This window comes from Streptomyces sp. NPDC002156 (assembly GCF_053593675.1).
In genome coordinates, this window is the sequence record NZ_JBSFDA010000003.1 from 1 (window position 1) to 115343 (window position 115343).

The window sequence follows — 115343 nt, forward strand, 5'->3', positions numbered from 1 at the left end:
ACGACGGTCTGGAAGACGGCGGGGGCGCCGGCGGCGTCGATGTAGATGTCGGTGCCGGGGCGGGGCTGGCCGAGGGCGTTGGTGGCCTGGCCGTGCAGTTCGGTGAGCCGTTCCGTCACGTTCTCGGTCTTGGAGTTGATGACGGCGTCGGCGCCGATGGCGAGGGCGGTCTCCAGGCGTTCGGGGAGGACGTCGGCGACGACGACGTGCTTGACGCCGCGCAGCTTGAGCCAGATGGTGGCGCCGAGTCCGATGGGTCCGGCGCCGAAGACGACGACCGTGTCGTCCGGAGTGGCCTCGGACCGGTTCACGCAGTGCCGGGCCACCGCCATCGGCTCGTTCAACGACGCCACCTCGAAGGGCACGGTGTCGGGGAAGACGGCCACCGTCCTGCCGACCTCGCAGTCGTCGAGGAGCAGGTACTCGCTCATCGCGCCGTGCGCGCCACCACAGCCGATGATCCCGGTCGGGGCGTCCTGTGGGTTGACGACCACCCGGTCGCCGACCTTCAAGTCCTTGACCTCCGCGCCGAGTTCGACGATCTCACCGGCCGGCTCGTGGCCCAGGGGGATCGAGCGCATGGAACCGTCGGCGCCCGGCATGCCGCCGAGGTGGAGGAAGAAGGTGTCGGTGCCGCAGATTCCGCAGGCGCGGATGCGCATGAGGGCGTCCTTGGGCCCGGGGACCGGACGCTCGACGTCGACGACCTCGACCTTGTCCTTCGCGGTGTGCACGGACTTCATGGTGGTGGACATGGGTGACTCGCCTTCTGTTTCTGTGTAAGGGGGTTGGTGTCTGTCGGGGAGGGGTGTGTGGGGGGTCAGGCCATCAGCCGGCCGTCGGAGACCGGCAGGACCGTGCCGTTGATGTCGCGGGCGGCGTCCGAGGCCAGGAAGACGATCGCGGCCGCCTGTTCCTCGGGCTCGGTGCCGTTCGCGGCGGGTCCGGTGGTGATCGCGTTGGCGCGTATGCCCTGGTCGCGGTACATGGCGGCAAGCTTCTCGACCAGGTCGGCGATCCTGTGCCGCGACACGGCGCGGGCATCGGGGGTGGCGAAGACGACCGAGCCGCCGCCGTCCGCGAGCAGGTGCGGCAGGGCGGCCATGGTGAGGGGGTCCATGCCCCCGGCGTTGTTCACCAGGACGTCGATGCCGCCGAAGGCCTCCAGCGCGGTGGCGACGACCTGCTCCGCGACCCGCTGGTCACCGAGGTCGCCGACGATCGCGAGGGCCGTTCCGCCGCCGTACTCGATCGTCTTCACGACCTGGCGTACGGCGTCCCGGTCGTGGTCGGTGACCAGGACGTGGGCGCCTTCCTCGGCGAACTCCAGTGCCGTGGCCCGGCCGAGGCCGGAACCGGCGGCGGTGACGACGACCCTGCGGCCGTGGAGTTCGCCGGTGCTGCTGCTGTTGTCGCTCATGGGGGGGGCTCCGTCGGCTCCGTGGTCTGCTTGGGCTACTTGGGCTACTTGGGCGCGTCGATGGCGTGGAGTACGGCGTCCGCCATGCCGCGTTCGCCTCGGGCGTTGGGGTGGACCGGGGCCGCCGGGGCGAGCGGGATCATCGGTTCGATCCAGCGAGTCGTACGGTCCGAGCAGGCGTCGCGGCCCACGGAGGGCTTGTAGGTGTCGACGTACACCGCACCGGCCGCCGCCGCCCGTTCGCGCAGGGTGGTGTTGAGGGACTGCGCCTCCTTGTGGAGGAAGGGCACGTCGGCGGGGGCGAGGCCCAGTTCGCGGCCACAGTTCGCCGCCGTCGGCGGCAGGATCGCCGGGTAGCCGACGACGTACACCTCGGCCTGCGGGGCCCTGCGCTTCACCTCCGCCAGGGCGGTGGCGAGGCGGGTGCCCGCGGTGTCGATCCGCTGCTGTATCTCGTCGGTGCCACCGGAGACGTACTCCTCGCGGCAGGGTGCGGCGACGCCCGTGTACTTGCCGCTGCCCATCGCGTAGTAGAGGACGCCCGACTTCATGCACTGCTTGATCAGTGAGCTGAAGCCGATGTCGTTGCCGCCGATGCCGATCGTGACCAGGCGGGTCTCGTCCGACAGGGCGGAGAACTGGGCGCGGTTGACGCCGTTGTCGGTGGACTGGGGGGAGGTGAGGTCCGCGATGGTGGCGCCGGTGCAGCTCATGTCGCGGAAGTCGGCCGGGTCCAGGGCCAGTTGCTCGGCCACCAGGGAGGGGTAGTTGCGGTCGGAACGGTCGCAGCCGGCGGGGGTGGAGGAGGCCTGGGAGGGGATGTTCGGGCCGGAGGTGTAGGAGTCGCCGAGGGCCACGTACGGGCCGTTCTCCGAAGAAGTCGGTGAAGTCGTGGAAATCGTGGGGGAGTTGGTCGCCGGGGTCTTCTGGTGGGTGACCGCCACCGGGGTCTTGTCGTTGCTGTCGTCGTCGTTGCCGAGGGTCACCGCGGCGAGGAAAACGCCGCCTGCCGCCAGAGTGGCGAGGCCTGCCATCGTGGGGGTCTTCATGGGGGGTGCCGTCCTGCTTCCGTCTCGGTGGTCCGGGCCGTTGCTGTGCTGTCTGGTGCCGGCGGGCCGTGGACTGCGGCTGCGGGCCGATGAGCGGTGACACAGGCGGTGTTGTGCCTCGGGAGGTCGTCTAGGGGTGGGGGTGTCCTCGGGGCGGCGGCGGACGGGGGGAGTTGTCCGCCGCCGGCCCCGGGACGTGCGCGCCGTTCCCCGTCCCCACGGGTCCGGCGCTGGGGCCGCCTCTGGCTACGGAGGCGGCCCCGGTACGGGGGTCAGTCCCGGTCGGGTACGAGCACCGGGGTCGGACCGGGCGGCGGAACCGGCGTGGATGCCGTGGCCGTCGCCGGGGTGGCGTGGTGGGTGAGCGCCTCGCCCTCCACGTCGACCTTGGGCAGGATCCGGTCGAGCCAACGGGGCATCCACCAGGCGGCCTTGCCGAGCAGGGCCAGTACGGCGGGGACCAGGGCCATCCGGACGATGAAGGCGTCGAAGAGGACCGCGATGGCGAGGCCGAAGCCGATCATCTTGATCATCGACTCGCCGGCTCCGATGAAGCCGGAGAAGACGGCCATCATGATCAGCGCGGCGGCGACGACGACCCGGGCGCTGTACCGGAACCCGGTCTCGATCGCCTGCTTGGGCTCGTCCCCGTGGACGTACGCCTCCCGCATCCGGGCGACCAGGAACACCTCGTAGTCCATGGCCAGTCCGAAGACGATGCCCACCAGGAAGATCGGCATCATGCTCATGATCGGGCCGGTCGTCTCGACGCCGAGGAGCGAGGCGCCCCAGCCCCACTGGAAGACCGCGATGACGGAACCGAGGGCGGCCATCACCGAGAGGAGGAAGCCGAGGGCTGCCTTGATCGGGACCAGGATCGAGCGGAACACCAGGAGCAGGAGCAGGATCGCCAGGCCCACGACCACGATCAGATACGGGATCAGGGCGGACTGGGTCTTCTCGGCGACGTCGATGTTGAGGGCGGTGGTGCCGGTGACCTCGAACTCGGCGCCGGTGGCCCCTTCCGTGGCCGGGCGTTCGGACCTGATCGTCTTGACGAGGTCCTGGGTCTTCTTGTCGGTGGGTGAGGTGGCCGGGACCGCGGTGAAGATCGCCGTGTCACCGGTGCTGTTGAAGCGGGCGGGGGAGACGGAGACCACGCCGTCCGTGGCGGCGATCTTCTTCTCGATCGTGGCGACGGCGGCCTTGGGGTCGCTCGCGCCCTTGGCGTCCACGACCATCATCAGCGGACCGTTGAAGCCGGGGCCGAAGCCGTCGGCGAGGGCGTCGTAGGCACGGCGTTCGGTGGTGGAGGTGGGCTTGGCCTCGTCGCCGGGCATGCCCAGCTGGAGGTCCATCACGGGTATCGCCAGGGTGCCGAGACCGGCGACGGCGGCGATGAGTACGGGGACCGGGCGGCGCAGGACGAAGCGGGCCCAGCGGCTGCCGCCGTTGTTCCGGGTGTCCTCCTTGGCGTGGCCGCGCTTGCGGGTCTTGCGGGAGAGGACGGCGTTCGGCCAGAAGCCGAGGACGGCCGGGACGAGGGTGAGGGCGATCAGCACCCCGACGACGACCGCGCCGGCTGCCGCGAGGCCCATCTTCGTCAGCATCGGGATGCCTACGACGGACAGTCCGGCGAGGGCGATGACGACGGTCAGGCCGGCGAAGACGACCGCCGAACCGGCGGTGCCGGTGGCGAGGGCGGCGGCTTCCTGAGGCGTGTGCCCCTTGCCGCGCTCCTCCCGGTAGCGGGAGACGATAAACAGGGCGTAGTCGATACCGCAGGCCAGGCCCAGCATGGTGGCGAGGGTGCCGGTGGTCTCCGACAGGCCGAAGGTGCTGGCCACAGCCATGATCCCGGCCATGCTGATGCCGACGCCGAGGATGGCGGTGAGGAGGGGGAGTCCGGCGGCTGCCATCGAGCCGAAGGTGATGAGGAGGACGACGGCCGCGATGGCGATGCCGATCGCCTCGGCCGCGCCGCCCGCCGACGGCTGGGTCGCGAGGGCGTCCCCGCCTACCTCGACGGTCATCCCGGAGGCCCGGGCCGTGTCGATGGAGTGTTCGAGAGAGGTCTTGCTGGCGTCGGTGAGGTCGTCGGCCTTCGCCTTGAAGGTGACGGTGGCGTACGCGGTGGTCGCGTCCTTGCTCACCGCGTCGGCCTGGAAGGGGCTCACGGCGGAGGCGACCTGGGCACCCTTGCCCGCGTCGGTCACGAGCTTCTGGATCACCGCGCGGTTCTCGCTGGCGGTGACCTTCTCACCGTCCGGCGCGATGAACACGATCCGGGCGCTCGCGCCGTCGGCGGCGGCCCCCGGGAAGCGCTGTTCCATGAGGTCGAACGCCTTCTGGGACTCGATCCCAGGCATGCTGTTCTGATCATCGGGGGCGGCGGGCGCCGATGCGGCGCCGAAGCCGACGGCGGCCAGTACGGCCACCCAGAGGAGGAGGAAGGACCACCGTCGGCGAAAGGACAGACGGCCGAGTTTGTACAGGAAGGTAGCCACGGGCAGGGGTCTCCAGGATCTGCGGAACGGGCAGAGGGGATGCCTCTTCGGGGAAGCGGCTGGGCTCGGAAGGGGTCAGATCTGCTGGCGGTGCGACCCACGCCCCTGCTGCTGCCCGCGGCTCTTGAAGAGGCTGACGCCCGCTCCGAGCGAGACGACCCCCATGCCGACCCCGGTCATGACGCCCTGCGTACCGTCGACGACGAACGGCGCGACGGCCGCGACGACGAGGTTGAACAGGAACAGGAACCAGAGGACCGGCTTGGAGGCGAGCAGGGACTTCATGGGATTTCCTTCCACGTGGGGCCCGGAAAGGGCCTGATGGGGAGCCGTTTGCTTCCGAGATCAACGATCCCGGGAACGGCTCTCCACCACGAGGGAGTGCTCTCCCGAACCGGAGGTGTAGCCCGCTACACCTTTCGCCCTGCCCTTGTCCCCTGTCCCCTGTCCTGTTGCTCCTCTCCCTGTCCCTTGTCCCTGCCTCAGGCGGAGAGCTTGACCCGTCCCGCGCGTACGGCCGCCACCGAGCCGCCGTCGACGAGGAGGTCGGTGCCGGTGACGAAGGACGCCGTCGGGCCGAGCAGGAAGGCGACGCCGTCGGCGATGTCGTCGGGGGTGCCGAGCCGCCCGCTGCCGGAGGCCTCGACCATCGCGCGCATGAAGGCGCCGGACTCCCCGTCCAGCTCCTGCTGTCCCATCGGCGTCGAGATCACGCCCGGGCTGAGGGAGTTGACCCGTGCACCACGCCTGCCCCACTCCACACTCGCGACCCGGACGCGCAGGATGTTGGCCTGCTTGGAGAAGCCGTAGGCGCGGCCCGGGTCGGGGTTGGCCTCCGGGGTGGCGAAGGGCAGGTCGAGCAGCTCGTCGGCGGGCGTGTTGGTGAGCGCCTCCTCCTGTACGGGGGTCAGCGGCGGCATCATGTGCGCCGAGCTGCTGGAGATCACGACGCCGGCTCCGCCCGGGGCGATGACCTGCCCGAACTCCTCCAGCACCAGGGCGACGCCCAGCAGGTCGACGGCGAGGATCGCGGCGGAGGGTGCCTGGGCCGGGGAGAGGCCGGCGGTGTGGACGACCTGGGTGACATTGCCGAGGCCGGCCGCCGTCTCGGCCAGGGCGGCGACGGACTCGCGCGAGGAGACGTCGACCATGCGGGTGTGGACGGCGTGACCGTCGCCGCGCAGGGTGTCGGCGAGCGACTTCAGGAGGGCCTCGTTGAAGTCGGCGAGCAGCACGACCTTGCCCGGACCCTGCCGGCGCGCGACCGCCTGCCCCATACCTCCGACGCCGATCACAACCAGTACGTCCATGCTCATGGCGGCCCGTCCTTGCTTCTATGGGTTTCCGGGTTCCGGCGGCTGGGCCGGAATTTATTACGAGACTAATAGTCTCGTAATAATCGGAGCATACGACCCGAGCCCTACGCTGGGAACATGCGCGAGGGGAAAATGTCGAAGACGCGGGATGCGTGGGATGCGGGGGGCGGGGGAGACGCGGGAGAGGAGCGCCGGGGCAGGCCGCGCAGCAACGCCACCCACCAGGCGATCCTCAAGGCGACCCGTGACCTGCTGATCGAGGGCGGCTACGCCCGCCTCACCATGGACCGCGTGGCCTCCAGAGCGGGCGTGGGCAAACAGACGGTGTACCGCCGCTGGCCCTCGAAGGCCCCCCTGGTCGGCGAGGCGGTCATCCAGGGCTACCTGTCCACGACCACCGACGGCACGGCCTCCCCGCTCGACACCGGCGACGTCGACCACGACCTGCGCACCTGGCTGCACATCACGGCCACGGCGATGGCCGACCCCGAGTACGGAGCGCTGGTACGCGCCCTGACGGTCGCCTCGGCCGAGAACCCGGCCGACGCGGAGTCCCTCTACCAACAGCTCGCGGGCCCCGGCCAGAAGGCCCTGGTCCACCGCCTCCAGACGGCGGTGCAGTCCGGCCAGATCCGCCCGGACGCCGACCTGGAGGCGGTCGCCGACGCCTTCATGGGAACCCTGCTCCACCAGATCCTGCTGGGCGGGTCGGGGGTGTCGGGGCGGCGGGTGGAGGGGTTGTTGGACGTGGTGATGGCGGGGTTGCGGAGGGAAGGTGCTTAGAGTCCCGTAGGCCCTCTCCTCCCCTCACAACTGCCGGCGCCACCAGGGCTCGTCGGGATGGTCGATATGAATGATCCGGGCCCGGTCGAGGATGACGCGGTCCAACGCCCGTACGAGCGTGCGCAGTTCGCGGGCGCTCTTCCTGGGCAGGGCGTGGAGCACCGCTTCGAGGTGGTCGCGGAAGTACCCCGGGCAGCAGCCGCATCCGGGGATGCCGCACGCCTCCGCCGGAAACGGCTCCGCGAACCGGCGCGACGGCCCGTACGCCAGAAGCTTCCACTGGGAGAAGGCGCCGGCTGTGGACTCGTACCAGCGGCGGCTCAGTTCGAGTCGGCTGATGTCGGCGTTGCAGGAAGCGGAGAGTCGGTCGATGGAGGCGTACCGCCCCCGGTGCTGTCTCCGTGCGGGAATCTCGCCCCGTAGGGCGGACGGGCGCCTACGCGGCACTGGCCTTTCGGCTGTCGGTCATGGGAGGGAACGTACAGGGCCTGGCAGTTGGGCCACCACGGAATAACCGGCCATCACGGGACAGCGGGCGTCCACAAAATCCGTTGGCAGGTTCCGGCGGCCCCTGTTAGCTTTCCGGAGGCCGTGCGAGAGGACGAGGAGGTGGTACCCGTGAACGTTGTATCGACATGGGTGCTCTCCTTCGGGGTCACGGTCGGGCGGTAGGCAGGTCGTCCGGGAGCGCCGTACATGAGCCCTCCCGAAAGGCATGACCATGCACTTCACTTCTGAGCGCCGCCTCGACGACGGCGTTCTCGAACGCGAGTTCGCCCTCGGCGAGATCCCCGGCACCCTGTGGACCCCTGAGTCCGCCACGTCCGCCGCGCCCGTCCCGCTGATCCTGATGGCCCACAACAACGGGCTGTCCAAGAGGGAACCCCGGCTGGTGGCCCGGGCCCGGCACTCCGTGGCGTACGGCTACGCGGTGGCCTCCATCGATGCCGCCGGGTGCGGCGACCGGCCCCGTTCCGCCGCCGACGAGCAGGCCCGCGCCGACATCCGCCGGGCGATGCGGGCCGGCGAGCCGGTCGACGAGATCTTCGAGTCCTACATCGGCCCGCTGGTCGAAAAGGCGGTTCCCGACTGGCGGACCACCCTCGATGCTCTGCTCGCGCTGCCCGAGATCGGCGGCCCGGTCGGGTACTCGGGGTGGACCGCCGTCGGTATCCGGCTCGCGGTGACCGAGCCGCGTATCGCGGCCGCCGGGTTCTTCGCCGGGGGCTATGTGCCCCGCGCCCAGCGCGAGGAGGCCCGGCAGGTCGGCGTTCCGTTGCTGTTCCTGTTGCAGTGGGACGACGAAGGGAACCCCCGGCAGCGGGCCCTGGACCTGTTCGACGCCTTCGGTACCAAGGAGAAGACGCTGCACGCCAATCTGGGCGGGCACACCGGCACCCCGTGGTTCGAGGCGGACGACGGGAACCGGTTCTTCGGCCGGCACCTGAAGTAAGACCTTACGTACGCGGGCCGCACCCATGAAGACCCATGGGTGCGGCCCGCGCCATGACAGAGAAACCTCAGTGGTGGTGAGGTGATGTCAGGTAGTGCTGCCTGAGCAACTCCTTTCCGTAGTCGTTGCCGTTCGGGGTGCGGATGATCGAGTGGACGTGTTTCTGCGTCGCCCCGCTCCCCTGCGTGGCTCCGTACGCGCCCGCCAGCGGCCCCGGGCCCTGGCAGTCGACCTCGACCCAGACGACGGGGCTGTGGACGCGGACGTAGAAGGCGGCGTCGTCGGCGGTGCCGCCCGCCCAGGTGACGTAGGTGTCGGAGAGGTGCTTGCTCACCTCGGACATCCGCACCTTCGCCGCGTCCGCCTTCGCGCGGCCGACGAACGCCTCGACTATGCCGAGGAGTTTCTTCTTCTGGACGGAGGTGAGCGCGTTGCCGCGCAGGCCTGCGTACTCCTGGACCGTGTTGTCGGCGAACGCGCCCGCCTTCATCGACTCGTTCGACTTCGTCGTCGACTCGATCGCGATCGACTGCTGCGCCGTCGTCAGGGAGTTGATGAAGGCCAGGCTCGCCACGACCTCCTCGTGGCAGACCGTCACCGTCTCGCCGTCGATCTCCATGGACGTCGGTTCCGAGCCCCAGAAGCAGGGGCTCATCACGACCTGGTCGCCGAGCACGAAGTAGTTGACGACCAGGTGGTGGCCGTCGAACTGGAAGCCCCAGGGCTCGGTCGCCGACGGGGTGCCCATCACCGTCCAGTAGTAGGCGTCCTCGTTGAAGGCGGTCGTGTTGCCGATCGCCTCGCCCGCCGCCTGGTTGATCCTGCGGATCTTTTCTGTGGTCTCCAGGCCGTCCGCGCTCAGGGCTTCCTTCAACAAGGCTGTTCCCAGGGCTTTTTGAGCGTCCGTCAAGTCTGCCAGCGAGACACCCTGGCGTTCGTACGAGTCGATGTTGCTCCACAGTCGCCACTCCGTCGAGTGGACCGTGAACTGCGTCGACGTCTTCTGGGTGTCCGTGAGCCCGGCCAGGAACGCGTTCGCGGCGGTGATGACCGGGGCCGTGGCGACCTTGGTCGAGTGGATCGTGAACAGGTCGTCCACTCGCTTGCCGTCGGTCGTCAGGCCGAAGAAGTCCTCGGTGATCGTCATGTTGCCGGGGCCGCCGCCGGTACCGCCGCCCGGGCCCCCGCTCGGCGCCCCGCTGGGAGACGCCGACGCGTCCGCCGTCGCCGTGCCCGTCGTCTCGTCCGCGAGGGCGGTCCAGGCGCCGGCGCCGCCCATCGTCACCACGGCCGTGGCGCCGCTGGCGAAGAACACCTTGCGCATGAAGTTGCGCCGGTTCGCGAGTGCGTGACGTGCGGTCTCCGGCGCTGCCGACTCCCCTGGCTGCCCGGTCTCGTGCTCGCTCATCGCACTGGTTCCCTTCGTCGTGGCCGCGTCCCCGATGACCGGCCGGCCGCACGTCGACAACCCTGGTCCAGTCAACTGAGGCAGGGCTGAAACGGACCCCGCGGGCGGGCCGGAAAGGGTGTGCTGGGCGTCGTACGTACCGGCTCCGAACTGGCTTTCTGTGGACACCCTTAGCGTTTGCGCAACCTGAGGGGGAGGAGGCTCAGGCGTTGCCCTCGGCCGGCAGTGTCACCGTGAACTCCGTACGGCCCGGTTCGCTCTGTACGTCGATCCGGCCGCCGTGCGCCCGCGTGATCGCCGTCGCGATGGCCAGCCCGAGGCCCGAGCCGCCGCCCTCACCATCACCGCCTGTGCGGGAGCGGGACGCGTCGGCGCGGGTGAAGCGTTCGAAGACCGTCGGAAGGAGGGCGGGCGGGATGCCGGGGCCGTCGTCGCGCACCCGGATCACCCGGTCGGTGGCGGTGGCCTCCACGACGACCGTGACCTTCGTGCCGGCGGGCGTGTGCACGCGCGCGTTGGCCAGCAGGTTGGCCACCACCTGGTGGAGCCGTGCCGCGTCGCCCACGACCGTCGCCGGTGTCGCCGGGCCGTCGAGCCGCAGCGCCAGCTGCCAGTCGTGGTCGGCGCCCGCCGCCCGCGCGTCCCACACCGCCTCGGCGACCAGCGTCGCGAGGTTCACGGGCGCCGACCGCAACGGCCGCCCCTCGTCCAGCCGGGCGAGCAGCAGCAGGTCCTCCACCAGCCCGGTCATCCGCGCCGACTGCGCCGACACCCGCCGCCAGGCAAGGTCCGGCTCCAGACCCCGCACCTCCTCGTCGCCGCTCATCAGCTCGGCGTACCCGGCGATCGACGCGAGCGGGGTACGGAGTTCATGGCTGGCGTCGGCCAGGAAGCGCCGCATGCGCACCTCGCCGCGCTGCCGTTCCGCGAGCGACGACTCGACGTGGTCGATCATGCGGTTTAGGGCCGCGCCGACCTGCCCGGGCTCGGTCCCGGGGTCGGTGTCGAACACGGGCACCCGGGTCAGCGCGGCCACCTCGCCCCGGTCAAGGGGCACCCGCGAGACCTCGACCGCCGTGGCGGCGACCCGGTCCAGGGGCCGCAGCCGGCGCCGTATGACCACCGCCGAGACACACCCCGCCACCCCGAGACTGACGACGGCGATGGCCGCCTCGACCACCACCAGCCGGTTGATCGTGTTCTGTACGTCGCCCATGGGCAGCCCCGCGAGCACGGGCACGCCGTCGCCGCCGATGGCCGTGACGCGGTAGGTGCCGAGGCCCGGGATCGTACGGGTGTGCAGGGTTCCGTCCGCCGTGATGCCGTCGAGGGCGGCCCGCTGGGCGGTGGTGAGAGTGCGCTGGAGTCCGTCGGCGGTGACGACCTCGGCCGCGATCACCCCGCCGTCCGTGTCCCCGCCGGCGAAACGGGCGGCGAGCGTACCGGCGGGCTGGCCGCGCTCGTTGAGGAAGCCCAGGTCGGTCGCGCCGCCCGTCCGGCGCTGCAGTCCGCCCTGGCTGCGATTGGCCGCGTCGGTGACCCGCTGGTCCAGGTCTCCCAGCAGATAGGCGCGTTGGACGAGGACCGTGGCGAGCGCCATCACCGTGCAGACGACCACGAGGGTGCCCGAGATGAACAGCACAAGGCCGGTCCGCAGCGACCGTCGTGCTCGGAGACGTGTCAACTGCCGTTCTCCGGAGCCCTGATGGTGTACCCGGCCCCGCGCACCGTGTGGATCATCGGCGCCCGGCCCTTGTCGAGCTTCGCGCGCAGACCGTAGATGTAGACCTCGACGAGATTGCCCTCGCCGTCGAAGGAACTGTTCCAGACGTGGTCGAGGAGCTGGGCCTTGCTGAGCACCTGACGCGGATGTTCCATCAGGAAGCGGAGCAGGTCGAACTCCTTGGCGGTGAGCGGGATTTGAACCCCGCCGCGCTGCACCTCACGCGTCTTCTCGCCCAGTACGAGATCGCCGAGCACCCGTACGGACTCGTCCTCGGCCGCCTCCTCCGCGCCGCTCCGGCGCAGCAGTCCGCGCAGCCGCAGCATGACCTCTTCGAGGGAGAAGGGCTTGGTGACGTAGTCGTCCGCGCCCGCCGTCAGACCGTCGATGCGGTGTTCGAGGGCGTCCCGGGCGGTGAGCATGAGCACGGGCAGTCCGGCGTGTTCCTGTCGCAGCACGCGCAGCACCTGGAGCCCGTCCACGTCGGGCAGCATCCCGTCCAGCACGACGGCATGCGGGGCGCAGCCGCGCGCGATCCGCAGCGCACTGTGTCCGTCCGCCGCGAGAAACGGCTGCCAGCCGGCTCCGGCCACGGCCACGGACAGCAACTCGGTCAGCTCCGGCTCGTCGTCGACGATCAGCACACGTACGGCGCCTTCGGGGGCCACTGCCTTGGGGGTGTCAGTCGTGCCAGACATGTGCCGAGCATTCCTGAGCGGGCTGTGGGCAGGCTGTGTGCGGGCTGAGCCGCGGCGAGGTGGATGTGGGTGTGGGGTTTCTCAGACCCCGCCGAGCAGCAGGGCGAGTCCGCGTTCGACCTCCGCCGCCAGATCCTCCGTGCCGGGTGCGACAACGGCGTACGAGCGATGCAGGAAGCGCTGGAGCTGTGCCGTACGGAAGCGGACCACGGCCAGTCCGTACGGCGAGTGGAGTTCCACGACCGTGCGGGTCGGGCCGCAGGGCCACAGGTGGACCTCGCCTATCCCGGCCGGGTGCTCGAGTCCCTCGCCCAGGAGGCACCGGGAGAAGGTCCAGGTCACGGCTTCCCCGTCGACCGAGACATCGACGGGGAAGTCGATGTGGACGGCGAGCGGGTCGGCGGAGTCGTAGCGCAGGGTGACGGTGAGGGGGAGCTCCTGGTAGCCGGGAGTGATCAGGCGGGCGCGGGCGGAGTGTTCCAAGGTTCTGTACATGCCCCCTCGACTCCGGGGAGGGCTCCGGTATTACGCCGTTACGGGAGTCACCGCATGTGACGTGTGTCACTTCCTGTAATTACTTGAGATTTTTGTCATCTAGCCTTACAAACTCATCCCCAATATCCGTCCGCAGGTAACTGGAGCGTTCCTGCCCATGATTGACAACACCGCCACCGCCACCGCGACCGACGCGTACGCCCGCATCTACGAGGAGCAGCAGCCGCGTCTCGTTGCATACGCGCGTTCGCTCACGAAGAGCAGCTGGGCCGCGGAAGACCTGGTCGCCGAGGCGCACTTCCGTGTGTGGCGACGCCTGTCGGCAGGGCACGAGATCGACAACGTGCCCGCGTACCTGATGACGACGGTCCGGCACCTGGCGTCCACCGTGGGCAGCAACTCGGCGCGCGAGACCCCGCAGGATCCGCAGGACGGGCCGGAGCGGCTGGAGCGTTCGGAACGGGTCGTGTCCCAGGGGCGTCACGTCGACGACCCCGCCGAACAGGTCTCCTCGGTCGACCTGTTGGTACGGGTGCTGGGCCAGCTCCCCGACCGCTGGGTCAAGGCGTTGTGGCTCGCGGAGGCGGAGGGCCAGCCCCTGGCGGCGATCGGCCCCCAGATAGGCACCGGCATCAAGGAGGGCGCCACCGCGGTACTCCTCCACCGGGCCCGCGAGGGCATGCGCCAGGCCTTCCTGCGCGAGCAGCCCGGCGTCCCCAACAGCACGGCCTGCGAGCCGTACTGGGTCCGCATGCCCGCGTACGTACGCGGCACCGCGACCCGCCGCCAGTCCGACCAGCTCCTCGCCCACGCGGACACCTGCGACGACTGTCGCCATCGCCTCGCTTTGCTGATGCGCACGAACGACCGGCTGCCCGCGCTCGTCGGCCCGGCCCTGCTGGTGCTCGTGGTGGGCGGTACGGGGAAGTACCTGCTGTCGTTCGCGGCGGGCTCCGTCGGCGCGTCGACCGCGCTGGGCGCCGTGGCCGGCCAGGGCGGTGGGGTGCTGCACGCGGTACGTCATGTCGTGGCCGGCGGTTCGAAGATGCCGAAGGCGATCGCGGTGAGCGCGGGGGCGGCGGCAGCGGCCGTCGCGGTCACCCTCGCGCTGACCTCCCCACAGGTCCAGCTGCAGGAACGGTCCAGGGTCCCGCTGGCGGACAAGCCCTTGTCCCCGGCACCGGTGGCGGAGGTACCGGCGACGGTGCCTCTGCCGTTGAAGGCGACTCCGGCGACCGTGCCGGCTCCGGAGAGGGGGGCTGCGGCGGTTCCGGAGGGGGTGCGGGAGGCGGTACGGGTGCGGGTACCGGTCGCTTCGGTGGTCACGGTGACTGGGGGGAGCGGTGGCGACAGCGGTGTTGATGCGCCCAGTGCTCCCACGACTCCGAGTGAGCCCAGCGAGCCCAGTGCTCCAAGTGAGCCCAGCGCGCCGGTCGAGCCTGTGCCGGATCCTCCTGTCGCGGAACCCGAGCCCGAGCCCAAGCCCGTGGTGCCGGAACCTCCGGTCGAGGAGCCGGCGCCGCCGGTGAGCGAGGAGCCTGGGACGCCTGAGACTCCGGACGTTCCGGTGTATGTGCCGCCGGAGACGCCGGAGACCCCGGAAACTCCGGTGGTGGAGACGCCAGTTGAGGAACCCCCTGTGGAGGAGCCTCCGGTGGAGGAACCCCCGGTGGTGGAGACGCCGGAGCCGCCGGTCACCGAGACTCCCGTGATCCCCGAGACTCCGGAGGTTCCGGTCCCGGATCCGGTCACTCCAACTCCCGTGGATCCCGCCCCTGTTGAGGAGACCCCGGTTCCTGACCCCGGGCCCTGCTGACCGGACGGTCGCGGAGCCGCTTTCGGCTGAAGTTTTCCTCGCCAGGCAACCTGGGCAGCGCTTCTTCTGTCTCACAGGTTGCTCACAGACATGGCCTGGGCGCGTGGGGTGCGTCCGTACGTAGGTCGGCCGGTCGTGGGCTGTGTCCAGCCCGGTGCCACTTGACCATGGCACCGGCAGACAGACGAGGAACCGATGACCACTCAGCAGGACAGCAGTACCAAGACCAACAAACGGATGAAGCACTCGGCGCTGGCGGCGGGGGCCGCGCTGGCCGTCGTCGTGTCGGTGGCCGGAGCGGCGCCCGGTGCCGGGGCCGCTCCGAGCGCCGCACCCACAAAGCCGAAGCTCAGACTCGTGGCCGCGACGGACTCCGTGACGGCCCAGCGCTGGCAGGGGGAACCCGGCGTCTACCTCGACCTCGGCACGTACGTCACGGTGGACGACGTACCGCTGGAGTTCAAGGTGACCCGGAAGTCGTACAAGGCCCCGGTGGTCGCCGAGCAGATCATCCGCAAGGGCGGCAAGGTGCAGGCGAAGCGGCTGCCCGCCGGCATGGTGAAGGACTTCGAGGGCCTGCCGGGCTTCCTGGAGGTCTCGTTCCGGGACGCGGCCGGGAAGGAGGTCGCGAAGAACAAGGGCACGTTCTGCCCGAACAACGCCTCCGGACGTATCCGCCCGGACGCCCCGTCGACCTCGCACTTCCCGGAGAGCTGCGCCAGCAACCCGTTCACGCTGGGCGGGGTGTGGGGCATCGAGAAGGGCTGGGCCGCCAACGCCAGTTCGATCGACTACGACAAGCCGGTGGATCTGCCGGTGGGCGAGTACACGGCCAAGGTGTCGATCGGGAAGGCGTACCGCGACCTGTTCGGCATGCCCGATGACCAGCCGACCATCAAGGTGTCGGTACTGCCCGAGAGTGAGGACGGCGAAGGCGGCGGAGTCGGCCTGACCGCGCGTTCCTCCGCCCACCACGGAGGGGGCCATGACAGTCATGGGACCCACGGGGCACCGCTCGCGTCGTCGCACCACTACGGCCCGCGCGGCGCGGACGCGCCCACCATCCCGGCCTTCCCCAACGCCCTCGTCGACCGGGGTACGGCACACCACCTGGGCGACGGTCCGGGCCACACCGACGGTTCGCGCGTCGCGCCCGCACTGAAGGCCGCCGCCAAGCGGCCCACGGGCAGGGCGGGCGTACCGGCCAACGTGCCCAAGCCCGACCTGCGTTCACTGCCGGCGTGGGACATCGCCATCACGGACGGCGAGGACGGGGACGTAGCCGGAAAGGACTACCTGGCGTTCAGCGCGAACGTGTGGAACGCGGGTCCCGCACCCCTGGTGGTGGACGGCTTCCGCCAGCGGGGCAAGGACCTGATGGACGCCTACCAGTACTTCTACGACGCGAACGGCAAGCAGGTCGGCTACACGCCCACCGGCACCATGGAGTGGGACCCCCGGGTCGGCCACGAGCACTGGCACTTCACGGACTTCGCGAGCTACCGCCTGCTGAGCGCCGACCAGACCAAGGAGGTGCGCAGCGGCAAGGAGGCCTTCTGCCTGGCCAACACCGACGCGATCGACTACACGGTGAAGAACGCCAACTGGCACCCGTACAACACGGATCTGTCGACGGCGTGCGGCGAGAAGAACTCCCTCTCGGTACGTGAGGTCCTGGACGTCGGCTCCGGCGACACGTACACCCAGTACCGCCCCGGCCAGTCCTTCGACGTCACGGGCCTGCCGAACGGCACGTACTACATCCAGGTCATCGCCAACCCGGAGAAGCGCCTCCAGGAGACCAACCTCAACAACAACGTCGCCCTGCGCAAGGTGATCCTCGGCGGCACGGAGGGCGCGCGGACGGTGACGGTACCGCCGCACGACCTCATCGACGTCAAGTAACCCGTACCTGGCGTGTGTTGCACCTCCGAGGGGGAGAACAGCCCCTCGGAGGTGCAGCCAGCTACACCCCCGATCGGGTGGGTCGCTCCATGGTTGGGCCGCCCGGGCAACGGCATTGTTGACCTCAACGAACCGAAGCCCCGCGAAAGGAACCAGGGATGCCTACCGAGACCGACCTCACCCCGCTGCTCACGGCCTGGGACCAGGCACACCCGGCCGCGACCGCCGTCACCGTCGTGGACATGAACGTGAGCGTGAGCGTGAGCGTGGACGCTGACTGGCGACACCTCCTTGACGAGATCGCCCACCCTCACACCATTCAGGCCTTCCACCGCCTGGCGGCGGCAGCGGTTTGATCTCGTTTAGTCCCGTTTGATCCCAGACGCAGTGATCGGCCGGCCCGAACCGAACACCAGAGAGGCCCCGGAGACGAACTCCGGGGCCTCTGGCTGCTGTCCGCCGGCAGCTGCCGTCAACCGTCAGTCCTGACGTACGACGTTCTGGCCGGTGCCGCCCGAGAGGATGTCCTTGCCGGGGCCGCCGTACAGCTTGTCGTTGCCGTTGTTCCCCCACATGTAGTCGATCCCGCTGTTGCCCCACATGACGTCATTGCCCGCGCCGCCGTACATGTGGTCGCCGGCGGTCCCGCCGTAGAGCGTGTCGTTGCCGTTGTTGCCGCTCAGGTCCTGGTCCCCGGCGCCACCGCGGATCACGTCGTTGCCCGCGCCGCCCTGGGCGATGTCACCGGAGGTGGTGATGGTGTCGTTGCCGTCACCGCCGGCCGCGAGCAACGAGTTACCCGCGACGATGGTGTCGTCGCCTGCCCCACCGTCCACGAGGTTGGTGACGAGGTTGCCCCGGCCGGTCAGCTTGTCCTTGCCCGCGCCGAGGATGAACGCGGTGGTGTGGTAGTCCTGGGTGCTCTTGTTGGTGAAGTCGACCACGTCATTGCCGTCGCCGAGGGTCATCCGCATCATCTGGTACGGGCTCTGGCTTTCCTCGGTGATGACCGTGCACAGGACCTTCGTGTGGTCGGCGGCACTGGGGTGGACGCATCCGCGCCCGACGCTGATCGGTACGACGTCGTCGATCGCGAAGGTGATGTTCGTGTGGTCCGTGGCGTCGGCGTAGGCCTGGACGACGGTCAGCTTGTTGGTCTGGCCGGCGGCGGCCGTGTAGCTCAACTCGCGGCCGCTGACGTCGGTTTCGGCCTTCGCGGACGGCGCCGCGGCACCGGCCGTACCGGCCAGCGCGAGCGGGACGGCCACGAGTCCGGCGCCGAGGGCCAGGGCCATCGCGATTCGGGTCGCCCGACGGCCGGTGGGGGATGAGGACATGGTGCGTAACCTCCAGGTTCGGTGACGCCATGTGAGACGGCCGGGGGGATCCCTGGGTTGTGGTGACCTGCCCAAGCGAACGGCCAAGCGTTCGGGCAGAAGGGACGTCTGACGTCCACGCACATGAACAACGATCAAGTACGTGACTATTGACGTGTCCAGGACCACCCCCCTACCTTCCGGGAGAAAGCGCTTTCCAATCCGGCCCGGAAGCTGATCCATCCCGATCCACCGTCCTGGAGATGGAGAACCATGAGCCACGCGAGTCACCCGAGTCACCTGAGGCATCTGAGACCCGTCACGGCGTGCGTCGGCCTGCTGGCCGGCACCCTCGTCGCCCTGTCCGGCACGACCGCACAGGCCGCGACCACACGCTACGAGGCCGAGACCTCCCCGTCGGTCTGCACCGGCACCATCGACTCCGACTGGACCGGTTACTCCGGCAGCGGATTCTGCAACGGCACCAACGCCGCAGGCGCGTACGCCCAGTTCACCGTTTCCGCACCCGCATCGGGCACGGCGACACTGAGCGTCCGCTTCGCCAACGGCACGACCACCGCCCGTGCGGTGGACATCATCGTGAACGGCGCGACGACCACGACGGCCTCCTTCGAGAGCACGAGCACCTGGACGGCCTGGACGACGAAAACGCTCACCGTCCCGGTGGTGGCGGGCAGCAACACGATCCGCCTGAACCCGACGCTCGCGGCGGGCCTCCCGAACATCGACTACCTCGACGCGAACGTCCCGGACGGCGGCGGCACGACACCCCCCACGGCGTCGGCGTTGTACGTATCCCCGTCGGGCACGGACAGCGCGGCGGGCACGTCGACGGCGCCGACGACGCTGACCTCCGCGATCAGCCGTATCACCGCGGGCGGCACGATCTACGTCCGCGGAGGCACGTACACCTACGCCTCGACGGTCACGATCCCGGCAGGCAACAACGGCACGTCGACGACCCGCACGACGCTCTCCGCGTACCCGGGCGAAACCCCCATCCTCAACTTCGCTTCCCAGACGGAGAGTTCATCGAACCGGGGCCTCCAACTCAACGCCAACTACTGGCACATCAAGGGCCTGGTCGTCGAACGGGCCGGTGACAACGGCATCTACGTCGGCGGCAGCAACAACGTCATCGAGCGCACGGTGACCCGCTTCAACCGCGACACGGGCCTCCAGCTCGGCCGTATCTCCTCCAGCACCCCGGCCGCCGACTGGCCGGCCAACAACCTGATCCTGAGCGCCGAGTCGCACGACAACGCCGACTCGGACGGCGAGGACGCGGACGGCTTCGCGGCGAAACTGACGACAGGCGCGGGCAACGTCTTCCGCTACGCGGTCTCCCACAACAACATCGACGACGGCTGGGACCTCTACACCAAGACCGACACGGGCCCCATCGGCCCGGTGACCATCGAGGACTCCCTCGCCTACGAGAACGGCACCCTCACCGACGGCTCCCAGGCCGGCAACGGCGACCGCAACGGCTACAAGCTCGGCGGCGACGACATCGCCGTCAACCACATCGTCCGCCGGAGCATCGCCTACAACAACGGCAAACACGGCTTCACCTGGAACAGCAACCCGGGGACCATGGCGGTGTCGGGGAACGTGAGCATCGACAACACGGAACGCAACTTCAACTTCGACGGCGGCACGTCGGTGTTCCGCGACAACACGTCGTGCCGGAGCGGCAGTGGCACGAACGACCGGGTCATCGGCGATGCCGATACGTCGAACCAGTTCTGGTCGGGGAGCAATGGGGGGCGGTGCTCGGCGTATGGGGGTGGGCTGAGCTGGTCGTTTGGTTCGGATGGGCGGCTGGGGGTGGTGTTCGGGGGGTAGGGGGGCCGTACCGGACCGAGTTGGGCTGTGCGTGTGCGCTGTCTTGGGGCACCTTCAGGTCGCTGACCTGGGGGTGTCCGGATTTTCGCATCGACCGCCCGGCGTCTTGAGGTTACTAACATCGAGGTTACTAACATTGATGTTAGTAACCCTGGAGTTGGCCGGGCGCCTGCCCGTTGGCTGGTTGCCGCCTTGATCAGGGCCGGTCGGTGACGCGGAACTCCATCCACTCGATGCCCGGGACGCTGAATCGGGCGCCGATGTTGGCGGCGGCGATGCCCTCGAACTCGTGGTGGGTGCTTGAGCCTTGGCTGCCGAGGCTCCATGGCGTCGCGATCTTCCACGCACAGTCAAGGACGGTCATCAGCGCCTGCTCGGGAGCGGGACACCGGAGCGGGGAGACCAGCCGCAACACGGCCAGCTCGGGGAACTTGCAGTACCGCTCATAGTTCTCGATCTCGAGGGGGCGTTCCAAGCGATCCACCAGACGCCCGACCACCCGCTCGGCGCTGCGGCGATCGTTCGCGTGTACGTGACACCGCCACTGGATCGTCTCGAACATGCCGGAACCATACGGGTCAGGCGTGGTGACTCGTAAGTGCCGCGCGGTGGCCGAAATTAGCTTCGGGTGTTGATGGTTGGTCGAGGAGGCGGCGAGCGAGGGCGCTACGACTGAGGGAGCCAGGACCGAGGGGGCAACTCGTGGCTCAATCCCCGGAGTGCCCCCAGAAGCGGATTTCCTGCGGCTTGCCCTCGTCGTCGTGCAGCACGGCGCACCGTCCGACCCAGCGAGACCGAGGGAAGACGTCGAAGTCCGGGACGTGCGCGCGGGTGAGCTTCTCCGTCCCGAGGAGTTCGAGTGCCTCCTTGTCGGTGACCGGTTCCACGGTGTTGTAGTCCGGGGTGTCGTCGGGCCCCAGTACGACGAAGACGTCGAGGATCGAGTGGGTACCGGCCTCATGGACCAACTCGGCCTCCCACAGCGCCTCCAGCGTCGGAGGCCGAGGCTCCCGCTCCGCCTCCGGCCGCCAGTCGGCACCGTTGATCCAGTAGTAGTCCCCTGCCTCGAACACCGCACGCCGCAACTGCTGAAGCGCGGCGTTCAGGTCCTCCTGGTACGGCACGTAGTAGTCCCAGTGCGAAGCCCCCACCGGCCTTCATCCCCTTCCGGTCTCCCGTGTCTACCTGCGACGGCGGAAGCTAGCAGCCGGCTCTGACATTCAGGCCCACAGATCCGCACCAGGCTGATTCCTACACGTTCATGAACCGTGCCCCGGCTGGAACGGGAAGGTGGTCACCAGACACCGTCAGAGAGGAAGGGAACGGCCATGGGTAGGCGCGACTACGAGGACGACCCCAATGCTCCGGCCGCGCAACGCCTGGTCCCGGCCGCATCCGTGGTCGTTGTCGACGTCTCCGGCCGCATCCTGCTCCAGCGCCGTCGCGACAACGACATGTGGGCGCTTCCAGGTGGAGTCATGCACATCGGTGAGTCGTTGCCGGACTGCGCCGTCCGGGAGACCCGCGAGGAGACCGGCTTCGATGTCGAGATCGTCAGCATCGTCGGCACCTATACGAACCCCCGTCACGTCATCGCCTACGACGACGGCGAGGTCCGGCAGGAGTTCTCCGTCTGCTTCCTGGCACGCCCTGTGGCCGGGCACCTGGCGGTCTCCGAGGAATCAACGGATGTCCGCTGGTTTCTGCCCGAAGAGATCGACGCGCTCCCTATGGTCCCAAGTATCAGAAAGCGAGTGAACGACTGGCGCGACGGCAACATGCCCGCAGCCCGGTAGCCGAGAGACAAGGCGTACGCCGAGTACCCCGGCACATCCGCGAGTTGCCTCGAAGCCAACAGAAAGAGCTGTCACTCAAGCATCGGTTGGGAGGCGCCACAGCGGTGCTTCATACTGCCCCGGGCGCTTGCTGATGAGGAGTTCGCGCAGGATCTCGCGTTGAGAGCCGTTGAAGTTCAGGGCCTCGGTAAGCCGGCGGAACGTCGTATGGGTGACCCCGCGGCTTCGTGCCTGGTTCTCGAAATCATCGAGCTCCGACAGCGCGGCGACTGGATCGAGCTCGGTCGGCGGATACCCCTTGAACCGTGCGGCCTTGTCGCGTTCGTAGTCGATCTCCGAGTAGCCGCAGATTTCGCGGCTGTAGGCCTCCACGTCGTTCAGGCTCAGTGTCTCCAGGATCGCGCGGGCCAGTCGGTTACGGCCCAACGCCTCGTCCAGATCGACCTCATGGACTGTCGGGCCGACGTCAGTGAGAGGCACGGGGAGACCGGCGTCCCGTACCTCGCAGACACCGCGTACCCCTCGCGCAGTGGCCGCGAGCATCCCGGTCGCCTCGGACGGATGCCACTCCAGGACCGAGCCGACCGGCTCCACGTCATCCGCCGTGAAGGTGTGGACGAGCGGCCCGAGCATGCCCCGTAGATCATCGAGCGGTAGTTCGCCGTCCAGACCGGGTCCTGCGACCAACAGCCTGATGGACGCGTTGACTTGGCAGCACGCGGCGAGTGTCAGGGCGTCGGCGAGCGGGCTCTTCAGCGTCGGTTCGTCGCCCCGGGCGAGAATGTCACCGCCCACGTCCAGGAGGTCGATCGACACCGGGAAGAAGTGCCGGACCAGCTCTTCGAGTTGACGCGTGAGGCCTTCGACACCGTGGCGCGGGTCGATCAGCGCGAAGGTGTACGGGAGTTCTGCCGCGAGCCGGGGGAGCGTGGACCCTGCCGGGGCGATGGGACGGGCTTCCGCCGGCACTGCCCACACCATCGGGGTGATCTGTTCGAGGCCCGTGAAGTCGTCAGGCTCTCGCGGACCCGGCACCGGGTCGACCAGGAGGCGGTCCCAGGCGTAGGTAAGGATCACGGTCGGGTGCTGGTCGGCGCCGTAGAGGGCGGCGTCGAGCATGGCGGCGGCGACCGCATCGCCTCCTCCACCCGCTGCGACGATCAACCTCGTCATGCCTTCAGCGTACGGGTGGGACTCTGGTGGTTCACTCTATAGTGGCTAGAGGCTTTAGCCACTTGGACTGGGAGGGCGGATGCCTCGGATTGAGGAGGCGCAGCCGAAGTATCTCCAGATCGCGCACTTCATCCGCGATCAGATTCTTCGGGGGGACCTGCGGGCGGGGGACGAGGTGTCCTCGGAACGGCAGTTGGCGGCGGACTGGAACGTGTCCCGGCCGACGGCGGCGCGGTCGCTGGAGGCGCTGAGTCATCAGGGGCTCGTCGAGAAGCGCCAGGGGTCGGGGACGTACGTCCGGAATCTCGAAGTCAACCGACGGGCGCGGGAGTTGTATGGCCGGGCCCGGCAGACCGGCAAGATCTACACGCCCGGTGAGTACGCGGTGATCACGTCGACCGGCTGGCTCGATGCGCCGGATCATGTCGCCGAGGCGTTGGGCCTGGTCAAGGACCGCCGGGCCGTGCACCGACGACGAGTGACCAACAACCAGGACGGGCCGATCACGCTGTCCACTTCGTGGTTCGCACCGGACGTCGGTCAACGTGCGCCCAAACTCCTTGATCCGGAACGGATCCAGGAGGGCACGTTGATGTACGTCGAAAAGATGACGGGACGGCAGGGGAGTTACGCCGAGGATCGGATGTGCGCGCGGAGCGCCACTGCTGAAGAGGCTGCTGACCTACAACTGGAGCCGCGATCAGCCGTGTTGATCGTGCATCACGTCGTCTTCGATCTTCAGGACCGCCCGTTGGAGTTCGCCGAAGCCACCTACCCACCGCACCGCTGGGCGTTCGAACAGGGCTATCCGCTCACCTGACATCTACTGCCGGGTCGATCGACAGTTGAGCCGAACCGCTTGCATGCCTCAAGTGGCCAATGCCACTATCCAGTAAGTGGCTAAGGCCACTTGGTGAAAGGGGTGCGGCGTGACAGGTCCGCGGCGGGCGCATGGCGCGCCTGTTTTACCTGGGGATGGCCGGAGCGGAGCTGAAGGCGAGTCGGATCGTGCACGGCCTGGAACTCCTCGCCGTCAACGACCGTGCCCGCACCACATCGAACCGGCACCGCCTCGTCGGCAACGCAATGGCAAGGAGTGAGCGTGGATGGCATACACGATCGACCGTTATCCCTCCGGGGAGTCACCACGACTCGGGGCGATGACCTTGCACCCCGTCGCGGAGTCCGTGCCTCGGGCCCGCCGTTGGTTCCGGAAGTTCATCGCCCCGTACAACCCGGTCTGTTCGATCGACGACTGCGCGCTGATGATCTCGGAGCTGGTGACCAACGCGATCGTCTACGGGCAGTCGGACGAGACCTGGCTCGTACGAGTGGAGTGGTTCCGTGACGGGACGTCTCTCCGTATCGAGGTGCACAATCCGGGGTTCCCCGCGAGCGTGCAGCTGCGCTGCCCGGACGCCGCCGACGCACACGGGCGCGGGCTGCTCCTGGTCGACGCCATCGCCGACTCGTGGCATTCCGGGCCGAGTTGCTTTGGTGGGACGGTGGTGTCCTTTGTGGTTGCGGATGCGTGGCCGGTCTAGACAGGTGTTTTGGGCGTCACGCCTGCTAGAACCCAGCTATGACGTACAGGTTCACCGCTCGTGCAGTAGCGGTAGATATCGACCCCAACAACGACGTGATGACGGCGGGTGTCGCCGAGGACGAGGACGGAGGGGGCTTCATCCAAGGTCTTGTCGTCATCGACCCATCTCGGCTGGCCCTGGGACGGCCCCCGGCACACCGGAATCTGCAGGGCGTCTACCCAGGTGAAGGCAGCTTTCGCTGGCGTCGCCAGCCACGATGAGACGTTCGCTGGCGCCCTGTTCACCCAACGTTGAGCGTAGCGTCGAAGGCTTGAGTAATCGGCCGAAGCAATGCGGCGTACGACGATCCCCCAACTCGTCAATCGCCGTACCTCCTTCTCTACGTGGCACATACGCCTATCGCGTCGAATCGGCTGCCCTGCACCCCATGGACACGGACGGTTTGGTTCAAGTAGCACACGAAGGATACGCGAGGGATGATTGTGTTGAGTGGAAATGAGTCCCGAGTGTTCCGGAATGAACACGGCCAACTGTCTGGGAGTATCAGACATGGTTGATTCGAACCCCGCATTTTCCCCTGACTGGCTCATGGAAATCGAAGGAATTCCCACTCGGGGAGAGATGGGATTGGTGCTTGACCTTTCCATTGACCTTAACCGAGCGGAGACTGTCTATCATTACACATCCGCTGCGGGCCTGCTGGGAATCATTTCATCTGAACACCTCTGGGCCACGGACGTCGAATTTTTGAACGATGCCCAGGAGCTGACCTACGCCGGCGAAAGGCTGCTGCACGCCCTCCAGGCAGAACGAGAGACAGTTAGGTTTCGCGAACTCGTGGCAGCTGGAAATGTGCACACCGCGGAGATCGCCAACGAGTTCCAATCCCGAGAGGAGCGACGCGAATATTGGGGTTGTCACAAAGATGCAGGGTCGGGCAATTGGGGTCTCCTGGAGGCGATCGACACCATTATCGAAGGACTTAAGCAGATGCGAGGGCCCTCCCGGACCTCGCCACTCCATGCCTATGTCTCGTGCTTCTGTCAAGATGGTGATCTGCTGAGTCAGTGGCGAGGCTATGGCGGCGTCGGCGGATATTCGATCGGATTCAACACCCATACATTGAGAAACATGGCCTACCGCTTCGAAAAAGGAGAGTTCCGCCGGATCACCTACGGATTTGATTTGGCTGTCAAATTCGAGCGCGACGAATTCTTTCCGGAGTATCTGCACTCGGGGATCACCCTGCTGGGCGACTACCTGACTGCACTTACCATGATCAAGAATCCGGCGTTCCGCGAAGAACGCGAGTGGCGCCTAATGATCCCACGGGATGAGTTGCGAGATGACGTGGGATTCAGAGTGGGCCCCGTAGGAGTCACTCCGTACCTTCAGGTCGACTTTCCGCTCGATGCCATGACTAAAGTGATCGTCGGCCCTGGACAGCATCACGCGGAGCGAATGAATGGCACTCGGCAGCTTCTTAGGCGTTACGGCATGAGCCACGTGGACGTGGTTCCGTCCACAACCTCCCTTCGACTTTAAGCATCCCGCCTTCACGGCACACAGCCACGAAGAGTCACAGGTGCCATCGGAATCGACCAGTACCGACCAGGCCCGCCCGACCGATGTCACCGTGGTGGCGGTAATCTTGAAGACCGTCGTGGCAGCGATGTCACCGTGGGTTCAGCCCCTGACCAGGTAAATCGGTCGGGGCCGTCCTCATGCCTGACTCCCGTGCCTGCCCGCCGTTCACCGTGGTTTCCCGCTCGATCGGGCACGGCTGGGGCACGGCTCCGCGAACCATTTCAGTGGTTCTCGGTACTCTCGCTGAACTTTGGGACGGGAACGATCAGCGGAGTTGAGATGGCGAGTTGGTTGGCGACGTTGCTGGCGTCTGTCGTAGGTGGGATGAGCGGTGGTTTTCTCGCGCCTTGGGCCAAGGCTCGGTTCGATCGGCGTCACGAACGGCATCAGGCGTTTGACCGGGCCATCGCCGCAGTCAGGGCTGGCCTGTACGCCTACACGGCTCCAACGAACGTTGATCGCAGTCAGATCGGTGACAGCACATATGCCCAGGAGTTCATAGATCAGCTTCTGACTCGGCGGATGGAACGGTTCTTCGAAGCAACCTATGGGATGCGGCAGGCGATCGCTGAGCTTGAGCCTCACTACAAGGTCGTCTGGAACCCTGACCAGTTCCAGCTGACCCCCCAAGAGCTAACCAGCCTGGTGGATCAGCTCAAGAAGGCAAGGTAACTGCACTCGAACTCACACCTTCACCCACCACTCACCCCAGCTCCGCGCACGCCACCACTCCGCTGGCACCCGCGAACGGCGCCCCCGCCATCTCGGAGCCTGAGCGCCCCCGCCGGAGGCATGTCTATGGCCCGAGGATGGCTTCCTCGCTTCTGCCCGCAGCGCGTAGCGCGCCGCCGGGCGCGGCCAGCCGGGGGCGCAGACAGGAGGCAGGCCGCGCCGCAGAGGTGGCGCGCGCCCGCGCTGTGCGCGGGCTCTTGAACCACTAGAGAAAGTTGTAGCTCAGTCGGTCTGCTGGGACTCGGTTCTGTGGCTGGTGTGGGGTTTGAATTCGTTTGCTCAGGCTGGGAGTTCGGTCATCTGTCGGTGTGCGAGGGGCAGGAAAAGTGCCGGTCGGACGGTCCAGGTGATGGGGGTGTCGGCGTGGGTGACGGAGACCGTGCAGGGTTTTGCGTGCAGGAGGGCTCTCCTGGTTTCGATGCGTCCCTCGTAGAGCCATGCCCAGGCCTCGTCGGAGGCGTCCGAGTCGAGTGCCGGTGAGATGGTGCGTAGCGCGATGGCGATCCATCTTGTCTGCCTGGGGTGGCGAGTAGGCGTCGAAGGATCCCCGGAGTACAGGTGGCTCCGCCTCGGTGAGGTCCTGGGTCCAGCACTCGCACCAGAAGCCCCGGCGGGGCCCGTTGGTCAGCACGGGTGGCCTCCCGGGCGGGTGTCGGTGAAGAGTTCCGCGGTCACCGTGTAGCCGCCGTGGCTGTCGTGGACCACGACTCGGTGGGCGAGTGCGCTGACCATGCCCAGGCCCCGGCCGTGCTCCGCCTCCTGGTCCCGGTGCTCAACTTTCGGGGCCGTGCCCGTGCCCCCGTCGTCCGTGACCGACAGGGCGATCACCTGCGCCGAGACCGCGAGCGCCAGATGGAAGCTTCCGGCCTCCAGGCCGCTGGCCGTATAGAGGACCGCGTTCGTGCTCAGCTCGGCATTCTCGGCCATCGGACAGTCGCGCAGGATGTCGCGTGCCCAGCGCCGGGCCCGGCTGGCCTCTTCAATGAGGCCCAGGCAGCGGATCCTGCTCTCGCCTGCCTGCTCCCGGATGACACTCGCGGAGATCGATGGCGCCGTGCCATCTCAATCCGGGACGCCTCCACCTCATGTACATCTGCTACATTCGTTACATGTCTGATCCAGTGATCGAATCCATGGCCGATGTCCGCAGTCACCTCGCTGACGTCATCGATCGTGCCCGCCGGGAGGACACCCCGACGATCATCACTCGGCGGGGCAAGCAGGAAGCTGTCGTGATCGACATTCAGGAGTACCAGCGTCTGCGGGAGATCGCGGAGAGCGCTGAGGAGGCTTGGCTCAATCGGCTGGCCGATGAAGCCGAGTCCGAGGGGACGGAAGGGTCGGTCTCGCTCGAAGAGATGGCTGCCCTGCTGCGGGCTCGGCAGGGCTGAACTCGTGGGGTACGTCACGCGGTTCACGCCGCACGCTCAGCGGGACATGCTCAAGGTCCCGCGCCCGGATGCCCTCCGCGTCCTGCACCGCCTCGTCGAACTTCAGAAGGCGCTGGACGCCGGCGACACCGCATCGTTCGACATCAAAGCCCTCCAGGGGCACAGTGCCCGGTGGCGGCTCAGAGTCGGCGACTACTGTGTCGTCTACACCGTTGAGGACGGTCAGCTGATCGTGTGGGTTCTTGCCGTCGGCAACCGTCGCGAGATCTACCGCCAAGTCCCCTAGTTCTGGGCGGCGACCGACCCGCCACGCATGCCCCGATGTCGCGGGTTTCGCAGCGGGTCGCCGTCGGTCTCTGTGGCCGGCCTACTTGAGGTTCAGGGTCTGGGTTTCCGTCGTGCCCGCCGGCCTCTGGATCTTGAAGCTCTTGCTGAAGGTGTGCGTGTCGTCCTCGCTGTCCACGCAGTTGACCGTGGCGTTGGCCTGCCAGCTCTTCGGGAGCTTCGGGACGCCCGTGAAGGTCAGCTTGTACTTCTCCTTCGTGTCCTCACCGGAGAGTTCGGCTGTCTTGGCGTCCTTGCCGGTGGGGGTGATGGACACATCGGTCACTGACGAGTCCTCGAATCGCTCGCAACTCGCGGTTCCCGAGACGATGACTCTCGACTTATCAGGATTGGCCTGTGTCGCACTGGTCGCTGTCGCGGACGCCGCGACCACCAGCGTAGCCACGGCCGTGGCGGAGGCGACTTTCTTTCCTCTGCTACTGAAATCCCGCATTGCGGTCTCCACTCGTCTGCTTCGGGCCGCGTTGACGAGGACGTCGAGCCGGGTGATTCCGGGGCACGGCGTTGAATTCGCCTTCTGCGGTGTGCCGTCGCGTGGGGGTTTATGCGCCTGCCGCTGTGGGTCGTGCCGTGCCTACTTCGCACTGCGGTCGGTCGTTGTGTCGCGCAGGGGCGCTGATACCGGTGCGTTCCGGTGTTCCGGCGCCCGGCCATCTGTTTGCCGACTGCGACCTCTGCGGCTGTGGCGCCTGCATTTCGACCGTAGCGAGACCGAGGTGCTATGTCCACTTATGGGCTAATCGGCGGCGACCGGGCTTCGGTCGCCGCCGATTCACATGTGCTCACTCACCCACTCAAGGCAGGATCGGCAGCACCCCACAGTTCGACCTCGCCGGCTCCCCCGACAACCGGTCCGTCAGCCAGCTCACCGCGCTGCCCTGATCTGCCAACAGCGGAGCGAAGTGGTTCAGGAGGGGGCTGATCACGTTCGGGAGGATCACCGGGCGGTACGTGACGTTCGCGCCCTTCGCGCACCAGTCCGCCGCCAGGCGGCGGGCCTGGCCGTGCGGTACCAGGTTGTCGCTGGTGCCTGTTGCCACGCGTACCGGGCTTGATGGCTTCAGGTTCCCGATGCGCTGGCCGTTCAGGAAGGTCTGGAGGGCCGGGGTCGACGCGACGATGTCGGAGATGGACTTGCCGTCCGTCGTCCACTTCGTGCTCTTTGTGTAGCCGTAGCTCAGGAGTGCGTCTCCTACGCACATCGTTGAGAGGTTGGCCAAGGCCGATCTCCCCGCCGTGTTCAGGTGGGCCTCCGCTATCGGGCGGAGTGTCGGGTCCGACTGCAGGAAGCCGTTCAGGGACCAGCCCAGGGCGCCCGTCAGTTCGCTGCCGTCGATCGCCTCTGTCACCGCCGTCAGGTCTGCGGGTGGGGCGCCCGCGTACGTGCCGGCCAAGGTGATGTCGGGGGCGTACGACGTCTGGAGTTCCGCCGCCGCCGCTGTTGCTCCGCCGCCCTGGCTGTAGCCGAACAGGCCCACCCGGGACGTGGAAGTGACCGATGTGCCGGGGAGGTTGCGGGCGGCGCGTACCGCGTCCAGTACCGCGTGGGCCTCGTCCAAGCGGTTGACGTACGTGTGGAGGCGGTCCGTCGTGCCCAGGCCGGCGTAGTCGGTGACGACCACCGCGGCGCCGGTCGCCAGGAGGCGGTAGATCGCGATGTCCTCGTAACCGACCGACACCGTACGGCCGTTGAGGAGCAGGGGGTGCTCCAGGCCCAGAGATGCCGCGCACTGGTCGCCCTGGCCCATTGTGCCGGGGGCGACTGCGACCAGCGGGCGTGCGCCGCCGCCCTTCCACGTTGCCGTCGGTTCGATGTACGCGCCGGTGACCGCGACCGGGGCTCCGTTCGAGTCCGTGGACTTGTACATCAGGCGGGTCGCCCGGCCGGGCAGGGGGCCGTCGAGGGTGGGGAGGGAGATGGCCAGGGGGAGGGGTTCGGTGCGGATCAGTGCGCCGTTGGGGGTGGGGAGGGGGGTTGTCGGTGGCGTGTAGAACGCTGGGATCTCCACGCCCCGGGACACGATCGTCTCTGTGGGGGACGTGGTCGTCGCTGCCGTGGCTGTTGTTGCTGTTGCGTACGAGAGTGCCTGAGCGCCTAGACAGGTCGCAGCGGTTACTGCTGCGGCCAGGAGCCGTCTGCGTGCGGGCATGGCGAACCTCCTGTGAAGCGGCTGGCAGGAGTAGGGGTGAGGTGGGGGGAGTGGCGGCTTGCTCCGCCCGCGTCCCACGGGTGGAGCAAGTCACCGTCTCTCGGTACCTGTTGCTCGGCGGTTCGCCTGGACCGTACCTACTGGTCGGTTACCTCGGGTAGCAGTCGGTAGGTTACGGTTGAGTAACTTGACTCGCTGTCTAATTGGGTGGAGCTGCGGGTTACGGATTGCAGCCGGGGGTGGTGGTCCGAGGGGTGAAACTGAGGGGGGTGTGAGGCTCCGCCGCGACGGCCTCGTCATAGGTCGCGCTCGTGACCTCGTACCAGACGGCGTCCTTGGACGTGTCGCCGTTCACGTCGTCCAGGCTCACGCACCAGAGTTCCTGGCGGACCACCCGGGTGTACGTCTCCGTGCCGCTTCGGACGGTCTTGCATGTCCGGGTGCTCCTGCCGGACTTGCCGGACTTGCTGGACGTGGTGCACTTCCTGACCGTGTGCGGGCGGGTCGCCTTCGTCGTCCTGCGGGGGAGGTGGCGTACGGCGTTGCGCAGGCCGGAGACCGTGGGCGGGGCGTCGTCCACACCCTCGTCCGTGCCCTCGTCGTACTGGTCGCCCGCGCTGTCCCCGCTGACCTTGGAGTCCTGCCACGGGTCGGCGTCCTGCCCGCCTCCGCCTCCGCCCCCGCACGCGCCGAGGCCGGTCATGAGGACCACCGTCAGAGCAGCCACCATCAGACGTCTCTTGCTGGACATGTCTTTCTTCCACCCGTCTTTGTCTCAAAAAGACGGTCAGCCTAACTCCGCACTCCCTACATGACGATCAGTGCGATCCCGATGAGCACGGCGATCACGGCTGCGAAGAGGCCCACCACGCAGCCGACGTTGTTCGTCAGGTCGGAGAAGCGTGACGCCGAATCCGGGGGTTCCGGTGTGGTGGTGGGTGGTCGCGGGGGAACGGCCGGCTGTGGTCCGTTCGGGCGGGTCAGCAGGACGTGCAGGATCTGCTGCCACACCGTCGGCGGGAGGTCGGGGACCTCGCTGTTCGGCGGGGCGATGACGGTGTGCCGGAGCCAGTTGCCCGCAGTGGGGTGGGGGTCGCGGCACATTCTGGCCAGGAGTTCCTGGAGGTCGAGCAGATAGCGGTCGTCGCGGGCCAGGGGGGCCACGGCCCAGGTGAAGAGGTCGGCCGCCCGGTCCGCCAGGGCCGCTCGCGAGGTGAGTTCGCCCGGCTGCCCGTGGTGGGTCAAGTACAGGTTGTTGTGCAGCACTTGGGCGCACAGGGTGTGTCTCATCTCCAGGGGGCGGGTTCGGCGGCGCTCCTCGTCGCCCAGTTCGGACAGCACCAAGTCCAGGGCGTCCGGCGGCAGTTCGCCCGAGCGCAGCTCGCGCAGGAGCACCTCGTCGGGCAGTGGGCGCAACATCGCTTCCAGGATGGTGCGTTGCTGGAGATCCCCGCGCCGGTGGTCGCACAACTCCTCGTGGAGTCCGTACGGTTCGGGGTCGGGCGTACGGCGGGGCTGCGGGGGAGTGACCGTGGGCGCGGGCAGCGGGGGCTTTGGAGACGGCCGGTCCCAGTCCCGGTCCACGTCCGTCAGTTCCTGGAACGGGCGCTCCGCGGGCGGGGTGGGACGTGGTGGTGCCGGCGCCTCCTGACGCTCGCCGTTCCGCCGCTCGACGCCCCGGCCCTCGGCGTTCAGGATCCTCCCCAGCAGGTCCCGTCGCCGTGCCCAGTCCAGCGTCGCTCCGTCGCTCAGCTTCTCCAGCAGCTGGGGTACGCCCGCGGCCGCATCCGGGTGGGCCAGGAGGTGATCGACCAGGTGGATCGCCGCGCGGTGTTCGAACTGGGGGGTGGCGGGCGTACGGCCCATCACCACGCGGGCCAGCGGGCCCGAGCCGCCGGTGTCCTGTTCCCAGCGCGGGACGGACGTGAGGCGCAGGGGATGGGTGTCGACCGTGTCGTACGTCGCGAACGTCCACTCGTGGCCCGGCCAGGAGCCGAAGAGGAGGAACAGGCCGAGGTAGACCAGCGGGGCGCCGTCCCGGTCCGGCCAGCCGGGCGGGCTCGTCTCCTCGACGAGCAGCGACACCCGCTGTGCCGGATCGCGCAGCCACTCCGCCGCGACCAGGATCAGGGCGCGCCGTACGCTCTCCAGCCGCCCCAGCATCTCCGGCAGCCGTTGCCTCGCCAGGGCGTCGAGTTGCGCGCACTCGACCGTCGACAGCGTTCCGCTCGCCTGCTCCGCGGACTCCCGGGGCCCCCAGCCGCCGTACGCCAGACCCAGGCACTGACGGGTCTTCAGGGTGCCCGGGGCGCCGACCAGGACATGGCTGATCGTGCTCGGACGGCCGTACGGGTCCTTGGTGGGCCAGCGCCGGGCCAGCAGGATCTCGCCGTCGCGGGACAGGGTGCGTACGACGCTCGGGCGGGCCGCGCCCGGGCCTGACACCCACAGCAACGGGCCCAGTTCCCGGCCCAGTTGCTCGGCCCGCTCCGCCGAGCAGGAGTGGGCGACCGCTTTCATGCCGGTGCCCTGCCGGCCGTGGTTGCCCTCCCACCGGAAGACCAGCTGATGCACCGACGGGACTGGATGCGCCGATGCCGACGAAGGTGCCGAAGCCGCCGAGGACATCGACGGCATCTCCTGGAACTCGCTCACTGCTCTTCCTCTCCCCGTTCCCGATCCCGTTGCCGCTCCCGCTCCCGTTCACGTCCGGGGCCCCCGGCTCCCCGCGCCCCGGGCACACCGAACTGCCCGTGTCCCTCCCCGCCCTCCGCCGGCACCGCCTCCCACGCCGTCGCCTCGCCCCGCGCGAACGCCTCGGGGCCGCCCGGGACGTCGATCAGGCCGTGCATCGCGAGCAGGGAGAGGAGGGGTTCCAGTACGCGCCGGGGTGCCGCGCCCGCCGGGTAGCGGCCCTGGTCCTCCTGGCCGCCGGTGGCCGACGCGACGTGCAGGGTGCACCGGCGGATCGCGTCGAAGGGGCGCAGCCAGGCCTGTCCCGCGTGCCGGCGCAGGAAGGCGTGGACGTCCTGGCTCTCCTCGCGGATCAGCGTGGCGTCCAGCGAGGCGGCCGTCGGCCGGGCCAGCCAGCGGTCGACCGGGGACTGGAAGCGCAGCAGGTCCGCCTTGCCCAGCACCATCGTGGCCGCCACCTCCAGGTACTGGCCGGTCTTCGGGAGCCGGTCCAGGACCGTCGCGAAGGCGAGGTCGCCGTCCCGGTTCACCTCGACCCCGCCGCGTTCCCTCGCGTGGTCCAACTGCGGGAGCGGCAGCGCCAGTACGGGGTCGACGACGAACACCAGGGCGTCCACGCCGAGCAGGAAACGCAGGGCCGCGTCCGTCCGTACGAGGTCCTCGCCGCCCAGGTCGAAGAAGGCGACCGGACGCACCTGCCCGTGCGCGTCGGTGATGAGGAGGGACTCGACGAACCGGGCGAAGCCGTCCAGGCCCAGGGCGGTGGTGTGGTCCAGGACGCGGCCGTTGCGCAGGGGCTGCACCCGTTCCCGTACGAACCGGGCGTGCTGCTCGGGGTTGACGGACTGCCAGCTCAGGCCGAAGGGTTCGAGGCCGCCGTCGGTGATCTCGGCGATCATCTGGGTCAGCAGATGGCTCTTGCCGGTGGAGGACTGGCCGACCATCGCCACCGTCAGCGGACGGCCGTACGTCAAGTACGGCACGGGGATGAAGTGTTCGGGGAAGTCCGGGTCCGCCGTGCACTTCTGGACCGCGCCGCGCATGACGTCCTGGCGGCGCAACTTGCCGACGCCCGCGAGGTTCAGGGGCTGGTACTGCATCCGGCTGTCGGTGACGTACAGCGCGCCGAGGTCGAGCTGGATGGTCTCCAGGCAGTACGGGCAGATCACCTCGCTCTCGGTCAGGGCCGTTCCCGCTCCCGTGACCTTCGTCGAAGGGGCCATGGGTGCCTGCCGTTTGGCGCGCAGGGCCTGTTCGAACACCTGGCGGTCCTGGTTGGTGTCGTCGGGGGGTGCGAGGAGGGCCGCGCGGCCGGACGCTCCCGGGGACAGCAGGTCGAGGAGCTGGGCCGGGGTCGGCCTGCCGGGCGCCCGGGGGGCGAAGGCGTCCCTCAACGTCTCGGCCAGGACCCGGTGTTCGCCGAGGTCGGCCGGTGCGTGGTCGGCGTGGCCGGGGCGGCCGGTCACCAGCCGGTAGAGCACCTGGGCCGCGCTCCACACCGCGTCCCGGGAGTCGGTCACGCCCTCACCCAGACGCTGTTCGGGCGAGGCGTAGGGGGCCCGGCCCCACGCGGACCGGGGGCGGCCGGCTGGGGCCACGCCCTCAAGTCCCCACAGCTGCAAGGACGTTCCGTCCCAGAGGACGTTGGCGGGTGAGATGCCGCGCGGCACCAGGCCCTGGCCGTCCAGCAGACACAGGGCGAGCATCAGGTCGCGGGCGAGGACCCGTTGGTCGGTCGACGACATGACGTGGGTCTTGGCCGCGGTGGCGCCGCGCGGTGGGTCGTACAGGAGGAACGGCTCGTCCGTGTCCAGCTCGTAGCCGATGAGCCGGGGGAACAGCGGGGCGAACTCGGTGCCGTCGACCAGCCGGTGCAGCCGCAGCGCGGTGCCCGCCTCGGTGTCGAGGAGGGCGCGCGCGGCCGGTTCCGTCGCGTCGGCGGCGGCGAGCCGCACCTGTACGCAGCGCTGCCCCTGGCCCCGGTCGTCGAGCAGGGCGTTGCGGATCAGCGGGGGCAGTTGGGGGTCGCGCCGGGACTCGGGGCCGAAGCGGGCGCGGGCGACGCGGCGGCGGCCGCCGGGGGTGCTGAAGCCGAGCTTGGCGTCGGCGGGTCCGTCCGGGACCCCCGATCCCGGCCCCGATCCCGGCCCCGATCCCGGCCCCGATCCCGGTCCTGGCCCCGGCCCTGGATGAGTGGTGCGGGTCACCAGCTGTCGCCGTCCCCTCGGTCGTACGGGCTTTCGTACTCGTAGCCGTGTCCGTCCCGGTATTTGTAGCCGTGCCCGTTCCCGTTCCCGTTCCTGTGCCCGTCCTCGTCCCCGTCGCCGTAGTCGTCGTGGCGGGGGCGGAAGGTGTCGACGACTCCGGGGCGCAGCGGGGTCAGCCGGAGCAGGCCCGCGTACCGTCCCGACGACGTCCACTCCACCTCCTCCGGGCGGTCCGTACCGTTCGTACGCCAGACCTTCTCGACCTCGTCGCGTACGGCGAGGGGCGCGAACCTGATCCACACGGCCGCCGCCGGGTCGCGGCTGAGCAGTGCGCCCTGGTCGGGCGAGGACAGCTGGACCACGGACTGGCGGTCGGTCTCCGCGCCGACCAGTCCGGCCAGTGCGTGCGGGTCGGTGCCCAGCAGGCCGGCCGAGTTGGCGCGGGTGCGGCGGGTGGCGGCGAAGGGGGGCGCGGCCAGAACTCCGTTGTGCCGTAGGTGCCTTCGGGCCGTGGAGAGGAGTTCCGCTACCCGTCCCTCGATCCGGGTCGCGGCGAGCGTGCCGGCCTGGCCGCGTTCCACGGCGCCCCAGTAGGTCGCCATCGCCTTCAGTGCTGCGTCGGTGAGGTCGCGGGCGAGGGTGGCGACCAACTCCGGGCCGCCCTCGGCGGTCTCGCGGTCCAGCCAGCGGGGTGTCGCGGCCGTGCGGTCCGCGTGGGGTGGGGAGGACACGGGGGGTTCTTCGCGGGGGGCGGGTACGGCGGTGTCCGCCGGGTCGTCCCAGGACGGGGCGTTCGGCCAGGCGTACGCGGTCATCCAGTCGTCGTTGGCGGCCTTGTCGTCGGTGGGGCCGTCGCCGGTTCCGGAGAACGCGTCCGGGGTGCTCGACAGCCAGTCGTCCGCCGGGAATCCGTCGGCGCCGTACGTGTCGTACGTGTCGTACGCGGCGGCCCCGACCGTGGCCCGCTCGGGCTCGGGGGCCGCTTCGGCCTCCGCCGCCGCTGCGGTTGCCCGGAGCACACCGGCGACCGAACGGGCCGCGTCTGCGCAGTTCAGGCGCTCCTCTACGGCCCAGTGTTCCCGGACGCCCTCGGCGAGGAGGGTGTCCAGGCCTTGTAGGGCCTGGCGGAGGGTGGCGGTGGCGTGGCCGGGTTTCCAGGCGTCGGCGGCGGTACGCCATAGGCGGCGGGCGGTGTCCGCTGCCGCGCACAGGCCGATGAGGAGGCCGGAGGCGCTGAGCCAGAGCGGGGGGTTGGTTGCGTAGGCGACCGACGCGCCGGTCAGGGCGCCGGCCCAGGATGCGAGCGGGGGGATCGTCGCCCAGCGGCGCGTGCCTCCTAGGCGGGATGTGGCCAGGAGGGCGGTGGTGAGGAAGAGGAGGGGGACGATCAGGGCGAGTGCGAGGAGGGGGCCCTGCCATAGGGCGCCTAGCAGCGCGGCGATTGTTGCTATGAATCCGCTGGTCAGCGCTCCGTGGGGAGGGTTGGTTTTCGGGTGCGGGCCGTCCGTGGCTGGTCGCGCAGTTCCCCGCGCCCCTACCGGGGCGCTGCCGAACGCCGTGAGTTTTCGTGTCAGCGCCGAGCTGGGTACCGGTTCCACCCTGCCCGCCAAGGTCGTGAACCTTTGGGCCACTGACCGTAGGGCGAGGCCCTGGGCCAGTAGCTTCTCGGCGTATTCGCGCAGGGACTCGCCGATTCGGTCGCGCATGCCCTCTGCTGTGGGGACTCGTAGGCCCAGGGCGGTGAGGTGGGACGCTGCTTCGGCGGTTGAGGTGGTGCTGGTGGTGAGGGCTCTGCCCACCAGGGACTTGTAGGCGTCGAGGGACTGGCGGGCCTGGTCGAGGTCTGCTTCGAAGGCGGCGCGGCGCGACGGGCGGAGCAGGCCGGGGAGGGTGCGGAGGCCGGACAGGGCCTCGTCGGCGTAGTCGAGGGCGTCCGCGCAGGCGCGGTACGTTCCGTCGGCCGGGCCGCCCGGTTCGCGGTGCCGTTGGTCCCGGCCGCCCCGGCCGGTCACCAGCGACCGCAGTGGCTCGGGCAGATCGGCGCCGGAGGCGACCCCCGTCGGCGGTGCGTGGTCGGTGTCGTGGCCCGCGAAACGGGTGAGCGCGTCGCGCCAGGCCCGGTCGCGTACCTCGGGGGGAAGGTCCTGTTCGAGGAGGCGTACGCCGGGTGCGGCGACGGCCTCTGGGAGGGACTCCAGGTCGTGGAGGACGCGGAGGTACACGTCCGGTACCGACAGCACGTCCACCAGGACTGCCAGCGCGTCCGGGTCGTCGGGCGCGGGGTGTTCGACCGCCGTGCGTGCGGCGCGCAGATCACCGGCCCACAGGAGGGCGGTGCCGGAGGTGCGCAGTACCGAGGGGCGCAGCAGCCGCCGGTCGGGCCGGAACGCCTCGTCCTGGTCGGCGTACGAGCCGGGCGCGCTGCCCACCAGCAGGACCAGGATCCGCACCTCGCCCACGGCCCGGTAGCCGGAGAGGAGTTCGTACTGCCGCTGGTGGTCGGTGAGGCCGGCCGGGGTGTCGGTCACCAGGAACAGCGGGTCGTCGGGCTCCGGCTGCCCGGCCCGGGCGAGCAGCCGGGCGACGCGGGCCCGGAGCGCCTGGGCGGTGTCGAGTTCCGCCGCCCCGGAGCGCAGGTCGAGCTGGATGACGGCGGGGCCGGAGCCCATGGTGGGCAGGCTCACTGGGCGTCTCCGTCCCAGGGCGAGCTGTCGCCGTCCCGGTCGTACCGGCGGTCGGTGTCCGTGTTGGTGTCGGTGTCGGTGTCGTCGGGCTGGTCCCAGGGGGCGGAGAAGCGCTCGGTGTTGCGCGGGGAGCCGTTGACACGGCCGTCCGCACGGCCGCCCAGGTGGCCACCGGCGGCGCCGTCACGGGTGGAGAAGCGTGAACTGCCGCCGTACGCCCCGTCGTTGTCGCGCCTGGCGTTGTCGTCGTGGCTGTCGGCGGACGGCTTGGTGTAGTCGTCCGCGGCGAAGTCGTCGTCGTAGCGGGCGGACGTACGAGGGGATGTGCGAGGAGTTTCTCGCGGGGCCGGATCGTCGTCGCGGCGGCCGTTGCGCTCGTCGTCGTCGTCGCGGCGGCCGGCCCGCTCGTCGTAGTCGTCGGCCGACGTGCGGCGCGTATCCGGCTCCGGGATCCGGGGCGCCGTACCCCAGTCGTCCTCGTCGTCGATCAGGCGGCGGGGGGTCTCCGGTTCCGGGCGTCGGCGCGGGGCGGGGGTGCCGCCTCGGACGTGTTCGAGGAGGGTGCGGAGGGTCGGCTGGACCGCGCGCTGGTCGCCGAACTCGGTGTCCAGGGCGGCCGGGAGGGTCTCCGCCCAGAACTCCCAGAGGGGGCGTACCCAGCCCTCGACGCGTTCGCCGTCCCGTTCGCGGCGCTCCGTGAGCAGGGCCAGCTGGCGCGGGGCGATCTCCTCGACGAGTTCGACGAACAGGGGGTGCGGGTCCGTGCCGCTTCTGGTGAGGCCCAGGGGCTGGGCGCCCATCAGTTCGCGGCAGTAGTCCTCGACCGTGCGCTCGTCGTCGAGGACGGTCCAGCGTTCGTACGAGCGGAGCAGTTCCGCCCAGCTGGAGACGCCGCCCGGGAAGTCGCCCAACCTGAGCCGTACGCCCGGTACTTGGGGGCCCTTCTCCGGGTGCAGGCGCAGCCGGACGCGGTCCGGGGACGCCGACTCGCCGTCCACGACATCGACCTGGCCGTTCCACATGCCGCACAGCAGGCGGTGCAGGATGACGCGGCGGTCCTCCTCGCCGCTGACCATCCAGCTGTCCCGGTAGCCGAGGCGCTGGCGCCAGCGCAGGACGTCCTGGGCCTGTTCGTTGTCCTTGGCCCTGGCCCACTGGCGCAGCACCTTGCGGGCCTCGGGGACCTGGGTGAGGCTCATCTCGCTGCGGAAGAGGACGACCGTCACCGAGTCGCTCTCAACTCCCCTGTACTCGACGGAGTTTCGGGCGTCCGAGGGGAGGCGGAGCGCCTTGCCGAGGTACTGCTCGACCTCGTCCACCGCCTCCACGCGCGGGTAGGTGACCAGGACCCGCAACGGTCCTGTGCCCTCCGGGGTGAAGCCGACCGGCAGGAGTCCGGTCAGCTTGCGGCCGAACAGGTCGAGGGCCTCCTTGCTGACCTGGTCGGTGGCGTCCGAGTCGCCCGCGGCGGCGGCCAGTAGCGTGCTCATGGACGGCAACAGGGGGCGTTCTTCGAGGCGTTCGCCGCCCTCCGCGAACAACCGGGTGATCCTGCCCTCCAGTTGGGCCTTCACGACCGACACCGCGTCGTCGGGGCTGCGCCTGCTGCGGGCGTGGACGTCCCGCCAGGTGTCCCCGTCGACCAGCTTGAGCAGCAGCGAGGCCGCGTCCTCCGTCTCGCGCAGTCCCTCGCGGCGGATCAGCCTTGTCACCACGTCCTCGTAGAAGTGGTTGAGGGTGCGCTGCGGCGGCAGCAGATACGAGATGCCCGTGCGGTCCTCGTACAGTTCCATGCCCTTCTGCGCGGAGACCTTGCGCTCCTGGTCGCTGTGCGCGCGGAAGGCGTTGACCAGCCGGGCGATGTCCGCGCCCGCCGTGTCGGCCTGGGCCCGCCAGTGCTGCTGCTGTTCGCGCCAGGCCTCGTGCCAGATGGTCCGGCAGCGCCACTGGTACCAGGCGTCCTGCTCCTGGAGCGCGGCCTGGACGTCGTCGTCGCCCCAGCGCGCCGGTGACATCCCGGCCAACCGGCCCTTGATCCGGGGGATCTTCGGCGGCTGTTCCGTCATACCCGGCGGGCGCTGCGGGGCGCGGGAGCGGTTGTCCAGCATGCCGAGGAAGCCGAGCCGGGCGATCGCGTCGTCGCTCTCCGGGACGCCCCGGACGACGCGGTCGGCGTGGAAGGGGTCCACGTTCTGGAGGAGCTTGTCGATCGCGGGGCGCGGCGAGAAACGGTCGGCCATGGTGGCGGCGGAGCGTTCGGCGACGGCCCGCAGGTCGGCCAGGAGCCGCTGCATGTCCGAGACGCGTTCGCCCAGCGCCTGTTCTATGGCCTTGCCGCCGCGCGGCAGCGGTTCGGGGTCCAGGACGGGCAACTGCCTGCGTTCCCACAGCTCTTCGAGGTGGGAGTCGGCGAACAGCTGCCGGATCATCGGCACCGTCGCCTCGCGCAGCGCGGCCCGGGGCCGGTCCACGAGATCGGTGACCGCCTCCCGCAGCATCCGCCCGGCAACGAGGTCGGCGAGCTGGTCCATGGGGACGGTCATCGACGCGACGAGGCTGGTGGAGACGCCTTGGCGGCCGATCCCGGTGGGGGAGAGGGCACTTCGGTGCACGCCCCGGTTGATGAAGCTCGCGGCGAAGGTCTGGAAGTCGTCGTCGCTGACCGTCGTACGGCCCCGGGTGCGGGTGTCGCCCAGCTCGGTGCCGATCAACGACATCACCAGGGACACGATGGAGCGGCGCAGATCGTCCGGGCGGATACCGGCAGTTGGGCTGAACAGGAACGACGTCGGCAGGATGCCGGTGCGCAGCCGGATCGGCTGGCTGCCCGGGTAGCGGACGCCGAGCCCGGCGGGCTGGTCGAGGTCGCCGATCTCGGCGCCCTCGGTCGGCGCGTTCTGCCCGTCGACCAGCCGGAACAGGTCCACCAGGGCGCGGGCCGCGTTGAGTTCGGCCTCGCGCCCGCCGCCGGTCGCCGAGGAGAACGACGACGGCATGACGACCAGCGGGTAGATCTTCACGCCGTTGAACCGGCGCAGCTGGAAGGCGTGGTTGATGAGGTGGAGGTAGTCCAGGAAGATCCCGGCTCCTGTGCCTCCGGCCACCGAGAACGCCACGAACACATCGCAGCCGGTGACCTTTCCGCCGCCCAGCTCGGCGAGTTCGCCGCCGGCCCTGGCCATCGCGTCGATCGCCTGGAGCAGCGGGGTGAGAACGGGCGCGAGGCCGTGCCGGAGGGTGGCGAACAGGGCGGCGCGGCCGATGGTGGGCAGCTGTCCGGCGCCGTTGTGGAGCGGGGTGACGCGCGGCTCGTCGGTGCGCGGCGGCAGCCAGTCGGCGACCTCGCCGCGCAGACTCGCCCGGAGCATCTTGGTGACCTCGGGCGAACTGTCGAAGTTCGGCAGCAGGTCGTGGGTGGCCCGTGAGGTACGGGAGTAGGCGGCCCGCAGCGACGGGTCGACGTTGAACTGCGGCAGCCGCATCAGGTCCGACTCGCTGTAGTCCGCGTACACGAACTGGAGGCAGTCGGGCAGCTGGTAGGGGGCGTGGCCGCTGAGGCGGCTCAGGGCCGAGCCGTCCGGGCCGCACAGTTCGGCGCGCAGCCTGCGTTCCAGCTCGGCGCCGACCAGGCCGCCGGTGCCGCCCAGGCCGACGAAGAGCATCGGCTGGAAGATCTTCATGGGTTTCCTCCTGGCGTGCGGCTGCTGGGCCGCGTGTTGGTGCACGGTGCGTCTGTGGGTGGTTCTGGTGCGGCGCCGTGGGGGCTGGTCGCGCAGTTCCCCGCGCCCCTTTCGGGGTGCTGCGTGCCTTCGAGTTCGTCGCGCCCGTGCGGCGGGGCCGCGGATTGATGCAGTCCCGCGCCTCTTTCGGGGTGCTGCGTGCCTTCGAGTTCGTCGCGCCCGTGCGGCGGGGCCGCAGGTCGATGCAGTCCCGCGCCTCTTTCGGGGTGCTGCGCGCCTTCGAGTTCGTCGCGCCCGTGCGGCGGGGCCGCGGATCGATGCAGCCCCGCGCCCCTGAAGGGGGCCTTCGGCCCCTTCACAGGTAGGTCTGGTCGTAGGCGTTCGTGCTGTCCTGGCCGCCGGGGTCGGTGCCGGGCGTGGGACCGGTGGAGGTGGGCGAACTCGCCTTTCGCTTGCGGGTGTTGCGGGTCTCCTCGCCCAGTGCCAGGCTCAGGCCGTCGGTCAGCTGGACCGGGATGGCCGCAGACAGTGGGATTCGGCCGCCGTCGCGGCGGCGCAGCACCGCGCCGCCGTTGGGGTTGCGTCGGACGGCGTACGGGCCGTGTGCGCGGCGCTCGATACGGGGGCTGATGTGGGCCTCGGCGACGCCGAACTCGTACCACTGCTTGTGTCCGTGTCCGGCGACGTGCTCGCCCGGCAGCGGCTCGCCGTGCTCGTCGAGGAGCCGCAGCACCAGGCCGTGCGGGTCCCGGCGGGCCTGGCGCAGCCGGATCAGGGCGAGGACGGCCGCGACGGCCAGGGCGATCAGGACGGCGGCGGCGAGGAACGCCCACCAGAACCGGTCCCAGATCCCGGGTTCCGGCGTCACGTCCACCGACAGCGGGGACTGTACGAGGGTGAGGTTGCCGTCGGTGGTGTCGACGACGGTGACGTTGCCCGCGAGGGACAGGCCGTCGTCGGTGAGCCGGTCGCCGAAGACCGCGGCCGGGGCGACCTCGACGGTCACCTTGCGGGTCGCGGACTCGCCTGCCTTGAGGGTGAGTTGGGCCGGGGTGACGCTGAGCAGGCCCGCCTTCACGTCGGTGACCGACAGCTTGAGGGTGCGCGGGGTGTCGCTCGTGTTGTGGACGGCCAGCGTGCCCGTGACCTTGCCGCCGGGATGCGTGTCCCCGGCCGGGATGTCGAGCGCGGTGGTGACGGGCAGTTCACCGGGGGCGACCTTGCCGTCCTCGCTGCGGGTGTCGGCGCTCAGGCCGGCGGCGGTCAGTGTGGCGCTCACCTTCAGTGCGCCGGAGGCGTCCGCCGGGATCTCGGCGGTGCCGGTGAACGAGCCGTCGCTCGCCTTCGCGTCCTTGCCCTTGCCGTCGTCGGCGAGGGTGAGCGCGAGCGGGGTGAAGCCGTCGCCGGTCAGCTCGCTCGTGACGCGCAGCCCCTCGTAGTCGCTCGGGTCCTTGATCTGGTAGCCCTCGCGGGTCTGGACCCGCATCGTCACCGTGACCTCGTCCCCGGCGCGCGGGGAGGGCGGGTCCATGCTGATGGCGCCGCCCAGTTCGCCCTGCCACAGCACGCTCACGGCGACCGGCAGTGAGCGGTGCCCCTCCGGGGCCTCGGCCCTCACCCTCCACACGCCGGGCAGCGGGTCGGTGATCTTCAGCGCCTCCACGGTGCCGGTGCCGCCCGCGAGTTCAAAGCGGGAGTTCTTGTGCGTCCCGGACGTCGGGACCTTGTCGCCGGCCGGGTCGGTGTAGGTGATCCGCACCTCGGGGTCGCCCTTGTCGACGACGATGCTGCCCACGGTCGCCAGCGGGGAGATGCCGATCTCGAAGGTCGTGGGCGGGCGCTTGGGGGCGGGGCCCTCCTCGTGCCGCATGCAGTGGGCGGCGGCGAAGATCCGTTCCAGGGTCGTGCCGACCTTCTCGGACCCGCCGACCAGCTCTGCCTTCGGCTTCGCGGAGGGCAGTTCGACGCAGCCCTTCTGGTAGCCGCCCGCGGCGATCCGGGCGAGCTGCTTCTCGTCCGGCTTCGGCCCGAAACCCAACGGCCAGATCTGCACGCCCTGTTCGGCCGCGTCCTTCAGCGCCAGCGTCAACTGCCGTTCGCCCTCGGCCTTCCGGTGGGCCGGGTCGCCGTACTTGGGGCTGTCTTCGACCTCCATGATCCCGTCGGTCAGCAGGAACAGCACCCGGGGCTCCGACGGGTCGGTGCCGTTGGTCAGTTCGTGCACGCCCTGCCGGATCGCGCTCGGGAAGTCGGTGCCCGTGCCCTCGCCGGCCTCGCGCTTGCGGAGCTTGCCGACACAGGCGCCGATCGTCTCCCGGCCCGCCGCGTCGAGCGTCGTACGCGGGCACACCGGGTCCACGGCGCTCTGGCCCCCGCCCTCGGCCGCGGCGAAACCGAACACCGTGACGTGGGAGGACGAGGACACGTCACCCAGCGCGATCCGCGCGGCGGCGGCCTTCTCGGCGGCCATGTCCGCGTCGGCGAGGCTGGCCGACTCGTCCACGGCGACCGCGTAGTTGACCGCCGGGAAGGCCGGTTCGGTCTCCGCCACCGGTACGGCGTCCCCGCCGGAGGGCCGACCGGTGGGCGCCGACAGGGACATGAGCACCGCGGCGGCGCCCAGCACGGCGAGCGCGGCACGGCGCGCCCCGCCCTTTCTTGTCTCGCGTACTCCGTTGACTCGTCCCACGGCCGTCCCCTGTTTCCCGTTTTCCCGTTTCCGGTGTTCCTGGATCGTCGCTACTGGGCGCGCACGGGTTCCGTCGTGCGCGCGGATACGTCCTTATGGGTGAACTTCCTGACTTCGGCGCCCCTCGCCGACGCCGCAGCGCTCCCGCCGCTGCCTCAGCGCGCCGTCATGCTCCACGCCAGGGCCAGCACCGCCGAGGGCGCGAGCGAACCCACCCCCCAGCGGATCGCCCGGTACTTGGCGGAGAGGATCGCGCTGACGTCGACGGCCTGGACGAGCAGCCAGCCCGCCGGATCGCGCCCCGCCTCGGCGACCCGGGCGGTGAGCCCCGCGAGGTCGCGGCGGGCGCCCACCAGATCGCCGAAGTACGTCACCCGGGCCTGTCCCTGCCGGTCTTCCCGGACCGTGCCGGTGCGCGGCATGAGCGCTCCGACCAGCGCGGTCACCGAGACCGTCCAGAGCAGTCCGGCCAGGACCAGCGTCACGTCGGCGGGCCCCTGCCAGCCGGGGGCGCCCTGCCAGCCGATGAGGAACGCGGGCAGTGCGAGCGTCCCCGACAGCAGCACCGCCGCCTTCGAGTCCGCCCTCCCGAGGTCCTCCCTGATGGTGCCGAGCAACCGCTCCGCGACGCGCTCGCTCACGCGTTCCCCGGAGCGGTCGGGCCCGTGCCGACCCCCGTACGGCTCGGGCCCGACCTGCCCCCCGGTCCCCCCGCTCCCCCCGTCACCGGTCATCGGGTGTCCCTGGCTCCGGACCCGTCGTCGTTGCCGTCGCCGTCCGCCCAGTCCCAGCCGTCGTCCCGGGGGCGCTTGCGGCGCGGCGGCTCCGGGACGGAGTCGTCCACGGAGTCGTCATCGGCGTACGGATCCGCCTGGTACGGATCGTGGGCGTCGGCGGGCCGGCGGCGGGCGCGGGCGGGCGGGTCGTCGGACACCCAGTCCGGAGTGAACGGTTCGGCGGAGGACCGCTCCAGTTCGGGAGTGGGCCTGCCGTTCCGGCCGTTCCTGCGGGCGGGCAGCGAGCCGATGGGCCCCTGGACCCCGCCCATCCGCCCCCGGTTGAGCAGACTGAGCGCCTGTGCCTCGACGTCGTTGGACTGGATCTGACCGCTCTCGACCATGTCGAACAGCCGGTCGACGCGCTCCCGTTCGTCCTGCCGGCCCTCCTGGCGGATCTTCTCCAGGAAGTCCTTGGCCTCGGTCGGCTCGGCCGCCAGCATGTACGTCAGCTGCTCCAGCTCCCCGCCCTGCAGCATGGCCCGGAACCGCTCCTGGTGCACCTTCGTCACCTCGGCGGAGGCGTGCGCGTCCCGGATGCCGTTCATGTGCTCGATGGCCCGGTCGTCGACGCGCAGCCGGACGTACAGCCGTACCTTCAGGCCGAGTTCGGTGCCCAGTTCGCCCCAGCGGCCGCCCGTGCACTCGCGGGTGATGGCCCGGTTGGCCTGCTCGGCCTCGTGCACGCGGTAGGTCGAGGTGACCTCGTGCAGCCGCTCCAGGATGGGGGCGGTGAGCCGCTTGGCGATGTCCGTCACGACCTGGACGGCGGCCAGATGCGGGTCGTCGACCGTCCAGTGGATGTCCACCTCGGCCTTGAAGAAGCTGGTGCCGCCGGCCGCGGGCAACTCCATCTCCAGCGGCGTCTGGTAGGTGCCGAGCGCGATCTCGCAGACGGTGTGCGGCCGGGCCAGCACCGGCTTGTCCACGTGCCGGGTGCCGGTCACGGTGATCACGCTGTAGCCGCCGTTGCGGTAGAAGCGCACCAGCGCCGTCTGCGCGCTGATCGGCGGCTGGGCGGCGGTCGGCGGGTACTCCTTCAGGAACGGACCCGCGGGACCGGCGGCGGCTCTGCGCGCCCGCAGCCGCTCCTGGGCCCGGGCCCGCGCCCGGGCCTCGTCGTTCTCAGCCATGGCTTCTCTCCTCCTGGCCGCTCCGGGTCCGCCGGCCTGTGGCGAGCCGCCACAGGGAGCGCGCCCGGGCGTCGGGCAGCGGATCGTCCGGATCGTTCATCATTCGGCGCAGCAGCCAGTCCAGCCGCCGCCGGTCGGGTTCCTCGGCGGCCAGCGCGGGCAGCAGCGCCGCCAGCCCCGGCCGGGTCCACTCGGCGCCCTTCTTGCGGACGGCGGTGCGCAGCATGCGCTCCAGCGCGTCCATGGCGACGTCCTTCGAGCGGGCCGTGTTGAGCGCGGTCCACAGCAGGTCCGCGACGGGCAGGGCGAGTTCGGGCCGGGCGGCGACCAGGGCGAGGGCCAGCGGCCAGTCGCCGCGTTCGCCGAGCGCGGGCTCCGGCTCGTCGATCAGCAGCTTGTCCACCCGGGTCTCGGCCAGCCAGATCGTGGCCGCGAGTCCGAGCGTCTGGTAGCCCTCGCGCTTGTGCTGGGTCCAGTCGGCCATCCGCCGCAGCACCTTCGCGGTCCGCTCGCTGTCCGGCAGCGCCAGCAGCCGTACGACGTTGAACGCGGCGGCGGCCCGCAGCGACTGCTCCGCGTCCTCGCGGATCCCGATCCGGGCGAGGGCGTCCAGGGCGTCGTCGGTGGTGTCCGCGCAGTTGCCGTAGCCCAGCGCCGCCGCCGCCGTCGAACGCTGGGTCCAGGTCGCCGACCTGCTCCAGTCCTCGACCAGTTTCCGTACGGCCTTGCGGTGCGAGGGGTGACCGGCCGCCTGGTCCAGCATCGTGGCCGCGAACAGCCTGCGGTGGGCGGTGCCCTCGGCGAGCGGCCGGACCAGTTCGGCGAACCCGTGGTCGAAGTCCCGTACGCACAGCTCCCCGGCGGCGACCGCCGCGCGCACCCACACCTGGGGCCGCTGGTCGTCGGCCAGCAGCCGCAGCCAGCGCACGACGGGCGCCCGTACCGGGAAGTGCCGGTCCCACAGCTCGGCCAGCACCGCCGACGGCAGGGCGCCGCCCCGGTACCAGATCAGCCGCGCCGCGACCTCCGCGCCGGCCACCTCGACCTGGCCGTCGGTGAGTTCGGCGCGCGAGAGGGCCAGGTCGGCGACCGGGTCGTCGCAGAACAGGGGGCGGGCGGGGGTGTGGTCGGGGTCGCACTGGACGGACAGTTCCCAGGTCAGCAGATGGGCGGCGGAGGCCACCGCGCTGTGCGAGGCCCCGCCGAGCACGGCGAGCGCGATCCGGAACGCCACGGGGTGGAACAGGGCGGCGGTGCCCGGCCGTTGGTCGCTCCCCGCGCCCTCCTTCTTGCCGTCGGCCGGTGCGGTGAGCGCCCGGTCGACCCCGGTGAACCACTCCTGGGCCTGCTCGGCGGCGAGGCTGCGACAGCCGGCCAGCAACTCCTCGTACGACAGATCGCCCAGCAGCCGGCCGGCCAGCAGGGAGGCAAGGAGTTCGGCCTCGGCGGGGCGCAGGTCCTTCAGCCCGACCGCGTCCACGACCTCTGCCCGCTCGGCCAACTCCTGGGCGCGGGCGAGGAGTTGCTCCATGCTGAGGGCGCTTTCGGGGGCGGCGGCGACATGGTCCTTTATCCGTTGCCCCAGTCGTTCCTCCAGCCGTTCCCGCAGCCGGGTGGTGAGCAGTTCCTGGGTGGGCGCGGGCGGGCAGAGCATGCCGTAGCGGCCGGCGAGCAGCGGGCCCGCCGTCGAGCCGACGGTGACGACGAGCACCGCGAAGGAGTCGAACCGGGCCAGGGCGGTGGCCAGTTCGTCCAGGTCCATCTCGTCCGGGGGCAGTACGCCGGGCCGGGTGAGCGACAGTTCCAGCAGATAGCCGGTGCCGGGCGGGAACTCGTCGCCGCTGCCCAACTGGGCGGCCAGCCGGCGGATCCCGCCGTCCGGGTCGACGCGGCGCACGCCCGATCCGGCGGTGACCTCGGCGAGCAGGGAGAGCGCCGTGCTCGTACGGCCGGTGCCCGGGGCGGCGCCGAGCACCAGCAGACTGCGGGCGTTCAGCGCGTTGCGCAGCCGTACGTAGCCGTCGGGGACCACGTGCGCGCGGCGGAGCCTGCGCAGCTCGTCCTCGGGCACGGGACCGCTGCGCAGGGCGCCGCGCAGGCGGGTGTCGGTGCCGAGGAAGATGTCGCCGAAGTGGGCGCTGCTGATGAAGGAGCGGTCGACGCTGGTGAGGTCGCGGCCGGCCTCGAACAGGGTCCGGGTGGCGCGGCGCGTACGGGAGGCGGCGGCGAGGTCGGTGGGGGCGTCCTCGCCCTGTTCCTCGGCGAAGGGGGCGCGGGTGTACTCCTTGAACCGCTCGGCGGCGAGTTCCCGTTCCCTCTCTTTTTCCTTCTCCTTCTCGTCCCGGTCGCTGTCCTCTTTGTTTTCTTTGCTTTCCTTGTTCTCTTTTTCTTTTTTATCTTCTTTGTCTTCGGTGTCCTTGCTCTCGGGAGGCTCGGGGGTGTCGTCCGACTGCTGGTCGTCGTCGCTCACTTCTCGTCACCGCCGATGCGGACGTCCCGGTGGAAGGTGCTGCCCTGGATCACGGAGATGTCGCGCCCGGCGGAGTAGGTCCTGCCGGAGTCCACGACCGGGGCGGGCGTACGGGGGGAGCCGGCCGCCGCTCTGCCCGGCAGGTGGAACCAGGCCGTCGTCTCGCCCTCCTTGAGGGTGAGCCGGGCCGAGGTGTAGCGCTCCGGCTCGATGAACTTGCCGCCGCCGCGCACCACGTCCTCGTACAGGGAGTTCGAGGTCACCAGGACGAGGTCGGCGCCCTCGGCGTCGAGGAGTTCGCGGGCGGCGGCGGAGTCGGCGAGGCGGCAGGCCAGGTCGACGGCGCGTCCGCTGATCCCGTGCTCGTCGTGCCGTACGGGACCGACGTGCATGCCGATCCGCAGCCCCAGCGGCACCTTCAGGGCGCGGTTCTCGTCACGCAGGTTCTCGTGCAGCTCGACCGTCCACAGCCCGAGCAGCCGGGTCACCGGGATCCGCGCGGACACCGAGAGCAGGACGCCGTCGCCGCGGTCCTCCATGTGTACGGCGTCCCGGGCCACCTTGGCGTGGGTGAACGCCGTCTCCACGACCCGGTATATCCGGGCGCGCATCCGCGGCCTGTCGATGTCGTCGTACTGCCCGGAACGCCGGGCGTCGACGCTGATCACCAACTCGTAGCGCGCTTCGGAGAGATCCATGGCGTCGCGGTCGTCCACCCCGTGCCCCCTTTGGTGCTGTTCGATCGTCGTTCGGTCGCCCCTTCAGATTCGGGCCCGGGACGAGGGCCGTCTGTAGCCGTTTACACACGGCGGGCCGGAGATTTACGCGCTCTCCGCGTGCCCGTCGGCGAGGAGGGCGAGCAACTCGGGGTCGAGGATTTCCACGACACGGTTGCCGGTCCGCACTATCTGCTGGGTGCGCAGCAGCCGCAGGCTCTTGGCGACGGCTTCCCGGGTGGCCCCTATGCTCGCGGCCAGCTCGTCCTGGGCGAGCTGCACGACCGAGGATCCGGCTGGGACATACGGGGAGCGGGGCGCGCCGCCCGACCCCGACAGTTCGGTGAGCCGGCCGGCCAGGCGCTGGAGCACGGTGAGGGAGGCGAGCGCGGACCGTTCCTGGTCGGCGCTGCGGAGCCGGAAGGTGAGCTGGCGTATCACCAGCCCGCTCACCCGGGGATGCTCGGCGAGGAACCTGCGGAAGGCGTCCCCCGAGATGACCTGGGCCTCGGTCGGCCCGAGCGCGCGCACGGTCGCGCTGCGCGGATGCGGGTCCAACGCGGCCATCTCGCCGAGGAGTTCACCGGGGCCGCGGAGTCCGAGTATCAGCCGGGTGGCGCCCCGGTCCGTCGCGACGGAGACGGTCACCCAGCCCTTGACGAGTATCAGGACGTGGCTGGATCGGTCGCCCTCGGTGAGGAGATGGGCGTCGGCCGCGAAGTGCTTCGGGTTGCCGAGGGCCATGACGCCCTCGCGCTCCTGGGCGGTCAGCGACTGCGCGAACGCCAGCTCATTGCCTAGCAGTCCCATGGCACGCCCCCCGCCGCGTTCCGGACCCCTGGTTTTGCGATGGCGTTGATGGTGACAGAGCGAAGTTCTGGCCTGAGCGGATCACGCCATATCGGGTGTACCGACCGGTAATTCATGTATGGGCACGTAAACCGCCCGGGGACCCGGAATCCCTGCCCATACGGCCCCTGCGGGCAAACCCCGCCCCGACCACTCGGACGGGGAGTTCCCCGGAGGACCCTCAGGTCAGCCCCACCACTCGAACGACCGTCCACCACAACGCAAGGAACCGGCCGGATGCGTCGTACTTGGCGAAAAATCAGGTTTCCGGTGCGGAAGTGGTGATGGGGGTGTGGTGGTGAGGGGTGGCCGCGGGGGCGGGACGGTGAGGAGACGGGAGCGGCCCGGCAGCCCCTAGTGGGGGACTGCCGGGCCGCGTGGGCGTAGGTCAACTGGCCTTACATGACGGCCTTGTAGCCCTGCCAGCCCGTGGCGATCCGGGTACGCGGGCCGAACGTGCCCTTCCCGGTGCCGTTGTTGCGCCACACGTTCCCGGCGGTGTCCCGGGACACGAGGTCCGCGCGGCCGTCGCCGGTGAAGTCTCCGACGCCGACGACCACGTTGTAGGGGGTGCCCCAGTCGTTGGCGATCTTCACCCGCGCCTTGAAGGCACCGGTGCCGGTCCCGTCGAACCGCCACAGCTCGTTCGACTTGTCCTGCGCGACGAGGTCGCCGCGGCCGTCGCCGTTCAGGTCTCCGACGCCGACGATCTTCTTGTAGCCGGTCCAGCGGGCGCCGACCTTCACACGGGCGGACAGCTTGCCGGTGGCGGTCCCCTTGAAGAGGAAGACGTCCCCGGTCGAGGCCTGCCGGGCGACCAGATCGGGCCGCCGGTCGCCGTCGACGTCACCGGGCGAGGTCAGCACGTCGTACTGGTTCCAGCCGGTGCCGAGCGCGGTGTACGCCGTCGCAGGCGTCGCCGCCTTGCCGCAGGCCGGGCGGTACGCGCGCAGGGCGCCGCTGCTCAGCCGGACCAGGACGTCGTTGCAGCGGTCGCCGCTCAGATCGCCGTACGGCACGAACTTGGCGCTGGTCGGCCAGCCGGTGCCGGTGACCTTGGCGCCCAGGGTGCCCGTGCCGGTGCCGCGCTGGACGGTGAGCGTGCCGTTGGCGGAGAGGGTGAGGAGGTCGCCGACGCCGTCGCCGCCCGCGTAGTCGCGCGGGGCCGCCGAGCCCGCCGTCACCTTGGTGGTGCCGGAGAGGGTGAGGGAGGCGCCCTGACCGTCGGCGGGCTTCGCGGTGAGCGTCCAGGTGTACGTGCCGTTGGCGACGAGCCGTCCCGCGGTGTCCTTGCCGTCCCAGGCGGCCGTCAGCAGACCGCGCGCGGCGGAGCCGGTCAGGGTGCGGACGGTGGCGCCGGACGCCTTGTCCCGGACGGTGACCTGCCAGCCGGCGGCGGGCTTGGACAGCCACCAACTGCCGGACCAGCCGGTGGAGTTGGCGGTGAGGGTGGAGTCGATCGCGGTGAGCGCGGAGGCGGGTACGCCGGTCGGCACGATGTGGACGCGCTGCTCGTCGTCGGCGTAGGCGACGGGGCCGCCGAAGCGGTCGACGGTCCAGCTGGTGCGCGCCCCGGTGTTGTCCCGGCCGAGGTCGGTCCAGTCGGCGAGCTTGCGGCTGGGCAGGTCGGTGTAACTCCCGCTGGACGGCAGGCCGTTGTGCAGGTCGAAGAGGGTGAGGCCGCTGTTCGACTGGGTGCCGGTGACGCGCTGGACGAGGTAGCCGTCGCCCAGGAGGACACCGCTCGCCGGGGCGGTGACGGTGCGCTTGGCCGTACGGTCGTAGACCCCCGAGCCCTGGACGTAGCCCCAGTAGTCCACACACGTCCAGTAGACCCAGCGGCCCACGGCCTGGAGGTCGGACGGGGTGCAGCCGTTGGTCGTGGTGAAGGACTCCACGGCGGTGCCGGCGGGCAGCCGGGTCGCGGTGACCTTGCCTCCGGTGGCGGCGCCGCTCCACAGGGTGTTGCCCCAGACGGCGGCGGCGACCCGGTCGCGCTTCTGGAGCACCTTCCCGGCTGCACCGGCGGGGAACTCGCCGACGTACTGCCGGCCCGAGGAGGCGCCGTCGACGACCGCGTACCGCCCGGAGAGGTCTGTCAGCTCGGGATTGTTGTCGCCGGTGTCGAGGGTCGGGCCCCAGTTGGTGGCGCCGTTGGCGTACAGCATGGTCAGGCCGGACTCGGTGCTGTCCTCGCGGCCGTGCAGACCGGTGCCGTCGGCGAACATCGGGATGCAGCGGGGCGTGGTTTCGTCGCAGTCGCCGTCCCGTCCGCTGACCAGCCCGTCCACGGTCGACCTGGCCACACCGGGAGTGGCCCCGGTGGTGAGCCAGGTGCTGCGGTAGGCGCCGATGATCGTGCCCGGCTCGTACAGGGTGCTGTTGTCGGCCCTGCTCAGGATGCCGCTGCCGAGGGAGAGACCGTGGATCTGCGCGGGGAACGGCTCGACGGCGGTCAGCCGGGTGCGGGTGACGGAGCCGTCGGCGCCCGGGGAGATCCGGTACACACCCCAGTCGAGGTCACCCTGCCCGACGTACGACTCGGCGCCCGCCACCAGCACGGAGCCGTCCGGTGCGTGGACGAGCTGGTTGGCGGCCGGGTCCATGACCTTGGTGGTGTCCGCGTCGTCGGACGTCATGGCCCAGAGCGGCTGGCCCCGGTACAGGTTGTCGCCCGGCGCCACGCGCTGGACGGCGAGCACCGTGTCGCCGACGACGCCGTAGGTGGCGTCGTAGCTGAGGAAGCCCGTGTCGAGGGTGCGGGTCGGCGCGGAGAGATCGTCGCGGTCGTACACGTCCGCCTTCGAGCGTCCGGAGCGCAGCCGCACCACCGAGTCGGTGCCCAGCCGGAAGCCGGTCACCTCCCAGCCCTCGTCGGAGGAGTCCACCCGGTCGGGCAGTGCGCCGAGTTCGCCGGTGGCGAGGTCGACGATGCCCCAGTGGCCCCAGTTCTCCGAGCTGTCGCCCGTGCGGTAGTGCAGGACGACGGACCGCGCGTCACCGTCCTCGACCTCGATGTCGTACGCGCCGTCCGGAAGCCCGGTGACCAGCGTTTCGGTGACCCCGCCCCCGTCCTGGACGCGCCACAACTGGTAGGCGTTCGGGTTCCCGTTGACGCCGCTGGTGCTGGTCAGGACGGTGGAGCCGAAGGTGCCCTCGTACGCGTGGCCCTCGGGCACCGGCACCACGGCACGGCCCCCCGAAGTGCCGTCGCCCTGGAGGAGGGTGACCTGACCGTCCTCCTCCGAGTACAGGGCGACGGTGTCCGAACCGTCGCCGTACCAGCCCGGGTGGAACGAGGCGTACTCCTGGAAGAAGCCGGTGTCGATGTCGTACGCGATCGGCGCGGGCAGCCGCTGCTCCAACGCGGTGGTCGCACCGGTGGCGTACGACGTCCACAGCAGCCGGTCGTCGCCCTCCTGCGCCCAAAGGAAGCCGCTGGCCCCGGCGTTGAGGATCTGCGTTGCCCGGGGAACGGCACGCGGCGCGGCCGGCAGTACGAGTTCTCCGGCCGCGGCGACGGCCGACGGCGCCGCCGACGCCGGCAGGGCGCTCAGCGGAAGGCCGAGGCTCAGTGCCACCGCCACGACAGCGGTGGCGGTACGTGCAGGTCTGTGTCGGCGTCGGCCGGGTCGGGCCACCGTTCCTCCAGGGAAGGCAAGAAGAAGGCGTGGCGGGAACGTACGTAACGACAGCGCCCTGACTTCTCGCTCGGCCCCCCGGCCGTCCCCCCACGCGCGCGTGTGACCGAGCGTAACAGCATGCCCATGACCAACAGCGAACCCTTTTCTCTCCCCGAGCCCCGTTGACAAGCGCCCGTCAACCCCTCCATCATCATTCCACTAATCAAGTAGTGGAATGGTGGTGGTGATCGTGGAGTACCGCATCGACAGGCGGAGCGGGGTCCCCGCCTTCCAGCAGATCGTGCAGCAGACCAAGCAGGCCATGCGGCTGGGCGTTCTGGTGCCGGGGGACCGGCTGCCGACCGCCAAGGAAGTCGCCGAGGTCAGCGCGGTCAACCCGAACACCACCCTCAAGGCGTACCGCGAGCTGGAGCGCGAGGGCCTGGTCGAACCGCGACCCGGCCAGGGCACCTTCGTACGCCGCACGCTGGCCCGCCCCTCGGCGGGCACCGACTCCCCGCTGTACGGGGAGCTGGTGGCCTGGATGTCGAAGGCGGCCGGGGCCGGTCTGGAGCAGGAGGACGTGGCCGCACTGGTCACGTCGGCGATGGAGAAGCAGTACGCCGCCGGGAACACGCAGGCGGCGGGGGCCCCGACACCGGGGTCCACCACAACGGGGTCCATGACGACGGGGTCCACGGGGGCCACGACAACTAGGAGCACAGGTGAGTGACGGTATGTACGCGGGGGAGCCGGCGCTTGAGGCGTACGGACTGGGGATGCGCTACCGGCGGGGCTGGGCGCTGCGGGACTGTTCCTTCCGGCTCCCGGCGGGGCGGATCTGCGGGCTGGTCGGACCCAACGGGGCCGGCAAGACCACGCTGCTGAGCATCGCGGCCCATGTCCTGCAGCCGACGAACGGCTCGATCAGCCTGTTCGGCGAGGCACCTGGCTCGGTGGAGTCCGGCCGGCGCACCGCCTTCCTCGCTCAGGAGAAGCCCCTGTTCCGCCGCTTCACCGTGGCGGAGACCCTGCGCCTCGGGCGGGAGCTGAACCCGGGCTGGGACCAGCGCGCCGCCGAGGACATCGTCCGTGCGGGCAACGTCCCCTTCGAGGCGAGGATCAACACCCTCTCCGGCGGCCAGCGCACCCGCGTCGCCATCGCCCTCGCCTTCGGCAAGCGCCCCGACCTGCTGCTCCTCGACGAGCCGATGTCGGACCTCGACCCGGTCGTGCGCCACGAACTCATGGGCACCCTCCTCGCCGAGGCCGCCGAGCGCGGCACCACCGTCCTGATGTCCACCCACGTCCTCGCCGAACTGGAGAACGTGTGCGACTACCTCGTCGTCGTCTCCGGCGGCGGAGTACGCCTCGCCGGTGACGTGGACGAGCTGATGTCCGTGCACACCCTGGTCACGGGCGCCAAGGAGGGCGACGGCGTGCCCGCCGGCCTCGCGCAGCACACCCTCGTCGAATCCCGGACCAGCGGACGGCAGTTCACCGCGCTCATCCGCCCCGAGGGCCCGGTCACCGGCCCCTGGGAGACGGACGCCCCGAACATGGAGGAACTCCTGCTCGCCTACCTCCGCTCACCCGAGGCACCACCCCTGATCACCCCGACCGCCCAGGTCCAGGGCCAGGCGTACGGCACCGGGGCGGTGGCGGCATGAGCATCTCCACCAGCAACTCGACCCCGAAGAACGCCTCTTCCGGCACCTCGACCGACAGCAAGAACGGGACCATGAGCGCGACCACCACCACGGAGGCCACCCGGCGCCCCCACCTCAGCGGAATGACCTGGCTGGTCTGGCGCCAGCACCGGGCCGCCTTCTGGACGATCATCGCCGCCACCGCGCTCTCCGTGGCCTGGATCGTCTACCAGCGCGGCCAGATGATGGACTTCCTCGACGGCTACGGCTATCCCACCAAGAGCCTCGACGAGGTGGGCAGCGAGTTCCAGCAGTACAACGACGCGTTCACCTCCGTCTCCACCGGTCTCATGGCGATACCCATCCTGCTCGGTGTCTTCCTCGGCGCCCCGCTTCTCTCGGGTGACCTGGAGAACGGCACGGCCAAGCTGGTCGCCGCCCAGTCCGCGAGCCGGACCCGCTGGCTGGCCACGAAGCTGGGGCTGACCACGCTGGTGGTCGTGGTGATCACGGTCGCGCTGTCGGCCGCGTTCGGCTGGTGGTGGAGCCCCGTCAAGTCCGAGGTCACGGTCATGGACTGGACCTCCAGCGAGGCGTTCAACACCACGGGCCCGGTGCCCGTCGCCCTCACCCTGCTCTCCGTCATCGGTGGCGTGGCGATCGGTGCGGTGCTGCGGCGCACGCTGATGGCGATGGTGGTGACCTTCGGGTTCACCGTCGTGCTCCAGCTCGTCTGGTCCCACTTCATCCTGTCGCTCGGCAACGTCATCACGGTCACGACGAACAAGGGCGTCATCGCCGAGAACTCGTTCCCGACGCTGCCCGACGGCGTGTACCAGATCGACGAGTCGTACCTCACCAGTAGTGGTGACCTGCTCGGCTGGAGCACGTGTTCGGGCGGGGACACGGATGCGGCGCGTGAGCTGTGCCTGAAGCAGGAGGGTGTTGTGGGCTGGTCGGTGGACTATCTGCCGATGTCGCAGATGAACGGTATGCAGTGGTTCGGGGCGTCGATTCTGTTCGCCTTGACTGCTGGGATCGCGGTGTTCCTTTTCTTCTGGGGTCGTAAGCGGCTCGTCTGAGGTAGTCGCTCTCCTGCGGGCCGGTGGGGGCTGGTCGCGCCCGCGCGGCGGTAGCCGCAAATCGATACAGCCCCGCGCCCCTAAAAGCAGGGGCGCCTCCCCCACTCCTTGTTTCTTTGTCCCGTCGGACGGGCTGCTTTGCCGTGCCCGGAAGTCCGGAGAGAAAGGTTTCCTTTGAACCACCGCAACAGACGTCGACGCGAGGCCACGGCTCTCGCCCTGCTCACCGCCGTCGCCCTTACCGGGACGCTGCTCGGGGCGCCGGGGTCGCAGGCCGCGCAGACCGGCAGTGTTACGGCCGGCCGCCTCGGCGAGGGGAAGACCGTCACCCTTGTCACGGGGGACCGGGTGACCCTGGACTCCGCCGGGCAGGTCACTGGTGTACGGCCCGCCAAGGGGCGGGAGGGGACCACCTTTCGAATAGCGCGGGACGCCGACCGGACCCTCGTCGTCCCGCGTGACGCCGAGCGGCTGCTCGCCAACGGCACCGCCGACCGGCGGCTGTTCGATGTGACGCAGCTGGTGAAGTGGGGGTACGACGATGCCACCCGCGCCGATCTGCCGCTGATCGTGACGTACGCCAAGGGCCGCACCCTCGCGCCGAGTGCGCTGTCCGCCGCCGGTGCCCGGGTGAGCCGGGACCTGCCCAGTGTGAACGGGGACGCGCTCAGGGCCCGTAAGGCCGAGGGCGCCGAGCTGTGGGAGACGCTCACCGGGAGCGGGGGGTCGGCGCGGGCGATGTCGGCCGCCGCGGACAAGGTCGAGCGGATCTGGCTCGACGGCAAGGTGGAGGCGGCCCTCGACCGGAGCGTCGCGCAGATCGGCGCCCCCGAGGCCTGGGCCGCCGGGTACGACGGCAAGGGCGTCAAGGTCGCCGTGCTGGACACCGGGGTCGACGGCACGCACCCGGACCTGACGGGCCGTATCGACGCGGCGAAGAACTTCTCGGAGTCCGCGGACACCGTCGACCGGGTGGGGCACGGTACGCATGTGGCCTCGACCGTGGCGGGGTCGGGTGCGAAGTCCGGGGGCAAGTACAAGGGGGTCGCTCCCGGCGCCCGGCTGATCAGCGGCAAGGTGCTCGACGACGGCGGCTACGGCGAGGAGTCCGGCATCATCGCCGGCGCGCAGTGGGCGATCGCCCAGGGCGCCAAGGTGATCAACCTCAGCCTGGGCGGCCCCGACAGCCCCGGTGACGATCCCCTCGAACAGGCCGTGAACGACCTGTCCGCCTCCTCCGGCGCCCTCTTCGTGATCGCCGCCGGCAACGAGGGCCCCGCCGCCGGCACTGTCGGTTCACCGGGCAGCGCGGCCGCCGCACTCACCGTGGGCGCGGTCGACCGCGACGACACGATGGCCGACTTCTCCAGCCGGGGCCCGACAGCGGACGGTGCGCTCAAGCCCGACCTCACCGCCCCCGGCGTCGACATCGTCGCCGCGAAGGCCGCAGAGGGCACGGAGGGCGACCCGGCCGCCGACGGCTACGTCTCGATGAGCGGTACGTCGATGGCGACCCCGCATGTCGCGGGCGCCGCCGCGATCCTCGCCCAGAGCCACCCCGACTGGACCGGCGAGCGCATCAAGGCCGCCCTCACCGCGTCCGCCAAGCCCACGGCCGGTGTCTCGGCGTTCGCGCAGGGCACGGGACGTACGGACATCGTCCGCGCCCTCGGCCAGCAGCTCACCACCATGCCCGCGACCGTCGGCTTCCCCACCCAGCAGTGGCCGCACACCGACGACAAGCCGGTCAGCAAGACCATCACCTACCGCAACGACGGCGACGCGCCCCTCACCCTCGACCTGACCACCGAGGCGTACGGCGAGGACGGAAAGCCCGCTGCCGAGGGCATGTTCGAGGTCTCGCCGAAGCAGCTGACCGTCCCGGCGGGCGGCACGGCGACCGCCCAGCTCACCGCCGACTCCAGCGCGGGCACGGCCGACGGCGGCTTCGGCGGCTCGGTCGTCGCGACGGACGGGGGCAGCAACTCCGTGCGGACCGGTGTCGGCGTACAGCGCGAGGTCGAGTCGTACGACCTGACCGTCAAGCACCTCGACCTGAAGGGGAAGCCGGCCGGGCGTTCGGAGACCGGGGTGCAGGGGCTGGACAACCAGATCTGGAACGACTACTCGGACGACACCGACGGCGAGTTCACCGTGCGGCTGCCCAAGGGGCGTTACAGCCTCGAAGGCCGTATCGACACGGGCGCGAACCCTGACGCCGGGCAGCTGGCCCTCCTCCTGAACCCGAAGTTCTCGCTCACCCGTGACACCACCGTCGTCATGGACGCCCGCAAGGCCAAGCCCATCCGGATCACCGTGCCGGACAGCAAGGCCAAGCACACCGACGCCACCCTCAACTTCGGGTTCGACATCGACGGGAACCAGAGCACCTCCACGTACCTGATGGGCAGCTTCAGCAAGCTGCGCGTCGGGCAGTTCGGCGCCCGGCTGCCCGCGAACGAGGCGCTCGCGCAGTACAACGGCACCTGGACGCACGGCAGTACGAGCTACCGGCCGGCGATGAACCGTACCGGCGATCTGTCCGGCTTCACCGTGAACCTGAAGCGCGCGCAGTTCGCCAAGATCACGATCGCCGCCGGTGAGCCCGCCAAGGACAAGACGGGGTCGCTCGTCGCGGCGCCCATCCTGCCGGGCGGCTGGGCCGACTTCTACCCGACCGAGTTCTCCCTGCCGGCCAACCTCACCGACTACGTCCTGCCGGGCGTGAAGTGGCGGTACTCCGTCACGCAGGAGAGCGGCAAGGACGCGGACGGCGAACCGGTGTGGGACGCCAGCCAGTGGACGGCGAACCCCCGTTCGTACAGCGCGGGCAAGCAGTACGTCGAGCGGTTCAACACCGGCGTCTTCGGCCCGCACCTCACGGGTCCGCTGACCGGCAACGAGGACCGTCCGGGTGCCGTCCGCGTCGGTGACACCTTCATGGCGTACCTTCCTCTCTTCTCCGACGGCGCCGGGCATGTGGGCGACTCCCGGTACAGCAAGGCGAAGAGCACCCTCTATGCGGGCGGCACGAAGGTCTTCGCCATCGACTCGGACCTGGCCGGCGTCTCGTACGAACTCCCCGCCGCCAAGCGCACGTACCGTCTGACCACGGACGTCTCCCGCCCGACCTCGCTGTCGCCGGTCTCCACCCGCGTCACCGCCGAGTGGACCTTCACCTCCGCGCACGTCACCGGTGTCGGACAGCGGCTGCCGCTGTCGGCGGTCCGCTTCTCGCCCAAGCTGAGCATGGCGAGCACGGCCAAGGCGGGTACGCGGTTCTCCGTCCCGTTCGCCGTCGAGGGCGCGGCCACCGCGCGTACCGCCCGCAAGCTGGCCTTCTCGGTCTCCTACGACGACGGCCGCACCTGGCACGCGGCGAAGGCGGTCGCCGGCAAGCGCCTCGACCTGCGCCACCCGGCGAAGGCGGGCACGGTGTCCCTGCGCGTGACGCTCACGGACAAGGACGGCAACACCCTGAAGCAGACGATCAATCGGGCCTACCGCACCATCAAGTAGAGCGAACAGAGAAGGAGAGTGGCGCCCGGATCGGCTTCGGCCGGTCCGGGCGCTTGCTCGTTCTTACCGGATTCATGACGGCTGAGGGGCCTGACTCACTACAACTGGGCCAGCAGGGAGAGTTATCGTCCGACCTGCTTGTTCACCCTTTCCGCTCTTCCTTTTCCTCCGTTCCAGGAGCACCATGCGCCGCCCCAGACAGGCCTCGCTCTCGCTCGCGACGTCGATATCGATCGTCGCGGCGCTGACCACCGCCGGTGTCGGACTCACCGGCTCCGCCGCCTGGGCCGACAGCACGGCCGCGCTGCCGCTGTCCACGTACGCGCACATGCTGGTCGACACCGCTCACCAGCACATCTTCTTCAGCCAGGGCGCGGGCTCGACGGACATCGTGGTGACCGACCTCTCCGGCACCCCGGTCACCACCATCGCCGGTGAACAGGGCGCCACGGGCCTGGCCCTGTCGCCCGACGGCAGCACGCTGTACGCGGCCCTGGCGGACGGCGACGCCCTGTCCGCGATCGACACGGCGACGCTGAGCGAGACGACCCGCGTCCCGACCGGGACGGACAGTGCCCCGGTCTCGGTCGCGGTGGCGGGCGGCAAGGTCTGGTACGGCTACACGGACGCAGCGGCGGGCGGCAAGGGCGCCATCGGTTCGGTGGATCCGGCAGCAGCCGACCCGGCGGCAACTCCCCAGCCCGCCATGGCCAGTTGGTCGGTGGCCCCGCTGCTCGCCTCCGGTGGCGGTGTCCTCGCGGCCGAGGAGCCGATGGGCAACCTCAGTCACGTGGCCACCTTCGACGTCTCCTCCGGTACGGCGACGACCAAGGCCGACCTGGGGATCTACGGGGGTACGGCGACCGGGCTCCAAGTGACCGGTGACGGCACGCAGTTGCTGCTCGCGGCCCCACAGTCGCCGGCCCTCCAGGCCTACCGCACCGCCGACCTCGCCTCCGCCACCCCCTCCGTCTACTACACCGGCGGCCTCGACTCCGCCCCGAACTCCCTGGCCGTCGACACCGACGGGACGATCGCCGTCGGCTCCACGGCGGGCTCGGCGGCGGGTCTGTATCTGTACGCCGGTTCCCAACTCGCCGAGAACCACGTCACGTTCCCCTCCGGCACCCTGGCCCCGGACGGCCTGGAGTGGGGCGGCGACGGTACGACGCTGTACGCGGTCACGAAGGACTCGGCGGGGGCCTACACCCTCAACGTGCTCGGCGACTCGAAGCTCGCCGACACCGAACTCGCCCTGAACCACCCGCAGTACGCGGTGCCGACGCAGCAGTTCACCGTCACGGGAACCCTGAGCACGAAGGGCTGGACACCGACGGGCGAGAGTCTGAAGGTGACCCGCGACGGCGAGGAACTCCCGGGCGTCGCAGCCACGTTGGACAAGAACGGCTCGTTCGCCGTCACGGACACCCGCCCGGATGCGGGTGCTTACACGTACGAGGTGACGTACCCGGGCGACGCGACGCACCGCCCGTCGACGGCCTCGCTGACGGTGCACGTGGCGAAACTGTCGACGACGATCCCGTTCCCGGACATGACGTCGGTGACGCCGGACTCGGTGGCTTTCACGGGCTCGCTGACGACCTCCCTGAACCTGGGCAGCCTCCCGCAGGGCACGACGGTCCAGGTCTCCCGGACGAACGAGGACACGCAGGAGACGGTCCAGCTCCCGTCGGTCCAGGTCGCCCCGACGACAACGGAGTTCAAGGTCACGGACGCTCCGGGCGCCGCGGGCAGGTTCACCTATCACCTCTCCTACGCGGGCGACGCGACGCACGAGCCGACCTCCTCGGACGCGACCGTCCAGGTCTCCCCGTACGCCCCGGCCCTGACCCTCAAGGCACCCGCGACGGCGACTCGGGGCGCCGCGCTGAGCTTCACCGGCACGCTGACCGACGCTCCCTACGCGAGCGGCGAGACGGTGACCGTGACGCGCACGGACGCAGGACACACCACAACTCCGGTGCGGTGGACGAGCGTTGTGGGTGCGGGCGGTGCGGTGACGGTCAAGGACACGCCGAGCATCGGCGGCGCCAACACCTACACGGTCAGCTACCCGGGGGACGCCTCGCACCAGGCGGCGACCGCTTCGGCGATCGTCCAGGTGTCGCGGGTCGCGACGACGGTCTCCGTGGCGACGAACGTGTCCACTTATACGTACGGCGCGACGGGCACGGTCACGGCGCATCTGGGGGCGACGTACAACAGCCGTACGGTGTCGATCTGGGCGACACCGGCGGGCGGCACGAAGACGCTGGTCAAGACGGGGGCCGTGGACAGCAAGGGCAATCTGACGGCGACGTACAGGCTGACCCACAACACGACGTTCACGGCGTCCTTCGCGGGCGACTACCGCTACGCCCCGAAGTCGGCGGCGCGGGCGGTGAACGACCAGGTGCGGGTCGCGACGACGCTCGGCGGCTACTACGGGAACGTGACGTACAACGGCACGGCGTACCGCGTCTACCACCACACGGTGAAGCCGCAGGTGGTCGCCACGGTGACCCCGGACAAGACCGGCCAGTGCGCCAAGTTCCAGGCCCAGGAGTACTACGGCGGCGCCTGGCACACGCTCACCACCTCGCCCTGCTTCTCCATGGCCCCGGGCAGCGTGGGCGTCACGCACCTGAGCCTGACCAACGCGGTCAACCAGAGGTTCCGGGTGCGGGCGGAGTACGTGCGCAGCGCCAAGGACACGACGAACGTGAGCACTTGGGGCGGGTGGCTGTATCTGACGGTCAGGAACTGATCCCGTCCATCAGGAAATGACCCCGTCCATCAGGAAATGATTCCGTCTATGCGGAACAGATTCCGGGCCGGGTCGACGACGGCGGTGAGTCGCACGCCCACTCGCAGGCCGGAGTGCAGGGAGTGCTTCCAGGTCGTCTCGAACGTCGGGAATCCCGGTCCGCTGATCCGCAGGGCGGCCACGACACCGGCGTCGTCGGCGTCCTCCCACGGGGTGAGGTCGGTGATCTCCGCTGTCGCCCTCACCCCGAAGGCGTCGAGCAGCCGGTTGTTCTCCCGCTCGGTGCTGGTGTAGGCCAAGAAGGCGAGGCCGAGGGGCGTGCAGAGCACGGTGCAGAGGATGCCTCCGAGGAGGATGCCGGCATCGGCGAGGAAGGTGCAGGCCAGCATGACCGGTCCGCACAGGCCCATCATCGCGGAGGAGAAGTAGAGGAGCAGGGCGCCGAGCGGGCCGATCCGGTCGACCCGGGTCGGCCCGGGACCGTCTGCTCCGTCGGCTCCATCTGCCCCGTCCGTGCCGCCCGCGCGGTCCGTCATCTCAGGCTTCCGGCCTGTTGTCCGTCGCCACCCCATCGCCGGCGTAGAGGTAGGCACCGGGCCGGGCGGGGTCGGCGATCAGGAGCACCTGGTCGCCGGTACGGGGGATCCGGAGCTTGGAGACGATGGTCTGGAGGGCGATCCGGTCGGCGGCGCCGGGCAGTTGGAGGACCAGGTCGACGACCGGGTCGAAGTTGACCAGCTTGCCGGTGTCGCCTATCGACACGACGGTGGCCGGTATGGTCGGCACGCCCGCGGCAAGCAACTGCTGAGCATCGAGGCCCGAGTTGTAGGCGCCGATCGACTGCTGCACCCTGGCGAAGTCCTCCTTGCCGAGGAAGGCGCGTGTGCTCCGGCCGTAGAAACCCTTGCCGCTCGCCACCTTGCCCGCGATCTCGGCGGCCTTCTCCTCGCGGCTCTTGCGGCGCCCGAAGATTCCCATGGTGTTCTTTCCTTCCAACGGTTTTCCGGCGATGACGATCTCGGCCGAGGCCTGTCGTCTGCTTGACGATCTGGACGCTAGGCGGCCCGCGACGCCTACCGATCCCAGGTTCGGCCGCCCGATTTCCGTCGGCGTACGCTCCTCGCATGCCGTCCTCCAGCCAGCAGCCGACCGGTGAGCGCCGACCGCGCGCCCTGGTCATCGACCATGCCTGGCGCGGCCTCGGACCTGGCCTTGAACCGCTGAGCGGCCCCGGCGGGGCACCGCTGACCCGGACGGTCAAGCTGATCCTGCTGCCGCTGATTGTCAGACCGGCGCTGCGTCCCGAACTCGCGGCGGACTTCCTCGAACCGGCGCAGGCCGCGCACCTCGACGGGCTGATACGGGAGTCGGGTGCCCGGCTCGCGGCGACGGCACAGTGGTTCACGCTGCTGAAGAAGGCGCGGCGAGCGCTGGGCATCGTCGCGGGCAACCCCCAGGACCTGTATTTCCAGCGGTGCTTCGAGCTGGCCACCGAGCAGGGGGCGCCTTCGCTCGATGGGGACGCGACAGCGAGGTCTGTCGTCGAGGAGGTGGCGGACACACCCGGCGGACGTACGGTGGATGCGCTCAAGGACCATCTGGCCGACGCCGCACGGCGGTTCCGGCTCGACGGCGAGCTGGCCGCCGCGTGGGAGCGCCGCCCCCCGGCCACCGCCGACGCGGTCCCGATCGCGGCGGTCACCGCACGGGCCGCCGAGGCCCTGGACACATGCGGTGCGCCGGGCGCGACGCGCACCTCACCGTCGTACACCTCACCCTCGTACACCGCCATGATCGAGGCGGGCCACGGCGGCCTGTTCGGCAGGACCCTGTGGACGTACAAGAGCGGAGTGTGGGGCCGCGACGACCTGCCGACCCACCTCGGGCTGACCGGGCTGCGGACACCGCCACGGCCGGAGGTCGGCCGGGGCGCCTCGACGGCGACCCTGCCCGCCCCGCTGGATCGCACGCTCTTCGAACGCCTGTTCGTCGTCCTCCAGTCGTCGGCCCACCGCGAGGAGCTGCCGACGGTGCCGGAACTCGTCGCACGGGAGACCGGCCGCAGCTGCGCACCGCTCGGCCTGTACGACGAGAGCCTGCGCGTCGCCGTCGTCCTCGGCGGCCGGCTCGCGGCGGGCCTCGACCCGCTGGGCACCGGGGGCTCGCCCGGCCGGACGGCGGCCCACCGGGCCGTCAACAGCCGCTGGCAACGGGAGGCATCGGTGCTGCGCGCCCGCCGGATGACCGTCTCGCCGCGCCCCGACCCGGACGGCGGCGTCCTGGACGCCCTCGCCCAGGACCTCCGTACTCCGTGGGCCGCCTACATGCGGCGCCTGTGGGTACGGCTGCACGGCCGCGACGTCCGCGACGCACCCCTGCCGGACCTCGCGTCGGCCTGGTCGGTGCTCGACGGGGTCGCCCGCTCGGTGATGATGGACCACCGGGCTCGCGTCCGCTCGGCGCTGCGCGTCCTGTCGACGGGCAGCCATGCGTCGGCGGCCGGGGCGAGGAGCGCGTGATGGCGGGGGCGGGCGCGGGGGCGGGGGCGGGCGTTGATGTGCGGGTCTCGCGGGGCGAGGACGGGACGGTCCGGATCGCCGTGGACGACGAAGTGACCGCCGTTGACGGTGAAGTGACCGCGGTTGACGGTGAAGTGACCGCGCTTGACGGTGAAGTGACCGCCGTGGAGCCGGACTTCACCCGGGCGGTCCTCGATGTGGCGGGCGCGGTCCTGACCTGGCCGGTCCTCGGTACTCCTGGGTTGCTGCCGTCGGCGGAGATCCACGATCCGGGGCGGGCCCAGCAGTGGCTGTGGGCGCTCTACGGCGAGGGGGTCGCCGCCGCCGTCCACGACCGTACGACGGGGGATACGACGGGGGAGTCGACCGGTGTACGGGTGACAGCGCACCCGACCGCCCTCGCGGGCAGCGCCGCCCGGCTCGCCCTGGGCCACTGGGCGGCCCGGTGGTGGCCGGCGTCGTACCCGGACGAGATACCCGCGCTCGAACCGGACCTGCTGGGGCTGGAGTTGGCGGCGCTCACCCACCACTGCCAGCAACTGTTCGACGGCGAGGGCGATTTCGGCGACGATCAGCCGGACGACTGTGCGGCGGAGTTGATCGCGGAGCACGAGGCGGCCATCTACCCCCTCCTCCAGTGGTGGCGAGGCGCACCTCAACAGGCGGATGTGGAAAGCCACTTGGAGAGCCTGCTTCGGCTGATCGACGGCGCGGCGGACACCGCCGGACTGGACGGTCCCGCCCTGCGCGACCTCCGGTCAGCCCTGGACGGGCGAGGCCCGACCGGTCCGCAGGCCGACCTCGGCGCACTGTTCGCCCGCCCCGACGGCTACGCCCTGGCGGCGGGCGAACCACTGGGCACCGGCGGCCGGTTGATCGCCCGGGGCCAGGGGACGAACGACTGGCGCCGCTACCCGCCCGGCTTCGTCGACGCCGCCGAGAACGCCGTGACCTGGACCGCCCGCGCACTGGGCGCACGGCGACGGATCGAGGTCGAGGCCGTCGCCCACAGCACGGCGCCGACCACCGGCGCGCCGCTGGTCGCGGAGGTCCACGTCAACGGCGGTGACCCGCACCGCGTGCCCCTCACCAGACGGGACGACCTGTGGACGGGCCGCCGCGAGCTGGCCCCGGACCTGCTGGCCGGGATATCGGCACCGAGCATCGAGGTCGGCGTCCTGCTGCCGGGCTTCGACCCGGCCACTGGCACGCCGGGCGACCGCGAAGCCCGTGAAGCCGTACGAGCCCTCGTCCGGCGACGACTGACCGCAGCGACAGCACCCACGGCCCACGACGGTTCGCCGCACGACACACCCTCGGCACCGTTCCTCGCCGAGACCGCAGCAGCAGCCACCGACGAGGACTACTGAGGACTACTGAGGACTACTGACGTATGGCGAATGAGGAGAGCGAGCAGCAGGACACCACAGCGGGTGTGATGCAGCTGTACGGGGAGCCGCTCGACAGCGGCTTCGCCCTGGCCGAGGAGCACCAGCTGGCGGGCGACCTGTCGGCCGCGTGCGCCGTCTACGACGAGTTGCTCACGTTCGCGGAGTCCATCGAGGACTCGCCCGACGTACGTTTCCTGCGAGCCCACCTGCTCTCCAACCTCGCGAGCGTCCGGCTCACCGCCACGGACCTGGCCGGAGCCGAGGACGCCGTGGAGCGCGCCCGCACCCTGCTGGACGGCATCGCGTCGGCGCCGATGGGCCCGCGCGGCCGTCAACTCTGGCTGGAGATGCTGCTGAGGACGCTGATCGCCGGCTGCGACCTGATGCGCAGAACCGGCCGCCTGGACGAGGCGCTGGCGTGCCTCGACGAAGCGGCGGCCAGACTGCCCGAGTTCGACGACCCCGAGGGACTGCGAGCGTCCGAACTGGCCCTGAACCGGGTGCTCTTGTTGATGGACCGGGGCGAGTGGGGCCCGGCGGAGGACCACGCGACGGCACTGCTGTCCACCTTGGAGACAACTGAGGCGGCGGAACTGGAGTCGGTCCCACGCCTGTTGACCGCCCTGGCCATGATCTGCTCCTCGACCGGCCGCTTCGACGAGGCCGAGGACCACCTGGCCCGAGCGGAGGAGCGCTACCGGGCCCTGGGGGACATCGGCGAGCAGCGGTCGATGCTCGCGTACCGGGCATGGATCGCGATGGACCGTGGCGAACACGCCCTGGCGGAAAGGCTGTTCGCGGAGGCGTCCGCGTACTTCGAGCAGCAGCGACTGCACGGCGACCTGGCGACCTGCGAACAGGCCCGCGCCTACCTGGCGGGCAGACGCGGCGACATGACGAGCGCGGGCGACCTGACGACGGCGAGCCTGGCCCGTTTCGAACAACTCGGCGCCTCACTCGCAGCCGCGGACACGATGCTGCTGGGCGCCCAACACGCGTACGCCCGTGGCGACATCGAGGAGATGAAGCGCCTGGCGCAGACGGCCCGTGACGTCTACCAGGAGCGGGAGGTGTACGAGCGTTGCGCACAGGTCGACCTCATGCTGGCGACCACGCTCGAGGACAACCTGAACCGGACGGACCACGGCACCCACGAGAGACGTTCGATCGACAACGCCCTCTCCCTGGCCCTCCCCGCCGCCCTCACCCTCCAGGCGGCCCGCTACGACTTCGCCACCGCCCACGCACGCGCCCAATGGCTCCAACTGGCGGACGAGGGCATGGAGTTGGCGTTCCGCCTGGCCGTACGCCGCCAGGACCAGGGCCTGCTCTTCGAACTGGTGGAACACCGCAGCGCGGGCGCACCCCTGTCCCTGGACCCCGCCCCGCGCCCGCCGATGACGGCCGAGGCGAGCACGTCACTCTTCCCGAACGCGGCGATGAAGGCGGAGAGGGCGTACGAGCGGGCCGACGCCCCGACGACGCTGGGGGGACCGGGGGAACTCGGGGGAGTGGCGGCGGAGGCAGCCGCCTCGGCAGGCCTGCGCGTAGCACCGCCCCCGAAGGTACGGATGGCGGCCCAGGGCCCGGGCCGGGTCGCACTCCAGGAGTACATCGAGTCGGCCGAGTTCCGCTATCACCGCCGGATCGTGAACGACGAAGAGGTCCCCTTCTGGATCACCGACGACCTGACGAGCCGCCCGGTGGTCCAGGTCCGACTGGCCGACGCCGGCGACCTGTTCATGACCTGGACGTGGGCGGGCGGCGCGAAGGGATTCGGCACGGGCTGGGCCCCCGCCGACGAAGTCGACCGGGTGGTAGGGGAGTTGGCGGCGGCGCTGCCGAGGTCGGGCGAGGGAGGGGCGGGGATGCGCCGGGCGTTCGAGACGAGCCCGCTGACGAACCAAGCCACAGAGCACGACCTGGCCAGGCTGCTGGCGGAAGCGCTGTGGCCGGAGGGCCTGACGGCACAGATACGCCAGGTGTCGGCGCGAGCGGGCCGCCCCCTGATCCGGATCCAGCCGTCCCCCAGGGTGGCCCAGGTCCCGTGGGAACTACTGGCGGTGGACGAGAAGACGGACACCCGCCTCCTGGACCTGGCGGACGTGGTGACGACGGCACCAACCTCCCTGAGAAGACAACCGAACCCCAAAGCCGAACAAGACGGGGACAAGACCGAGTCCCCCTCGGACACGGTCGTCCTGGTCCTCGACCCCAGAATCCCCGGATTCCGCGCGGACTCCCCGCTGGGCTCGGTCCTGGGCCCAGCAGGCTCGGACCCGGAGCTGCTGACCCTGGTCCAGAACCACCTGGACGCGGGTAGGGCCGTACCGTCCGTCGCCACCCCGGCGGAGGTGTTCCGCCGCACGGACCTGGACAGGGACTGGCTGAGCGACGTACTCCGCAAGGGCGCCCGCAGACTCCTCTACGTAGGCCACGTGAGCGGCGCGCCGACAGCCGGCGGCCAGAGCGAGGACGGCACGCTCCACCTCTGCTGCGACCCGCACACCACAGGCCTGACCGACCCGATCCGCACCCACCGCCCACTGTCGGCCAAGGACCTCCTACTGGGCACGTTGCCGCTCCGCCCAGACGGCGAACCGGGCTCCCGGCTCTGGCCCGCCCCACCCCGGGTAGCCTTGATCGGCTGCGAGAGCGCCGCCGACCTCCGCTTCACGGAACCGTTCGGCCTGGCGACGGCCATGCTCCACAACGGCGCCGACCTGGTGACGGCAACCCGCTGGACCCTCCCCACAAGCTTCGCGTACCACCACCTGGCCAACGTCCCGGAGCCCGTACGCCCCCTGTCGTCAGCGATCACAGCGATAGACAGGGCCCACGAACACCCGGACCCGGTAAGCAGTTTGGCCACCTGGCAACGCGAACAGCTGGACCAATGGCGGGCGGAGGGCAGCATCGAACACTCGCCGCTGCTGTGGGCGGCGATGACGTGCATCGTCGCGTGACCGCTGAACGTCCAGACTGAACACCGGCGATTCAGGGAGGCCGCACGTGCTCTTGGACGGTGACGGGTGGCGGCGATCGGACGAGTGCGGGTCGCATGCCAACCGCTGACGGACTACCAGCGCTACCGGTTCGCCTGGGGAATCCCCGGCAACATCGCCGCCGGGGAGGACATCCGCGTCCTGGACGTCAGCCAGGATGACTACGGCCTTCCGCTCACCGGCACCGACTGGTGGATGTTCGACGAGTCGCGGATCGTGCACCTCAACTTCCGGGCGGGGCGGACGGGACACAGATCAACCGGGAGCTGTTCGCGGGGGACACCGGCCCTTACTTGGAGTGGCAACGAATCGCTCTGGCCCACTCCGTACTGTTCGCGGAGTACGTGAACTGCGAGCAGCCAGGGCGGGGTATCCGTAAGAGCGCGGTCCCCAGCGACGCTCTAATCCTGGCCTCAGGTTGATCGGGGACAATGAGCGGCAAAAACATCGACTGGAAGGGGGCGGGCCGGCGTGCGGATCATGATCGCGGATGACGAGGCGGCCATCCGTGAGTCGCTGGAGCGGGTGCTCCAGGTCGAGGGTTACGACACCAGCACCGTCGCCAACGGTTTCGCCGTGCTCGACGGGGTCGGTGGCGACGCGCCGGATCTGCTGCTCCTCGACGTGATGATGCCCCGCCTCGGCGGGCTGGAGACCTGCCGGCGGTTACGGGCCGCGGGCCGGGATCTGCCGGTGCTGATGCTGACCGCCCGTGACCAGGTCTCCGACCGGGTCGCGGGGCTGGACGCGGGCGCCGACGACTACCTGCCCAAGCCGTTCGCCACCGAGGAGTTGCTGGCCCGGGTGCGGGCCCTGCTGCGCCGGCGCACGCCGACCGACGAGGAGTCGCAGATCCTGTCGTTCGCCGACGTCCGGCTCGATCCCGACAGGTTCGAGGCGTGGCGGGGCGCGCGGCCGCTGCGCCTGACCCGGACCGAGTTCTCCCTCCTGCAGGTCCTCGTGAGCAACGCGACCCGGGTCTTGACCCGCGACGCGCTGTTCGAGGCGATCTGGGGCTTCGGCATGAGCTCCACCGCCAACAACCTCCAGGTGTACGTGAGTTACCTGCGCCGCAAGATGGAGGCCGAGGGTGAGCCGCGATTGATCTACACGCTGCGCGGCCTGGGATACACGTTGCGGGAGACTCCTCCGTGAGCAGGCCCGCCGGCCGGGAACCGCGCCGGCTGACCCGATGGTGGCGCCGGCGGTCCCTGCGGGCCAGGCTGACGGTGATCGCGGCGACGGCCATCGCGGTCAGCGTGTTCGTGGCCTTCCAGGTGGCCAGCGAGCTACTGGACTGGGAGCTGAAGGACACCGCCGAGAATCAGCTGCGCGCCGACTCCCGCGTCCTGGCGACGAACGCGGAGCGCGCCGGTCTGGCGCAGGTCCAGCTACCGCCGTATCCCGGATCCGGTCGGCTGGTGCGGGTCATCCTGCCCGACGGCTCGATCCGGACGCCGGGCGGCCAACCCGCGCTGCCCCCGGTCAGCGAGGACGCCGGGCGCGTGGCGCAGGGCGCGTCGGCCGACCTGATGGAGTCGAACGACAGCGACGACGACGGCTACGTCATCTACACGCTGCGGGCGGGCGACGGCGCCGTCCAGGTGGCCCGCGTCGTCGACGACAGCCCGATCAACCGGTTCGGGTTCGGCATGCTGCTGATCGGGCTGCTCTGCGTGGTCGGCGGCGCCCTTGTCGGGCGGACCGTGGCGCGGACCGGGCTGGCACCGATCGACCGGCTGACCGCCGCCGCGGTACGTGTCGCGCACACCCGGGATCTCGACGCCGACATTCCGGATGAGGGCGGTGGGGAGATCCGGCGGCTGATCCAGTCGATCAACGACATGCTCGCCGCGCTCCGGGACTCCCGGCGGGCCCAGCGGCTGCTCGCCGAGGACGCCGCCCACGAGCTCAAGACCCCGCTCACCAGCCTGCGCCTCAACGCCGAGCTGCTGATCCGGCTCGATCGGCGCGGCACCCTGGACAGCGCACTGCCGGCGGAGAGCCGGACCCGGCTGCTCAACGATCTCGGCGCCCAGGTGGCCGAGTTGAGCACCCTTGTCGCCGAGCTGACCGACCTGGCGCGCGGTGACGTCAGCGACGAGAGCACCGAGGTGCTCGACCTCGCCGACGTGGTGGGGGCCGCCGCGACCCGGGCGGGTTCCCGCGTGCCCGACATCGAGGTCGCGCTCGACGTGACCTCTGTGTGGGTGAGCGGGCGTCCCGCTGCGCTCGAGCGGGCGGTGCTCAACCTCATCGACAACGCCGGCAAGTGGTCCCCCGCGGACCAGCCGGTCCAGGTCCGGCTCCGTGCCGAGGGCGCGTCGGCGGTGCTCGAGGTCGACGACGCCGGGCCGGGCATCGACGCCGCCGACGTACCGCGGGTGTTCGACCGGTTCTACCGTGCCGACAGCGCCCGGGCGTTGCCGGGATCCGGTCTGGGGCTGTCGATCGTGCAGCGGGTCGTCGACGCCCACGGCGGCCGGGCCACCGTCGCCCGCTCCGCACGCGGTGGCGCGCTGCTTCGGGTCGACCTTCCGGCCGCGGCCCCGCCCGCCCCGATCGCGCGGCTCACCGCCGGGGAGGACACCGCGGTGCGCTGACCCGCCCCGGCGGCGCGGCGCAGGACAAGGGACGGCGGCCCTCGGGCATGGCCCCGCGCGGCTCACCCTCGGGGCAGGACACCGCGATGCGCCGACCCCAGCCCCGGCCGCACGGCGCAGGACCAAGGGCGGCGACCGTCGGGCAATGGCCCGCGCGGCCCACCACCGGGCAGGACACCGCGATGCACCGACCCCAGCCCCGGCCGCACGGCGCAGGACCAAGGGCGGCGGCCGTCGGACAATGGCCCGCGCGGCCCACCACCGGGCAGGACACCGCGATGCGCCGACCCCAGCCCCGGCGCGTGGCGCAGGACCAAAGGGCGGCGACCGTCGGGCACATGAAAAAATCCGGGACGGGCCTGGGGCCCCGTCCCGGATCTCGTCCGTGCCGCCGCGCTCACCGTTGCAGCGCGGGCTCCTCGTCGTCGGCGAGCGACTGTTGACGGTCCGGCAGCTCCGCCGCTGGACGGGACAGCCGGCTCGGCCACCAGATCCGGCGGCCGATCAGCAAGGTGAGGGCGGGCACCAGGACCGACCGCACCAGCAGGGCGTCGAGCAGCACGCCGAAGGCGACCAGGAACCCGACCTCGATCAGCATCACCAGCGGAAGTGTGGCGAGGACCGCGAACGTGGCCGCCAGGACCAGGCCTGCCGAGGTGATGACGCCACCGGTGGCCGAGAGGGCTTTGAGCATGCCCTCTCTGGTGCCGAGACGCACGGTCTCCTCCCGGGCCCGGCTGGCCAGGAAGATGTTGTAGTCGACGCCGAGCGCCACCAGGAACAGGAATGCCAGCAGCGGCACCGAATAGTCGACACCCTTGAACCCGAGGATCGTGTCGAAGACGAACACGCTGCCGCCGAAGGCCGCGGCGAACGAGACGATCACGGTGGCCATCAGGACCAGCGGGGCCAGGATCGCGCGCAGCAGCAGCCCGAGGACGATCAGGACGACGACGAGCACCAGCGGGATCACCAGCTTCTCGTCGCGCTCGGTGGTCACCTCGGTGTCGAGGTTCTCCGCACTCGGCCCGCCGACGATCGCCTCCGCCCCGCTCACCGCGTGCACGGCGGTGCGCACCCGCAGAATCGTGTCGTACTCCGCGACGGTGTCCGGCGCGTCCTTCGGGAACACGGAGATGTTGGCCCAGCCACCGCTGGTCTGCTCCGGGACGGCCAGGGCCACACCGCGAGTGTCCTTGACGATGTCGAGCACCCGCTCCTGGTGCGCCGGCCGCGTGAAGATCGTCATCGGCTGGCCGCCGAGCTCCGGGAAGTGCTGGCGGAGAACGGTGAAGCCGGTGACCGACTCCGGCGCGGACAGGAACTGGTCCTGCTCCCGCAGGGCGCCGGTGTTGCCCGCCAGCCCGAGGGCGAGCACGCCGAGGACTCCGAGCGAGCCGAGCGTCGCCACCCACCGGCGGCGGCTGATGGCGGTGCCGAGCCGCCCCCACAGCCCCGGCTTCTCCTCCACGGCCGTGCTGAACCGCGGGATGGCCGGCCAGAAGATCCGCCTGCCGAGCACCACGAGCACCGCCGGGAACAACGTCAGCATGGCCACCAGCGCGCACAGGATGCCGGCCGCACCGATCGGGCCCAACCCGCTGGTGCTGTTCAGGTCCGCGACGAGCAGGCAGAGCAGCCCGGCGACCACGGTGGCCGCGGACGCGACGATGGCCGGCGCCGCGCCGCGCAGCGCGTGGACCATCGCGACCCGGACGTTCTCATGGTGGTGCAGTGCCTCCCGATATCGAGCGATGAGCAACAGCGCGTAGTCCGTGCCGACGCCGAACACCAGGATCGTCAGCAGCGCCGAGTTCTGGTCGTTGACCACGATGCCGAAGCCCTTGACGAGCAGGTAGACGGTCGCCATCGAGGTCAGTGCGGCCGCGCCGACGGCCACCAGCGGGATGATCCACAACACCGGGCTGCGGTAGGTGAGGATGAGCAGGAGCGTGACGACGACGATGGTGGTGAGGAGGACCTGCACGTCGATGCCGTCGAAGACGGCGTCCATGTCGCCGTCGATCGCGGCCGGGCCGGTCACGTCGAGTTCCAGGCCGGCGGGGCGGTCCTTCGCGGCGTCACGCAACGGGCCGACGATGTCCTCCGGTGCGCCGTAGGTCGTGCTCACCTCGAGGGTGAACATCATCGCCTTGCGGTCGGTGGAGGGGCTCGTCGGTGAGTCCTCGTCGTCCTCGCCGGCCGCCGCCGTCGCCTTCGGCGGGTACCGCTCGGCAAGGGTGTTGTAGTGGCGCTCGACCGTCGCTCGGTCGGCGCCGGTCATGCCGCCGGCGCGGTGGTACACGAAGACGAACGTGTTGTTGTCACCGCCGGGGAGACTGTCGTCCAGCACCGCCACCTTGGTGGACTCGGCACTGGCCGGCAGGGTGTCCACGGCGCTGTCGGTGGTGACCGAGCTCAGCTTTCCGCTCAGCGGCACCATGCCCGCCGCCAGCACCAGCCACAGGCCAATCACTAACCACGGCACCCACCGGCCTGCCAACCGACCGGCCGGCGCTTCCCCGGACGGCGCTGCGTCGACTGCCATCACTAGCCTCCTACATACGAGTTGCATCGCTTACCTGGATGCCTACTTCGTACCGAGCGAACCTTGGACGACTGTTAATGCGGTGCTCAGGCCGGTTGGCCGAACCATGTGCCCAGCGCACGCACCAGCGTGGTGGCGTCGAGGTACTGCCCGGTGGGCAAGGCCCAGGCGACAGAGCCGTCGGGCCGGATGAGCAACGCGTCGACGTCCACCCGGTCCGTGCGGGCGGTGACGGTGTTGACCCGACCGGGTCACCGCGGTGACGACGTCCGGGTCGGGCCGCTCCAGCGTCAACTTCATGTCCGGGCACAGGGTGCCGACGAGCCGGCGGGCGTCGCCCAGGTCGTACCGGACGTCCATGCCGGCGAGCGATGTCGGCGACGTACCGGTGGGCGTCGTCGAGGTCCGCAGAGCAGGCAAAGGGCACCCCCGACCACTGGCTGGGGGTGCCCTTCTGTGGCTGGAACAGAGGCCGCTCACGAAGCGGGTACGTCGCCGTGGTCCTCGTCCGGGAGCGGGGTGGTCAGCTGTGCCGTCAGGTCGGGGTCCGCGAGGATTCTGGCGGTGGCACGCCATTCGACCATGACTCGGTGCAGGTTCGTGTGTACATCCAGTTCCGCGGCGTCGTGGGTTGCGTTCACGAGGTCGACGACGAACTCGCGCACTTCCTCGGTCGACTGGTGCCGGGTCCACGGAAAGACCTCGGGCAGGGCGAGCAGAATCGCGCGGGCGCCCTCGTCGCTGCTGATCAGAGCTGCGAACAGCCGGGCGGTGACGTCGGCGGTCTCCTCGCGCTGACGGTCATGGCGCTCGGTGGTGAGGTACAGATCCTCGCCGTCGCGGCGCGTCACGTGGACACGCTGGGCGCGTTCGACGGTTCCGGCGACCCGCTTGGAGTTCTTCGAGAGGTCCGAGAACGAAACGGTCAGAGTGGACATAGGGGTAGCGTCATTCGGAATGTGTTCCGAAGTCACGGGCAGGGTTGTCCGGCCGACAGAGTCGGCTGGTGCGACGGCGCCATCGTCACCTCGGAAGGGTAGAACTGCCCATACCACCGCCGCAGCGCCCTGATCCCCTTCTCGTGCGGAAGCAGCACAGGACGGGCCTGGTGGATCTTGTGGTCCCAGATCCGGAGCTCCTCGCGTACCTCGCCCAGGGCCTCCGCGCGGAAGACGAGCTTGAGTGCGGGTGTGAGGAAGGGGACGCGGGCCGGTTTGCGGAGGTAGTACAGCATGCGGAGTTCGCTCGTGCTGTCGTCGATCGGGGTCGTCAGGGCGACCGCGGTCACCGACAGGACGGGGCCGTGGACGCGGACCACCATCACGCCCGGGCCGTACATGAACGCGTCGAAGGTGTTGTCGATGTCCCAGGCGAGGACGCGCCGGGAGATCCGGCCGCGGGCCTCGGCGTACGGGCCGTCCTCCTGCCACTCCTGTACGGGAGGCTCGCTCTGGCCGTGGATGAAGTGGAAGTGGGACTCGTCGACGATGTTCTCGCGCATCTCCTGGACGTGGATGCGCGCCCGGCAGACGTCGTCGATCGGCGCCGCGAAGTCCCTGGACCTCGTCTCGGGGATCTCCGGCACCTCCCACGAAGGCTCGCCCGGCCCGGCGTACACGAAGACGAGCCCACTGTGTTCGCGGACCGGGAAGCCACCGAGGGACACCTTGGGGGTGCGGGCGGCGAACGGCGCCTCCACGCACTTGCCGTCCGCGCCGAACCGCCACCCGTGGAACGGACACACCACCGTCCCGTCCACGACCTTCCCGCCGGCGCCCAGATGCGCGCCGTAGTGCGGACAGTGCGCGTCCCGCACGGTCGCCCGCCCGTCGGCCCCTCGGAAGGCGATGAGCGCCCGCCCGAAGTAGTGCAGGCTGACGACCTTGCCGGGACGCAGCTTGCCACTGCGAAGCACGGCGTACCACCCGTACGGAACGATCGGCATCGGATACTCGTCGGCCCGGGGATCACGGGGGAGGGCCGCGACCATGTCATGACTCCGCCATAAACGCATGCGCCGATGCTAGGGGGGCACGGGCGTCTTGTGGGCGGGGCGTCTACGAGAGATGAGCGAACCCGGGTATGGGCCGTTACCGCCAGTCGGCCGAGTTGTCGGCGGCCGGTTGTGGGCGCTGATGCCTGGGATTGAGAGTGGCTCGCCCCGTGGTTCCGGTTAGCTGTGCGGTTGCCTGCTCGGTCGGATCGTCAGGTGGCGGTCTGTGGGTGCGCTCGCGGTGGCCGTGTCTCTCGCCGCACAGTTGGCGCCGTGTGGAGCTCATCGTCACGGAGGGCGGATAGCCTGCCAAGTCATGGGATTGGCGCGAGAAGCGTGGGCGCTCGGTTTGAACGCCTACGGCCGGATCGGGGGAAATGATCGTGGAGTTGGCCCGCACATCGATTGGACTCGTTGCCGCCTTTACAGTGCCAACGGCGTTTGACTGGCATTCACGGCGGCCGTGGTATGTGATCGTATTCACCCTATTTTATGGGGCTCTTGCTGTGGCGCCCTCGGGAGTCGGCCTGAAGGAGGTAGCAGTTTTATTTTCCCTTACGCTGGCTTCTGCCTGTCTCGCGCTCCTGAAGAAACCTGAAACCTGGAAGCTTCCGAGTCTTCTGCCCGCATGGAAGAAGATTCGCCCGAATTCGATCAGTACCCTCAGGCTGTCGAGGATGGAATATGGTGCGGCGATCGTCGGAACTCTTTCAATCCTACTGCCGATCTATTTGGGATTCGATGCGGGACTTCGATTTGTTCGGCGAAATATCCTTGATAATGATCAGGTCATCATAGTTTTCTCCGGAATGCTGATTGCTGTCTTCGGATGTCAGCAGGTGATCGGTCGGGTCGTCCGGCCGCTTGTCGAGAAGATCCTTGAGAAGATCAAGTCGAAGGAATTTGAGGAGGGTGTCGGAGACTTCATCAAGGCGGGTCCTCATGTCGGATGGATCGAGAGGTTTATTCTCTTTGTGTTCTTGGTTTCCGGGAATCCGGCGCCTGCTGCATTGGTGGTGACTGCAAAATCGCTCGCTCGTTTTCCGGAGATTCAACAAGCGGAGAAGCTGGTGGGCGACTACTATCTGGTAGGAACGCTCACCAGCGTCGCAGTAGCTCTCGTTGCGTCCGGAATAACCAGGATGGCACTGGGGATGCCGCCCCTATAGGAGGAGCATCATGACGCTGCGCGATCACCGATTCTTTCAAGAAGTAATCGCCCTGCGCCTACCTGTTGAAGACTATGTGATCGCTGGCAGTGCACCTATGTTGGCCCATGGAATCAATAGGAATATCGGTGACATCGACATCGTGGCTAGGGGTGCGGCCTGGAAGATTTCTCTGGAGTTGGGCCGGGTTTCCACATCCCCTCTGGGGCCGGCTCAGCGAGTCGTGCTTTTCGATGGGGATGTCGAGGTGCTAGATGGATGGTTCGGCTATTCTGTCGACTCGTTGATCGAGGAAGGAGAGATTGTCGACGGATTCAGGTTTCTGTCTCTTGCGAGAACGGTGGAATGGAAGATTGCCTTGGGTAGAGAGGTGGACCTTGAGGACGTTGAGTTGATTAGGCGTTCCCTCAACGATGCCTCGTAATATGGTGCCCAAGGTCGCTCGGAAATTAGGGCGGGCCTGTGTCAGGCGCGGCTGTACAGGGTCCCCAGGTCGATCAACTGGACATCCGGATTCGCATCCGATGACGCGTGCGCCTTGCCGTTGAATTCCGCTCCGCTGAAGCAGATGAGCCGGGTGCCGCTCGTGTCGTAGCGGCCTGCCTGGGTGATGAGGTCTCGGATGTGTCGGAGGCGGTCGATGTGGGCGATGCCCATGATGTCGTTCCATTTGGCCTCGCCGATGGCCAGGAGCGGTGGCTTGGCGTGGCCGTCGGCAATGCCGATGACCGCCACGTCGACCTCGTGGCTGGTACGGGTTTTCGGGTCGTGCACGATGCCGTGGCCGACCCGGGCGGGCAGACCGCCCAGACGCTCAGGGTCCGCGTGGTGCAGGGCCCATTCGCGGCAGACCTGCTCGAAATGGGGGCCGAGAACGTTGCTGACGAAGCGTCGGCGGCTGGCCTGCCAGACCCGAGCCGCACTGCCGGGGCGTTCGAGCTGGTCCCAGACCGGGCGCATGATCGCATGGTGGAAGGCGATCAGCGGTTCGGCGATGCGGTAGGTGGGACGGTTTTCGCGGAAGGCGTCGGCGTCCCGGTGCAGCAGTCCGGCGTCCTCCAGGACGTTGATGGGGTGCGCGAGGTCGGTGGCCTTGCGCTCCAGGTAGCCCGCCATACCACCGCGGGTGGCGTTGCCGTCGGCGACGGCGGCCAGGACGGACAGGTACAGGGCGGTGTCGCGGAGGTCGGGTTCCTCGGCCAGCAGGTAGCGGGCCTCGCGGAAGAGAGGGGATTCGGGGTTGAGGACGGTGCGGACGACCCAGTCGTCGAAATCGTCCGGTCCCTCGGGAGAGTCGCCGCGGGCGAACTCGCGCCGGTAGGCCGGGGTGCCGCCGACGATCGCGTTCACCTTCATCGCCAGGTGGGGATCGGTGATACCCCAGAATTCCGCGGCGAGGCGATGGTCGAGTGGGCGGACGATCAGTTCCAGGCCCGCGCGTCCGCGCAGGGGCGCGTTGCCCGACAACAGCCGGCCCATGAAGGACAGGGCCGAGCCGCACAGCAGGAGCCGAGTTCGGGAGGCGGTGCGCTGGTCGCGCAGGGGACGCAGCGCCTCCTGGATGATCGATGGCAGTTCGGGGTTGCCCTTGGCGAGGTAGGGAAACTCGTCGATCACCACGGGGACGGGCCGCTCGGAGCCGAGTGCGAGCAACTCGTCGACGGCCTCCGACCAGTTGGCGAAATGGAAGGGGCTGGCCGGGCGTACGTGGGCGGTCAACGCGGTACTGATCCGGCGCAGCGACTCGGCGTCGGCGGCCTCGGTGGCGCCGAAGTAGAACCCTCCGGTGGCCCGGCAGGCGGCCTCCAACAGGAAGGTCTTGCCTTGGCGGCGACGTCCGGAGACCACGCCAAGGGTCGCGCCGGGCTGCGGGTCGGCGATGAACCGGCTCAGTGCCGACCACTCGAATTCCCGGTCGAACATCTCGGCGGGCTTCTTCACCTGCGGCCCCAGAAACTAGGAGTACATTTTCATTAAGTGTACTTCATATTCTGCAGATGTGGCGTGTGCCGCGCGGCCGGGGTCTGGTTCGGGCGGCACAGAAGGCAGGTGAAGGTGAGCACGGTCCCGCCGAGCACACCTACGACCGCAGCAAGGAGGAGCTGTGAACCACTCCGAGTGGAAGACCCGCGGGACGCGGAAGCTCCTGGGGGAGCAGGTGGAGGAGTCTTCCGCGTACGTGGAGGCCGGGTACGCGTTTGCTCTTGCCCAGGCCGTCCATGACCGCCGTACGGCGCTCGGTCTGTCGCAGGCCGAGCTGGCGCGGCGGGCAGGTATGACCCAGCCGCAGATCTCCAATATTGAGGGCGGAGACTCCGTGCCCACCTTGCCGTTGCTCACCCGCCTGGCGAAGGCCATGGACGCGTCGCTGACCATCGACCTGGACGGTGACCGCTCGGCCTTCGTCTTCACCGCGCATGACAGCGGTCGGTCGGACAACGCGTCATCCGGCGGACAGTCCTCGGTGGCCTGAGCCGGAGTTGCCCTTGACCTTGACCTTCCGCCGGGCGACGCCCACGCCCGATTGCGACCTCGTACCCCCTCAATGCCCCAACCCCGCACCCCCGTCCACCGGAATCACGGCCCCCCGCACATACCCGGCCCCCGCCCCCGCCACGAACGTCACCGCGTCCGCGATCTCGTCCGGGTGGCCGAGGCGGCCCGCCGGGGTCTGGCGGAGGAGGTCGCGGCGCTGGTCGGGGGTGAGGGCGGCGCTCATGTCTGTTTCCGTGAGGCCGGGGGAGACGACGTTGCACGTGATGTCCCTTGGGCCCAGTTCGCGGGTCAGGGAGCGGGCGAAGCCGATCAACCCCGCTTTCGCCGCCGCGTAGTTGGTCTGGCCGGCTGAGCCGTGCAGGGCTGCCGTCGAGGAGATCAGGACGATACGGCCGTGGCCCTCGCGGAGCATTCCGCGTACCGCGCGCTGGGTGACCCGGAAGGCGCCGGTGAGGTTGGTGTCGATGACCGAGGCGAAGTCGTCCTCCGTCATCCGGACCAGCAGACGGTCGTTCGAGGTGCCCGCGTTGGCGATCAGGACCGTCACCGGGCCGTGTGCCGCCTCGGCCTCCTTGAAGGCCTGATCCACTTGCTGACTGTCCGTCACATCGCAGCGTACGGACAGGAATCCCTCCGACGCCGGCGGCTTCCCGTCCCGGTACGTCACCGCGACCCGGTCGCCCGCCATCGCGAAACGGCGGGCTATCGCCAGCCCGATCCCCCTGTTCCCGCCGGTGACGAAAACCGAACGGGGCGTCGCCTGCGCCATCATGGCCTCGCTCTCCAAGTTCCTCTCCTCCACCCTCTGTTCCTCCTTCTCCTGGGGTGCGTCCGCTACGCGGAGTCCACCTTCGACGGGACGGCGGTTCGCGGTTTCGGTGGCCGCGTCCGCAGGCCCACCACCGACACCGCGAAGCCGATCAGGGCCAGGGCGGCGATGGAGAGAGTGGCCGCGTACATCGCGTCGAGGAAGGCCCGGTCGGCCGTCGTCGCCAGTTCGGGCAGGTGGAGGGAGTCGGCCAGGGAGCGGGCCGCCTCCGCGGACGTGCGGGCCTGCTCCGCGGCGGGGGCGGGCAACTCCCTTATCTCGGCAGGTAGTTCGGAGGTGTCCGACATCCTCGCCCGGTACACCCCCGACAGGATCGAACCCGCCATCGCCACCCCCAGCGTCCCGCCCACCTGACGCGTGACGCTGTTGACCGCCGACCCCGCGCCCGCCAGCTGCGGCGGCACCCCGCTCATCATCACGGCCGTGACCGGCGTGCCGACCAGGCCCATGCCGAAGCCCTGGATCCACAGCAGCGTGGCGATGAACCAGATCGGGGTTCCGCCGTCCAGCCAGGCGTACGCGATGTACGTGACCGCCGTGGCCAGGACCCCCGCCGCCACCGTCCAACGGGCTGTGAGCAGGCGGCTCATCGCCGGGGACGCCTGGCTGCCCAGGACTATGCCGATCGCGGCGGCGATCATCACCGTCCCGGCGTCGGCGGGGGAGAGGCCGCGCGGGCCCTGGAGGTAGAAGGCCGCGTAGAAGAGGTGCCCGGCCAGGGCCATGAACGCGATCAGCAGCACGACGCTGCCCGCCGCGAACCCGGGCTGCCGGAACAGCCGTACGTCCAGACTGGGGGCCGGTGACTTGCGCTGACCGGCCACGAACGCGGCCAGCAACGCGCCGCCCAGGAGGAGGGGGAGGAGGACGTGGGGGCCGTACCAGGTCCGGCCGTTGCCCAACTCGATGATCCCGTAGACGACTCCGCCGAGGCCCACGACCGACAGGGCCAGGCCGGGGAGATCCAACTGTCGGCGTCTCGGACTCTTCAACTCCGGTACGACGGCCGCCACTCCGGCCATGCACAGCGCCACGATCGGCACGTTCACGAGGAACACCGAGCCCCACCAGAAGTTGCTGAGCAGCGCCCCGCCGACCACCGGGCCCACGGCCACGCCCAGGCCGCTGGACGAACTCCAGATCGCGATCGCCCGCGTGCGTTTCTCCTCCGGGGTGCTCTGCACGATCACCGACAGCGTCGCCGGCATGAGCAGTGCGCTGCCCGCGCCCATCACGGCCCGCGCCACGATCAGCCAGCCGGGGGAGGAGACGAACGCGCCTGCTCCCGAGGCCGCGCCGAACAGCGCCAAGCCTGCCAGGAGCGTGGTCCGGGGGCCGAAACGGTCGGCCAGCGCGCCGCCCGCGAACAGGGCGCCCGCGAAGACGAGGGTGTACGCGCTCGCCACCCACTCCAACTCGGCCGGGGACGCGCCCAGTCCGTCGGCCGGGTCGGCCAGGGTGGTGACGGCGACGTTGAGGACCGAGGTGTCCAGCCAGATCAGCATCTGCGCGCAGACCACGACCAGGAGGACCGGCCAGGACGACCGGGGCTTCCCCGTACGGCTCGCACCGCCCGTACTGCCTGTACTGCCCGTACCGCTCACTCTCACTTTGCCCATCGGACGACGCCTCCGTTGCCCTCGTATGCGCGTAGCGCTCGGTCGATCAGGGCGTCCGCCGCGCCCGTGTAGCGGGTCGGGTCGAGCAGGTCCGAGAGGTGGGCTGGGGTGAGGTTCCCAGACAACTCCTCGTGCGTAGTGAGGAGTTCGGTCAGCGGGCGGCCCGTTTCCGCCGCCTCCGCCGATGTCGTCGCGAGGAGCTTCTTCGCCTTCGCCTTGCCGAGTACCGGGGCCAGTGCCACCGCCAAGCGCTCGGTCACGACGGCTCCGCCCGTCAGGCGGAGGTTGGCCAGCATGCGGTCCGGGTGGACGATCAGGCCCTCCGCCAGCTCCACCGCCGTGTACGCCGCGCCGCCCGAGAGGCGCAGTGCCTCCCGCAGTGGCTGCCATTCGGCGTGCCACGCCCCGGCCGGGCGTTCGTCCTCGGCCAGCAGGCACTGCGCCAACACCACTGCGTACGCCGGGACTTGGCGAGCCGCCGACACGATGAGCGTCGCGAGGGCCGGATTGCGTTTCTGCGGCATCGCCGACGAGGCTCCGCGTCCTGCCGCCGCCGGTTCGGAGACCTCGCCGATCTCCGTACGGGACATTGTCTGCACGTCCAGCGCGAACTTGCCGAGCGCTCCGGTGACCAGCTGAAGTACCGCACCCAGTTCGGCGATCGGCGTGCGTACGGTGTGCCAGGGGAGCGTCGGTTCGGCCAGGCCGAGGGCCTTCGCGAAGGGGGTCAGCAGCTCGACTCCGCCCGCACCCTCGGACGCTCTTGCCTCCCCGCCGTCGAGGGCCGCGTACTCGCGGTACGCCGCCAACGTGCCTGCTGCACCGCCGAGTTGGGCTGGAAGCGTGGCCGCCACCGCCACTACTCGCGTACGGGCGTCCATGACCAGTTGGAGCCAGGTCGCCGCCTTCAGACCGAGGGTGGTGGGTACCGCGTGCTGGGCCAGGGTGCGGCCGGCCAGCACGGTGTGGCGGTGGGTGTCGGCGAGTGCGGCCAGGGCGGCCGCTGTGCGTTCCAGGTCGGTGGAGATCAGGGTCAGGACGCGGCGGGCGATCAGCATCGCCGCCGAGTCGAGGATGTCCTGGCTGGTCGAACCCCGGTGGACGTACTCGGCGGCGGCCGGATCCTTGGCGGCCACCGCTTCGGTGAGGGCGGGGACAAGGGCCACGACCGGATTGGCGGCGGCCCGGGCCGCGTGCGCCAGGGCGACCAGGTCGAGGCGGTCCGCCCGGGCCTCCGAGACGATGGCCGCCAGAGCGGCCGCCGGTGTCAGGCCCACCGCGAACTGGGCCTGGGCCAAGGCCACTTCCACGTCCAGCATGGCCTGGAGCCACGCCTCGTCGGTCACCTCGGCCGCCGCCGGCGTACCCGCCCAGGTGGGGGCGAGCAGCCCCGCGTCGGTGCCGACGGAGGACGCGGACACCTTCCTCCCGCTCATGCTCATCGGCTCACCGACTCCCTGCACCTGATGTCTGACCGATCATCAATTCGGATGTGTGCGACGGCACTTCCGGCTCCGCCAGCCCCAGCACCGCCCGCGCGATCGCGTCCGAGTCCTCCAGCGTCACCGAGCCCACGCCAGGTCTGATGCCGACCGCCGTCACCCAGCGCACCCCCTCCGTCGGCACCCCGAAGGCGAACCGGCGCGGATGCGGACGCCCCGACGCGTCCAGCAGCCGGGGAGCGCCGTCGGTCACCGCCATCCCGCCCGACTCGTACGCCTCGTTCGACTTACGGCCACCCGGTCGGTACGGGACGCATTCGCCCTCCGCCAGCAGCCCCCGCACCAGCGGATCGGCGCTGCGCCGCACGTCGATGTCGGGCAGCCGCGCCTCGACGAGAGCCCTCACCAGTACCGGTGCCTCCGACACCCCCTCCGCGTCCACGAGGAAACCGGCCTCACGGACACCCCCTCCTTGACCCCCGTCGCCCGCCATCCGCACCCGCATCCCCGGCCCCACCACCTGCACCACCTCCGCCTCGATCAGCGCGATCAGCTGCTCGATCCGGAACGCGGGCGGGCCGATCGACGTGAACGCGTTCAACGGCGTGTACCAGCCGTCCAGTTCGGTCCGGTACGACGCACCGGAGACCCCGCCGTGGTCGACCACCAGCCGGACCTCGTTGCGCAGATCCCGGAGCGCGTCCAGCGCCGCCTTCAGCGGGCCGTTCACATTGCCGAGACGGGCGGCGACGACATCCCGGCGCAGATACCCGAGCAGCCACTCCCGGAAGTCGGCGCGGGAGGTGAAATGCCGTTCCCCGTACGGGCGTTCAACGCGCCGCCAGTCCCAGCGCTCGTCCGGCGGTACGTCGTACCGGTCGAGGAGGACCGGCTCGGGATCGCGCCCTGCGAAGCAGGACCGTACGAACTCCGCTGCCGCCCAGGGTCCTTGGGCGGCACGGATCCACGCCTCGTAGTAGACGGTCCGAACCTCGCGGTCGATCAGCGGCCAGATGTCCGCGCGGAAGCCGACCGGGCGCCGCCGAAGTCCGGCGATGACCTCCGGGGTGAGGAAGCGCGGGTGGTGGCGGCCGAGCGCGCCCTTCTCGTTCTCGCCGCGCGCGTGGTACGGCACCCCGCGCCGCGAACCGGCGTACAGCACAGGCTCGTTGCCGCTCGGGATGTAGACGAGACCCGCACCCCGGTCGCCCTGTTTGAAGGTGCCGCCCCGGCCTTCGGTGAGCAGCGCCAGCTGGTCGAAGAAGTTCAGCCCGAGCCCGCGCAGGGCGACCGGGGCGCCCGGCTGGATACCGCTCAGATCGGCGTCGGCAGGGTTGGCGGGACCGACGTAGGCCAGACCGGTGTGCCCGGCGGCGAAGGAGCGCAGCCGGCGTTCCTCCCCGCCCGGGGTCAACTCACCATGCCCCAGGGCCAGTACGACCGAGTCCATCCCGGCCAGTCGGCCGCCGTCCGCCAGGGTCACCGTCTGGCGTCCGTCCGGGGTGTCGGCCAGGGCGACGGCGGTCGAGCGGTGCGTGTGGACCGTGACCCGGTCGGGAGCCGTGCGTAACAGGTGCCGGAAGACCCACTCCAGGTAGTGGCCGTGGAAGGCGCGGGTCGGATACGTGTCCGGTCCCAGTTGCCGTGCCTCCGCCAGGACCCGGGCCGGGTACGACCCGGGTCCCAGGGCGCGCGCCCACTCGTACAGGCTCGGGCCCGGTATCGACGGGCCCGCGCACGGCACGCTGTCGTCGGTGAACAGGGTGACCTGGGAGGCGACCGTGTTCATCAGCAGCTCGGGCGGCTGGTCGGTGCGCCACACCGCGCCCGGCCCAGGCGGGTACGGGTCGACGAGGTGGACCACGACCGGGCGGCCGGCCTGGCCCGCGTTGGCGCAGAGCCGTTCCAGGACCGAGAGCCCGCGCGGACCGGCGCCGATCACACACACGGTGAGAACCTCACCCGGACTGGGCGCGGGTTCGGTCATTCCTGGCCCAGCCCGTCGCGCCAGCTCGGCCGCACCGGCTTCCAGCCAAGTGCCGTACGAGCCAGGGCATTTGACGCCCCGGACGCCGAGGTCAACTGGTGGGCCATGAACCAGCCGAGCAGCCGGGGTGCCATCGCCGCCGGAATCGTACGAGGGGGAGGGGCGCCCAGCGCGTCGGCATAGTGGGGCAACCACTGGGCGGCGGGGGCCGGTTCGTCGTCGGTGATGTGGAGGGCCCCGGTGGCCCCCGAGGACTCCACGGCCGCCACCGCCGCCCCCACGGCGTCCTCCACATGCAGGAACGAGGTGATGCCGGCCCCGCCCTCGGGCAGCGGCAACTTCCCCGCCAGCACTCGCTCAGCCGTCCCGCCGCCGGTACGGGCGTACGCGGTGCCGGGGCCGTACAGCGTCCCGTACCGCAGCACCAGCCCGCTCAACTCCGGGGAGCTGTCGAGAACTTGGGACTCCAGGTCGGCTACGGCCCGTACGGTGGCCGCCCAGCCCGGGTCCGGGGCATCCACGTACAGCGGCGCGCTCTCGTCGACGACCGCCTCCCCGGTCGGTGCGGCGGCGAAGGCGATGCTCTGTGCGACCAGCCGCCGGGCGCCGGCCGCGCGGGCCGCCGCGATCAGGTTGGCGGTGCCCTTGGTGCGCAACCGGGCGGTCCGCGCGAAGGCTTCGGGCGGGTCGTCGCGCAACAGCCGTAGCGCCGACAGCTGATGAACGACGACGTCGGGGCGTACGCCCTCCATGGCGGCCAGGAGCGCGTCCCGGTCGAGGGCGTCGGCGACCACGAGCGCGTCCGCCTCGGGGGCGCGGGCCCGGGACTCCTCCCGTACCAGCGCGCTGACTTGGTGGCCGCGCGCCCGTAACGCGCCCACCAGCGGATGTCCGACCACGCCAGTGGCTCCGGCGACAAGTATCCGCACGGTGCTCAGTCCTCCGTACCGTCGTGAGGGGCGGGATGTGCGTGAGTGAGGGGGGTGCGTACGCGCATCAGCAGGCGGCACGCCTTGTCGCCGTCGCGCAGACAGGTCTCGGCGCGGTTCTCGGTCAGGGTGACGCCGAGTCCCTCGGACCAGCCCGCGTGGATGTCGGTGCACGGGCAGCGGTAGCCGTCCAGCGAACCTGCCATCCGCACCATGGTGATCGCGAAGTTCCGGCGCAGCGTGAGGACGATCAGCCCGTCGTCCCCGTTGTCCTCCTCGACTTCCGTGGAGGCGTTGCGCAGTTCCGGCGGGAACATGCGGTCGCCGCAGTCGTCGTACCGGCGGCGGAGTTCCTCCAGGTCCTTGCGGGTGTCGCCGGTGTCGGGCAGCGGGCCGGCGAGACGGCCGACGCGCTGTCCGACGTGCGTCGCGACCTTGCGCAGCGCCTCGGCGTTCAGCTCGTTCGCGGCGTCCTGCCCGAACCGACTCGCCACCGCCTGGTACCAGTTGGCGTCGTGCTGCCACCAGAGCCGGTACGCCTCACCGGCCCGGGCACGGTGGTTGACGCCTTCGGTGCCCGCGTTCATCGGCGCTCCTCGGCGGCGGGGGCGGCAAAGGAGGTGGTGAAGCGGTCGCGCATGACCCGCTTGAGGACCTTGCCGGTGGCGCCCTTGGCGACATCGTCGGGCTTCATGCGCAGGGCGCGGGTCATCGGGGGGAAGCCGGCGGCTTTGAGGGCCATGTTCACGCGCTCGGTCAACTCCCCGTCGCCGAGGCGCTCTTCATCTGCACCGTCATCTTCATTGGAGAGCTGGAGCAGCGCGTACGCGTCCGCCACTCCGTCGCCGTCCCAGTCCGCCCGTACGCCGTCCTCGGCGACCCCGACGACCGTGCAGTCGGCCAGCTCGGGCAGTTCGCGGAGCAGGAGTTCTTCGGTGCGGGTGCTGAAGACGACGCCGGCGCGGGTGCGGATGGCGTCCGGGGCGCGGTCGAGGTGGTAGAAGTTGCCGTCCTCGTCCTGGTGGGCGAGGTCGCCGGTGAGCCAGTAGCCGCCGAGGCGCATACGGTTCCAGGTCAGCGAGTCGTTCCAGTAACCGGGCGTGAGCGTCGGGGACTTGAGGCCGAGGCGGCCGATCTCGCCGGGCGGCAGCGGGGTGCCGTCCTCGGCGAGTACGGCGGCCTCCGCGAAGCTGATCGGCCTGCCGACGCAGCGCGAGTAGGCCGAGGTGTCCTTGGTGTGCCGGTTGTGGAAGACGGAGTAGCCGGCCTCGGAGGAGCCGAGCCCGTCGACGAAGACAGAGCCGTCGACCCGTACCCGCCGCAGGTCCTTGCCGATGGTCTGGTGGCTGCCGTGCCGTACGAGGGCCCGGATGTGCGCCTCGTGCGCCGCGTCCCCGGTGTTGAACCACACCTGCACGCTGGACAGATCACGGTCCGTCAGATCCTCGGCGGCCATCTCGCCGAAGGTCCCGGCGAAGGCCAGCACGGTGGTGGGCCTGAACTCCTCGATGGCGTCCAGGACTTTGGTGCCGCGCTGGCTGGAGAGGAGTTTGATGTCGGTGCGCAGGAGCAGGCAGTACAGCAGCGTCGCCACCATCGCGTTGTGCGCGCCCGGGAGTCCGACCAGGGTGCGTTCCATGTCGGTGCCGGTGGAGTAGCGGAGGCGGTGCAACTGCGCGTACATCAGCGTGCGGTGGGTGTGCGGAACTCCCTTGGGCATACCGGTGGTTCCGGACGAGTGCGAGATGAGCACCGGGTCGGTGGGGTCGTGCCGGTAGGGGTAGGCGGGCGGGAGCGAGGCGCGGTGCTCGGGGCGGATGTCGGCGGCGGTCCCACGGAAGCCGAGGCCCGAGGCCGATCCGGATGCCGACGCCAGCACGTCGTGATGCTCCCGGTCAGTGAAGGCACCCACGGCGCCCTGCCGTCGTACGTACTCCCGCGCGATGTCCGGCGGCAGGTTGCCGTTGACGAACGACGGGATCGCGCCGAGGGACGTCAGCGCGAGGAAGTTCACCGCGAACTCGGCGCTGGAGTAGGAGTGGAGGGCGACGGGGTCACGGGGGCGGACACCCTGGGCGGCGTACCAGCCGGCGTATGTCTCGACGACCTCGCACAACTCCCCGAGGGTGAGCTGAGTGGGACAACTCCCGTCGGGGGCCCGCCAGTTGCCGTCCATGCGCAGGACGACCTCGTCGAGCGGACGCTCGTACGCCGCGAGCCGCGCCAGGACGTTACCGGCGCCCAGTTCGGTGTCGGAGCAGATCCGGGCCCGCTCCTGCCTACTGATGAGCATGGGTATGGGGCTCTCTTGTCTCGGTTGTCTCGGTGTGGATGGCGGCCAGCTCGAACAGGGTCTGGATGCTGCCGAGTTGGCCGGTCGTCGTTGTGGTGGGCCGGACCGGAACCTGCGACGCCCCGCTGTCTCCGGGCCGCCCGAGCAGCACGGCCGCCGCCAGGCCCGCGGAGGCGGGAAGGGCCGGCAGCACCGGACGCCCGCTGTACTCGGCGTACTCGGCGGCCAGTTCACGGTGCACGGCGGCCACGCGCTCGCCGCCCCCCAGCTCCACACCGAGCACCAGAACCCGCTCCAGCTCCGGGTCCTCCAGCAACAGGTCGGCCATGGAGAGGAGTTCGGTCAGTGGGTCGGCGAGGGTGGAGAGGCTGAACATCTGGCCGGTGATCCCGAACTCCCGACTCATGTGCCCCAGCACGGAGTTGGCGGTGGCCTGCATGAACAGCAGCGGGTTGTGGACCCGCCCGGACACCATGCGCGAGCTGGCCAGATCGGCGGTGGTGGTGTCACCCGCCAGGCTGACCAGCGCCACGGCGGTACGGTCCCCGTCCCCGGGGCAGGCGGTCAGGCACCTTGCGGCGACCTCGTAAGCCAGCGGACTGAACGCCGACTCCACGAAGCCCGGCAGTTTCGGCAGCGCGATGTCGTCGTCCCGACCGGTGCCGTGGGTGGCGATGGCGGCGGCGAGGACGGAAAGGGAGGGGGAGGCGGGCAGGACCGCGGAGTCGGTCGTGGTCGTCATGGCCGCTCCAGGACGAGTGCGGTGTTGGCGCCCCCGAAGGCGGCGTTGATGGTGAGGGCGCGGCGAGGATCGGCGGGGCGGGGCTTGTTCGGTACGTAGTCGAGGTCGCACTCCGGGTCGGGGGTGCCGTATCCGGCGGTCGGCGGGAGTACGCCGTCCAGCAGGGCGAGCATCGTGATCACGAACTCCACGACGCCCGCGGCCTCCAGGAGGTGGCCGGTGGTGCTCTTGGTCGAGCTGACCGGTATCGACTCGGCGCGCTTCCCGAAGGCGGCACGCAGACCGCGCGTCTCGGCGCCGTCGTTGTACTTGGTGCCGGTGCCATGGGCGTTGATGTAGTCGAGGGACGCCCCGTCCGGATCCCCGGCCAGCCGCAACGCCTGCCGCGCGGCGCGCGCGAGGCCGGCACCCTCCGGGTGGGGCTGGGCGATGTGGTGGGCGTCGGTGGCGGCGCCCCACCCGACGACGGACGCGAGCGGCCGGGCCCCGCGCCGCCGGGCGTGCTCGGCGGACTCCAGCACGACGGCCGCGACACCGTCGCCGAGCAGCAGCCCACTCCGCTCGGCACTGAACGGACGTACCATCCCGTCCCGCGACAGCGCCCGCCCGGAGTCGAACTTCCCGAAGGTCTCCTCCTCGACGAGATACCCACCCGCACAGACAGCGACATCGACCCGCCCGGACGAGATCAGCCGACACCCATGAATAAGGGCGGCAGCGGAGGCGACACAGGCATTGGTGAAGGTGAGCCGGGGGCCGTTCAGACCGAGGTGGCTCGCGAGCAACTCGGCGAGCCGAGCAGGCACGGCGTCGGCGAGGTGGGAGGCGGTGTCCGCGCGGCTTCTGTCCAATTCCGCCGCGTGCAGCGCCCCGACAGGGGCGCGGGGCTGTGACATTTGCGGCTCCGCCGCGTGGGCGCGACCAGCCACAACGGACCCGCGCGCGACATACGACCCATCGCGCGCCCCAGAATCCCCGGCCCCCCGCCAATACCGGGTAACACTCCGATGATCCCCGGCAACCCCAAGCAGTACCGCAGCCTCGGCCCCCACCCCGAGCCCGGCCATGCTCAGGGCATCGTCTCCACACCGCCCGAGCGCATGCCGCAACGCCCACCCCTCCACCGCGCCGACACCGTCGGGCTCGGCTGCCGCGAACGCCGTACGGTACGGCCCGGTATCGAACCGCGTAGTGGGCCGAAACGCCGGCACCCCCGCGAACACCCCGCGCCGCAAGGCATCCGCACCCTCACCGAACGCGGTCCGGACGCCATACCCGGTGACCGCCACTTCACGACTCACCCCGAACGCCCCCTTCCTGGGCGCCCCGCAGGTATCCAGTGAGCCGCCGGAGCGACGTGAGCCCGGCGATCTCCTCGTCGCTGGGCTCGACGACCAGCCCGTACCGCTCCTCCACCACATGGAGCAGCCACACCAACCCCAGGGAATCCAGGACGAGTTCGGCGTCCTCGCCGAGATCGTCGGGCAGCCCGGGGAACACCTTCCGGTCGGACAGCAACTCCCGTACGGAGTCGATGGTGATGTCGGTGCCGGTACCGGCGGCCCCCGTACTCGTACTCATGCCTTCGCACCGCGTCGGACGACCTCGGCGACGAGCCCGCCGAGGGTCAGGGTGGCCAGGGGTTCGATGTCGGTGTCCGGGATCTCGACCCCGAACCGCGACTCCAGCCGCAGGGTGAGTTCGATCAGGCTCAGGGAGTCGACATCCAGCCCACCGACGGTCACCGGACTGTCGTCCGTGATGCCGTCGCGGCTCATCAGGATGTTCATGTCGTCAATGACCGCGCCCAGAACAAACTCGCGGATCTCGTCTTCCAAGGTAGACGTACTCATGATCAACTTCTCCAGAGAAGGGGGTAGTAAAGCGCCCCGTTTTTAGGGGCGCGAGGAACTGCGCGACAAGCCACAACGGGCCGGCAGATACCAGACAACCTGCGGAAGCGCCTTACCCGGACCCACGCAACAGGGCGGCCTGCCGCACCAACTTCCCGTTGGAAGTACGAGGCAGCGAATCCAACACCCGCACAACCCGAGGCACCTTGAAATCAGCCACCCGCTCCCGACACCACCGCACCAACTCCTCGGCGGAAGGCCGTTCGAAACCCGCGCGCAGCGCGACATACGCCTCGGTCACGCCCTCGTGAACCAGCACCGCCTGCTCAACGGCAGGATGTTCGCGGAGTACGTTCTCCACCTCGGTGAGATCCACCTTGAGCCCGCCGATGACGACGAGGGAGTCGGCCCGCCCCCGCACGAACACCGCGCCGGTCACGTCGACCTCGGCCCGGTCCCGGGTGTGCAGCCAACCGTCGGCGTACTGCGTACCGCCCGAGTCGAAGAGGTATGGCGACTCGTCGAGGGCGACGTCGAGTTCGCCCCGTTCGACACGCACCACCACACCCGGCGCCGCCCGCCCGACGGACGGCCGCAGCGTGCCACCGACGTCGATGGCGACGATGCCGGTCTCCGTGGTGCCGTACGCCTCACCCACCCCCACGCCGTACCGCCGCGCGAACTCCGCCGCGACCTGCGGGGGCATGATCTCGCCGCCCGACACCGCGACCCGCAGGTCGGGGAGGGCGCCGGGATCGGTGGCGGCGGCGAGGAGTTCGTAGTGCGTGGGGACGCCGAACACGGCGGTGATCCGGTGTTCGCGCGCGGTCCGCAGGATGTCGCGGGCGGAGACGCGGGGCGCGAAGACGACGGAGACGCCGGCGGCGAGCGAGTACAGCAGACCGCCGATCAGACCGAAGCTGTGCGCGGTCGAACTGAGCAGCAGCAGCCGGTCGCCCTTGACCGGCATACCCGGGACCCCGGCGAACCGGTCCACCTCGGTGGCGAGCGAACGGGCCGTCCTGCCGATGACTTTCGGCCGCCCGGTGGAGCCGGAGCTGAACTGGACGAGCCGGTGCCCTGTGGTGGCCGGGAGCCCGGTTCGGCGCCGCTCGGTGAGCACCTCGTACTCGGACCGGAAACCGAACGTGGCCCGGACGTTGGACCCGGCGCTGACCATGAACTGCGGCCGGCAGGAGCCGCACAGCGCGGCTACCTCCGGCGGCTTGAGCCGGAAGTCGAAGAGCAGCACCTGCGCGCCGAGCCGCCACAGGGCGAGCAGTACCTCGATCTGCGTGAAACTGGGCGGAGTCCGCAGCCCCACGGTGGAGCCCGGCCCGATGCCGTACCCGGCGAAGACGGCGGCCTGTTTGCTCACCCGCTCGCGTAACTCGCCTCGGGTGACCGTCTCCTGTTGGTGCGTCAGATACGGCAGCCGGTCGTCGTGCGCGTCGAACAGCCGCCGCACGAGATCGGTCAGGTCCGATCCCGAGCCCTTGTCTTCGAGTTCGCCCATCGAACCTCAGACCTCCTTGCAGAACTCGCCGATGGGCAGCCCCACATGGCGTTTGTCGGCGGCCAGATAGCCGAGCAACTCGTCCCCGGTCTGCAGCTCGGTGACGTTGAGGACCTTCCCGCCCGGGCCGAGCACCCGTACATGCCAGTCGTCCTGCACGGTCAGACTGACCAGCCGGCCGTCCTCGGCATGGGTACGGATCTCCAGCAGCGGCCGGGATTCGAGCTTCGCCCGCCCGACGACGACCCGCCGGGTACGCCCGTCGGCGCCGACGGCGAGCAGCGCGCTGCCCGAGCCGACCTCGCTGAGGTAGTTCGTACGGTTGTCAGGGCCGAGCGTGTACGAGTGCAGGGCACCGGCGTTGACCCGGAACGGCCTGGTCGGCATGTACGGAAGCGGGTGTGTCTCGCTGCAGCACAGCACGAACCCGGAGGAGTAGGAGCCGACGAGGATGCCCTCGTCCTCCTCGAAGTGCGAGCAGGTGTCGACACAGACCCGGTCACCGAGTCCGACGTGCCGGATGCTCTCCACGGTCAGCGTGGACAGCTCCAGTTGGGGCGTCGTCGCCTCCAACAGCCGGGCCAGCGCGAACACTTCGTCGGCGCTGCGGGGCGTGAAGAGGATGCCGTCCGAGCCGCGCTCCAGCACGTCGAAGACGATCGCCGCCTCCTCCAGACCGTCGACGACCGTCACCAGCTTGCCCTCGGCGGACTCGGCCGCCGCGAGCACGATCTCCAGCGGGATCTTGGTCGGATCGGCGAAGTGGATGACCGTGTACGGCAGCACCATGGCGCCCGCGCAGGACAGTTGGAGGGTGCGGTCGTCCCGTACGTCGATGAAGCCGGAGACCTGCTTGTCAGTGGAGGCGCGGTGATCGGAGGCGAGGGCGTCCAGCTCGTCCTGGGTGGAGAACTTCCGCAGGAGCACGTCGATTCCGGAGCCGGACGGCGAAGTACCGCCCCCGGACGGGGACTTGGCCTCCTTGTCCCCGGCCTTCGCCTCCTTCGGCTCCTTGTCGCCGAGCTTCTTCACCGCCGCAGTCGCAGGCCCCCCTGGAACCAGCACCCGCGTGACAGTCGGCGGCAAGGTCCCGAGCAACTCCGCGTCGGAGGCGACAACTCCCGCCATCCGGGCGTGGATTGCCGCGTCCACCACCGCCTGGAGCTGCGGACGGGGAACCTCACGCAGGTCGATCCATGCGAACCTCATGCCACTCCTGCCACGATCGTCGAGTAATTAGTCATGCGCATGTCACCAGGGAGTCCGTCGTTGCCGTGCACGACCGCCGACAGCCGGGACACCAGTGCGGCGGGCGCGGGGGAGGAGAAGATCCGGCGCCCGATGGCCAGCCCCCGGCAGCCGGTCGCCATCACGGCGGTGCCGTACTCGACGAGGTCGGTGCCGTCCGGGGGGCCGCCGGCCGCGAGGACGGGGATCGGACTGTTGGCCACCACCTCGGCCATCCGCTCGATCGGCAGGGCGACGGAGGTCTTCACCATGTCCGCGCCCAGGTCGGCGGCGACGTTGGCCAGGTGGGAGAGAAGGGCCGGGTCGCGCGGGTCCTCGATCCGGGGGCCGCGCGGATACACCATCGCGATGAGCGGCATGCCCCACGCGTCGCAGGACCGGGCCACCGCCCCCAGGTCGGCCAGTTGCTGGGCCTCGGTGTCCGAGCCGATGTTCACATGGACGCTGACCGCGTCCGCGCCGAGTGTCAGCGCCTCCTCGACGTCGGCGACCAGCACCTTGGCGTGGACGTCGGCGGAGCAGGCGGTGCTGGCGCTCAGATGCACCACGAGCGCGCAGCTCCTCAGGATGTCCGGGGAGAAGGAGCGGGCGCGTCCCTTGTGGACGATGATCCCGTCGGCGCCGCCGGCCACCAGGGCCCGCAGCAGGTCGTCCCATTTGTCGGCGGGGACGATTGGACCGTCCGAAACGCTGTGGTCGAGAGGTATGAGCAGATGGCGGTCGTCACCCGCGAGCGAAAGTCTTCTCAAGCGTAATTGCTTGCCCGTTTTCAGCATGGGAATTGTGATTCTCCGTGTCCGAAAATCGATGGTTGTAGAACTTTCAAGTTATGCGGACACGAGCATTCTCGTGTGACTGCTGGTTGGCAAGGTGTAACCGTCGGTAAATTTTTATACGGCTGGCGGCATGAATATTGACAGCCAATTGACAGGAAGTGTTTCTTGTCGAAATTTAATATCGATGATTAGGGTGACTCCCCTCCCCAATCAGGACCACCTCAGGACCTGGAAGTGACCCCCCATGCCTGAATTACCGACAATGACCGTTTCCCCACAACGGTCGGAAAAGACCGAGGCGCCGAAAGTCGCCGTCGCGAGTCTCGTCGGCACGACGATCGAGTACTACGACTTCGCCGTGTACGGCACCGCCTCCGCACTCGTCCTCGGCCCCGCCTTCTTCCCCTCCGGCAACGCGACCCTCTCGTCCCTGGCCGCGTTCCTCACCTTCTCCGCGGCGTTCCTCTCCCGCCCCCTCGGCGTCGTCCTGTTCGGCACGATCGGTGACCGGCTCGGGCGAAGACAGGCCCTGGTCGTCTCCCTGCTGCTGATGGGCGTGGCCACGGTCGGCGTGGGTCTGCTGCCCACGTACGAGACCGCCGGACTCCTCGCCCCCGTACTGCTGGTGACACTCCGTCTGCTCCAGGGCGTCAGCATGGGCGGCGAGTGGGGCGGGGCGGTGCTGCTCGCCGCCGAACACGCGCCGCCGGGCCGCCGCGCGCTGTACGCGTCGATCCCGAACATCGGCCCCTCGCTCGGCTTCCTGCTCTCCACCGCGGTCATCCTGCCCACCATGAACATCGTGGGCATGGAGGGCTTCACCGACTGGGCCTGGCGCATCCCGTTCCTGCTCAGCACCGTGCTCGTCGTGGTCGGCCTGTGGGTGCGGGCGACGGTGTCCGAGTCCCCGGTCTTCAAGGCCAGGACACACACGCCCCAGCCTGAGTCGGCGCCCCGCTTCCCGCTGGGCACGCTCGTCAAGCAGTACCCCGGCCGGCTGCTGCTCGGCACCGGCGCGGCGATCGGCGGCTCGGCCGTCTACTACCTGACGATCGTCTACAGCCTCTCCTACGGCCCACAGCAACTCGGCATCCCCCGGAACACGATGCTGACGGCGGCGAGCATCGGCGCGGCGGCCGGAATCGCGATCACCCTCCCGGTGGCCAGGCTGTCCGACCCGATCGGCCGCCGCCCGCTGATGCTGGCCGGGGCCGTCGGCAGCGTGGTGTGGGCGATACCCATGTACGCCTCGCTCAGCTCACGCAACGGGCTGGTGATCACCGGCGCCTACACGGTCGGCCTGATGTTCCTCGCGCTGATGTTCTCCCCGGTGGCGGCCTTCCTCCCGGAACTGTTCCCGGCCCGGATGCGCTACACCGGCGCCTCCGCCGCGTTCATCCTGGCCAACACCTTCGGCGGCGGCTTCGCCCCGTCGGTCGCCACCTGGCTGAACAGCCACTGGGAATCCCCGCTGGTCCTCGGCTTCTACACGGGTGGCCTCTGCCTGGTGAGCCTCCTGTGCCTGCTGGCGCTGCCGGAGACCCGGGAGCACGAGTTCGACGCCTGAGGCCGACAGGGGGCCAGGAGTCAGAAGTCCCGGGCTCCTGGCCCCTTTCCTCCTTTCCTCCTTTTCTCCTGTCCTTTGTCCCCTGTCGGCTCAGCTCTCGGCTCAGCGGGAGGTGAGGGAGGTCTCGGACTCGACGCGGGTGAGCTTCTCGGGGTTGCGGACGTAGTAGAGACCCGTGACCCGGTCGTCCTCCATCCGGACGGCCAGTACGCCGTCGATCACGCCGTCCACGCGCAGGACGAGCCCGGGGTTGCCGTTGACCGTCGTGGGCTCACCGGTGAGAGTGCCGCCGGCCTTGCCCGCGCTGCCCGCCATGTAGCGGAGCACCTTGTCGACGCCGACGACCGGCTTCAGGGCCGCCATCCTGAGCCCGCCGCCGTCGCTGACGAAGACGACGTCCGGGGCGAGCACGTCGAGCAGCCCCTGGAGGTCCCCGGTCGCGAGCGCCCGCTGGAACGAGTCCAGCGCCGCCCGGGTCTCCTCCGGGGAGACGGGTGTGCGCGGTCGGCGGGCGTCGACGTGCTTGCGGGCGCGGTAGGCCATCTGACGGGTCGCGGAGGGGGACTTGCCGATCACGGCCGCGATGTCCTCGTAGCCGAAGTCGAAGACCTCGTGCAGGACGAAGACGGCGCGCTCGGTCGGCGAGAGGGTTTCGAGGACGAACATCAGGGCGAGCGACAGGCTCTCGGACAGCACGACGTCCTCGGCCACGTCCGGCGCGGTGAGCAGCGGCTCGGGCAGCCAGGGTCCGACGTAGGACTCCTTGCGCCGTTTCAGGGTGCGCAGCCGGTTGAGCGCCTGGCGGGTCGTGATCCGCACCAGGTACGCGCGCGGGTCGTGCACCCCGGCCAGGTCGACCTCGGCCCAGCGCAGCCAGGCCTCCTGGAGGACGTCCTCGGCGTCCGCCGCCGAGCCGAGCATCTCGTAGGCGACGGTGAACAACAGGTCCCGGTGGGCGACGAAGGCCTCGGTCGCGGGGTCGATGACCGGGCCGGGGTCGGGGACAGGGTCGGTGACGTGGTCGTCCATGTCGTGCGCTTACCTCTCTCGCGGTCGGTCCCCCATGCCGGACGGACAGCCAGACCCTAGGCCGCGGGCCGGGCGTCGGACGGTGTCGTGCGGCCGGTGGTGTCGCCGGGGGACACGCGGGCCGGGCGCGAACTTGCCTTGCGTGCCCCGGACACCAGCTTGTTGAGGGTGAACCGGCAGGCGATCTCCTTGACGCCGGCACCGGTCCGCCCGCTGATGCTGAGTGCGTTCACCTTGTCGTTCGGGTACGAGAACTGGGTGACGCCCTCCTTCCGGCCGAGGCTGAGGCACTGCCCGGCGAAGAACATCCGGACGGGAGCGGGCGTCTTCCCCGCGATCCGGCGCAGGATCGTGTCGGCGGCGGCCGGGCCCAGCTGTACGGCGGCCTGGCAGCTCATCCGGAACGGGTGGTCCGGCATCACCCCCGCGTCCCCGGCGGCGACGATGCGCTCGTCGTCCACGCTGGTCAGCGTCGTGTCGGTGAGCAGCCGGCCCGCGGAGTCGGTGCGCAGCCCGCTGCGGGCGGCCAGGTCCGGAACCCGGAAGCCCGCCGTCCAGATCGTCACCGCGCCGGGCACCTCGCGGCCGTCGCCCAGCCGTACGCCCTCGCCCGTCACCTCCGTCACCTGTGCGCCGGGGCCTTCGAGGACGGTCACCCCCAGCCGGGCGAGCCGGCGGGCGACCGGGCGGCGGACCCGGGCGTGCAGGGAGGGGCCGAGCACGCTGCCGCAGACCAGGGTGACCTTGCGGCCCGTCTCCGCCAGCTCGGCGGCGGTCTCCAGGCCGGTCGGACCGGCCCCGACCACGGTCACCGAAGCCGACGCGGGTGCCGCGTCGAGCGCCGACCGGAGTCGTTCGGCGCCCTCGAGGTCGGACACCCAGTGGGCGAACTCCGCCGCTCCGGGCACACCGGGATCGGCGGCGCCGCTGCCCACCGCGTAGACGAGGTAGTCGTACGAGAGCGGGTCACCGCCCGCCAGCGACACCCGGCGCTCGGCGGCGTCGATCCGGGTCGCGCTGTCGACCACCAGCCGGACGTTCCCGCCCAGCACCTCGCCGAAGCCCTCGACCGCGTCGTCGGAGCCGGTCACGAGCTGGTGCAGCCGGATCCGCGAGACGAACTCGGGCCGCGGATTGACCAGGGTCACCGACACGCCGTCGCGCCGAGCCAGACGGTTGGCGGCCGTCACACCTCCGTACCCTCCGCCGACCACGACCACCTCGACGTTCTTGTCCATGATGTCTCCCTAGTGCTGTCGCCCCGTCGGCATGGAGACACCGCAGCCTCCTCCGGCGTAACAACCCACGGATGAGACCTGGCCCACATCGCACGCGGCGCAGGTCAGTGGGCGGGGAGGCCCGCCGAGGCGAGCCACTGGGTGGCGATCAACGCGGCCACGGCCAGCGCCGTGACCCACGCCAGGTGCCGGTTCGTCCGCGGCCCGTGCAGTGGTGCCTTCGTCATGTCCTACTCCCTCGCGGCTCGTGTCACCCCGCGCATCTGCCCGGGTCCCGGCAGCCCAATCTGCTGCCTCGGAGGGCACCGCCGCCTCGGCCGAACGGCCGGAACCCACGGACCAAAACCCCCTCTGTACTGGCCGAACGGTGGAGGCGGGGGTTCCACGGCGGACGGAAGACTGATCTCTCGTCAGAAACACGTCGGATCTTTTTCCAACCCGGCACCACCCCCGTCCGTCTCTAGGCGCGAGTCGTCCGGCGTTCGCGGGACGGCTTCCTTCCGAAGCCTTCCGATTCCGAAGTGTCAGGAGTACAGGTGGAGTTACGCGCAAGACCAAGGCGTGCGGTCGTGGCGGCGGGGGTCGCCTCCACGGCCCTTCTGCTGGCCGGTGTGCCGGGTGCGGAAGCCCAGGACGCCGGCGGCGCCAGTACGGTCAGTACGGCGGAGGCGGGTGCCGGCAAGGCGGCCGGTTCGGCCGAGGCCGTGAAGACAGTCACCCTCGTCACCGGTGACCAGGTCATGGTGGACGGTGCCGGAAAGGTCACCGGCGTGGTGCGCGCGGAGGGCCGGGAGCGGGTGCCGTTCTCCGTCCGGGAGGTCGACGGACACACCCGGGTGGTGCCCGGTGACGCCGAACTGCTGCTGGCGCAGGGCAAGTTGGACGCCCGGCTGTTCGACGTGACCCAGCTGGTCGCCGACGGGTACGACGACGCGGGCCGTACCGACGTACCGCTGATCGTCACGTTCAAGGGCAAGAAGGCGCCCTCGATGTCCCCGTTCACGGGAGCCGGGGCGAAGATCGGCCGGGCGCTTCCGGTGGTCAACGGCAAGGCGATGCGTCCGGCGAAGAAGCGCGCCACCGAGTTCTGGAACGCCGTCGCCGGTGACCAGACGGAGGGAACGGCGGAGTTCACCGCCCCCACCGCCGTCGAGAAGGTGTGGCTGGACGGGCGGCGCAAGGCCAGCCTCGACAAGAGCGTCCCGCAGATCGGCGCGCCGACCGCCTGGGCCGCCGGGTTCGACGGCACCGGCACCAAGGTCGCCGTGCTGGACACCGGCGTGGACAAGGCCCACGCCGACCTCTCCGACCAGGTGATCGCCGAGCAGGACTTCACCGGTTCCGAGTCCGGCCCCGCCGACAAGTTCGGCCACGGCACGCACGTGGCGTCCATCACGGCCGGTACGGGCGCGAAGGACGGCGGCAAGTACAAGGGTGTCGCCCCGGGCGCGAAGATCCTCAACGGCAAGGTTCTCGACGACGACGGGGGCGGCTTCGACTCCGGGATCATCGCGGGCATGGAGTGGGCGGTGGCGCAGGGCGCCGACGTCGTCAACCTCAGCCTCGGCGGTACGGACATGCCGGGCATCGACCCGATGGAGGAGGCGGTCAACCGGCTCTCCGCCGAGTCCGACTCGCTCTTCGTCATCGCGGCCGGCAACGAGGGCGAGTTCGGCGAGAGCACCGTAGGTTCGCCGGGCAGCGCGGACGCCGCGCTCACCGTGGGTGCCGTCGACAAGGCCGACGCGCTCGCCGACTTCTCCAGCCGTGGCCCGCGCGTCGGGGACGGCGGGGTCAAGCCCGACCTGACCGCACCCGGTGCCGCCATCACGGCCGCCGCTGCCGCCGGCAGCAAGCTGGAGGAGTTCTACCCCTCCGACATACCCGGCTACCTCACCCTCGACGGCACCTCCATGGCGACCCCGCATGTCGCGGGCGCCGCCGCGATCCTCGCCCAGCAGCACCCCGACTGGACCGGCGAGCGCATCAAGGCGGTCCTCACCGGTTCGGCCAAGCCGGGCGCGTACACCTCCTTCCAGCAGGGCACCGGCCGTACGGACCTGGTCCGGGCGCTGGAGCAGGGCGTCGTCACCGAGCAGCAGCCGCTCGACTTCGGTCTCCAGCAGTGGCCGCACGGCGACGACGCTCCGGCGACCAAGGAGGTGACGTACCGCAACCTCGGTACGGAGCCGGTCACCCTGGACCTGTCGGTCGACGCCCTCTCGGTGGACGGCAAGCCCGCCGCCGAGGGCATGTTCGAGGTCTCACCGAAGCAGCTCACCGTCCCGGCGGGCGGCGAGGCGAGCGCCTCCGTCACCGCCGACACCCGCGCGGGCACCACCGACGGCTCGTTCGGCGGCTCGGTGCAGGCCGTCTCCGCCGACGGGAAGGTCCAGGTGCGGACCGCTGTCGGTGTGGAGCGCGAGGTCGAGTCGTACGACCTGACGATCAAGCACCTCGACGAGAACGGCGAGCCGATCGGCGACGCCGCCACCTCGATCAGCGCCATCCACAGCGACTTCTACGCCGACCTCGCCGACGAGCAGGACGGCGAGCTGACCGTACGGGTGCCCAAGGGCGTCTACACGCTGAACGGGGTGATCCATCCCTCCTACGAATCCGCCGAGCACGCCATCCTGGTCCAGCCGATGATGACCCTGGACAAGGACACCACCGTCACCATCGACGCCCGGCAGGCGCGGCCGGTGAAGGTCACCGTGCCCGACGCGGCGGCCGAGAACACTGAGGCCTCGGTCCTCTTCAGCTACGACCGGGGCGGTGACCTGGGCGCGGCCACCATGGAGTACCTCCTGCCGACCTTCGAGGGCACCACGTTCGGACAGCTCGGACCCGAGCCGACCGCCGACGGCACGTTCGCCGTGTACGCCGGTGACTGGACCCGCGAGGACGACGAGGGCCGGCCCGTCACCTACCACCTGGCCTGGAACCGCACCGGCAAGCTGGACGGCTTCGCCGCCACCGTCGAGCAGAACCAGCTCGCCAAGGTGGACCTCCAGGCGGGCGTCCCCGTCGGCGGCAGGGGCGTCCAGATCGAGGTGACGCCGCACACACCCGACGGCGACCTGATCTTCGGCGCCAATGACCTGCGGGGCGACCTGCCGATACGCACCACCGACTACGTCCTCGACAACGAGGTCAAGTGGTCCTTCCGTATGTGGCAGATGTTCGGCGAGGACCGCGACAGGCACTCCGAGACCTTCCTGATGCGGATGCCGCGAACCTGGGAGGCCGGACGGAGCTACACCGAGCGGTTCAACGTCGGCGTCTTCGGCCCGGTCCTGCCCGCCGCGGGCGACCTCGGACCGGAGCGGGGACTGCCCGGCATCGTGCGGTACGGGAACACCATCAGGGCCTTCCTGCCGCAGTTCGGCGACGGCTCCGGCCACTGGGGCCTCAGCGACTACACCTCGGTGACGAGCTCGCTCCAGGCGGACGGCAAGGAGATACCCGACGACTACGGCTACTCGCCGATCGACCTCACCGAGTACACGGTTCCTGCCAAGGACAGCGCGTACAAGCTGATCGTGGACGCCTCACGTGATCCGGCGGTGTACCCGGTCAGCACCCGCGTCCGGACGGAGTGGACCTTCCGCTCCGCCACCACCGCCGAGGACGAGAACACCGGGCTGCCGCTGTCGGTGGTCCGCTTCTCGCCCGACCTGAGCCTGTCCAGCACGGCGAAGGCGGGGCAGCGGTTCTCGGTGCCCTTCACCGTCGAGGGCGCGGCAGCCGGCCAGCGGCCCGCCAAGCTCGCCTTCGAGGTCTCGTACGACGACGGCGCCACCTGGCAACACGCCAAGGCCGTCGGTACGCACCTGGCGCTGACCCACCCGGCCACGGCCGGCTCCGTCTCGCTGCGCGCCAAGCTGACCGACCGGGCCGGCAACACCCTGGTCCAGACGATCGAGCGCGCCTACCTCACAACCCTGTAACTGTCACAGAACTCTCGTTCGGGGCGGTGTCGAAACCGCCCCGAACGGGGACAGCCATAGGGTGCGGCCGGGGGGCCGCGGGGGACCGGCGACAGGGGGAACGCCAGGTGTTGACGCCTCGATGGAGTGTGTCCCGGCTCAGATCACCCTTACCTCGATCGTCCTTGCCCCGGTCGTTCCTGCCCCGATCCTCCTTGCGTGGGCGCGTCACCCTGTTGTGCGCCCTCCTTCTCCTCGTTGGCAGCCCCTGGGGGCAGGACCGCGTGGAGGACCTCTACCTCGACCACTACGACGGCGAGATCACCCGCTGGCTGGTCGAGGGAGCGTTCGTCCCCAGGTGGGACCTCTCGCCCGACGCGTACATCGACTACCTCGGCACGTCCATGCTGGTCGTGCAGGACCTCAGCGTCGTCCTGCTGCTCATGGCGCTCGCCCGCGTGATGTCGCGGTCCCGGACCCGGGGGCTGTCCGGCTGGAGCCGCTGTCTCGTCGCGGCCGTGCTGGTGTCGGAAGCCGTGGCCCTGCTGCGCTGGTGGATGCTCGACACCTTCGTCGACGGCCTGGAACTGCCCTCCGCCGGACTGCGGACCGAACTCCTGCACGCCCCCCTCGCCTTCGGCCTGCTGGCCGGTGTCCTGCTCGCCCTTCTGACCGCCGGACCGCCACGTGTACGGATCACAGGGTCGGCCGGTGCCACCGGGGCGCCGTTCCGCCTGAGAAAGGGAGGTGTCGCCATGACGACCCCGCAGGCGCACATGCCGGTCGGGAGCATGCCGGGTGATGTCACCCGGTATCTGTGCGCCGCGGCCTACGTCGACGAGGAGTTCGCCGACCGGGTGGTGGACGGGGTGCTCGCGGACGAGGCCAGTGCCGTCGCGCCCTCGCCCGGTGTCGACCTGGTGGCGGTGGCCCACCACTGCCTGGCGGCACAGGAGATCCGCCGTCGCCGCGATCTGCGGCTGGCGGGCGCCTTCGCGGTCGTGGCGGTGCTCGCGCCGCTGTGGCTGCTGTTCAGCGCGGTGTTCCTCTCGTTCACCGCGAGCGTGGGCCGCTCCCGGCCCAGCCACGCCACTCGGGGCCAACACCAGCCCGGCAACAGGGCGTTGGCGAGCACGGTCGTCACCGCGGCGGTGGCGGTGCCCTTCGCCTTCCCCCTCGCCGCCGCCATCGCGTCCCTGCCCGTGTCCGGGTTCATGGCCTGGCTGCTCGGCGCCTACCTGGCCGGGGTGCCGGCCGTGCTCGCGTCCGTCGGCGCGGTCGTGTTCGCATACGTGACGGTCGTACGGCACGACCTCGGCATCGACCTGCTGCTGCGCACCACCATGACCCGTACGGCGTTCGCCCGGCGCCGGCTGCCGGCCCTGCCGCTGAAGCAGTGGATCGTCGACCGGATGGCGGTCGTCAAGGAGGCACGGGACGGCAACGTCACCGTGTACAGCGGGTTCTCACCGTTCGTCGGCTACGCGCCGCCCGCCTCCACCTGGTCGGTCGCCGTGCCGCTCCTGCCCGCCGACGACCCGGTCGACAAGCGCCCGCGCCCCGGTGGTCCGGTTGCCTTCACCGTCGTCGAACTCGTCGCCCACGTACGCGAACACCTCCGCACGGTCGCCGCGCGCGACGGCGCCGACGGCATCGCCGACACCGCGCCGAAGCCCCCGGCGTCCCCCGAATCCCTCGGTTCCCTCACTATCGAGGACCGGGTCTTCGTGGACGGCACGACCATCGGCGACGACGAACGGTTCATGACGAGCGCCGGCCTGACACCGGCCACGCGGCTGCCGGCCGAGGCGGTCGAGGAGATCATGCTGCGTCCGACGGGCACGGTCCGCCACCATCTGGCGGTCCATGTGCCGCTGTGGGGCGGCGACGTGGTGCCGAGCGTGCTGCTGCACTTCTCGACCGAGGGCAAGACGTTGCACCTGCACTGCGGCAACCATGTGCTCGGTCCGGTGGGCGCCGTCTACCACGTCGTGGACCGGCTGCGTGACCCGCTCACCCCCGAGCGGCAGCGCGGACTGCTGGCGGAGGCCCTGCACCGCACCGGCCCGGCGTTCTTCGACGCACCCTCCCGAGCGCTGCGCCAGGCCCGGTTCGAGACCCGGCGCACCCAGCGGATGGCGGACGAACTGACCGCCATGGAGCAGGACCCGGTCTTCGACTACGGCGCCCGGATGAGCATGCGGGAGATCGCGACGAGCCCCGTCTACCAGAACTACTTCCAGGTCGTGGACGCCGACCGGGTCACCTCGGCGGTGCAACGCCACACCCTCGCCGCGATCCGGGAGTTCCTCGACGCGCGCGGCTACGACACCACCGACTTCCGCGCCCAGCAGCAGACCATCCTCAACCAGGGCGTCATCCAACAGGGCGGCACGAGCATCGTCGGCAACCAGGCGATCGGCGCGGGGGCCAACGCGACACAGAACCTCCCGCGGCAGACCGGCCCGGCCGCCGCCGCGCCCGCCCAGAAGTAGCCACAAGTAGTCTGAGAGGGAAGGGAGTCCGCGATGAACAGCAGCGCTGACGACGGCCGTCCCGTGGTGCCCCAACCGCCCGTCAACAACGGGCTGGTGATCAACGGCGGCACCCACTACGTCGGCAACCAGGCGATCGGAAACCGGGCCCAGGCCTTCTCCGGCTCGGTCGGCTTCCAGCCGCAGGACCCGGCACAGGCCGCCGCCCGTACGGCCGAACTCCTCGTGTACGTCGAGCAGTTGCTGTCCGAGCACCGCGCGGCGCTGGCCGACCCCGAGGCCACCACCCGCGAACTGCGGCGCCTGCGCGAGGAACTCGACGAGGAGGAGCCGCAGCCGCCGGTGCTGCGCCGCGCCCTGGACCGGCTGACCGAGTTCGTCCAGCCGGTGACCCCGCTGGTCGTCGCGGTCGGCGAACTCGCCCAGACGGTACGGGGAACCCTGGGCGCCTGACGCCAACCACCGCCCGGACAGCGGCGGTTGGCGTCCGAGACCAAAAGCTAGGGGGCTGTCCGCTCGTACGACATCAGAAGATGCCCTGGCCCGGGACCAGGACTCCTCGCGGGTCGTACCTGCGCTTCGCCTCCTTCAACCGCGGCCAGGCCGCGCCGAAGTGGGCCCGCCAGTCGGCGCGGGTGAAGGGGATGCTGCCGACCGGGTACTGGGTGCCGCCCGCCGCCGCGACGGCCTCGTAGGCGGCACGGTTGGCTGCCAGGAGGCGGTCGACGGTGGCGGTGTCGGCCGGCGGGGTGGCCCGCAGGATCGCGAAGAGGTGCGTCAACTCGTCGTCGGTGGTGGGCAGGAGCGTGGTGGAGAGCCGGTCGCTCGGGATCGGGTAGGTGAGGACGAGACCCGCGCCCACGTCGGCCGGGGTGAGGTCGGCCAGCTCCGCCGCGAGGAGCGAGCCTGCGGACTCCCCGGGGAGCAGCAGGTTGAGCCACGGGTGGGCGTACGCCCAGATGCCGGCCTCCTTCAGGGCGGCGACGACGGGGGCCAGCCGGTCGATGAAGTCGTAGTAGGCGAGGTCGGAGGCCTGGACGCCGGCCGCGTTGTGGCGCAGGCCGCGCAGCAGGACGGTGTCGTCGGGGGCGGGGCCGACCGGCGGGCCGTAGGCCACGGCCTCCAGGGTGGGGATGCGGAACTTTCCGTCGGCGTCCGCCGAGATCTGGCCCTCGACGTAGTCGAAGCGGCCGTCCCGGACGAGGGTGCGCTGGTCGTCGAGGAAGGTCTCCAGGTCGTCGTACGGCAGCAGATAGTGCCGTACGGTCTCCGGCGCGGGCACCAGCCGGAGGGTGGCGCCGACGACGACGGCGACCTGGCCGAGGCCGGCGAGGACGGCGTGGAACAGGTCGGGGCGCCGGGTCGGTGAGCAGCGTACGAACTCGCCGGCCCCGGTGACGACCTGGAGTTCGGTGACGTTGTCGGTCTGGGCGCCGTACCGCTGGCTCTGGCCGCCGAGGCCGCCCACGGAGAGCGTGCCGCCGACGGAGAGTTCGATGTAGTCGGTGAAGACGGGCGGGGTGAGGCCGTGGACGAGCGCCGCCTTTGTCACCTCGCTCCATCTCGCGCCCGCGCCGACGGTGACGGTGGTGGCGCCGGGCGACATGGCGCCGATGGTCGCGAGGGTCGCCGTCTCGATGACCAGGCCGTCCTCGACCTGGCCCCCGCCGTTGGTGGCGTGTCCCTGGCCGCGCGGGGCGACCTTCAGCCGGTGTTCGTTGCAGAAGCGGACCATGGCGACGACGTCGTGGACCGACCCGGGGCGCAGGACGGCGCGGGGACGGCGGTGCACGATGTGGCCGTAGTCGTCGGCGGCGGCCGTGAGTGACGCCTCGTCCATGACGAGGGTCCCGTCCAGCGGTGGCAGCTGGGCCAGGTCGGGGCCGGTGGGGGAGCCGGTGGTGGCCCAGCTCCGGGTGCCGGTGGCGAAACCGGTCACCACCGCGCCGGTGACCGTGAATCCGCGCAGAACGCTACGCCGTGACGGTGTGTGGGACATGTGCGCTACACCTCGCAAACAACCTGGAATGGTCAATTCCGGATCAGTGTAAGGGAGTTCACCCGTTTGGCGGCGATTCGACCGCCCCGTACAGTGTCGACGCAGCGCATGCACAGCCCCCTCTCAGGCTACTGTTACGGCCTAAAGTGTCGACAGTTGACGGGAGTTGATGGAGCATCAGCTCTGTGCAGAGACGCGCGACGTCATCACCTCAGGAGCAGTCATGGACGCGACCTCCCCCGGTATCGACAGAAGGACCCTTCTCGCCCTCCTCCCCCTCACGGGTGCGGCAGCCCTCTTACGGCCGTCCCACGCCACCGCCGCCGCCACTGCCGCCACGACGGTCACGAACACGGTCGCGGGCCAGGAGCTGGCCGGCATCGCCGCCAACCCCGCCTTCGTCTTCGCCACCGACCTCGCCGGAACGGCCGGCTCGGGCGAGGCCTCGCCCATCGACGCCGACTACTGGCTCGGCGTCCACGAGTTCACCAACGCCCAGTACCTGGAGTTCGTCACCGACACCGGCCGGGCCGCGCCCCCGTACTGGGACGGCGGCACCTACCCCGACGGCAAGGCCGACCACCCCGTACTGACGGTCTCCCTCGACTCCGCCACCGCCTACTGCGCGTGGCTGTGCGGCCAGGCGGACACGGAGGGTTGGACCTTCAGGCTGCCCACCGAGGCCGAGTGGGAGTACGCCGCCTCCGGCCCCGACGCCCTCCACTACCCCTGGGGAGACACGGCCGGCACCACCTACGCGGACCTGGTGCTGACCAGCGACTACAACTACATGGCGGTCTGCGCGGCCTATGAACTCGCCGAGCACGGCGACGAGTTGGCCACCTACACCGCCACCGGCTCCGACCTGTACGGACAGAGCTTCCCGATCTCGGAGATCCTCTCGATCGGCAGCACCGGAACCGTGGCCGGCTGGAACGTCACCGCGAGCCGCACCGGCTTCGTCCACACCGACGTCTACGACGCCCTCACCGCCACCGGCGGCTACACCACCCCGTTCACCGCCTACCCGGGCGGGGCGAGCACCACCGGCCTACTGGACCTCTGCGGCAACTGCTGGGAGTGGACCACCTCCGTCATCACCGCCACCCACGGCGGCGAGATGGGCCGGCAGGTCAACGCCGTCCGGGGCGGCTCCTGGTACGCCAACCTCAACAGTTGCACCGCCGTCTAGCGGGGCGAGGGCCGCGACCCGTCGGGCCGCTACCCGACCGTCGGCTTCCGCGTCGCCGCCACGGTCGGTGCGTGACGGTCAGTGGGTGACGGTGACGTCGAAGGTGGCGGCACGGGGTACGAACGTCGTTCCGCCGTCCACGGCCGTCGCGAGCGCCGAGACGTACCAGGTGCCCTGGGCCAGCTCGGCCGCCTCCGCCTTGGTGACGCGCAGGGTGTAGGTGCAGCGGGAGGTGTCGTCGGTGGTCTTCGTGCAGACGGCGCTGTCGACGTTCCGCAGCTCCGCCTCGGTCGGGTCGAGCTTCGAACTCGCGGGCCAGGCCATGACCTTGACGCCCTTGACGCCCGAGTCGTCGCTCACGTCGGCGGTGAAGGTGAGCGCGCCGGCCTTGCCGTCGGACGGGGCGGTGAAGCGGGCCGAGCCGTTCTCCAGGGTCGGCTCGGTCGGCGCGGAGGCCGACGCCATGGCGAGGCCACCGGCGGCGATACCGCCGACGAGGGCGACACCGAGGAGCGAGGAGAAGAGCATGTGCTTCGAGGAGCTGGACGTCTTGAACATGGGAGATCCCCCTGAACTGGGCGGCTCGGCCGCTGTGGTTGATGTGATCGAATCTATGGCCGGGTACACCGCCCGGTCTTCGAGCGGACGGACGATCAGCGCGTGCAACCGGAGATAGAGAGACCGGGAAAGGGATCCCCCTCCAGCGTGAGCCGGGCCGCTCACCTGCGGACCTAGCCTGGTCGAGCCATGAGACGAACAGACATCACCACCGACGACCGGCTCCTCCCGGTCCTGCTGCTCTGCGCCCAGGCCGTGGTCTGGCCCGGCGCGGCACTCGTACGGGGCACGGTCCCGTCCGTGTCCGCGCTCCTCGTCGCTGCCCTGGTCGCCGGCCCGGTCACGGCCGCGCTCGCCCTGCGCCGCACCCGCCCGGTGGTCACGCTCACCCTGATCGCCGTCGCCTGTGCGCTGGGTGCGGGGGCGCTGCCCACCGGCGCGACCGCGGTGTTCGGCACCGCCGGGGTCGCGCTGGCCCTGTTCACCGTGGCGACCGAACGCGACACGTTCACCACGGTGTTGTGCGTGCTGTCGCTCGCGGTCTGGCAGGCCCTCCAGGACATCACCCTGCACGGCCTCCGCGACCACGACGGCCTCGACCTCGCCCTGACCGCCCTCCTGTACGGAGCGGCCTGCGGCGCGGGCTTCTTCGTACGCCGGACCCGGCGCGCCCGCCGGACGGCCGAACTCCTCCTGAAACGCGCCGAGTCCGAGCGTCACCGGCTCCCGGCGGCCGAACGGCGCCGGATGGAACGGGAGTTGCACGACGTCAGCGCCCACCATCTGACCGCCGTGGTCGTCACGGCGGGCGCCGCCCTCGGACTGCGCGAACGCCGACCCGAACTGGCCGCCGAGGCCCTGGAGTTCGCGGTCGACACCGGCCGCGAGGTCAGCCGGGCCCTCGGGGCGGTACGGGCCCCCGCACCTTCGCGCGAAGACCTTCCCTCACCGGAGGAACGGCTCCTGGACCTGGTCGCCGGATTCCGGCGCCTCGACCAGGAGGTCGACTGCGAGATCGACCCCCTGCCGGACGGCGCCGTCGCGGACGCGGCGTACGGCATCGTGCGCGAGGGCCTGACCAACGTGGCCCGGCACGCACCGGGCGCGCACACCCGGGTCCTCGTGCGGTACGGCGACACGCGTACCGACGTCGCGGTCATCAGCGCGGCCCCACCCGCCGGCGCGGCGGCACACGGCGCCGGCCTCGGCGGAGGGCGCGGCCAGGGGTTCCTGCGGTCCCGGGCCCGGGAGGCGGGCGGCACCCTGCACAGCGGCCCCACGGCGGAGGGCGGCTGGGAGGTGAGCGCGGTACTGCCCGGCCGTACCGCCGCCCCCGTGGAACGGTCGCTGCCACGCGCCTACCGCGCGGCCCAGCTGATCGCCGCCGTCGGCCTGGTCCTCCAGCCACTGCTCCCGGCGCTGATCTTCCGGGCGGAGACCGCGTCCAGCGGCGGGCGGGTGTCGGCGGGGCTGCTCTTCGCGCTGCTGGCGGCGGCCCAGGCGGTCGCCCTGCTGTGGCTGCGCCGCGCACCCCGCACCACCCAGACCGCGCTGCTCGGCCTCGCCCTCCTCTGGCCGGTGGCGATGACGGTCGGCCACTACACGGGCCCGGTCCTGCTCCCACCCGCCCTGAGCACACTCGCAACCTGCGCGGCCCTGGCGACGAACACGGCCCGCAGGACGGCAGCCGGCGACCCGCCGTCCGACGACCGGGCACTGTCGGCGCCGCCGGTGGTGGGCCACGGCGTCACGGCTGTCGTGGCTGCGCTGGTCCGGGGTGTGACGCGTCCGTTCCGGGCGGTGGGTGGCGCCCGGAATTCCGCTGCCGCCCGTGTCTTCCCGCCCTGGGACGGGGTGCTCCCGGTACTGGCCGTCGTGGTCCACGGCGGCGCCGTGGCCGTCGCCGTTCTGGACCGGGGCACCACGGTCCCGTTCTGGGCGGTGGCCCTCGGCGCCGGGGCCGGCGCGGGCCTCGTGGTCGCCGCCGCCAGCTGGGTCGGCTCCCTGCGGGGACGGCGCGACCGGGCCGACCGGGGCACGCACGACGAACGGCTCGCCGCCTGGACCGAGGAAGCCGTCCGGGACGCGTGGGCCGAACGGCGCCGCATCGCCGCCGGGTTGGAGACGACCGTACTTTCGCGCACCGCCGACATGGTCGTCGAGGCGGAGGCGGGCCGCCTCGACGAGACCGCCGAACGCGCCCGCGAGGCCCTGGCCGCGATGCGCGCCCTCCTGGACACGGTCCGGCAGCCGGAGGGGGAAGGCGGCGAGGGCGGCCCGGGGCCCGAACTGCGCCCGCAGCCCACCCTCCAGGCCCTCGACCTGCTCGCCCACCAGTGCCGCGCCACCGGCCGCGACGTCGAGATACGCCTCACCGACCGCGTACCGGAACACCTGCCCACCGCCGTCGACCTGGCCGCCTACCACGCCGCCGAGACGGTCCTCGCGGCCGGCGGCGAGGAGCCCGCGGTGCTCGAACTCGACGCGGCCGACGGTACGTTGACGCTCACGGCCACCGGCGTCCCGCGCGCCGCCGGTTCCGCCGTACGGGAACGGCTGGCCGCCCGGGTCGAGGCCCTCGGCGGCACCCTGACCACAGACGGGCCGGGTACGGTCCACCTCCGGCTGCCATTCGCGCCGGTCGAGCAGAGGGAGTTGGGGGAGCGATGAGCCTCAAGGTGCTGGTCGTCGACGACCAGGGCATCGTCCGGGCGGGATTCGTCGCCGTGATCGACGCCGAGGAGGACCTGACGGTCGTCGGCGAGGCGGCCGACGGAGCGACAGCGGTGCGGCTCGCCGAGGAGCTGGCTCCCGACGTGATCGTGATGGACGTACGCATGCCCGAACTGGACGGCATCGCCGCCACCCGGATCATCACGGGCCGGGAGAACGCGCCCCGCGTCCTCGTCCTGACCACCTTCGACCTCGACGCGTACGTCTTCGACGCGCTGCGTGCCGGGGCCTCCGGGTTCCTGCTCAAGGACGTGCGCCCGGCCGAACTGCTCGACGGCATACGGGTGGTGGCGACCGGCGAGAGCGTGCTCGCCCCGTCCGCGACCCGCCGCCTCATCGGCCACTACGCCTCCCGGCCGAACGCCGGGAACCGCACCGACAGCGGCGGCCCACGCGAGCTGGACAGCCTGACCGACAGCCAGCGGGGCGTCCTCGCCCTGATCGCCGCCGGACTCAACAACGCGGAGATCGCCGCGGAACTCGGCATCACCGTCGGCACAGTCAAGTCCCATGTGAACGCGCTGCTGCGGAAGTTGGGCCTGCGCGACCGCGTCCAGGCGACGATCCTCGCGTACGACCTCGGGCTGGCCCGCCCGAACCCGCCCGGCGCAGCCCACCTCTGATCGCCCCTCTCATCACCCTTCTCATCACCCCTCTGATCACCGAAACGACCCAGGAGTTCCTGTGACCGGTACCGATTCCGGCCGTAGTCTTCCCCGCGGCTTTCCCCGCCGGGTGCGGCACGCGCTCAGCGACCTCGCCGCCCTCGTCTACCTCGGCATCTGCGCCGTCCTGCTCGTGTGGGCGCTCGTGGTGACGATCAACGACAGCACGGACGAGTCCATGGCGCTCGTCATCCCGATGCTCGCCACCGCCCCGGCCAGTTTCGTGCTTTTCTTCCTGCCCGACGGCCCCGCGATGGTCGTCCTCGCCATAGGCGTCGGGGCCCTGGTCAACGCCACGGTCATCGGCTGGTGCGCCCGCGTACTGCGCCGCGGCCCGGGAAAACCGGACCGCGGCGAGTAGGCGCTGTCGAGGACTCGGAGAGTCAGCTGCCGCTGATGGTGATGGTGAAGTCCGTGAGCTGGACCGCGTTCGGGAACGTACCGATGAGCGTCGGCGCGCCGGTGAGGATGTCGACGCTGTAGAAGGACGCCTTGCCGTTGTACGGCGTGAGGGCGGCGAAGGCGGTGTTGGCGGTCGTCTTGCCGTTGGTGGTGGTGCTGAAGATGTCGTAGCCGGCTTCGAGGTTCGCGTCGAAGCCGAGCAGGCCGGTCGGGACGAGGTTGCCGGCGTTCGGGGGCGACTGGATGACGATCTGGTCGTTGTAGGTGTCCACGTCGGTGAGCGTGGTGCCGGTGGAGCCGACCAGGTCGTTGTTCGTGTACGCGGCGCCGGTCACACCGATGGCGGCCGTGGTCGCCGGCGGGATGTTCAGGGGGCTGTCGGTGATCGTCGTGCCGTCGTTCAGGTTGTGCCGCAGGTTCTGGCCGTTGTTGCTGATCACCCGAAGCCGGTCGGCCGCCGGGTTGAAGTCGATGTCGAAGGACGTGCCGTAGAGCGCGACCTGGAGCTGGGAGACCTTGGCGAAGGCCGGGGGGTTGCTGCTGCCGGGCGCCGGGGGCGTGACCGTGTAGATGCCGCCCTTCTCGCCGAGCGCGTACATGAGACCGTTCTGCACCCGGTGGTCGATCCCGACCAGCCTGGTGTCGCCGCTGAGTCCGGTGACATCCCGGACCCAGTTGAGGGTCCCCGGGGTGTCGGTGTAGAAGCTGGCCATGGTCAGGCCGTCAGCGGTGATCCCGAACGCCAACAGCTTGGGGGTGGCGGTGACGGCGGCGGTGCTGGAGCCGGGCGAGGTCACCATCAGCGCGGTGGCCGCGGACACGACGGCGACCGCGGTCGCGATTCTCTTTCTCGTTCCGGATTTCATGGCTTTCAGCATTGTTACCCTCCCGTTTGAACACAGGTCACTGGTGAACACAGGTCACTGAGTGGCACGAGCCCCACGAATTCGAAGGTGGTCCCTTTTCCGAAACGGTCCCCCTGGGCGTCGGGCACGGTTCTCATTAAGCCGAGGCCACAGCCCCCTCACAAGGGAATCGAGCCGCAAGAACGCCCCGATACGGGAACTTTGCGCACTGTGACAAATACACGGCCCGCACACCCTTCACCGTTTCACCGAGATTGATAAATGCCCGTCCGGTTTTCGTCTGTCGACCCTCCGGCCGTGGGTGACATGCTCACGCTTATGGGGAGCCTCTTCGCCGAACTGGCCCGGAGGGCGTCGACCAACGCCCGCCGCGAGGTCGAGACGTACGTACGTGAGATACCGGAACTCGGGTCCCTGGACACGAGTTCCCGGGCCAGGGCCGAGACGATGGAGTACTCGGTCTGGCTCCGCCGCCGCACGGTCGCACTGGCCCCGGGCAACGACATGCTGACCGACGACGACCTCGGCTACATCGCGTCGATGGGCGAGGTCCGGGCAGGCGCCGGGATGTCGCTGGACTCACGGCAACGCATCCTGCGCGTCCACACCGAGCTGATGCTGCGCGAGATCAACGAGGCGACCGAGGCCCAGCGCGGCGGCGACCTCGACGAACTCATGCGCATGATGGGCTG

The 115343-nt window shown here is 70.3% G+C and carries 91 protein-coding genes and 3 pseudogenes (1 of these 94 running past the window's edge); 36 read left to right on the forward strand and 58 right to left on the reverse strand.

Translation table 11 applies throughout. From position 1 onward, the window contains the following. The 6 genes from ACWCRB_RS02350 to ACWCRB_RS02375 form a co-directional block, all read right to left on the reverse strand. A partial coding sequence (locus ACWCRB_RS02350) for a zinc-dependent alcohol dehydrogenase (RefSeq protein WP_450994205.1) occupies window positions 1–755 on the reverse strand: 755 nt, incomplete at its 3' end. A 65-nt stretch (window positions 756–820) separates the two neighbouring features. Further along, window positions 821–1420, reverse strand: a complete 600-nt coding sequence (locus tag ACWCRB_RS02355; RefSeq protein WP_450994206.1) for an SDR family NAD(P)-dependent oxidoreductase — start codon at window positions 1418–1420, stop codon at window positions 821–823. Between the two features lie 44 nt (window positions 1421–1464). Continuing rightward, on the reverse strand, window positions 1465–2469 hold the full coding sequence (locus tag ACWCRB_RS02360) for a GDSL-type esterase/lipase family protein (protein WP_450994207.1): 1005 nt from the start codon (window positions 2467–2469) through the stop codon (window positions 1465–1467). Window positions 2470–2741: 272 nt separating this feature from the next. Further along, a complete protein-coding gene (locus tag ACWCRB_RS02365) occupies window positions 2742–4976 on the reverse strand; it encodes an MMPL family transporter (protein WP_450994208.1) in 2235 nt (744 codons plus the stop codon). A 75-nt stretch (window positions 4977–5051) separates the two neighbouring features. Beyond that, a complete protein-coding gene (locus tag ACWCRB_RS02370; protein WP_450994209.1) occupies window positions 5052–5261 on the reverse strand; it encodes a hypothetical protein in 210 nt (69 codons plus the stop codon). 197 nt (window positions 5262–5458) lie between these two features. Continuing rightward, window positions 5459–6292 (reverse strand): SDR family oxidoreductase, encoded by an 834-nt coding sequence (locus tag ACWCRB_RS02375; RefSeq protein WP_450994210.1) that lies wholly within the window; start codon window positions 6290–6292, stop codon window positions 5459–5461. 117 nt (window positions 6293–6409) lie between these two features. Here ACWCRB_RS02375 and ACWCRB_RS02380 point away from each other — a divergent pair, with 117 nt between their 5' ends. Then, window positions 6410–7075 carry a TetR/AcrR family transcriptional regulator gene (locus ACWCRB_RS02380; protein ID WP_450994211.1) on the forward strand — a complete coding sequence of 222 codons (666 nt, stop codon included), beginning with the start codon at window positions 6410–6412 and terminating at the stop codon, window positions 7073–7075. Between the two features lie 24 nt (window positions 7076–7099). Here ACWCRB_RS02380 and ACWCRB_RS02385 read toward each other — a convergent pair whose 3' ends face one another. Further along, a complete protein-coding gene (locus ACWCRB_RS02385) occupies window positions 7100–7522 on the reverse strand; it encodes a hypothetical protein (protein ID WP_450994212.1) in 423 nt (140 codons plus the stop codon). Window positions 7523–7796: 274 nt separating this feature from the next. Here ACWCRB_RS02385 and ACWCRB_RS02390 point away from each other — a divergent pair, with 274 nt between their 5' ends. After that, on the forward strand, window positions 7797–8528 hold the full coding sequence (locus ACWCRB_RS02390) for a dienelactone hydrolase family protein (protein ID WP_450994213.1): 732 nt from the start codon (window positions 7797–7799) through the stop codon (window positions 8526–8528). Window positions 8529–8595: 67 nt separating this feature from the next. On the opposite strand, the gene ACWCRB_RS02395 is transcribed toward ACWCRB_RS02390, so the two are convergent. The 4 genes from ACWCRB_RS02395 to ACWCRB_RS02410 all read right to left on the reverse strand — a co-directional run bounded on the left by ACWCRB_RS02395 (window position 8596) and on the right by ACWCRB_RS02410 (window position 12852). Continuing rightward, on the reverse strand, window positions 8596–9936 hold the full coding sequence (locus ACWCRB_RS02395) for a DUF3500 domain-containing protein (RefSeq protein WP_450994214.1): 1341 nt from the start codon (window positions 9934–9936) through the stop codon (window positions 8596–8598). 202 nt (window positions 9937–10138) lie between these two features. Next, complete coding sequence (locus ACWCRB_RS02400) at window positions 10139–11620, reverse strand: sensor histidine kinase (protein WP_450994215.1); 1482 nt, start codon at window positions 11618–11620, stop codon at window positions 10139–10141. Then, window positions 11617–12357 carry a response regulator transcription factor gene (locus tag ACWCRB_RS02405; RefSeq protein WP_450994216.1) on the reverse strand — a complete coding sequence of 247 codons (741 nt, stop codon included), beginning with the start codon at window positions 12355–12357 and terminating at the stop codon, window positions 11617–11619. The genes ACWCRB_RS02400 and ACWCRB_RS02405 overlap by 4 nt, the downstream gene beginning before the upstream one ends. A gap of 81 nt (window positions 12358–12438) precedes the next feature. Continuing rightward, the gene (locus tag ACWCRB_RS02410) at window positions 12439–12852 is read right to left on the reverse strand and encodes an SsgA family sporulation/cell division regulator (protein ID WP_450994217.1); all 414 of its coding nucleotides are present in this window, start codon (window positions 12850–12852) and stop codon (window positions 12439–12441) included. A 157-nt stretch (window positions 12853–13009) separates the two neighbouring features. Between ACWCRB_RS02410 and ACWCRB_RS02415 the strand changes: the two genes are divergently transcribed. From ACWCRB_RS02415 to ACWCRB_RS02425, 3 genes are all read left to right on the forward strand, one after another. Continuing rightward, window positions 13010–14668 carry a sigma-70 family RNA polymerase sigma factor gene (locus tag ACWCRB_RS02415; protein ID WP_450994218.1) on the forward strand — a complete coding sequence of 553 codons (1659 nt, stop codon included), beginning with the start codon at window positions 13010–13012 and terminating at the stop codon, window positions 14666–14668. A gap of 195 nt (window positions 14669–14863) precedes the next feature. After that, on the forward strand, window positions 14864–16573 hold the full coding sequence (locus ACWCRB_RS02420) for a lysyl oxidase family protein (protein WP_450994219.1): 1710 nt from the start codon (window positions 14864–14866) through the stop codon (window positions 16571–16573). 158 nt (window positions 16574–16731) lie between these two features. Continuing rightward, window positions 16732–16929 carry a hypothetical protein gene (locus tag ACWCRB_RS02425; RefSeq protein WP_450994220.1) on the forward strand — a complete coding sequence of 66 codons (198 nt, stop codon included), beginning with the start codon at window positions 16732–16734 and terminating at the stop codon, window positions 16927–16929. Window positions 16930–17052: 123 nt separating this feature from the next. Here ACWCRB_RS02425 and ACWCRB_RS02430 read toward each other — a convergent pair whose 3' ends face one another. Next, a complete protein-coding gene (locus tag ACWCRB_RS02430) occupies window positions 17053–17910 on the reverse strand; it encodes a calcium-binding protein (RefSeq protein WP_450994221.1) in 858 nt (285 codons plus the stop codon). A gap of 252 nt (window positions 17911–18162) precedes the next feature. Here ACWCRB_RS02430 and ACWCRB_RS02435 point away from each other — a divergent pair, with 252 nt between their 5' ends. Further along, entirely contained in the window at window positions 18163–19758 is a 1596-nt protein-coding gene (locus ACWCRB_RS02435; RefSeq protein ID WP_450994222.1) for a carbohydrate-binding protein, read from the forward strand. Window positions 19759–19954: 196 nt separating this feature from the next. On the opposite strand, the gene ACWCRB_RS02440 is transcribed toward ACWCRB_RS02435, so the two are convergent. Continuing rightward, window positions 19955–20320 carry a hypothetical protein gene (locus ACWCRB_RS02440; RefSeq protein ID WP_450994223.1) on the reverse strand — a complete coding sequence of 122 codons (366 nt, stop codon included), beginning with the start codon at window positions 20318–20320 and terminating at the stop codon, window positions 19955–19957. Window positions 20321–20465: 145 nt separating this feature from the next. Then, on the reverse strand, window positions 20466–20909 hold the full coding sequence (locus tag ACWCRB_RS02445) for a hypothetical protein (protein ID WP_450994224.1): 444 nt from the start codon (window positions 20907–20909) through the stop codon (window positions 20466–20468). A gap of 177 nt (window positions 20910–21086) precedes the next feature. Here ACWCRB_RS02445 and ACWCRB_RS02450 point away from each other — a divergent pair, with 177 nt between their 5' ends. Next, window positions 21087–21554 (forward strand): NUDIX hydrolase, encoded by a 468-nt coding sequence (locus tag ACWCRB_RS02450; RefSeq protein ID WP_450994225.1) that lies wholly within the window; start codon window positions 21087–21089, stop codon window positions 21552–21554. Window positions 21555–21629: 75 nt separating this feature from the next. On the opposite strand, the gene ACWCRB_RS02455 is transcribed toward ACWCRB_RS02450, so the two are convergent. Beyond that, window positions 21630–22727, reverse strand: a complete 1098-nt coding sequence (locus ACWCRB_RS02455) for a DUF1152 domain-containing protein (RefSeq protein WP_450994226.1) — start codon at window positions 22725–22727, stop codon at window positions 21630–21632. A 79-nt stretch (window positions 22728–22806) separates the two neighbouring features. Here ACWCRB_RS02455 and ACWCRB_RS02460 point away from each other — a divergent pair, with 79 nt between their 5' ends. The 4 genes from ACWCRB_RS02460 (at window position 22807) to ACWCRB_RS02475 (ending at window position 26533) form a co-directional block, all read left to right on the forward strand. Next, the gene (locus tag ACWCRB_RS02460) at window positions 22807–23547 is read left to right on the forward strand and encodes a GntR family transcriptional regulator (RefSeq protein ID WP_450994227.1); all 741 of its coding nucleotides are present in this window, start codon (window positions 22807–22809) and stop codon (window positions 23545–23547) included. A gap of 286 nt (window positions 23548–23833) precedes the next feature. Beyond that, window positions 23834–24271, forward strand: coding sequence for an ATP-binding protein (locus tag ACWCRB_RS02465; protein WP_450994228.1), 438 nt, complete (start codon window positions 23834–23836; stop codon window positions 24269–24271). Window positions 24272–24823: 552 nt separating this feature from the next. Then, window positions 24824–25819, forward strand: a complete 996-nt coding sequence (locus ACWCRB_RS02470; RefSeq protein WP_450994229.1) for a DUF2971 domain-containing protein — start codon at window positions 24824–24826, stop codon at window positions 25817–25819. Window positions 25820–26185: 366 nt separating this feature from the next. Further along, window positions 26186–26533: a hypothetical protein gene (locus ACWCRB_RS02475; RefSeq protein ID WP_450994230.1), complete on the forward strand. Its 348-nt coding sequence runs from the start codon at window positions 26186–26188 to the stop codon at window positions 26531–26533. A gap of 339 nt (window positions 26534–26872) precedes the next feature. On the opposite strand, the pseudogene ACWCRB_RS02480 reads toward ACWCRB_RS02475, so the two are convergent. Then, window positions 26873–27224: pseudogene (locus ACWCRB_RS02480) on the reverse strand (hypothetical protein). Beyond that, entirely contained in the window at window positions 27218–27622 is a 405-nt protein-coding gene (locus tag ACWCRB_RS02485; protein WP_450994332.1) for an ATP-binding protein, read from the reverse strand. The pseudogene ACWCRB_RS02480 and the gene ACWCRB_RS02485 overlap by 7 nt, the downstream one beginning before the upstream one ends. An 80-nt stretch (window positions 27623–27702) precedes the next feature. Here ACWCRB_RS02485 and ACWCRB_RS02490 point away from each other — a divergent pair, with 80 nt between their 5' ends. After that, window positions 27703–27984 carry a type II toxin-antitoxin system Phd/YefM family antitoxin gene (locus tag ACWCRB_RS02490; RefSeq protein WP_450994231.1) on the forward strand — a complete coding sequence of 94 codons (282 nt, stop codon included), beginning with the start codon at window positions 27703–27705 and terminating at the stop codon, window positions 27982–27984. A 4-nt stretch (window positions 27985–27988) separates the two neighbouring features. Next, window positions 27989–28270, forward strand: coding sequence for a type II toxin-antitoxin system RelE family toxin (locus ACWCRB_RS02495; protein ID WP_450994232.1), 282 nt, complete (start codon window positions 27989–27991; stop codon window positions 28268–28270). Between the two features lie 81 nt (window positions 28271–28351). Here the strand turns inward: ACWCRB_RS02495 and ACWCRB_RS02500 are convergent, their stop codons facing one another. The 14 genes from ACWCRB_RS02500 to ACWCRB_RS02565 form a co-directional block, all read right to left on the reverse strand. After that, window positions 28352–28594 carry a hypothetical protein gene (locus ACWCRB_RS02500; RefSeq protein WP_450994233.1) on the reverse strand — a complete coding sequence of 81 codons (243 nt, stop codon included), beginning with the start codon at window positions 28592–28594 and terminating at the stop codon, window positions 28352–28354. Between the two features lie 529 nt (window positions 28595–29123). Then, window positions 29124–30479, reverse strand: coding sequence for an alpha/beta fold hydrolase (locus ACWCRB_RS02505; protein WP_450994234.1), 1356 nt, complete (start codon window positions 30477–30479; stop codon window positions 29124–29126). A 220-nt stretch (window positions 30480–30699) separates the two neighbouring features. Beyond that, entirely contained in the window at window positions 30700–31230 is a 531-nt protein-coding gene (locus ACWCRB_RS02510) for a hypothetical protein (protein WP_450994235.1), read from the reverse strand. Window positions 31231–31286: 56 nt separating this feature from the next. Next, complete coding sequence (locus ACWCRB_RS02515) at window positions 31287–33134, reverse strand: hypothetical protein (RefSeq protein ID WP_450994236.1); 1848 nt, start codon at window positions 33132–33134, stop codon at window positions 31287–31289. Then, window positions 33131–35383, reverse strand: a complete 2253-nt coding sequence (locus tag ACWCRB_RS02520; protein ID WP_450994333.1) for a hypothetical protein — start codon at window positions 35381–35383, stop codon at window positions 33131–33133. The genes ACWCRB_RS02515 and ACWCRB_RS02520 overlap by 4 nt, the downstream gene beginning before the upstream one ends. Beyond that, window positions 35377–38064 (reverse strand): hypothetical protein, encoded by a 2688-nt coding sequence (locus ACWCRB_RS02525; RefSeq protein WP_450994237.1) that lies wholly within the window; start codon window positions 38062–38064, stop codon window positions 35377–35379. The genes ACWCRB_RS02520 and ACWCRB_RS02525 overlap by 7 nt, the downstream gene beginning before the upstream one ends. Beyond that, window positions 38061–41744: a tubulin-like doman-containing protein gene (locus ACWCRB_RS02530; RefSeq protein ID WP_450994238.1), complete on the reverse strand. Its 3684-nt coding sequence runs from the start codon at window positions 41742–41744 to the stop codon at window positions 38061–38063. Before ACWCRB_RS02530 ends, ACWCRB_RS02525 begins: the two co-directional genes overlap by 4 nt. A gap of 355 nt (window positions 41745–42099) precedes the next feature. Continuing rightward, a complete protein-coding gene (locus ACWCRB_RS02535; protein WP_450994239.1) occupies window positions 42100–44433 on the reverse strand; it encodes a VWA domain-containing protein in 2334 nt (777 codons plus the stop codon). 155 nt (window positions 44434–44588) lie between these two features. Further along, the gene (locus ACWCRB_RS02540; protein ID WP_450994240.1) at window positions 44589–45074 is read right to left on the reverse strand and encodes a Pycsar system effector family protein; all 486 of its coding nucleotides are present in this window, start codon (window positions 45072–45074) and stop codon (window positions 44589–44591) included. Between the two features lie 89 nt (window positions 45075–45163). After that, on the reverse strand, window positions 45164–46342 hold the full coding sequence (locus ACWCRB_RS02545; protein WP_450994241.1) for a hypothetical protein: 1179 nt from the start codon (window positions 46340–46342) through the stop codon (window positions 45164–45166). Continuing rightward, entirely contained in the window at window positions 46335–48812 is a 2478-nt protein-coding gene (locus ACWCRB_RS02550; protein WP_450994242.1) for a hypothetical protein, read from the reverse strand. The genes ACWCRB_RS02545 and ACWCRB_RS02550 overlap by 8 nt, the downstream gene beginning before the upstream one ends. Continuing rightward, on the reverse strand, window positions 48809–49528 hold the full coding sequence (locus tag ACWCRB_RS02555) for a hypothetical protein (RefSeq protein WP_450994243.1): 720 nt from the start codon (window positions 49526–49528) through the stop codon (window positions 48809–48811). Before ACWCRB_RS02555 ends, ACWCRB_RS02550 begins: the two co-directional genes overlap by 4 nt. A gap of 105 nt (window positions 49529–49633) precedes the next feature. Continuing rightward, window positions 49634–50338, reverse strand: a complete 705-nt coding sequence (locus ACWCRB_RS02560; RefSeq protein ID WP_450994244.1) for a Crp/Fnr family transcriptional regulator — start codon at window positions 50336–50338, stop codon at window positions 49634–49636. Between the two features lie 437 nt (window positions 50339–50775). Beyond that, window positions 50776–53964: an FG-GAP-like repeat-containing protein gene (locus ACWCRB_RS02565; protein ID WP_450994245.1), complete on the reverse strand. Its 3189-nt coding sequence runs from the start codon at window positions 53962–53964 to the stop codon at window positions 50776–50778. Window positions 53965–54235: 271 nt separating this feature from the next. Between ACWCRB_RS02565 and ACWCRB_RS02570 the strand changes: the two genes are divergently transcribed. The 5 genes from ACWCRB_RS02570 (at window position 54236) to ACWCRB_RS02590 (ending at window position 63017) form a co-directional block, all read left to right on the forward strand. After that, the gene (locus ACWCRB_RS02570; RefSeq protein ID WP_450994246.1) at window positions 54236–54733 is read left to right on the forward strand and encodes a GntR family transcriptional regulator; all 498 of its coding nucleotides are present in this window, start codon (window positions 54236–54238) and stop codon (window positions 54731–54733) included. Window positions 54734–54737: 4 nt separating this feature from the next. Next, a complete protein-coding gene (locus ACWCRB_RS02575) occupies window positions 54738–55670 on the forward strand; it encodes an ABC transporter ATP-binding protein (protein WP_450994334.1) in 933 nt (310 codons plus the stop codon). Beyond that, the gene (locus ACWCRB_RS02580; RefSeq protein ID WP_450994247.1) at window positions 55667–56731 is read left to right on the forward strand and encodes an ABC transporter; all 1065 of its coding nucleotides are present in this window, start codon (window positions 55667–55669) and stop codon (window positions 56729–56731) included. Before ACWCRB_RS02575 ends, ACWCRB_RS02580 begins: the two co-directional genes overlap by 4 nt. Before the next feature lie 174 nt (window positions 56732–56905). Next, on the forward strand, window positions 56906–60250 hold the full coding sequence (locus ACWCRB_RS02585; protein ID WP_450994248.1) for a S8 family peptidase: 3345 nt from the start codon (window positions 56906–56908) through the stop codon (window positions 60248–60250). A gap of 184 nt (window positions 60251–60434) precedes the next feature. After that, window positions 60435–63017, forward strand: coding sequence for a hypothetical protein (locus tag ACWCRB_RS02590; RefSeq protein ID WP_450994249.1), 2583 nt, complete (start codon window positions 60435–60437; stop codon window positions 63015–63017). 29 nt (window positions 63018–63046) lie between these two features. Here the strand turns inward: ACWCRB_RS02590 and ACWCRB_RS02595 are convergent, their stop codons facing one another. Then, window positions 63047–63553, reverse strand: coding sequence for a hypothetical protein (locus ACWCRB_RS02595; protein WP_450994250.1), 507 nt, complete (start codon window positions 63551–63553; stop codon window positions 63047–63049). A 1-nt stretch (window position 63554) separates the two neighbouring features. Further along, entirely contained in the window at window positions 63555–63995 is a 441-nt protein-coding gene (locus ACWCRB_RS02600) for a hypothetical protein (RefSeq protein ID WP_450994251.1), read from the reverse strand. A gap of 146 nt (window positions 63996–64141) precedes the next feature. Between ACWCRB_RS02600 and ACWCRB_RS02605 the strand changes: the two genes are divergently transcribed. The 6 genes and pseudogenes from ACWCRB_RS02605 (at window position 64142) to ACWCRB_RS02630 (ending at window position 72535) form a co-directional block, all read left to right on the forward strand. Beyond that, the gene (locus ACWCRB_RS02605) at window positions 64142–65536 is read left to right on the forward strand and encodes a hypothetical protein (protein ID WP_450994252.1); all 1395 of its coding nucleotides are present in this window, start codon (window positions 64142–64144) and stop codon (window positions 65534–65536) included. After that, window positions 65536–66906 carry a hypothetical protein gene (locus ACWCRB_RS02610; RefSeq protein WP_450994253.1) on the forward strand — a complete coding sequence of 457 codons (1371 nt, stop codon included), beginning with the start codon at window positions 65536–65538 and terminating at the stop codon, window positions 66904–66906. Before ACWCRB_RS02605 ends, ACWCRB_RS02610 begins: the two co-directional genes overlap by 1 nt. A 23-nt stretch (window positions 66907–66929) precedes the next feature. After that, window positions 66930–69893: a hypothetical protein gene (locus ACWCRB_RS02615; RefSeq protein WP_450994254.1), complete on the forward strand. Its 2964-nt coding sequence runs from the start codon at window positions 66930–66932 to the stop codon at window positions 69891–69893. 75 nt (window positions 69894–69968) lie between these two features. Then, window positions 69969–70354: pseudogene (locus ACWCRB_RS02620) on the forward strand (DUF6879 family protein); the annotation flags it as partial. A gap of 49 nt (window positions 70355–70403) precedes the next feature. Continuing rightward, the gene (locus ACWCRB_RS02625; protein WP_450994255.1) at window positions 70404–71087 is read left to right on the forward strand and encodes a response regulator transcription factor; all 684 of its coding nucleotides are present in this window, start codon (window positions 70404–70406) and stop codon (window positions 71085–71087) included. Continuing rightward, the gene (locus ACWCRB_RS02630) at window positions 71084–72535 is read left to right on the forward strand and encodes a HAMP domain-containing sensor histidine kinase (RefSeq protein ID WP_450994256.1); all 1452 of its coding nucleotides are present in this window, start codon (window positions 71084–71086) and stop codon (window positions 72533–72535) included. The genes ACWCRB_RS02625 and ACWCRB_RS02630 overlap by 4 nt, the downstream gene beginning before the upstream one ends. 397 nt (window positions 72536–72932) lie before the next feature. Here ACWCRB_RS02630 and ACWCRB_RS02635 read toward each other — a convergent pair whose 3' ends face one another. The 4 genes and pseudogenes from ACWCRB_RS02635 to ACWCRB_RS02650 form a co-directional block, all read right to left on the reverse strand. Then, window positions 72933–75083, reverse strand: a complete 2151-nt coding sequence (locus ACWCRB_RS02635) for an MMPL family transporter (protein WP_450994257.1) — start codon at window positions 75081–75083, stop codon at window positions 72933–72935. A gap of 86 nt (window positions 75084–75169) precedes the next feature. Further along, a pseudogene (locus ACWCRB_RS02640) lies at window positions 75170–75316 on the reverse strand (aromatic-ring hydroxylase C-terminal domain-containing protein); the annotation flags it as partial. A 243-nt stretch (window positions 75317–75559) separates the two neighbouring features. Further along, the gene (locus tag ACWCRB_RS02645; RefSeq protein WP_450994258.1) at window positions 75560–76021 is read right to left on the reverse strand and encodes a prevent-host-death family protein; all 462 of its coding nucleotides are present in this window, start codon (window positions 76019–76021) and stop codon (window positions 75560–75562) included. Window positions 76022–76053: 32 nt separating this feature from the next. Next, window positions 76054–77097, reverse strand: coding sequence for a Rieske 2Fe-2S domain-containing protein (locus tag ACWCRB_RS02650; RefSeq protein ID WP_450994259.1), 1044 nt, complete (start codon window positions 77095–77097; stop codon window positions 76054–76056). Window positions 77098–77459: 362 nt separating this feature from the next. On the opposite strand from ACWCRB_RS02650, the gene ACWCRB_RS02655 reads away from it, so the two are divergent. Further along, a complete protein-coding gene (locus tag ACWCRB_RS02655; protein ID WP_450994260.1) occupies window positions 77460–78245 on the forward strand; it encodes a hypothetical protein in 786 nt (261 codons plus the stop codon). Between the two features lie 10 nt (window positions 78246–78255). Beyond that, window positions 78256–78669, forward strand: coding sequence for a hypothetical protein (locus ACWCRB_RS02660; protein ID WP_450994261.1), 414 nt, complete (start codon window positions 78256–78258; stop codon window positions 78667–78669). Window positions 78670–78710: 41 nt separating this feature from the next. On the opposite strand, the gene ACWCRB_RS02665 is transcribed toward ACWCRB_RS02660, so the two are convergent. Continuing rightward, entirely contained in the window at window positions 78711–80186 is a 1476-nt protein-coding gene (locus ACWCRB_RS02665; protein WP_450994262.1) for an AAA family ATPase, read from the reverse strand. A gap of 163 nt (window positions 80187–80349) precedes the next feature. Here ACWCRB_RS02665 and ACWCRB_RS02670 point away from each other — a divergent pair, with 163 nt between their 5' ends. Beyond that, window positions 80350–80718, forward strand: a complete 369-nt coding sequence (locus ACWCRB_RS02670) for a helix-turn-helix domain-containing protein (protein WP_450994263.1) — start codon at window positions 80350–80352, stop codon at window positions 80716–80718. 69 nt (window positions 80719–80787) lie between these two features. Here the strand turns inward: ACWCRB_RS02670 and fabG are convergent, their stop codons facing one another. From fabG to ACWCRB_RS02740, 14 genes are all read right to left on the reverse strand, one after another. Beyond that, window positions 80788–81510, reverse strand: coding sequence for a 3-oxoacyl-ACP reductase FabG (gene fabG / locus ACWCRB_RS02675; protein WP_450994335.1), 723 nt, complete (start codon window positions 81508–81510; stop codon window positions 80788–80790). A gap of 65 nt (window positions 81511–81575) precedes the next feature. Then, the gene (locus ACWCRB_RS02680; protein WP_450994264.1) at window positions 81576–83189 is read right to left on the reverse strand and encodes an MFS transporter; all 1614 of its coding nucleotides are present in this window, start codon (window positions 83187–83189) and stop codon (window positions 81576–81578) included. After that, window positions 83177–84631, reverse strand: a complete 1455-nt coding sequence (locus tag ACWCRB_RS02685) for a class-II fumarase/aspartase family protein (RefSeq protein WP_450994265.1) — start codon at window positions 84629–84631, stop codon at window positions 83177–83179. The genes ACWCRB_RS02680 and ACWCRB_RS02685 overlap by 13 nt, the downstream gene beginning before the upstream one ends. Before the next feature lie 4 nt (window positions 84632–84635). Further along, window positions 84636–86618 (reverse strand): FAD/NAD(P)-binding protein, encoded by a 1983-nt coding sequence (locus ACWCRB_RS02690; protein WP_450994266.1) that lies wholly within the window; start codon window positions 86616–86618, stop codon window positions 84636–84638. After that, window positions 86615–87547 (reverse strand): NAD-dependent epimerase/dehydratase family protein, encoded by a 933-nt coding sequence (locus ACWCRB_RS02695; RefSeq protein WP_450994267.1) that lies wholly within the window; start codon window positions 87545–87547, stop codon window positions 86615–86617. The genes ACWCRB_RS02690 and ACWCRB_RS02695 overlap by 4 nt, the downstream gene beginning before the upstream one ends. A 5-nt stretch (window positions 87548–87552) precedes the next feature. Continuing rightward, window positions 87553–88134 (reverse strand): hypothetical protein, encoded by a 582-nt coding sequence (locus tag ACWCRB_RS02700; protein ID WP_450994268.1) that lies wholly within the window; start codon window positions 88132–88134, stop codon window positions 87553–87555. Next, entirely contained in the window at window positions 88131–89840 is a 1710-nt protein-coding gene (locus ACWCRB_RS02705) for an AMP-binding protein (RefSeq protein WP_450994269.1), read from the reverse strand. Before ACWCRB_RS02705 ends, ACWCRB_RS02700 begins: the two co-directional genes overlap by 4 nt. After that, window positions 89827–90582 carry a hypothetical protein gene (locus tag ACWCRB_RS02710; RefSeq protein WP_450994270.1) on the reverse strand — a complete coding sequence of 252 codons (756 nt, stop codon included), beginning with the start codon at window positions 90580–90582 and terminating at the stop codon, window positions 89827–89829. The genes ACWCRB_RS02705 and ACWCRB_RS02710 overlap by 14 nt, the downstream gene beginning before the upstream one ends. Continuing rightward, a complete protein-coding gene (locus tag ACWCRB_RS02715; protein WP_450994271.1) occupies window positions 90579–91883 on the reverse strand; it encodes a beta-ketoacyl-[acyl-carrier-protein] synthase family protein in 1305 nt (434 codons plus the stop codon). Before ACWCRB_RS02715 ends, ACWCRB_RS02710 begins: the two co-directional genes overlap by 4 nt. Then, window positions 91873–92163 (reverse strand): acyl carrier protein, encoded by a 291-nt coding sequence (locus ACWCRB_RS02720; RefSeq protein ID WP_369030183.1) that lies wholly within the window; start codon window positions 92161–92163, stop codon window positions 91873–91875. The genes ACWCRB_RS02715 and ACWCRB_RS02720 overlap by 11 nt, the downstream gene beginning before the upstream one ends. Beyond that, window positions 92160–92435, reverse strand: coding sequence for an acyl carrier protein (locus ACWCRB_RS02725; RefSeq protein ID WP_450994272.1), 276 nt, complete (start codon window positions 92433–92435; stop codon window positions 92160–92162). Before ACWCRB_RS02725 ends, ACWCRB_RS02720 begins: the two co-directional genes overlap by 4 nt. A 112-nt stretch (window positions 92436–92547) precedes the next feature. Further along, on the reverse strand, window positions 92548–93951 hold the full coding sequence (locus ACWCRB_RS02730; RefSeq protein WP_450994273.1) for a class I adenylate-forming enzyme family protein: 1404 nt from the start codon (window positions 93949–93951) through the stop codon (window positions 92548–92550). 6 nt (window positions 93952–93957) lie between these two features. Then, entirely contained in the window at window positions 93958–95160 is a 1203-nt protein-coding gene (locus tag ACWCRB_RS02735; RefSeq protein ID WP_450994274.1) for a 3-dehydroquinate synthase II family protein, read from the reverse strand. Then, on the reverse strand, window positions 95157–95975 hold the full coding sequence (locus ACWCRB_RS02740; protein ID WP_450994275.1) for a 2-amino-3,7-dideoxy-D-threo-hept-6-ulosonate synthase: 819 nt from the start codon (window positions 95973–95975) through the stop codon (window positions 95157–95159). Before ACWCRB_RS02740 ends, ACWCRB_RS02735 begins: the two co-directional genes overlap by 4 nt. Before the next feature lie 244 nt (window positions 95976–96219). On the opposite strand from ACWCRB_RS02740, the gene ACWCRB_RS02745 reads away from it, so the two are divergent. Further along, window positions 96220–97542 (forward strand): MFS transporter, encoded by a 1323-nt coding sequence (locus ACWCRB_RS02745; protein ID WP_450994276.1) that lies wholly within the window; start codon window positions 96220–96222, stop codon window positions 97540–97542. Window positions 97543–97644: 102 nt separating this feature from the next. Here ACWCRB_RS02745 and ACWCRB_RS02750 read toward each other — a convergent pair whose 3' ends face one another. The 3 genes from ACWCRB_RS02750 to ACWCRB_RS02760 form a co-directional block, all read right to left on the reverse strand. After that, complete coding sequence (locus ACWCRB_RS02750) at window positions 97645–98571, reverse strand: RNA polymerase sigma-70 factor (RefSeq protein ID WP_450994277.1); 927 nt, start codon at window positions 98569–98571, stop codon at window positions 97645–97647. A gap of 56 nt (window positions 98572–98627) precedes the next feature. Continuing rightward, entirely contained in the window at window positions 98628–99809 is a 1182-nt protein-coding gene (locus ACWCRB_RS02755; RefSeq protein ID WP_450994278.1) for an NAD(P)/FAD-dependent oxidoreductase, read from the reverse strand. 104 nt (window positions 99810–99913) lie between these two features. Further along, entirely contained in the window at window positions 99914–100036 is a 123-nt protein-coding gene (locus tag ACWCRB_RS02760) for a hypothetical protein (protein ID WP_268828177.1), read from the reverse strand. A gap of 342 nt (window positions 100037–100378) precedes the next feature. Between ACWCRB_RS02760 and ACWCRB_RS02765 the strand changes: the two genes are divergently transcribed. From ACWCRB_RS02765 to ACWCRB_RS02775, 3 genes are all read left to right on the forward strand, one after another. After that, window positions 100379–103762: a S8 family serine peptidase gene (locus ACWCRB_RS02765; protein ID WP_450994279.1), complete on the forward strand. Its 3384-nt coding sequence runs from the start codon at window positions 100379–100381 to the stop codon at window positions 103760–103762. Window positions 103763–104025: 263 nt separating this feature from the next. Further along, on the forward strand, window positions 104026–106236 hold the full coding sequence (locus tag ACWCRB_RS02770) for a hypothetical protein (protein WP_450994280.1): 2211 nt from the start codon (window positions 104026–104028) through the stop codon (window positions 106234–106236). 33 nt (window positions 106237–106269) lie between these two features. Continuing rightward, entirely contained in the window at window positions 106270–106689 is a 420-nt protein-coding gene (locus ACWCRB_RS02775) for a hypothetical protein (protein WP_450994281.1), read from the forward strand. Window positions 106690–106762: 73 nt separating this feature from the next. On the opposite strand, the gene ACWCRB_RS02780 is transcribed toward ACWCRB_RS02775, so the two are convergent. Continuing rightward, window positions 106763–108235: an FAD-binding protein gene (locus ACWCRB_RS02780; protein WP_450994282.1), complete on the reverse strand. Its 1473-nt coding sequence runs from the start codon at window positions 108233–108235 to the stop codon at window positions 106763–106765. 223 nt (window positions 108236–108458) lie between these two features. Here ACWCRB_RS02780 and ACWCRB_RS02785 point away from each other — a divergent pair, with 223 nt between their 5' ends. Then, entirely contained in the window at window positions 108459–109427 is a 969-nt protein-coding gene (locus ACWCRB_RS02785; protein WP_450994283.1) for a formylglycine-generating enzyme family protein, read from the forward strand. Between the two features lie 78 nt (window positions 109428–109505). Here the strand turns inward: ACWCRB_RS02785 and ACWCRB_RS02790 are convergent, their stop codons facing one another. Then, window positions 109506–109985: a DUF5707 domain-containing protein gene (locus tag ACWCRB_RS02790; RefSeq protein WP_450994284.1), complete on the reverse strand. Its 480-nt coding sequence runs from the start codon at window positions 109983–109985 to the stop codon at window positions 109506–109508. A 189-nt stretch (window positions 109986–110174) separates the two neighbouring features. Between ACWCRB_RS02790 and ACWCRB_RS02795 the strand changes: the two genes are divergently transcribed. From ACWCRB_RS02795 to ACWCRB_RS02805, 3 genes are all read left to right on the forward strand, one after another. After that, window positions 110175–112655: a sensor histidine kinase gene (locus ACWCRB_RS02795; protein ID WP_450994285.1), complete on the forward strand. Its 2481-nt coding sequence runs from the start codon at window positions 110175–110177 to the stop codon at window positions 112653–112655. Continuing rightward, window positions 112652–113341: a response regulator gene (locus ACWCRB_RS02800; protein ID WP_450994286.1), complete on the forward strand. Its 690-nt coding sequence runs from the start codon at window positions 112652–112654 to the stop codon at window positions 113339–113341. Before ACWCRB_RS02795 ends, ACWCRB_RS02800 begins: the two co-directional genes overlap by 4 nt. Window positions 113342–113402: 61 nt before the next feature. After that, window positions 113403–113744 (forward strand): SCO4225 family membrane protein, encoded by a 342-nt coding sequence (locus tag ACWCRB_RS02805; protein WP_450994287.1) that lies wholly within the window; start codon window positions 113403–113405, stop codon window positions 113742–113744. Between the two features lie 22 nt (window positions 113745–113766). On the opposite strand, the gene ACWCRB_RS02810 is transcribed toward ACWCRB_RS02805, so the two are convergent. Beyond that, window positions 113767–114651 (reverse strand): DUF4394 domain-containing protein, encoded by an 885-nt coding sequence (locus ACWCRB_RS02810; RefSeq protein ID WP_450994288.1) that lies wholly within the window; start codon window positions 114649–114651, stop codon window positions 113767–113769. A gap of 318 nt (window positions 114652–114969) precedes the next feature. On the opposite strand from ACWCRB_RS02810, the gene ACWCRB_RS02815 reads away from it, so the two are divergent. Continuing rightward, window positions 114970–115343 carry the 5' portion of a PucR family transcriptional regulator gene (locus tag ACWCRB_RS02815; protein ID WP_450994336.1) on the forward strand. Its footprint extends 898 nt past the window's final position, so 374 of the gene's 1272 nt are visible here — the first part of the coding sequence; it begins with the start codon at window positions 114970–114972; its stop codon lies beyond the right edge, outside the window.

What these genes read in the sequence shown, in the direction of transcription:
- ACWCRB_RS02360 (WP_450994207.1), bottom strand. Translation starts at nt 2,469, where the DNA reads ATGAAGACCCCCACGATGGCAGGCCTCGCCACTCTGGCGGCAGGCGGC.
- ACWCRB_RS02470 (WP_450994229.1), top strand. Translation starts at nt 24,824, where the DNA reads ATGGTTGATTCGAACCCCGCATTTTCCCCTGACTGGCTCATGGAAATC.
- ACWCRB_RS02460 (WP_450994227.1), top strand. Translation starts at nt 22,807, where the DNA reads ATGCCTCGGATTGAGGAGGCGCAGCCGAAGTATCTCCAGATCGCGCAC.
- ACWCRB_RS02450 (WP_450994225.1), top strand. Translation starts at nt 21,087, where the DNA reads ATGGGTAGGCGCGACTACGAGGACGACCCCAATGCTCCGGCCGCGCAA.
- ACWCRB_RS02730 (WP_450994273.1), bottom strand. Translation starts at nt 93,951, where the DNA reads ATGGGCGAACTCGAAGACAAGGGCTCGGGATCGGACCTGACCGATCTC.
- ACWCRB_RS02375 (WP_450994210.1), bottom strand. Translation starts at nt 6,292, where the DNA reads ATGAGCATGGACGTACTGGTTGTGATCGGCGTCGGAGGTATGGGGCAG.
- ACWCRB_RS02785 (WP_450994283.1), top strand. Translation starts at nt 108,459, where the DNA reads ATGGACGCGACCTCCCCCGGTATCGACAGAAGGACCCTTCTCGCCCTC.
- ACWCRB_RS02685 (WP_450994265.1), bottom strand. Translation starts at nt 84,631, where the DNA reads ATGAGCATGAGCGGGAGGAAGGTGTCCGCGTCCTCCGTCGGCACCGAC.
- ACWCRB_RS02780 (WP_450994282.1), bottom strand. Translation starts at nt 108,235, where the DNA reads ATGTCCCACACACCGTCACGGCGTAGCGTTCTGCGCGGATTCACGGTC.
- ACWCRB_RS02475 (WP_450994230.1), top strand. Translation starts at nt 26,186, where the DNA reads ATGAGCGGTGGTTTTCTCGCGCCTTGGGCCAAGGCTCGGTTCGATCGG.
- ACWCRB_RS02750 (WP_450994277.1), bottom strand. Translation starts at nt 98,571, where the DNA reads ATGGACGACCACGTCACCGACCCTGTCCCCGACCCCGGCCCGGTCATC.
- ACWCRB_RS02605 (WP_450994252.1), top strand. Translation starts at nt 64,142, where the DNA reads ATGCCGTCCTCCAGCCAGCAGCCGACCGGTGAGCGCCGACCGCGCGCC.
- ACWCRB_RS02380 (WP_450994211.1), top strand. Translation starts at nt 6,410, where the DNA reads ATGCGCGAGGGGAAAATGTCGAAGACGCGGGATGCGTGGGATGCGGGG.
- ACWCRB_RS02410 (WP_450994217.1), bottom strand. Translation starts at nt 12,852, where the DNA reads ATGTACAGAACCTTGGAACACTCCGCCCGCGCCCGCCTGATCACTCCC.
- ACWCRB_RS02760 (WP_268828177.1), bottom strand. Translation starts at nt 100,036, where the DNA reads ATGACGAAGGCACCACTGCACGGGCCGCGGACGAACCGGCACCTGGCG.
- fabG (WP_450994335.1), bottom strand. Translation starts at nt 81,510, where the DNA reads ATGGCGCAGGCGACGCCCCGTTCGGTTTTCGTCACCGGCGGGAACAGG.
- ACWCRB_RS02705 (WP_450994269.1), bottom strand. Translation starts at nt 89,840, where the DNA reads ATGCTCATCAGTAGGCAGGAGCGGGCCCGGATCTGCTCCGACACCGAA.
- ACWCRB_RS02645 (WP_450994258.1), bottom strand. Translation starts at nt 76,021, where the DNA reads ATGTCCACTCTGACCGTTTCGTTCTCGGACCTCTCGAAGAACTCCAAG.
- ACWCRB_RS02795 (WP_450994285.1), top strand. Translation starts at nt 110,175, where the DNA reads ATGAGACGAACAGACATCACCACCGACGACCGGCTCCTCCCGGTCCTG.
- ACWCRB_RS02430 (WP_450994221.1), bottom strand. Translation starts at nt 17,910, where the DNA reads ATGTCCTCATCCCCCACCGGCCGTCGGGCGACCCGAATCGCGATGGCC.
- ACWCRB_RS02720 (WP_369030183.1), bottom strand. Translation starts at nt 92,163, where the DNA reads ATGAGTACGAGTACGGGGGCCGCCGGTACCGGCACCGACATCACCATC.
- ACWCRB_RS02725 (WP_450994272.1), bottom strand. Translation starts at nt 92,435, where the DNA reads ATGAGTACGTCTACCTTGGAAGACGAGATCCGCGAGTTTGTTCTGGGC.
- ACWCRB_RS02775 (WP_450994281.1), top strand. Translation starts at nt 106,270, where the DNA reads ATGAACAGCAGCGCTGACGACGGCCGTCCCGTGGTGCCCCAACCGCCC.
- ACWCRB_RS02570 (WP_450994246.1), top strand. Translation starts at nt 54,236, where the DNA reads ATGGTGGTGGTGATCGTGGAGTACCGCATCGACAGGCGGAGCGGGGTC.
- ACWCRB_RS02435 (WP_450994222.1), top strand. Translation starts at nt 18,163, where the DNA reads ATGAGCCACGCGAGTCACCCGAGTCACCTGAGGCATCTGAGACCCGTC.
- ACWCRB_RS02390 (WP_450994213.1), top strand. Translation starts at nt 7,797, where the DNA reads ATGCACTTCACTTCTGAGCGCCGCCTCGACGACGGCGTTCTCGAACGC.
- ACWCRB_RS02580 (WP_450994247.1), top strand. Translation starts at nt 55,667, where the DNA reads ATGAGCATCTCCACCAGCAACTCGACCCCGAAGAACGCCTCTTCCGGC.
- ACWCRB_RS02690 (WP_450994266.1), bottom strand. Translation starts at nt 86,618, where the DNA reads ATGACCGAACCCGCGCCCAGTCCGGGTGAGGTTCTCACCGTGTGTGTG.
- ACWCRB_RS02590 (WP_450994249.1), top strand. Translation starts at nt 60,435, where the DNA reads ATGCGCCGCCCCAGACAGGCCTCGCTCTCGCTCGCGACGTCGATATCG.
- ACWCRB_RS02650 (WP_450994259.1), bottom strand. Translation starts at nt 77,097, where the DNA reads ATGCGTTTATGGCGGAGTCATGACATGGTCGCGGCCCTCCCCCGTGAT.
- ACWCRB_RS02735 (WP_450994274.1), bottom strand. Translation starts at nt 95,160, where the DNA reads ATGAGGTTCGCATGGATCGACCTGCGTGAGGTTCCCCGTCCGCAGCTC.
- ACWCRB_RS02635 (WP_450994257.1), bottom strand. Translation starts at nt 75,083, where the DNA reads ATGGCAGTCGACGCAGCGCCGTCCGGGGAAGCGCCGGCCGGTCGGTTG.
- ACWCRB_RS02455 (WP_450994226.1), bottom strand. Translation starts at nt 22,727, where the DNA reads ATGACGAGGTTGATCGTCGCAGCGGGTGGAGGAGGCGATGCGGTCGCC.
- ACWCRB_RS02595 (WP_450994250.1), bottom strand. Translation starts at nt 63,553, where the DNA reads ATGACGGACCGCGCGGGCGGCACGGACGGGGCAGATGGAGCCGACGGA.
- ACWCRB_RS02545 (WP_450994241.1), bottom strand. Translation starts at nt 46,342, where the DNA reads ATGGCTGAGAACGACGAGGCCCGGGCGCGGGCCCGGGCCCAGGAGCGG.
- ACWCRB_RS02505 (WP_450994234.1), bottom strand. Translation starts at nt 30,479, where the DNA reads ATGCCCGCACGCAGACGGCTCCTGGCCGCAGCAGTAACCGCTGCGACC.
- ACWCRB_RS02610 (WP_450994253.1), top strand. Translation starts at nt 65,536, where the DNA reads ATGGCGGGGGCGGGCGCGGGGGCGGGGGCGGGCGTTGATGTGCGGGTC.
- ACWCRB_RS02810 (WP_450994288.1), bottom strand. Translation starts at nt 114,651, where the DNA reads ATGAAATCCGGAACGAGAAAGAGAATCGCGACCGCGGTCGCCGTCGTG.
- ACWCRB_RS02510 (WP_450994235.1), bottom strand. Translation starts at nt 31,230, where the DNA reads ATGTCCAGCAAGAGACGTCTGATGGTGGCTGCTCTGACGGTGGTCCTC.
- ACWCRB_RS02755 (WP_450994278.1), bottom strand. Translation starts at nt 99,809, where the DNA reads ATGGACAAGAACGTCGAGGTGGTCGTGGTCGGCGGAGGGTACGGAGGT.
- ACWCRB_RS02560 (WP_450994244.1), bottom strand. Translation starts at nt 50,338, where the DNA reads ATGGGACTGCTAGGCAATGAGCTGGCGTTCGCGCAGTCGCTGACCGCC.
- ACWCRB_RS02465 (WP_450994228.1), top strand. Translation starts at nt 23,834, where the DNA reads ATGGCATACACGATCGACCGTTATCCCTCCGGGGAGTCACCACGACTC.
- ACWCRB_RS02615 (WP_450994254.1), top strand. Translation starts at nt 66,930, where the DNA reads ATGGCGAATGAGGAGAGCGAGCAGCAGGACACCACAGCGGGTGTGATG.
- ACWCRB_RS02680 (WP_450994264.1), bottom strand. Translation starts at nt 83,189, where the DNA reads ATGGGCAAAGTGAGAGTGAGCGGTACGGGCAGTACAGGCAGTACGGGC.
- ACWCRB_RS02420 (WP_450994219.1), top strand. Translation starts at nt 14,864, where the DNA reads ATGACCACTCAGCAGGACAGCAGTACCAAGACCAACAAACGGATGAAG.
- ACWCRB_RS02440 (WP_450994223.1), bottom strand. Translation starts at nt 20,320, where the DNA reads ATGTTCGAGACGATCCAGTGGCGGTGTCACGTACACGCGAACGATCGC.
- ACWCRB_RS02740 (WP_450994275.1), bottom strand. Translation starts at nt 95,975, where the DNA reads ATGCTGAAAACGGGCAAGCAATTACGCTTGAGAAGACTTTCGCTCGCG.
- ACWCRB_RS02745 (WP_450994276.1), top strand. Translation starts at nt 96,220, where the DNA reads ATGCCTGAATTACCGACAATGACCGTTTCCCCACAACGGTCGGAAAAG.
- ACWCRB_RS02370 (WP_450994209.1), bottom strand. Translation starts at nt 5,261, where the DNA reads ATGAAGTCCCTGCTCGCCTCCAAGCCGGTCCTCTGGTTCCTGTTCCTG.
- ACWCRB_RS02800 (WP_450994286.1), top strand. Translation starts at nt 112,652, where the DNA reads ATGAGCCTCAAGGTGCTGGTCGTCGACGACCAGGGCATCGTCCGGGCG.
- ACWCRB_RS02790 (WP_450994284.1), bottom strand. Translation starts at nt 109,985, where the DNA reads ATGTTCAAGACGTCCAGCTCCTCGAAGCACATGCTCTTCTCCTCGCTC.
- ACWCRB_RS02700 (WP_450994268.1), bottom strand. Translation starts at nt 88,134, where the DNA reads ATGAACGCGGGCACCGAAGGCGTCAACCACCGTGCCCGGGCCGGTGAG.
- ACWCRB_RS02600 (WP_450994251.1), bottom strand. Translation starts at nt 63,995, where the DNA reads ATGGGAATCTTCGGGCGCCGCAAGAGCCGCGAGGAGAAGGCCGCCGAG.
- ACWCRB_RS02425 (WP_450994220.1), top strand. Translation starts at nt 16,732, where the DNA reads ATGCCTACCGAGACCGACCTCACCCCGCTGCTCACGGCCTGGGACCAG.
- ACWCRB_RS02660 (WP_450994261.1), top strand. Translation starts at nt 78,256, where the DNA reads ATGACGCTGCGCGATCACCGATTCTTTCAAGAAGTAATCGCCCTGCGC.
- ACWCRB_RS02490 (WP_450994231.1), top strand. Translation starts at nt 27,703, where the DNA reads ATGTCTGATCCAGTGATCGAATCCATGGCCGATGTCCGCAGTCACCTC.
- ACWCRB_RS02530 (WP_450994238.1), bottom strand. Translation starts at nt 41,744, where the DNA reads ATGAAGATCTTCCAGCCGATGCTCTTCGTCGGCCTGGGCGGCACCGGC.
- ACWCRB_RS02405 (WP_450994216.1), bottom strand. Translation starts at nt 12,357, where the DNA reads ATGTCTGGCACGACTGACACCCCCAAGGCAGTGGCCCCCGAAGGCGCC.
- ACWCRB_RS02710 (WP_450994270.1), bottom strand. Translation starts at nt 90,582, where the DNA reads ATGACGACCACGACCGACTCCGCGGTCCTGCCCGCCTCCCCCTCCCTT.
- ACWCRB_RS02395 (WP_450994214.1), bottom strand. Translation starts at nt 9,936, where the DNA reads ATGAGCGAGCACGAGACCGGGCAGCCAGGGGAGTCGGCAGCGCCGGAG.
- ACWCRB_RS02415 (WP_450994218.1), top strand. Translation starts at nt 13,010, where the DNA reads ATGATTGACAACACCGCCACCGCCACCGCGACCGACGCGTACGCCCGC.
- ACWCRB_RS02355 (WP_450994206.1), bottom strand. Translation starts at nt 1,420, where the DNA reads ATGAGCGACAACAGCAGCAGCACCGGCGAACTCCACGGCCGCAGGGTC.
- ACWCRB_RS02575 (WP_450994334.1), top strand. Translation starts at nt 54,738, where the DNA reads ATGTACGCGGGGGAGCCGGCGCTTGAGGCGTACGGACTGGGGATGCGC.